The 110279-nt window shown below is 72.3% G+C and carries 110 protein-coding genes, 1 tRNA gene and 2 pseudogenes (1 of these 113 running past the window's edge); 65 read left to right on the top strand and 48 right to left on the bottom strand.

The window, feature by feature from the left end:
- From AB9M23_RS14255 to AB9M23_RS14235, 5 genes are all read left to right on the top strand, one after another.
- Positions 1 to 129, top strand: the end of a protein-coding gene (locus AB9M23_RS14255) for a sulfite exporter TauE/SafE family protein (RefSeq protein WP_372425221.1). The gene continues 804 nt to the left of window position 1, outside the view; the window shows 129 of its 933 coding nt (coding positions 805-933); the start codon falls outside the window, past its left edge; it ends in the stop codon at positions 127 to 129.
- A gap of 5 nt (positions 130 to 134) precedes the next feature.
- Positions 135 to 908 carry a TIGR02186 family protein gene (locus AB9M23_RS14250; RefSeq protein ID WP_372425220.1) on the top strand — a complete coding sequence of 258 codons (774 nt, stop codon included), beginning with the start codon at positions 135 to 137 and terminating at the stop codon, positions 906 to 908.
- Between the two features lie 56 nt (positions 909 to 964).
- Positions 965 to 2365, top strand: a complete 1401-nt coding sequence (locus tag AB9M23_RS14245; protein ID WP_372425219.1) for an HD-GYP domain-containing protein — start codon at positions 965 to 967, stop codon at positions 2363 to 2365.
- Positions 2366 to 2490: 125 nt separating this feature from the next.
- Positions 2491 to 2940: a DUF3429 domain-containing protein gene (locus AB9M23_RS14240; RefSeq protein ID WP_372425218.1), complete on the top strand. Its 450-nt coding sequence runs from the start codon at positions 2491 to 2493 to the stop codon at positions 2938 to 2940.
- 402 nt (positions 2941 to 3342) lie between these two features.
- Positions 3343 to 4740, top strand: a complete 1398-nt coding sequence (locus tag AB9M23_RS14235; RefSeq protein WP_372425217.1) for a M20/M25/M40 family metallo-hydrolase — start codon at positions 3343 to 3345, stop codon at positions 4738 to 4740.
- A 26-nt stretch (positions 4741 to 4766) separates the two neighbouring features.
- On the opposite strand, the gene AB9M23_RS14230 is transcribed toward AB9M23_RS14235, so the two are convergent.
- Entirely contained in the window at positions 4767 to 6329 is a 1563-nt protein-coding gene (locus tag AB9M23_RS14230) for an HVO_A0114 family putative DNA-binding protein (RefSeq protein WP_372425216.1), read from the bottom strand.
- Entirely contained in the window at positions 6322 to 6666 is a 345-nt protein-coding gene (locus tag AB9M23_RS14225; RefSeq protein WP_372425215.1) for a toxin-antitoxin system TumE family protein, read from the bottom strand. Before AB9M23_RS14225 ends, AB9M23_RS14230 begins: the two co-directional genes overlap by 8 nt.
- 365 nt (positions 6667 to 7031) lie before the next feature.
- Here AB9M23_RS14225 and ispG point away from each other — a divergent pair, with 365 nt between their 5' ends.
- A complete protein-coding gene (ispG, locus tag AB9M23_RS14220) occupies positions 7032 to 8303 on the top strand; it encodes a flavodoxin-dependent (E)-4-hydroxy-3-methylbut-2-enyl-diphosphate synthase (RefSeq protein ID WP_372425214.1) in 1272 nt (423 codons plus the stop codon).
- Between the two features lie 21 nt (positions 8304 to 8324).
- Here the strand turns inward: ispG and AB9M23_RS14215 are convergent, their stop codons facing one another.
- Entirely contained in the window at positions 8325 to 10217 is a 1893-nt protein-coding gene (locus AB9M23_RS14215) for an ABC transporter ATP-binding protein (protein ID WP_372425213.1), read from the bottom strand.
- A gap of 95 nt (positions 10218 to 10312) precedes the next feature.
- On the opposite strand from AB9M23_RS14215, the gene AB9M23_RS14210 reads away from it, so the two are divergent.
- The 3 genes from AB9M23_RS14210 to AB9M23_RS14200 all read left to right on the top strand — a co-directional run bounded on the left by AB9M23_RS14210 (position 10313) and on the right by AB9M23_RS14200 (position 13668).
- Positions 10313 to 10777, top strand: coding sequence for a tRNA (cytidine(34)-2'-O)-methyltransferase (locus AB9M23_RS14210; protein WP_372425212.1), 465 nt, complete (start codon positions 10313 to 10315; stop codon positions 10775 to 10777).
- A gap of 115 nt (positions 10778 to 10892) precedes the next feature.
- On the top strand, positions 10893 to 11879 hold the full coding sequence (locus AB9M23_RS14205; RefSeq protein WP_372425211.1) for an ABC transporter substrate-binding protein: 987 nt from the start codon (positions 10893 to 10895) through the stop codon (positions 11877 to 11879).
- Between the two features lie 4 nt (positions 11880 to 11883).
- Entirely contained in the window at positions 11884 to 13668 is a 1785-nt protein-coding gene (locus AB9M23_RS14200) for an ABC transporter permease (protein ID WP_372425210.1), read from the top strand.
- A gap of 4 nt (positions 13669 to 13672) precedes the next feature.
- Here the strand turns inward: AB9M23_RS14200 and AB9M23_RS14195 are convergent, their stop codons facing one another.
- Both AB9M23_RS14195 and AB9M23_RS14190 read right to left on the bottom strand, forming a co-directional pair.
- Positions 13673 to 14878, bottom strand: coding sequence for a glycoside hydrolase family 108 protein (locus AB9M23_RS14195; protein WP_372425209.1), 1206 nt, complete (start codon positions 14876 to 14878; stop codon positions 13673 to 13675).
- A gap of 63 nt (positions 14879 to 14941) precedes the next feature.
- The gene (locus tag AB9M23_RS14190) at positions 14942 to 15364 is read right to left on the bottom strand and encodes a rhodanese-like domain-containing protein (RefSeq protein ID WP_372425208.1); all 423 of its coding nucleotides are present in this window, start codon (positions 15362 to 15364) and stop codon (positions 14942 to 14944) included.
- A 93-nt stretch (positions 15365 to 15457) separates the two neighbouring features.
- On the opposite strand from AB9M23_RS14190, the gene ftrA reads away from it, so the two are divergent.
- On the top strand, positions 15458 to 16477 hold the full coding sequence (ftrA, locus tag AB9M23_RS14185; protein ID WP_372425207.1) for a transcriptional regulator FtrA: 1020 nt from the start codon (positions 15458 to 15460) through the stop codon (positions 16475 to 16477).
- A gap of 72 nt (positions 16478 to 16549) precedes the next feature.
- Positions 16550 to 17230, top strand: coding sequence for a DUF3047 domain-containing protein (locus tag AB9M23_RS14180; RefSeq protein ID WP_372425206.1), 681 nt, complete (start codon positions 16550 to 16552; stop codon positions 17228 to 17230).
- Positions 17231 to 17243: 13 nt separating this feature from the next.
- Here the strand turns inward: AB9M23_RS14180 and AB9M23_RS14175 are convergent, their stop codons facing one another.
- Both AB9M23_RS14175 and AB9M23_RS14170 read right to left on the bottom strand, forming a co-directional pair.
- Positions 17244 to 17948 carry an RES family NAD+ phosphorylase gene (locus AB9M23_RS14175; protein WP_372425205.1) on the bottom strand — a complete coding sequence of 235 codons (705 nt, stop codon included), beginning with the start codon at positions 17946 to 17948 and terminating at the stop codon, positions 17244 to 17246.
- Positions 17945 to 18358: an antitoxin Xre/MbcA/ParS toxin-binding domain-containing protein gene (locus tag AB9M23_RS14170; protein ID WP_372425204.1), complete on the bottom strand. Its 414-nt coding sequence runs from the start codon at positions 18356 to 18358 to the stop codon at positions 17945 to 17947. The genes AB9M23_RS14175 and AB9M23_RS14170 overlap by 4 nt, the downstream gene beginning before the upstream one ends.
- A 114-nt stretch (positions 18359 to 18472) precedes the next feature.
- On the opposite strand from AB9M23_RS14170, the gene AB9M23_RS14165 reads away from it, so the two are divergent.
- Complete coding sequence (locus AB9M23_RS14165) at positions 18473 to 18712, top strand: type II toxin-antitoxin system ParD family antitoxin (protein ID WP_372425203.1); 240 nt, start codon at positions 18473 to 18475, stop codon at positions 18710 to 18712.
- Positions 18709 to 18966: pseudogene (locus AB9M23_RS14160) on the top strand (type II toxin-antitoxin system RelE/ParE family toxin); the annotation flags it as partial. The gene AB9M23_RS14165 and the pseudogene AB9M23_RS14160, both read left to right, overlap by 4 nt.
- 111 nt (positions 18967 to 19077) lie before the next feature.
- On the opposite strand, the gene rpoD reads toward AB9M23_RS14160, so the two are convergent.
- Both rpoD and dnaG read right to left on the bottom strand, forming a co-directional pair.
- On the bottom strand, positions 19078 to 21141 hold the full coding sequence (gene rpoD, locus AB9M23_RS14155; protein WP_372425202.1) for an RNA polymerase sigma factor RpoD: 2064 nt from the start codon (positions 21139 to 21141) through the stop codon (positions 19078 to 19080).
- 207 nt (positions 21142 to 21348) lie between these two features.
- Positions 21349 to 23292: a DNA primase gene (dnaG, locus tag AB9M23_RS14150; RefSeq protein ID WP_372425201.1), complete on the bottom strand. Its 1944-nt coding sequence runs from the start codon at positions 23290 to 23292 to the stop codon at positions 21349 to 21351.
- Positions 23293 to 23418: 126 nt separating this feature from the next.
- Between dnaG and AB9M23_RS14145 the strand changes: the two genes are divergently transcribed.
- The 3 genes from AB9M23_RS14145 (at position 23419) to AB9M23_RS14135 (ending at position 25721) form a co-directional block, all read left to right on the top strand.
- On the top strand, positions 23419 to 24642 hold the full coding sequence (locus tag AB9M23_RS14145) for a sensor histidine kinase (protein ID WP_372425200.1): 1224 nt from the start codon (positions 23419 to 23421) through the stop codon (positions 24640 to 24642).
- Positions 24643 to 24813: 171 nt separating this feature from the next.
- Positions 24814 to 25350, top strand: coding sequence for a nucleotidyltransferase family protein (locus tag AB9M23_RS14140; RefSeq protein WP_372425199.1), 537 nt, complete (start codon positions 24814 to 24816; stop codon positions 25348 to 25350).
- Complete coding sequence (locus AB9M23_RS14135; protein ID WP_372425198.1) at positions 25350 to 25721, top strand: HepT-like ribonuclease domain-containing protein; 372 nt, start codon at positions 25350 to 25352, stop codon at positions 25719 to 25721. Before AB9M23_RS14140 ends, AB9M23_RS14135 begins: the two co-directional genes overlap by 1 nt.
- Here AB9M23_RS14135 and AB9M23_RS14130 read toward each other — a convergent pair.
- The 5 genes from AB9M23_RS14130 to AB9M23_RS14110 all read right to left on the bottom strand — a co-directional run bounded on the left by AB9M23_RS14130 (position 25706) and on the right by AB9M23_RS14110 (position 29401).
- Positions 25706 to 25849, bottom strand: coding sequence for a hypothetical protein (locus tag AB9M23_RS14130; RefSeq protein WP_372425197.1), 144 nt, complete (start codon positions 25847 to 25849; stop codon positions 25706 to 25708). The two genes, AB9M23_RS14135 and AB9M23_RS14130, sit on opposite strands and share 16 nt — an antisense overlap.
- Before the next feature lie 53 nt (positions 25850 to 25902).
- On the bottom strand, positions 25903 to 27141 hold the full coding sequence (locus AB9M23_RS14125; RefSeq protein WP_372425196.1) for a class I SAM-dependent methyltransferase: 1239 nt from the start codon (positions 27139 to 27141) through the stop codon (positions 25903 to 25905).
- 84 nt (positions 27142 to 27225) lie between these two features.
- The gene (locus tag AB9M23_RS14120; RefSeq protein ID WP_372425195.1) at positions 27226 to 28659 is read right to left on the bottom strand and encodes an outer membrane beta-barrel protein; all 1434 of its coding nucleotides are present in this window, start codon (positions 28657 to 28659) and stop codon (positions 27226 to 27228) included.
- A 99-nt stretch (positions 28660 to 28758) separates the two neighbouring features.
- Positions 28759 to 29052, bottom strand: coding sequence for a DUF6522 family protein (locus AB9M23_RS14115; protein ID WP_372425194.1), 294 nt, complete (start codon positions 29050 to 29052; stop codon positions 28759 to 28761).
- 7 nt (positions 29053 to 29059) lie between these two features.
- Positions 29060 to 29401 (bottom strand): hypothetical protein, encoded by a 342-nt coding sequence (locus AB9M23_RS14110; protein ID WP_372425193.1) that lies wholly within the window; start codon positions 29399 to 29401, stop codon positions 29060 to 29062.
- 58 nt (positions 29402 to 29459) lie between these two features.
- On the opposite strand from AB9M23_RS14110, the gene arfB reads away from it, so the two are divergent.
- Positions 29460 to 29879: an alternative ribosome rescue aminoacyl-tRNA hydrolase ArfB gene (arfB, locus tag AB9M23_RS14105; protein ID WP_372425192.1), complete on the top strand. Its 420-nt coding sequence runs from the start codon at positions 29460 to 29462 to the stop codon at positions 29877 to 29879.
- 124 nt (positions 29880 to 30003) lie between these two features.
- Positions 30004 to 31206, top strand: coding sequence for a 3-oxoadipyl-CoA thiolase (gene pcaF / locus AB9M23_RS14100; protein WP_372425191.1), 1203 nt, complete (start codon positions 30004 to 30006; stop codon positions 31204 to 31206).
- Positions 31207 to 31315: 109 nt separating this feature from the next.
- Here the strand turns inward: pcaF and ssb are convergent, their stop codons facing one another.
- From ssb to AB9M23_RS14055, 9 genes are all read right to left on the bottom strand, one after another.
- A complete protein-coding gene (gene ssb / locus AB9M23_RS14095) occupies positions 31316 to 31873 on the bottom strand; it encodes a single-stranded DNA-binding protein (RefSeq protein ID WP_372425190.1) in 558 nt (185 codons plus the stop codon).
- A 165-nt stretch (positions 31874 to 32038) separates the two neighbouring features.
- Entirely contained in the window at positions 32039 to 32482 is a 444-nt protein-coding gene (locus tag AB9M23_RS14090) for a hypothetical protein (protein ID WP_372425189.1), read from the bottom strand.
- Between the two features lie 16 nt (positions 32483 to 32498).
- Positions 32499 to 32774 (bottom strand): DUF4258 domain-containing protein, encoded by a 276-nt coding sequence (locus AB9M23_RS14085; RefSeq protein WP_372425188.1) that lies wholly within the window; start codon positions 32772 to 32774, stop codon positions 32499 to 32501.
- 162 nt (positions 32775 to 32936) lie between these two features.
- A complete protein-coding gene (locus AB9M23_RS14080) occupies positions 32937 to 33497 on the bottom strand; it encodes an adenine phosphoribosyltransferase (protein ID WP_372425187.1) in 561 nt (186 codons plus the stop codon).
- 35 nt (positions 33498 to 33532) lie between these two features.
- Positions 33533 to 34408 carry an S-methyl-5'-thioadenosine phosphorylase gene (locus AB9M23_RS14075; protein ID WP_372425186.1) on the bottom strand — a complete coding sequence of 292 codons (876 nt, stop codon included), beginning with the start codon at positions 34406 to 34408 and terminating at the stop codon, positions 33533 to 33535.
- Positions 34409 to 34557: 149 nt separating this feature from the next.
- Positions 34558 to 35430: a cytochrome c1 gene (locus AB9M23_RS14070; protein WP_372425185.1), complete on the bottom strand. Its 873-nt coding sequence runs from the start codon at positions 35428 to 35430 to the stop codon at positions 34558 to 34560.
- 42 nt (positions 35431 to 35472) lie between these two features.
- Complete coding sequence (locus AB9M23_RS14065) at positions 35473 to 36756, bottom strand: cytochrome b (protein WP_372425184.1); 1284 nt, start codon at positions 36754 to 36756, stop codon at positions 35473 to 35475.
- A 98-nt stretch (positions 36757 to 36854) separates the two neighbouring features.
- Entirely contained in the window at positions 36855 to 37394 is a 540-nt protein-coding gene (petA, locus tag AB9M23_RS14060) for a ubiquinol-cytochrome c reductase iron-sulfur subunit (protein WP_372425182.1), read from the bottom strand.
- A 348-nt stretch (positions 37395 to 37742) separates the two neighbouring features.
- Positions 37743 to 38354, bottom strand: coding sequence for a 2-hydroxychromene-2-carboxylate isomerase (locus AB9M23_RS14055; RefSeq protein ID WP_372425181.1), 612 nt, complete (start codon positions 38352 to 38354; stop codon positions 37743 to 37745).
- Between the two features lie 211 nt (positions 38355 to 38565).
- On the opposite strand from AB9M23_RS14055, the gene AB9M23_RS14050 reads away from it, so the two are divergent.
- Genes AB9M23_RS14050 through AB9M23_RS14040 form a run of 3 tightly spaced genes read left to right on the top strand, consistent with a single transcriptional unit; the run spans position 38566 to position 41883 of the window.
- On the top strand, positions 38566 to 39798 hold the full coding sequence (locus AB9M23_RS14050) for an argininosuccinate synthase (protein ID WP_372425180.1): 1233 nt from the start codon (positions 38566 to 38568) through the stop codon (positions 39796 to 39798).
- A 49-nt stretch (positions 39799 to 39847) separates the two neighbouring features.
- Entirely contained in the window at positions 39848 to 41221 is a 1374-nt protein-coding gene (locus AB9M23_RS14045) for an AAA family ATPase (RefSeq protein WP_372425179.1), read from the top strand.
- Positions 41218 to 41883, top strand: a complete 666-nt coding sequence (locus AB9M23_RS14040) for a hypothetical protein (RefSeq protein WP_372425178.1) — start codon at positions 41218 to 41220, stop codon at positions 41881 to 41883. The genes AB9M23_RS14045 and AB9M23_RS14040 overlap by 4 nt, the downstream gene beginning before the upstream one ends.
- Before the next feature lie 13 nt (positions 41884 to 41896).
- On the opposite strand, the gene AB9M23_RS14035 is transcribed toward AB9M23_RS14040, so the two are convergent.
- The 5 genes from AB9M23_RS14035 to AB9M23_RS14015 form a co-directional block, all read right to left on the bottom strand.
- Positions 41897 to 42538: a phosphoribosyltransferase gene (locus AB9M23_RS14035; RefSeq protein ID WP_372425177.1), complete on the bottom strand. Its 642-nt coding sequence runs from the start codon at positions 42536 to 42538 to the stop codon at positions 41897 to 41899.
- A 164-nt stretch (positions 42539 to 42702) separates the two neighbouring features.
- A complete protein-coding gene (gene folK / locus AB9M23_RS14030; RefSeq protein WP_372425175.1) occupies positions 42703 to 43557 on the bottom strand; it encodes a 2-amino-4-hydroxy-6-hydroxymethyldihydropteridine diphosphokinase in 855 nt (284 codons plus the stop codon).
- On the bottom strand, positions 43554 to 44387 hold the full coding sequence (folP, locus tag AB9M23_RS14025; protein ID WP_372425174.1) for a dihydropteroate synthase: 834 nt from the start codon (positions 44385 to 44387) through the stop codon (positions 43554 to 43556). Before folP ends, folK begins: the two co-directional genes overlap by 4 nt.
- Positions 44388 to 44513: 126 nt before the next feature.
- Positions 44514 to 45146, bottom strand: a complete 633-nt coding sequence (locus AB9M23_RS14020; protein WP_372425173.1) for a cytochrome c oxidase assembly protein — start codon at positions 45144 to 45146, stop codon at positions 44514 to 44516.
- 105 nt (positions 45147 to 45251) lie between these two features.
- A complete protein-coding gene (locus AB9M23_RS14015) occupies positions 45252 to 46511 on the bottom strand; it encodes an MFS transporter (RefSeq protein ID WP_372425172.1) in 1260 nt (419 codons plus the stop codon).
- 254 nt (positions 46512 to 46765) lie between these two features.
- Between AB9M23_RS14015 and AB9M23_RS14010 the strand changes: the two genes are divergently transcribed.
- Positions 46766 to 47653, top strand: coding sequence for a LysR family transcriptional regulator (locus tag AB9M23_RS14010; protein ID WP_372425171.1), 888 nt, complete (start codon positions 46766 to 46768; stop codon positions 47651 to 47653).
- Positions 47654 to 47708: 55 nt separating this feature from the next.
- Here AB9M23_RS14010 and AB9M23_RS14005 read toward each other — a convergent pair.
- Positions 47709 to 47784 (bottom strand) — tRNA-Glu (locus AB9M23_RS14005).
- A gap of 128 nt (positions 47785 to 47912) precedes the next feature.
- Here AB9M23_RS14005 and AB9M23_RS14000 point away from each other — a divergent pair.
- Entirely contained in the window at positions 47913 to 48956 is a 1044-nt protein-coding gene (locus AB9M23_RS14000; RefSeq protein ID WP_372425273.1) for an RluA family pseudouridine synthase, read from the top strand.
- Between the two features lie 12 nt (positions 48957 to 48968).
- Here AB9M23_RS14000 and AB9M23_RS13995 read toward each other — a convergent pair whose 3' ends face one another.
- Positions 48969 to 49265 (bottom strand): hypothetical protein, encoded by a 297-nt coding sequence (locus AB9M23_RS13995; protein WP_372425170.1) that lies wholly within the window; start codon positions 49263 to 49265, stop codon positions 48969 to 48971.
- Positions 49266 to 49549: 284 nt separating this feature from the next.
- On the opposite strand from AB9M23_RS13995, the gene AB9M23_RS13990 reads away from it, so the two are divergent.
- The 10 genes from AB9M23_RS13990 (at position 49550) to AB9M23_RS13945 (ending at position 60276) form a co-directional block, all read left to right on the top strand.
- Positions 49550 to 50665: an NAD-dependent epimerase/dehydratase family protein gene (locus AB9M23_RS13990; RefSeq protein ID WP_372425169.1), complete on the top strand. Its 1116-nt coding sequence runs from the start codon at positions 49550 to 49552 to the stop codon at positions 50663 to 50665.
- Complete coding sequence (locus AB9M23_RS13985) at positions 50662 to 51753, top strand: NAD-dependent epimerase/dehydratase family protein (protein ID WP_372425168.1); 1092 nt, start codon at positions 50662 to 50664, stop codon at positions 51751 to 51753. The genes AB9M23_RS13990 and AB9M23_RS13985 overlap by 4 nt, the downstream gene beginning before the upstream one ends.
- Entirely contained in the window at positions 51750 to 53051 is a 1302-nt protein-coding gene (locus AB9M23_RS13980; RefSeq protein WP_372425167.1) for a TIGR04295 family B12-binding domain-containing radical SAM protein, read from the top strand. The genes AB9M23_RS13985 and AB9M23_RS13980 overlap by 4 nt, the downstream gene beginning before the upstream one ends.
- Entirely contained in the window at positions 53048 to 54226 is a 1179-nt protein-coding gene (locus AB9M23_RS13975; RefSeq protein WP_372425166.1) for a glycosyltransferase family 4 protein, read from the top strand. The genes AB9M23_RS13980 and AB9M23_RS13975 overlap by 4 nt, the downstream gene beginning before the upstream one ends.
- The gene (locus AB9M23_RS13970) at positions 54226 to 55341 is read left to right on the top strand and encodes a CgeB family protein (RefSeq protein WP_372425165.1); all 1116 of its coding nucleotides are present in this window, start codon (positions 54226 to 54228) and stop codon (positions 55339 to 55341) included. Before AB9M23_RS13975 ends, AB9M23_RS13970 begins: the two co-directional genes overlap by 1 nt.
- The gene (locus AB9M23_RS13965; RefSeq protein WP_372425164.1) at positions 55338 to 56435 is read left to right on the top strand and encodes a CgeB family protein; all 1098 of its coding nucleotides are present in this window, start codon (positions 55338 to 55340) and stop codon (positions 56433 to 56435) included. The genes AB9M23_RS13970 and AB9M23_RS13965 overlap by 4 nt, the downstream gene beginning before the upstream one ends.
- Positions 56432 to 57541, top strand: coding sequence for a CgeB family protein (locus tag AB9M23_RS13960; protein ID WP_372425163.1), 1110 nt, complete (start codon positions 56432 to 56434; stop codon positions 57539 to 57541). The genes AB9M23_RS13965 and AB9M23_RS13960 overlap by 4 nt, the downstream gene beginning before the upstream one ends.
- Before the next feature lie 95 nt (positions 57542 to 57636).
- Positions 57637 to 58683 (top strand): UDP-glucuronic acid decarboxylase family protein, encoded by a 1047-nt coding sequence (locus AB9M23_RS13955; protein WP_372425162.1) that lies wholly within the window; start codon positions 57637 to 57639, stop codon positions 58681 to 58683.
- A 166-nt stretch (positions 58684 to 58849) separates the two neighbouring features.
- A complete protein-coding gene (locus tag AB9M23_RS13950) occupies positions 58850 to 59329 on the top strand; it encodes a c-type cytochrome (RefSeq protein ID WP_372425161.1) in 480 nt (159 codons plus the stop codon).
- 20 nt (positions 59330 to 59349) lie between these two features.
- Positions 59350 to 60276: a c-type cytochrome gene (locus AB9M23_RS13945; protein WP_372425160.1), complete on the top strand. Its 927-nt coding sequence runs from the start codon at positions 59350 to 59352 to the stop codon at positions 60274 to 60276.
- Here AB9M23_RS13945 and AB9M23_RS13940 read toward each other — a convergent pair.
- From AB9M23_RS13940 to AB9M23_RS13930, 3 genes are all read right to left on the bottom strand, one after another.
- Positions 60231 to 60719 carry a DUF6314 family protein gene (locus AB9M23_RS13940; protein ID WP_372425159.1) on the bottom strand — a complete coding sequence of 163 codons (489 nt, stop codon included), beginning with the start codon at positions 60717 to 60719 and terminating at the stop codon, positions 60231 to 60233. The genes AB9M23_RS13945 and AB9M23_RS13940 overlap by 46 nt on opposite strands.
- A gap of 13 nt (positions 60720 to 60732) precedes the next feature.
- Positions 60733 to 61986, bottom strand: coding sequence for a coiled-coil domain-containing protein (locus AB9M23_RS13935; RefSeq protein ID WP_372425158.1), 1254 nt, complete (start codon positions 61984 to 61986; stop codon positions 60733 to 60735).
- A gap of 85 nt (positions 61987 to 62071) precedes the next feature.
- Positions 62072 to 62716 carry a DUF1134 domain-containing protein gene (locus AB9M23_RS13930; RefSeq protein ID WP_372425157.1) on the bottom strand — a complete coding sequence of 215 codons (645 nt, stop codon included), beginning with the start codon at positions 62714 to 62716 and terminating at the stop codon, positions 62072 to 62074.
- A gap of 142 nt (positions 62717 to 62858) precedes the next feature.
- Here AB9M23_RS13930 and AB9M23_RS13925 point away from each other — a divergent pair, with 142 nt between their 5' ends.
- The 16 genes and pseudogenes from AB9M23_RS13925 to AB9M23_RS13850 all read left to right on the top strand — a co-directional run.
- The gene (locus tag AB9M23_RS13925) at positions 62859 to 63413 is read left to right on the top strand and encodes a YHS domain-containing (seleno)protein (protein WP_372425156.1); all 555 of its coding nucleotides are present in this window, start codon (positions 62859 to 62861) and stop codon (positions 63411 to 63413) included.
- Positions 63414 to 63567: 154 nt separating this feature from the next.
- On the top strand, positions 63568 to 64212 hold the full coding sequence (chpT, locus tag AB9M23_RS13920; protein WP_372425155.1) for a histidine phosphotransferase ChpT: 645 nt from the start codon (positions 63568 to 63570) through the stop codon (positions 64210 to 64212).
- A 680-nt stretch (positions 64213 to 64892) separates the two neighbouring features.
- Positions 64893 to 67691 (top strand): hybrid sensor histidine kinase/response regulator, encoded by a 2799-nt coding sequence (locus tag AB9M23_RS13915; RefSeq protein WP_372425154.1) that lies wholly within the window; start codon positions 64893 to 64895, stop codon positions 67689 to 67691.
- Complete coding sequence (locus tag AB9M23_RS13910; RefSeq protein WP_372425153.1) at positions 67688 to 68179, top strand: chemotaxis protein CheW; 492 nt, start codon at positions 67688 to 67690, stop codon at positions 68177 to 68179. Before AB9M23_RS13915 ends, AB9M23_RS13910 begins: the two co-directional genes overlap by 4 nt.
- A gap of 20 nt (positions 68180 to 68199) precedes the next feature.
- On the top strand, positions 68200 to 68565 hold the full coding sequence (locus AB9M23_RS13905) for a response regulator (RefSeq protein WP_029030508.1): 366 nt from the start codon (positions 68200 to 68202) through the stop codon (positions 68563 to 68565).
- Positions 68566 to 68698: 133 nt separating this feature from the next.
- Positions 68699 to 69868, top strand: a complete 1170-nt coding sequence (gene cheB / locus AB9M23_RS13900) for a chemotaxis-specific protein-glutamate methyltransferase CheB (RefSeq protein WP_372425152.1) — start codon at positions 68699 to 68701, stop codon at positions 69866 to 69868.
- On the top strand, positions 69865 to 70719 hold the full coding sequence (locus AB9M23_RS13895) for a CheR family methyltransferase (protein WP_372425151.1): 855 nt from the start codon (positions 69865 to 69867) through the stop codon (positions 70717 to 70719). Before cheB ends, AB9M23_RS13895 begins: the two co-directional genes overlap by 4 nt.
- 93 nt (positions 70720 to 70812) lie before the next feature.
- The gene (locus tag AB9M23_RS13890; protein ID WP_372425150.1) at positions 70813 to 71769 is read left to right on the top strand and encodes a hypothetical protein; all 957 of its coding nucleotides are present in this window, start codon (positions 70813 to 70815) and stop codon (positions 71767 to 71769) included.
- A 201-nt stretch (positions 71770 to 71970) separates the two neighbouring features.
- Positions 71971 to 72777 (top strand): helix-turn-helix domain-containing protein, encoded by an 807-nt coding sequence (locus tag AB9M23_RS13885; RefSeq protein ID WP_372425149.1) that lies wholly within the window; start codon positions 71971 to 71973, stop codon positions 72775 to 72777.
- Positions 72774 to 73790, top strand: coding sequence for a methyltransferase domain-containing protein (locus tag AB9M23_RS13880; RefSeq protein ID WP_372425148.1), 1017 nt, complete (start codon positions 72774 to 72776; stop codon positions 73788 to 73790). Before AB9M23_RS13885 ends, AB9M23_RS13880 begins: the two co-directional genes overlap by 4 nt.
- Positions 73787 to 75226 carry an iron-containing redox enzyme family protein gene (locus AB9M23_RS13875; protein WP_372425147.1) on the top strand — a complete coding sequence of 480 codons (1440 nt, stop codon included), beginning with the start codon at positions 73787 to 73789 and terminating at the stop codon, positions 75224 to 75226. Before AB9M23_RS13880 ends, AB9M23_RS13875 begins: the two co-directional genes overlap by 4 nt.
- Entirely contained in the window at positions 75217 to 75648 is a 432-nt protein-coding gene (locus AB9M23_RS13870) for a Rieske 2Fe-2S domain-containing protein (RefSeq protein WP_372425146.1), read from the top strand. The genes AB9M23_RS13875 and AB9M23_RS13870 overlap by 10 nt, the downstream gene beginning before the upstream one ends.
- On the top strand, positions 75645 to 76658 hold the full coding sequence (locus AB9M23_RS13865; protein WP_372425145.1) for an alpha/beta hydrolase: 1014 nt from the start codon (positions 75645 to 75647) through the stop codon (positions 76656 to 76658). Before AB9M23_RS13870 ends, AB9M23_RS13865 begins: the two co-directional genes overlap by 4 nt.
- A 108-nt stretch (positions 76659 to 76766) precedes the next feature.
- Entirely contained in the window at positions 76767 to 77780 is a 1014-nt protein-coding gene (locus AB9M23_RS13860; RefSeq protein WP_372425144.1) for an alpha/beta hydrolase, read from the top strand.
- Positions 77781 to 77825: 45 nt separating this feature from the next.
- Positions 77826 to 78983, top strand: a complete 1158-nt coding sequence (locus AB9M23_RS13855) for a DNA cytosine methyltransferase (RefSeq protein ID WP_372425143.1) — start codon at positions 77826 to 77828, stop codon at positions 78981 to 78983.
- Between the two features lies 1 nt (position 78984).
- Positions 78985 to 79320, top strand: a pseudogene (locus tag AB9M23_RS13850) (very short patch repair endonuclease); the annotation flags it as partial.
- A 71-nt stretch (positions 79321 to 79391) separates the two neighbouring features.
- Here the strand turns inward: AB9M23_RS13850 and AB9M23_RS13845 are convergent.
- The 3 genes from AB9M23_RS13845 to AB9M23_RS13835 form a co-directional block, all read right to left on the bottom strand.
- The gene (locus AB9M23_RS13845; protein ID WP_372425142.1) at positions 79392 to 79916 is read right to left on the bottom strand and encodes a hypothetical protein; all 525 of its coding nucleotides are present in this window, start codon (positions 79914 to 79916) and stop codon (positions 79392 to 79394) included.
- A 56-nt stretch (positions 79917 to 79972) separates the two neighbouring features.
- Positions 79973 to 81463, bottom strand: a complete 1491-nt coding sequence (locus AB9M23_RS13840) for a tyrosinase family protein (RefSeq protein ID WP_372425141.1) — start codon at positions 81461 to 81463, stop codon at positions 79973 to 79975.
- Between the two features lie 102 nt (positions 81464 to 81565).
- Positions 81566 to 84925, bottom strand: coding sequence for a type ISP restriction/modification enzyme (locus tag AB9M23_RS13835; RefSeq protein WP_372425140.1), 3360 nt, complete (start codon positions 84923 to 84925; stop codon positions 81566 to 81568).
- 209 nt (positions 84926 to 85134) lie between these two features.
- Between AB9M23_RS13835 and motA the strand changes: the two genes are divergently transcribed.
- Both motA and AB9M23_RS13825 read left to right on the top strand, forming a co-directional pair.
- Positions 85135 to 85998: a flagellar motor stator protein MotA gene (motA, locus tag AB9M23_RS13830; RefSeq protein ID WP_372425139.1), complete on the top strand. Its 864-nt coding sequence runs from the start codon at positions 85135 to 85137 to the stop codon at positions 85996 to 85998.
- A gap of 22 nt (positions 85999 to 86020) precedes the next feature.
- The gene (locus tag AB9M23_RS13825; protein WP_372425138.1) at positions 86021 to 86902 is read left to right on the top strand and encodes a flagellar motor protein MotB; all 882 of its coding nucleotides are present in this window, start codon (positions 86021 to 86023) and stop codon (positions 86900 to 86902) included.
- Positions 86903 to 87005: 103 nt separating this feature from the next.
- Here AB9M23_RS13825 and ctrA read toward each other — a convergent pair whose 3' ends face one another.
- The gene (ctrA, locus tag AB9M23_RS13820) at positions 87006 to 87707 is read right to left on the bottom strand and encodes a response regulator transcription factor CtrA (RefSeq protein ID WP_029030502.1); all 702 of its coding nucleotides are present in this window, start codon (positions 87705 to 87707) and stop codon (positions 87006 to 87008) included.
- 332 nt (positions 87708 to 88039) lie between these two features.
- Between ctrA and fliI the strand changes: the two genes are divergently transcribed.
- Positions 88040 to 89392, top strand: coding sequence for a flagellar protein export ATPase FliI (gene fliI, locus AB9M23_RS13815; protein ID WP_372425137.1), 1353 nt, complete (start codon positions 88040 to 88042; stop codon positions 89390 to 89392).
- A 21-nt stretch (positions 89393 to 89413) separates the two neighbouring features.
- On the top strand, positions 89414 to 89821 hold the full coding sequence (fliJ, locus tag AB9M23_RS13810) for a flagellar export protein FliJ (RefSeq protein WP_372425136.1): 408 nt from the start codon (positions 89414 to 89416) through the stop codon (positions 89819 to 89821).
- A gap of 19 nt (positions 89822 to 89840) precedes the next feature.
- On the opposite strand, the gene AB9M23_RS13805 is transcribed toward fliJ, so the two are convergent.
- From AB9M23_RS13805 to AB9M23_RS13775, 7 genes are all read right to left on the bottom strand, one after another.
- A complete protein-coding gene (locus tag AB9M23_RS13805) occupies positions 89841 to 90467 on the bottom strand; it encodes a GNAT family N-acetyltransferase (protein WP_372425135.1) in 627 nt (208 codons plus the stop codon).
- Between the two features lie 310 nt (positions 90468 to 90777).
- On the bottom strand, positions 90778 to 91605 hold the full coding sequence (gene proC, locus AB9M23_RS13800; RefSeq protein ID WP_372425134.1) for a pyrroline-5-carboxylate reductase: 828 nt from the start codon (positions 91603 to 91605) through the stop codon (positions 90778 to 90780).
- Positions 91606 to 91642: 37 nt separating this feature from the next.
- Positions 91643 to 92146 carry a type III secretion system chaperone family protein gene (locus AB9M23_RS13795; protein WP_029030492.1) on the bottom strand — a complete coding sequence of 168 codons (504 nt, stop codon included), beginning with the start codon at positions 92144 to 92146 and terminating at the stop codon, positions 91643 to 91645.
- Between the two features lie 273 nt (positions 92147 to 92419).
- The gene (locus AB9M23_RS13790) at positions 92420 to 93307 is read right to left on the bottom strand and encodes a DUF4339 domain-containing protein (protein WP_372425133.1); all 888 of its coding nucleotides are present in this window, start codon (positions 93305 to 93307) and stop codon (positions 92420 to 92422) included.
- 37 nt (positions 93308 to 93344) lie between these two features.
- Complete coding sequence (locus AB9M23_RS13785; RefSeq protein WP_372425132.1) at positions 93345 to 94289, bottom strand: DUF4339 domain-containing protein; 945 nt, start codon at positions 94287 to 94289, stop codon at positions 93345 to 93347.
- Between the two features lie 55 nt (positions 94290 to 94344).
- Positions 94345 to 95910 (bottom strand): hypothetical protein, encoded by a 1566-nt coding sequence (locus AB9M23_RS13780; RefSeq protein WP_372425131.1) that lies wholly within the window; start codon positions 95908 to 95910, stop codon positions 94345 to 94347.
- Between the two features lie 125 nt (positions 95911 to 96035).
- Positions 96036 to 96923: a LysR substrate-binding domain-containing protein gene (locus AB9M23_RS13775; RefSeq protein WP_372425130.1), complete on the bottom strand. Its 888-nt coding sequence runs from the start codon at positions 96921 to 96923 to the stop codon at positions 96036 to 96038.
- Between the two features lie 171 nt (positions 96924 to 97094).
- Between AB9M23_RS13775 and AB9M23_RS13770 the strand changes: the two genes are divergently transcribed.
- The 9 genes from AB9M23_RS13770 (at position 97095) to AB9M23_RS13730 (ending at position 104148) form a co-directional block, all read left to right on the top strand.
- Positions 97095 to 97454 (top strand): DUF1127 domain-containing protein, encoded by a 360-nt coding sequence (locus tag AB9M23_RS13770; RefSeq protein ID WP_372425129.1) that lies wholly within the window; start codon positions 97095 to 97097, stop codon positions 97452 to 97454.
- 258 nt (positions 97455 to 97712) lie between these two features.
- The gene (locus AB9M23_RS13765; RefSeq protein WP_372425128.1) at positions 97713 to 98906 is read left to right on the top strand and encodes a YbfB/YjiJ family MFS transporter; all 1194 of its coding nucleotides are present in this window, start codon (positions 97713 to 97715) and stop codon (positions 98904 to 98906) included.
- 48 nt (positions 98907 to 98954) lie between these two features.
- Complete coding sequence (locus AB9M23_RS13760) at positions 98955 to 99215, top strand: hypothetical protein (RefSeq protein WP_372425127.1); 261 nt, start codon at positions 98955 to 98957, stop codon at positions 99213 to 99215.
- Positions 99212 to 99682 carry a MaoC/PaaZ C-terminal domain-containing protein gene (locus AB9M23_RS13755; RefSeq protein ID WP_372425126.1) on the top strand — a complete coding sequence of 157 codons (471 nt, stop codon included), beginning with the start codon at positions 99212 to 99214 and terminating at the stop codon, positions 99680 to 99682. Before AB9M23_RS13760 ends, AB9M23_RS13755 begins: the two co-directional genes overlap by 4 nt.
- Before the next feature lie 138 nt (positions 99683 to 99820).
- Positions 99821 to 100696: an SAM-dependent methyltransferase gene (locus AB9M23_RS13750; protein WP_372425125.1), complete on the top strand. Its 876-nt coding sequence runs from the start codon at positions 99821 to 99823 to the stop codon at positions 100694 to 100696.
- Positions 100693 to 101511, top strand: coding sequence for a class-II aminoacyl-tRNA synthetase family protein (locus AB9M23_RS13745; protein ID WP_372425124.1), 819 nt, complete (start codon positions 100693 to 100695; stop codon positions 101509 to 101511). Before AB9M23_RS13750 ends, AB9M23_RS13745 begins: the two co-directional genes overlap by 4 nt.
- A 27-nt stretch (positions 101512 to 101538) precedes the next feature.
- Entirely contained in the window at positions 101539 to 102471 is a 933-nt protein-coding gene (locus AB9M23_RS13740; RefSeq protein WP_372425123.1) for a diiron oxygenase, read from the top strand.
- A 94-nt stretch (positions 102472 to 102565) separates the two neighbouring features.
- Complete coding sequence (locus AB9M23_RS13735; protein WP_372425122.1) at positions 102566 to 102988, top strand: ribbon-helix-helix domain-containing protein; 423 nt, start codon at positions 102566 to 102568, stop codon at positions 102986 to 102988.
- Between the two features lie 20 nt (positions 102989 to 103008).
- Positions 103009 to 104148, top strand: a complete 1140-nt coding sequence (locus tag AB9M23_RS13730) for an extracellular catalytic domain type 1 short-chain-length polyhydroxyalkanoate depolymerase (protein WP_372425121.1) — start codon at positions 103009 to 103011, stop codon at positions 104146 to 104148.
- A 214-nt stretch (positions 104149 to 104362) separates the two neighbouring features.
- On the opposite strand, the gene flgH is transcribed toward AB9M23_RS13730, so the two are convergent.
- From flgH to flgF, 4 genes are read right to left on the bottom strand one after another with little or no spacing between them, the layout of a single operon-like run.
- The gene (flgH, locus tag AB9M23_RS13725; RefSeq protein WP_372425120.1) at positions 104363 to 105124 is read right to left on the bottom strand and encodes a flagellar basal body L-ring protein FlgH; all 762 of its coding nucleotides are present in this window, start codon (positions 105122 to 105124) and stop codon (positions 104363 to 104365) included.
- Between the two features lie 16 nt (positions 105125 to 105140).
- Entirely contained in the window at positions 105141 to 106265 is a 1125-nt protein-coding gene (gene flgA, locus AB9M23_RS13720) for a flagellar basal body P-ring formation chaperone FlgA (RefSeq protein WP_372425119.1), read from the bottom strand.
- A gap of 5 nt (positions 106266 to 106270) precedes the next feature.
- Positions 106271 to 107062, bottom strand: coding sequence for a flagellar basal-body rod protein FlgG (flgG, locus tag AB9M23_RS13715; RefSeq protein WP_372425118.1), 792 nt, complete (start codon positions 107060 to 107062; stop codon positions 106271 to 106273).
- Between the two features lie 19 nt (positions 107063 to 107081).
- Complete coding sequence (flgF, locus tag AB9M23_RS13710; RefSeq protein ID WP_372425117.1) at positions 107082 to 107831, bottom strand: flagellar basal-body rod protein FlgF; 750 nt, start codon at positions 107829 to 107831, stop codon at positions 107082 to 107084.
- 282 nt (positions 107832 to 108113) lie between these two features.
- Between flgF and AB9M23_RS13705 the strand changes: the two genes are divergently transcribed.
- From AB9M23_RS13705 to AB9M23_RS13695, 3 genes are all read left to right on the top strand, one after another.
- Positions 108114 to 108644: a flagellar basal body-associated FliL family protein gene (locus tag AB9M23_RS13705; RefSeq protein WP_372425116.1), complete on the top strand. Its 531-nt coding sequence runs from the start codon at positions 108114 to 108116 to the stop codon at positions 108642 to 108644.
- 58 nt (positions 108645 to 108702) lie between these two features.
- Entirely contained in the window at positions 108703 to 109869 is a 1167-nt protein-coding gene (gene fliM, locus AB9M23_RS13700) for a flagellar motor switch protein FliM (RefSeq protein WP_372425272.1), read from the top strand.
- Between the two features lie 7 nt (positions 109870 to 109876).
- Positions 109877 to 110279, top strand: a 403-nt coding sequence (locus tag AB9M23_RS13695) for a DUF6468 domain-containing protein (RefSeq protein ID WP_372425115.1), incomplete at its 3' end; no start/stop codon positions are given.

Here is a 110279-nt window from a genome sequence, read left to right as displayed (position 1 = left end):
GCGGACGTGTTCCGCTTCCTGCTCGCGCTCCTGATCCTCGGCGTCGGCCTGCGCTTCGCCGTCGAGCTCGTGCTCCCGCCCGAGGAGCCGTTCACGCTCTCGATCACGCAGATCGGCGGCGGGGAGTGAGGCGCATGCGCATTGCCCGCCTTTTCGCCGTAGCGCTCCTCGCCTGCCTCCTCGCGCCGCTCGCCGCCCGGGCCGAGTCGCTCGTCACCTCGCTGTCGAGCCATCAGGTGGCCATCAGCTCGAACTACTCCGGATCACAGGTGGTGCTGTTCGGCGCCATCCGCCGCGACGGCCAGACGATCTCGCGCACTGGGCCCTATCAGGCCGCCGTCGTCGTCCGCGGCCCGCCGCAGACGGTCACCGTGCGCCTGCGCGAGGAGATGGGCGTCGTCTGGATCAACGGCGAGCAGCAGAAGTTCGCGGACGTGCCGGCCTTCTACGCCGCCCTCACCTCCGCGCCGCTCGACCAGATCGCCGCACCGGCGCTGCGGGACAGGCTCGCGATCGGCCTCGACGGGCTGGCGCGCCACGTGGGGGAGACCGCCGAGCGCGACGGGCGCGAGATGGTCTTCCGCCAGTCGCTCGTGCGGCTGAAGCGCGAGATGGGCCTCTACGTCGCCGCGGAGCGCGGCGTCGCCTTCGTCACCCCGCAGGTCTTCCGCGCCGCGATCGTGCTGCCCGCGGACGCTCCGCCGGGCAATTACGAAGTGGACGTCATGCTGTTCTCGGGGGGCTCGCTCCTCGCCCGGGACCGCACGAACTTCGAGCTCGTCAAGATCGGCTTCGAGCAGCGCATCGCGACGCTCGCCGAAGAGCAGTCGCTCCTCTACGGCCTCGGCACGGCGGGCGCAGCGCTCTTCCTCGGCTGGCTCGCGAGCGTGGTCTTCCGCCGCGACTGAGCGCGGACCTCCGGGGCGTTAAGCCGCCCGCAACGCGTCCGTGCCAGGGTCCGGCGATGTCCGCCGCCTTCCCCACGCCGCAGCCGGCGCCACGCGCGGAGCCCCCGCCGGCCTTCCCCGCCGGCGCGGTGCGCGACCTCGCGCTCGCCGACGTGCTCGGCGCGCTCTCCCACGCCCTCGACATCACCGAGGGCCAGCCCCCCGGGCACGCGCTGCGCTGCGCCTTCGTCGCGCACGCCGTGGGCGACGCGCTCGGGCTCGGGGGCGAGGCGCTGGGCGACCTGTTCCACGCCGTGCTGCTCAAGGACCTCGGCTGCTCCTCCAACGCCGCGCGGATCTGCGCGCTCTATCTCGCGGACGACCGCACCTTCAAGCACGACTACAAGCTCGTCGGCGACAGCCTGCCCCAGGCGCTGCGCTTCGTGCTCGACCACACCGGCCTCGGCAGCGGCCTCGCCGCGCGCTTCGCGGCGGTGATCGAGGTCGTGCGCAACGGCGGCGAGATCGCCCGCGAGCTGATCGAGACGCGCTGCGAGCGCGGCGCCTCGATCGCCCGCGCCATGGGCTTCTCCGAGGCGGTGGCGATCGGCATCCGCGATCTCGACGAGCACTGGGACGGCGGAGGGCGCCCACGCGGGCTCTCCGGCACGGCGATCGCGCTGCCGGCGCGGGTCGCGCTCCTCGCCCAGGTGGTGGACGTCTTCCGCGGCGCGCGCGGTCCCGCCGCGGCGCTCGCCGAGACGCGCGGGCGTGCCGGCACCTGGTTCGACCCGCGGCTGGTCGAGGCCTTCGCGGAGGTGGCCGCCGCGCCCGGCTTCTGGGAGGCGCTCGCCGATCCCGGGATCGAGGCCGCCGTCCTGGCGCTGCCGCCGGCCCGCGACGTGCGGCGCCTCGACGACGGGGGCCTCGACCGGATCGCCAACGCCTTCGCCCAGGTCGTCGACGCCAAGAGCCCCTACACGGCCGGCCATTCCGAGCGCGTCGCCTTCTACGCCGGCCTCATCGCCGAGGAGCTCGGGCTCGACGCGCACCGCCGCGCCTGGCTCGGGCGGGCCGCGCTCCTGCACGACGTCGGCAAGCTCGGCGTCTCGAACGCGATTCTCGACAAGCCCGGCAAGCTCGACGACGCGGAGTGGGTGGCGATGCGCAACCACGCCCGCGACGGCGAGGTCATCCTGTCGCGCATCGGCGCCTTCGGCGGCCTCGCCCGCATCGCGGGCGCCCATCACGAGCGGCTCGACGGCGCGGGCTACCCGCGCGGCCTGCGGGGGGCGGAGATCGGGCTCGACACGCGCATCCTCTCGGTGGCCGACGTCTTCGACGCGCTGACCGCCGATCGCCCGTACCGCGCCGGAATGCCGGTGGCGAAGGCCTTCGAGATCCTGCACGCGGACACCGGCAGCGCGCTCGACGGCGATTGCGTCGGAGCCCTCGCGCGGGCGATCGCGCGCCGTTGAGCTTGCAAGCGTCGCGCTCGGCGCTATGTCTGCGAGGCCGGCACGGGGACCCGCCTCTCCCGGCGCTCCCCCGCAGCTCCCCCGACTTCGCCCGACCCGCCTCTCCCGCCGCGAGCCGCCAGCGCATGAAAGCCGACGCGTCCATCCCGCCCGTGCCCCTGGTCCTGGGGCTCGCGGGGCTGATTCCCTTCTACGTGCCGGCCCTGGCGCTGCCGACGGGCCTCGATCTCGGGTGGGAGCGGGACGCGCTCGCGTTCGCGCTCGCCGCCTACGGCGCACTGATCCTCTCCTTCCTGGGCGGCATCCGCTGGGGCATCGCGGTCTCGATGGAGGAGCAGGGCGCCGCCCGGCGCGGCTACGTCATCTCGGTCGTCCCCTCCCTCCTCGCCTTCGCCGCGCTCGCCCTGCCGCCGGAGGCGCGGCTGTGGACCCTGTGCGGGCTGCACGTCCTGCTCGGGCTGCTCGACTACGGCCTCGTCTGCCGCGAGGAGGCGCCGGAATGGTTCGGCCGCCTGCGCCTCGCCCTCGCGGGCGGCGCGGCGCTGGCGCTGGCGCTGGGCGCGCTCGGGCTCTGACGCGGCCGGATCTCGACGCCGCACCGCCGATGACATGCGATCGGTGGCTCCCCTCTCCCTCGTGGAGAGGGGTCGGGGGTGTGGGGCGTGAAGGATCGAGCACGCCGGTGATGCAGGTCTCTGCCGGCGCTGCGCGGGGTGTGCGTCGAGACGGTCCTGCACGCCCCACACCCCCGACCCCTCTCCACGAGGGAGAGGGGAGCCCGTCGGCGGCCTGCATCGACGTCCATCCCGCCAGCGCGCGGTGCGGGTCCAGCGCATTCGGTGGAGCGCATCCGGTGACGCGCGCTCGTTCGCCCTCGCCATATCTGCCTGCCGCGGTGCGCCCGCGCCACCCCCTTGCCCCCACCCCCCGAACGCGCGACACCTTTCCCGACGCCCAACAACCGACCGAAGGCCCCCATGCCCTCCCCGCACCTCCCCGCCGTCCTCGCCCACATCGACTCCGACCTCGACGCCTCGCTCGAGCGCCTCTTCGCCTGGCTCGCGATCCCGTCGATCTCCACCGATCCGGCCTATGCCGAGCATTGCGTCGCGGCGGCGCGGTTCATCCGGGAGGATCTGGCGAGCCTCGGCGTGGCGGCGCAGGTGCGGGACGTGCCGGGCGCGCATCCGGCCGTCGTGGGGCGGGTGGATGGGCCCGCGGGCACGCCGCATGCGCTGTTCTACGGGCACTACGACGTCCAGCCGGTCGACCCGCTCGACCTCTGGGAGAGCCCGCCCTTCACGCCGGTGCGCAAGACGCTGCCGGACGGGCGCGAGGTGATCGTCGCGCGCGGCGCCTGCGACGACAAGGGTCAGGTGATGACCTTCGTCGAGGCCTGCCGGGCGTGGAAGGCGGTCACGGGCGCGCTGCCGATCGGGCTCACGTTCCTGATCGAGGGCGAGGAGGAGAACGGCTCGAAGGGGCTGCCTGCCTTCGTCGAGGCGATCAGGGACGAGCTCTCCGCCGATCTCGCGCTCGTGTGCGACACGACACAGTGGGACCCGCGCACGCCCGCGGTGACCGCCTCGCTGCGCGGCCTCGCCTACGACGAGGTGATCGTGCGCGCCGCCGATCGGGATCTGCATTCGGGCCTGTTCGGCGGGGCGGCGGCGAACCCGATCCACATCCTGGGGAAGATCGTCGGCGACCTGCACGACGCGCACGGGCGCGTGACGCTGGAGGGCTTCTACGACGGCGTGTCCGAGCCGCCGCCGGAGGTGCGCGCCCGCTGGGAGGCGCTGAACCTGACGCCCGAGCAGCTGCTCGGCCCGATCGGCCTGTCGCGGCCGGTCGGCGAGCGCGACCGGATGATCCTCGAGATGATCCAGTCGCGCCCCACCTGCGACGTCAACGGCATCGTCGGCGGCTACACGGGCGAGGGCACCAAGACCGTGATCCCGGCGCAGGCCTCGGCCAAGATCTCCTTCCGGCTCGTGGGCGACCAGGACCCGGAGGCAGTCTCCGCCGCGCTCGAGAAGCACGTGGCGGCGCGGGTGCCGGCGGATTGCTCGTTCGAGATCATCCGCCACAAGGGCTCGCGCGCGATCTCGCTGCCTTACGACATGCCCGCGCTGTCCGCGGCCGAGACGGCGCTCGCCGCCGAGTGGCCGAACGCGCCGGTGATCATCGGCTCCGGCGGCTCGATCCCGATCGTCGGCGACTTCAAGCGCACGCTCGGCCTCGACTCGCTCTTGGTCGGCTTCGGGCTCGACGACGACCGCGTGCACTCGCCCAACGAGAAGTACGACCTGTCCAGCTTCCACAAGGGCATCCGCTCCTGGGCGCGGATCCTGGCGGAGCTGGCGGAGAGGTGAGGGAGGCGGGAAGGTCGCGGACGCCCTCAGGCGTCCGCGAACCGATCGGCGTTGTTGCCGTATTGGTTCCGGACCATCTTGCTTGAAGCCCCGTAGTGCCGAGCGACTTTCTGAACCGGGATGCCCTCCTCGACCATCCGAACCACGCCTTCGGCCGGTGCGAGAAATTCCGCCGCGAAGGCGCGCCCCACAGCCTGCCGGTCGGTATACTGATCCGACACACAGGCAATGCGGCTCTCGAACACCAGATAGTCCCCGATCGCGCGCGCGAGGGTGAAGGCGGTCCGCTCCGGCCCCTCGTCCGCGACGATGACGATCGGGCCCGCGTCACTCACGCCCTGGTAGCCGCGCAGCGCAGCAGGCGCGTCGAGGCTGCTCGCGGCGAAATAGTCTGAGCCGAACCGTTCGGCGAGATGCTCGAGATTGATCAGGGACGCGTCCGGTCCGAGCTTCAGCGTCCTCCGCAGCGCCTTCGCCATGGACGTTCCGCGCTCCCATGGACGCGCGCTCGCGGGCAGCCGAACAGCCGATAACACACCGGCGAGCTCGGGCAGGCGCCGCATGGTGTTCACGGAGCCGTGGTCGCGAAGCTCGGCGCAGATCCATTCGGAAGCCGCGCCCAGCTCCTCGTCGAGCACGGCGGACGCGAAATCGAGCCGCACGTCCTCGTCGGGCATCGACTCGATGAGCCTGCGGATCGCATCCGCTCGCGCGTCGCCGAGATCATAGGGCGAGATCCCGAGCGCACCGGCGGTCCGGGCGAAGGCGTGCTCGGCCGAGAAGGCGCGCGTCTCGAGAAGACGCGCGAGCTTCGCCTGCATCGGCCGGTCGATCCTTCGCCCGGCGCGCAGCCGTGCGGCCACCGGCTCGAGCACCTGCGCGATGAGATCGCGCTCGAGCTCTTCCAGGGGCAGGAACGCCGCGTCGCGCGCCATGGTGATCGGACCGCGAACGATCCGCTCGATGCGAGGGCCGTGCGACTTCAGGGCGATCGGGACCGGACCGGAGGCCGCGGCGAACGTCCCCAGCGAATGCGGAGCATCGCGCCGATAGAGCATGCGCCACCAATGGTCCACGAGCCCTCCGGCCCAGGCCTCGATGTCGGTCTCCAGGCTCACGGTCGCGAGGCCCTGACCATCCCGCCGCGGCAGATGGGCGAGGACGGCACCGTGCGCACCATCGCCCGGTGCGCCGTCGAAGCGCACCGTCAGGAAAGACGGCTCGGCGATCGTATCGTCGGCCGGCCGGGTTGCGCGCGTCGGCAGATCGAGCAGACCGAGTTCCGCGGCCTTCTCCCGTCCGAGATCGGTCAACTCGGGAATCGACGACCGTCCGTCCTGCCGCAGGAGCACGAGCCCGGCTCCGACGAGCGCACTCAGCGAACGGCTCACGTTCGGCTGCGCACGACCGGCGAGCTCGGCCAGCGCGCTGATGCTCTGAGGGGCCTCGCGACCGATCAGGCCGAGCAGATCCCGGTTCCCTGCCGACGCCAGAACCTTGAACGCGTCCTCTGGAGCCGAGGTGGCGACCGCGCGCATGCGTGCCAGCATGCGGTCCCGCAGGTCGTTGCCGGATATGGTCCTACTCATCGGTCTCTTCCTCGAACTCGAACGGGATCCCTCGCCGTTCGCATGCGGCCTCGACGCGCGCGAAGAAATCAGCAATCAGCGCTTCCGCCGTCGTGAACGCGTAGCGGACCCGCTGCTCGACGCGTCCGTCACGGTGCTCGTGATCGAACGGATCCCCTTCGGCTGCGCCATCGAACCCGTGAGAATTGTCGAACCCGAGCACACGATCCTTACCGTCCATCAGGTTCAGAGCGTAATCGAGGCTCCGGGGGCGGCCCGGCGTCGGATCGCACCATTCCGCACGAATAGCCATGGTCCACCCATTGGTCAGCCGGTACGTCCCCGCGAGCTCGATCAAGGCTGCCAGCTCGGGATCGAACTTATATCGTCCCTCGATATGAGACAAGGACTCTCGACGATCCGTTTCGTTCCGAGCTGCCAATGTCGCACCCCTGCAACAGCCTTGTCCGTCCGTGGGAGGTCCAGTCTGACCGTCGACCGGTTCTGCGTAGAACTCTTCGGCACATAGAATTTAGTATATCCTAAATTGCAGCGCAATTTGGATGGTAGCCGGCATAGCCTTTAAAGATAGAGATAGTTCACAGCCACAATGCGGCTTCGGATCCGGGGCAACGCCTTGACGCGCGCTCCCGCAGGCGTCACCTCTTCCCCGGTTCCCCGCAGGATCCCAACCCGATCCCCGCACGATCCGGAAGCGCCCCCATGAGCCTCCTCGCCCAAGCCGATCACACCAAATCCGGCCCGGCCCCGCGGCATCGCAGCGTCGGCGTGATGATCGGCCACGTGCAGGTCGGCGGGGGGGCGCCGATCGTCGTTCAGTCGATGACGAACACCGACACGGCGGACATCGACGGCACGGTCGCCCAGGTGGCCAAGCTCGCGCGGGCGGGCTCGGAGATCGTGCGCATCACGGTCGACCGCGACGAGGCCGCGGCCGCCGTGCCCAAGATCCGCGAGCGGCTCGACCGGATCGGCTGCGACGTGCCGCTGGTGGGGGACTTCCACTACATCGGCCACAAGCTGCTCGACGATCACCCCGCCTGTGCCGAGGCGCTGGCGAAGTACCGCATCAACCCGGGCAACGTCGGCTTCAAGGACAAGAAGGACCGGCAGTTCTCGATGATCGTCGAGAAGGCGATCGCGCACCGCAAGGCGGTGCGCATCGGCGCGAACTGGGGCTCGCTCGACCAGGAGCTGCTCACCCACCTGATGGACCTCAACGCCGCGCAGGCCGAGCCGCTGCCGGCGGGGGCCATCACCCGCGAGGCGATGGTGCAGTCGGCGCTGCTCTCGGCCGAGCGGGCGATGGAGATCGGCCTGCCGAAGGAGAGCATCGTCATCTCGGCCAAGGTCTCGAACGTGCAGGACCTGATCGCGGTCTATCGCGAGCTCGCCCGCCGCTCGGACTACGCGCTGCACCTGGGGCTGACCGAGGCCGGCATGGGCTCGAAGGGCATCGTCGCGTCCTCCGCGGCACTCGGCGTGCTCCTGCAGGAGGGCATCGGCGACACGATCCGCTTCTCGCTGACGCCGGAGCCCGGGGGCGACCGCACGCTCGAGGTGAAGGCGGCGCAGGAGCTGCTCCAGACGATGGGCTTTCGCACCTTCGTGCCGCAGGTCGCCGCCTGCCCCGGCTGCGGGCGCACGACCTCCACCGTGTTCCAGGAACTCGCGCGCGACATCCAGGACTGGATCGCGACTTCGATGCCCGAGTGGAAGACCACCCATCCGGGGGTGGAGGTGCTCAACGTCGCGGTGATGGGCTGCATCGTCAACGGCCCGGGCGAATCCAAGCACGCCGACATCGGCATCTCGCTGCCGGGCACCGGCGAGACCCCCGCCGCGCCCGTCTTCATCGACGGCAAGAAGGCGATGACCCTGCGCGGCCCGACCATCGCCGCAGACTTCAAGGCGCTCGTGGTCGAGTACATCGACCGCCGCTACGGCAAGGCGGACCGCTCCGCGGCCGAGTGACGCCGCGCGGCCCCTCCCCCCTCAGACGGCCTTCATCAGGCTCGGCGCGTCGACGCCGATGAACCCGCCCGACTGCCGCGCCCAGAGCCGCGCGTAGGCGCCGCCGCGCTCGAGCAGGGCGGCGTGGGTGCCCTCCTCGACGATGCGGCCCTCGTCGAGCACGATCAGCCGGTCGAGCGCGGCGATCGTCGAGAGGCGGTGGGCGATGGCGATGACGGTGCGGCCCTGCATCAGGCCCTCGAGCGACGCCTGGATCGCCGCCTCGGTCTCCGAATCGAGCGCGGAGGTGGCCTCGTCGAGGACGAGGATCGGCGCGTCCTTGAGGATCACCCGGGCGATGGCGATGCGCTGGCGCTGGCCGCCCGAGAGCTTCACCCCGCGCTCGCCGGTGTGGGCGTCGTAGCCGCGCCGGCCGGCGTGATCGACGAGCTCGGCGATGAAGCCGTCGGCGTTGGCGAGCCGCGCGGCGCGGGCGATCTCGGCGTCGCTCGCGTCGAGGCGGCCGTAGGCGATGTTGTCGCGGATCGAGCGGTGGAGGAGCGACGTGTCCTGCGTCACGACGCCGATCTGCGCGCGCAGGCTGTCCTGCGTGACGCGGGCGATGTCCTGCCCGTCGACGAGGATGCGCCCGCTCTCGAGGTCGTGAAGGCGCAGCAGCAGCGACACGATCGTCGACTTGCCCGCCCCCGACGGGCCGACGAGCCCGACCTTCTCGCCCGGCACGATGCGCAGGGAGAGATCGTCGAGCACGCCGCCCTCCTCCTTGCCGTAATGGAAGCGCACCCGCTCGAAACGGATCTCGCCCGTCTCCACCGCGAGCGGCCGGGCGTCGGGCGCGTCGACGAGGCCGTGGGGCTTGGAGATCGTCCGCATCGCCTCCTGCACGACGCCGACGTTCTCGAACAGCCCGCGCACGCTCTGCATGACCCAGCCCGACATCGTGATCACGCGCATGACGAGCGCGAGACCCGCAGCGGCGATGCCCGCCGAGAGCGCGCCCTCGCGCCAGAGCAGGAAGGACAGGCCCGCGGTGGCGACGAGGAGCGCGGCGTTCATCACCTGGAGGACGACGGACACGCCGCTGACGAGGCGCATCATGTCGAGGAAGGCGCGCGTGTTGCGCGCGATCGCCTCGCGCACCGCCGAGCGCTCCGCGTCGGTGCGGGCGAAGAGCTTGACGGTGAGCACGTTGGTGTAGCTGTCGACGACGCGGCCCGTCATGGCCGATCGCGTCTCGGCCACCTCGAGCGAGCGCGTGCGGGCGCGCGGCACGAAGTAGCGCAGGAGGAGCGCGTAGCCGACGATCCACGCGGCCATCGGCAGCGCGAGCCAGACCTCGATCGAGAGGAAGAGCCCGATGGCGGTCGCCGCGAAGAGCACGACGTACAGCAGCGTGTCGAGGAGCGTCACCGCGATCTCGCGCACCGCCTGCCCCGCCTGGAGCACGCGGGTCGACAGCCGCCCGGCGAAGTCGCCCTGGAAGTAGGAGATCGCGTGGCCGAGCGTGTAGCTGTGCGCGCGCCAGCGGATCATGTTGGTCGCGTTGGCGACCAGGATCTGGTTGGTGATCAGGTTGTGGGCGAAGAACAGGATCGGCCGCAGCACGAGGATGAGGAGCGCGACGGCGAGGAGCGCGGTCCCGTGCGTGTCGAGGATCGTCGCCGGGTCGCCCGAGGCGAGCACGTCCACGAACCAGCCGATCAGCAGGTAGATCGCGCTCTCGAACAGGCCGTAGGCGAGCGCGACCACGGTGAGTGCGACGAACCAGCCCTTCACCGGCGCGAGGTAGTGCCAGGCGAAGGGCAGCACGCCGGAGGGCGGGGTCTCGTCGCGGTCGAAGGGCGCGAAGGGGTCGATGCGGCTCTCGGCCCAGGCGAAGAGCCGGGTGGCGAGCGAGGGGCTTTGTGCGGACATGGGTGGAACGTCGTGCTTCCTCGGGGCTTCGTCAACCGACGCGGTCCCCGCGCGGTTCACTTGACGCGTCGTCGCGGGGACACGAAGACGAGAGCATGCGCCTCGTCCTCTACCAGCCCGACATTCCCCAGAACACCGGCACGATGGTGCGCCTCGCCGCCTGCCTCGGCGCGGCGGTGGACATCGTCGAGCCCGCCGGCTTCGACCCGTCGGACCGCAACTTCCGCCGCGCCGGCATGGACTACCTCGACCGCGTGGAGATCGTGCGCCACCGGTCGTGGGACGCCTTCCAGGACTGGCGGCGGGGGGCGGGCGTGCGGCTCGTGCTGGCGACGACCCGGGGCGCGATCCGCTACACGGACTTCGCCTTCGCGCCCGGCGACGCGATCCTCGTGGGGCGCGAATCGGCGGGCGTGCCCGAGGCGGTGCACGATGCCGCGGACGCGCGGGTGACGATCCCGATGCGCTCGGGCTTCCGCTCGCTCAACGTCGCCGTCGCGGCGGCGATGGTGCTCGGCGAGGCCTGCCGGCAGGCGGGGTGGGCGGGGATCGACGGATGAGCGCGGCGTCGCAGAGCTGTCACCCGAGCGTCATGCGCGCTTGGTACCGCGGGGCCGCACGCGCGCATCCGCGCGCCGCCCCCCGCCGTTCCACCCACTCGACGAGGTTTCTCGCATGAAGACGATCCTGCGCCCCGTGATCGCCGGCCTCGCGCTCGCGTCGGTCTCGACGCTCGCGCTCGCCCAGTCGGGCTCCATCACGGTCTACACCTCGCAGCCGACCGAGCAGATGGCGACCATCGTCGAGGCCTTCAACGAGGCCCATCCGGACATCCAGGTCGAGGTGTTCCGCTCCGGCACGACGGAGGTCGTCAACCGCCTGCAGGCCGAGTTCGCCGCCGGCTCCACGCCCGCCGACGTGCTCCTCATCGCCGACGCGGTGGCGATGACGCAGCTCAAGAACGACGGCCGCCTCGCCGCCTATCCGGACGCGCCGGTCGAGGGCCTGCCCTCCGCCGTCGTCGATCCGGACATGACCTTCTTCGGCACGAAGCTGATCACGACGGGCATCGTCTACAACACCGAGCTCGTCGAGACGCCGCCCACCTCGTGGATGGACCTGACGCAGCCCGAGGCCGCCGGCTCGCTGATCATGCCGAGCCCGCTCTACTCGGGCGCCGCCGTCTACCACGTCGGCACCATGGTTCAGCAGCCGCAGTTCGGCTGGGACTACTACGAGACGCTGGCCGACAACGGCGCCATCGCCGGGCGCGGCAACGGCGGCGTGCTCGAGGCGGTGGCCCGCGGCGAGAAGGCCTACGGCATCATCGTCGACTTCATGCCGCTCAACGCCGCGGCCGACGGCTCGCCGGTCGGCTTCGTCTTCCCGTCCGAGGGCGTCTCCGCCATCACGGAGCCGGTGGCGATCGTCGAGGGAACGGACAACATGGAGGCCGCGCGGGCCTTCGTCGCATGGACCCTGTCGCAGGCGGGGCAGGCGCTGTCGGCCTCGCAGGGCTACATTCCGCTGATCGACGGCGTGGACCTTCCGGAGGGCCGCCCCGCCCCCTCGCAGCTCACGATCCTCGAGGCCGACCTCGGCGAGATGATCGCCAACGACGAGGCGAACAAGCGCGCCTTCGCCGACCTGTTCGGCGGCTGACCGCATGCCGACGCGCGCGCAGGCCGACCGCTCCTCGCGCCTGCGCGCACCGCTCTCCCCGCGCCTGCGCGCACCGCTCTCCCCGCGCCTGCGCGCACCCTCCGGCGAGACCATCCTCCTCGCCGGCGTGGCGCTCTATCTCGGGGTCTTCACGCTCTGGCCGCTCGGGCGCCTCCTCGTCGAGGCGCTCGGGCCCAACGCCGCCGGCGAGACGCTCGGCATCCTGCGCGACCAGTGGCAGTCGCGCTCCACCTCGCGGGCGCTGTGGAACACGCTCGAGGCCGGCACCCTCGCGACCCTCGTCTCGGTGGTGCTCGGCGCGACCATGGCCTTCGTCGTGGCGCTCACCGACGTGCGCGCCAAGACCGCGCTCACCTTCGCGCTGCTGCTGCCGCTCCTCGTCCCCTCGCAGATCACGGCGCTGGCGTGGATCGAGCTGATCGGCCCCTCCTCGCCGATCCTGCGCCCGCTGGGGCTCGCGAGCCCTCCGGGCACCACGAACCCGCTCTACTCGCTCGGCGGCATCGTGCTCGTCATGGGCGTCGAGCACGCCGCCCTCGTCTTCCTCGCCGTGCGCGCGGGCCTGCGCGCCATGCCGCGCGACCTCGTCGAGGCCGCGCGGATCGCGGGCGCGCGGCCGCTCGTCGCGACGCTGCGCGTCGTGGTGCCGCTGTCGCTGCCGGCGCTGCTCGCGGGTGCGGCGCTCGCCTTCGTCTCGGCGATCGGCAATTTCGGCGTTCCGGCGCTGCTCGGCATCCCGGGCCGCTACACGATGCTGACCACGCTGATCTACCAGCGGCTGAACGGCTTCGGCCCCTCGGTGCTCGGCGAGGTCGCCGCGATCGCGCTCATCCTGATCCTGATCGCGGTCGGGGGACTGGCGCTGCGTGCGGTCGTCGCCGCGCGGATGCATGCGCGGGTCGAGCGGGCGAGCGCGATGCTGCGGCCCTTCCCGCTCGGGCGCGCGCGCCTGCCGCTGGAGACGGGCGTGTGGACCGTGCTCGGCCTCGTCTCGTTCCTGCCGCTGTGCGCGCTCCTCGCCGCCTCGCTGACGCCCGCAATCGGCGTGCGGCTCTCGCTCGAGACGCTGACCCTCGACCACTACCGCTTCGTGGTGCTGGGCCAGGACATGACGCGGCGGGCCTTCGCGAACTCCTTCCTGCTCGCCGGCGCGACGGCGGTCGTGGCGGGCCTCGTCGCGGTGCCGCTCGCGTACCTCGCGGTCCTGCGGCGCATGCGGACGGCGCGCGTTCTCGATCTCGTGGCGGACACCCCCTACGCCATCCCCGGCACGGTGCTCGCGATCGGGGCGATCCTCGTCTTCCTGCCGCCGCTGCCGATCCTCGGCGTGTCGGTCTACAACTCGCTGTGGATCATCCTCTTCGCCTACTTCGCCCGCTTCATGACGCTGGCGCTGCGGCCCGTGACGGCGAGCCTCGAGACGATCGAGCCGGCGCTTGACGAGGCCGCACGGATCGCCGGGGCGAAGGCGTTCCGGCGGCTCTTCGCGATCGTCGTTCCCATCGCCGCGCCGGCGGCCGTGGCGGGCGGGCTCCTCATCTTCATGACCGCCTTCAACGAACTCACCGTCTCCGCCCTGCTCTGGTCGTCGGGCACGGAGACGCTCGGGGTCGTCGTCTTCTTCCTGCAATACGAGGGCAACTCCCCCGCCGCCGCGGCGCTGGCGACGGCGACGGTCGTCGTGACGCTGCTGCTCGCGCTCCTGCTCGACGTGGTGGGCCGTCGGCTGCCGGGGGACGTGGTGCCCTGGCGCGACGCGGCGGGGTGAAGGGTCACCCGCCCGCCATCGCCAGCGCGTCCTTCTCCACCGTGTTCGTCCGGTTGGTCCAGCCATTTCCGTAGCGGTCCCAGCCGGACAGGGACCGGTAGTAGGCGATGCGCCCGTCGGCGAAGCGCCGGATCAGGTCTGGAGCGTCCTGGGCGGCGGTGGCGGCGAGCGTCTGCGGGCCCATGATGCCGTCCTGCGCCGTGCCGACCAGGCTCTCGAGCAGCTTGACCGAGCGGCTCGGGCCGGCGTTGACGCCGAAGTCGAACACGCTGAGATCGACGCCCGCCGGCAGGCCGTCGCACTGCATCGGGTTCCAGTAGTTCGCCCGGTAGATCGCCTTCGCCTCGGTCTCGGTCAGCGCCTTCACGTCGTCGGGGCCGAGGCTCTGGTCCTTGCGCCAGTCGCGCAGGGTGTTCAACGTGATCCCCATGTTGGTGGCCCCGCCGGGGTCGTGCGGATCGTCCACGTAGCCGCCCTCGAGCTGGAGCACGATCGTCACGCAGGCGTCGAAGCGCCGGTCGGCGTCCGCCGTCGAGGGCGCGGGCGACGGCACGGCGACGGGCGTGGGCGCGAGGGCGCTCGCGGTCGCCGCCCGGAAGGCCTGCACCGCCGCCTCGATCTGCGCCGAATGCGCGCCGAGCGCGGCGCTCACCTGCTTCGCGTCGCCGCCCGCCGCCTGCGCCTGCAAGGTGGCGGAGAGCTGGTCCTTGATCCGCGAGCCGTGCGAGGATCCCAGCCAGAAGTTCACCACCGTCGCGAAGGCCGCGGTGAGCGCGCCGATCGTGATGTTGATCAGCTGGAGCACCGCGGAATCCGTGGTCAGCGTCGGCTCGCGGACGAGCAGCCAGATCAACATCACGAAGAAGCCCACCGTCACGATCACCGAGATGATCACAGGCGCGAGCCCCACCGCGTTCCCCGCCTTGGCGAGCTGGGCGAAGGTGGCGCGCGCGCTCTCGGTGTCGGCGAGGTCGTCCGCGCGACGGTCGCTCTGCGCCTGCGCCGCGATCTGCGCGAGCTTGATGCGCAGGTCCGCGAGCTTCGCCGGGTCCTGGACGAGCGCCACCTGCGCCGCCTGCGGGTCCGACGTGCCCGCCGCCTCGGCGACCGCCCGGCTCACCGAGGCGGCGACGTCGCCGGCCTTGCCTCCGGCGAAGGCCCGTGCGGCATCGGGCACGAGCTGCAAGGCCAGCGCGATCAGCGGATTCATGACTCGGCACCCCCGGGCTACGACCCAGGGTAAGCCGATCCGCGATCGATTCGGAAGCCCCGCTCACACCTCCGCGAGCGTGCCCGGCGCCGTGCCGGTCGCGAGCGGGAAGCCCTCGTCGCGCCAGCCCGTGACGCCGCCGATCATGATCTTCACCGGCCGCCCGAGCCGTGCGAGCGCGAGCGCCGCCTTGTCGGCGCCGTTGCAGTGCGGCCCCGCGCAATAGACGACGAGGAGCGTCGTCGGCGGGATCGCCGCGAGGCGCTCGGCGGAGATCTCGCGCCGCGGCAGGTGGCCAGCGCCCGGCACGTGGCCGCGGGCGTAGGCGCCCGCGCCGCGCACGTCGAGGAGGACGAAATCGGCGGTGCCCGCGGCGAGCGCGCCATGGACGTCGTCGCAGTCGGTCTCGAAGGCGAGCTTCGCCGCGTAGTGGCGCTCGGCCTGGTCGGAGGGGGCGGCGGGAACGGCGGTGACCTCGGTCGGCATGGCGTCTGCTCCAGGTGCGTGTGGGCCCGCAGCGATCCTCCACCGCCGACCGCCCGCTTGCGAGCGGCGCGATCGCCGACTAGCGTCGAGATCATGCCAAACGCGCGCACCCCCTCCCGTCCGCCTCGCCCCTCCCCTCCCGACAACCGGCTGGTGGTCGCGCTCGCCTACGACGGCCTGTGCACCTTCGAGTTCGGCGTCGCCGTCGAGATCTTCGGCCTCCCCCGCCCGGAGATGGGGGACGGCTGGTACCGCTTCGCCGTCTGCGCCGCCGAGCCCGGCCCCCTGCGGGCCGCCGGGGGCATCCGGGTCCTGTGCGACGGCGGTCTGGACCTGCTCGAGGCGGCGGGGACGATCGTGATCCCCGGCTGGCGCGGGGTCGACGCGCCCGTGCCGGAGGCGATCCGCGACGCCCTTCGGCGCGCCCACGCCCGCGGCGCACGGGTGCTCTCGCTGTGCTCGGGCGTCTTCGTGCTGGCCGCGGCGGGCCTGCTCGCCGGGCGCGCCTGCACGACGCACTGGCGCTACGCCCGCGCCCTCGCGGACGCCCATCCGGACCTCGTGGTGCGGCCGGACGTGCTCTACGTCGACGAGGGCTGCGTCCTCACCGCCGCCGGCAGCGCGGCGGGCATCGACCTGTGCCTCCACCTGATCCGCCGGGATTTCGGGGCGCAGGCCGCGAGCAGCGTCGCGCGCCGGCTCGTGGTGCCGCCGCATCGCGAGGGCGGGCAGGCGCAGTTCGTCGAGGCGCCGGTACCCCGCGCCCGCGAGGGCGCGCGGCTCGGGCCCCTGCTCGACGCCGTGCGCGCCTCCCTCGACCGGCCCCACTCCATCGCCGCCATGGCGCGCGCGGCGGGCATGAGCGCGCGCACCTTCCAGCGCCGGTTCGAGGCGAGTACGGGCCATCCGCCGGGCGAATGGCTCGTGCTCGAGCGCCTGGCCCGCGCCCGCATCCTGCTCGAGACGACCGATGCCGCCCTCGACGACGTCGCCGCCGCCTGCGGCTTCGGCACGCTCGCGACGCTGCGCCACCACTTCCGCACGCGACTCGCGACGAGCCCCGGCGCCTACCGCAGGCGCTTCCGCGGGCACGCACCGCTCGCGGCTTCGTGAGCCGATGTCATGAGCCCCGCGGCGGGTTCGCGTCGTAGCTTCGCGCGACGCACGAACCGATCCGGAGCCGCCATGATCCGCAGAATTCTCGCCGCCGCCGCACTCCTCGCCCTCGCCGCCCCCGCCGCCGCGCAGGTTCCGATCCCCTTCGGGCCGAGCCTCGCCGCCGCCGGCTGGGAGGAGATCGCCTTCCGCGGGATCCCCGCCACCACCTACGCCGCCGAGGGCACGGACCGCCTCACCGTCGTGGCCGAACGCAGCTCCTCGGTGCTCGCCGCGCGCGTGCCGCCCGCCGCCCTCGACGCCACCCGCGCCGCCTGGCGCTGGCGCGTCGATGCCGGCCCGCCACCGACCGATCTCGGCCGGCGCGGCGGCGACGACCGGGCGCTCGCCCTCTACTTCGCCTTCGCGCCGGAGGCCGACCGCGCCGCGGCGGAAGCCGGCCGCACCGGAATGCGCTCGCTGCTGCTCTCGGGCCGTGGTCGGCTGCTCGTCTACGTCTTCGGCGGCGACGGCGCGCGCGGGGACGTGGTCGAGAACCCCTACACCCGCGGCCGCGGCGTCTACCTCATCCGCCGCCCCGCGGGCGCCCCGACGGGCACCTGGCTCACCGAGGAGGTCGACCTCGCCGCCGACCATCGCGCCGCCTTCGGCGAGGAGCCCGGCGTGCTGGTGGGCGTCGCCGTCGCCTCCGACGCGGACGACACCGGCGGGACGAACGTGGGAGCGATCGAGGGGCTCACGGTGCGGTGAGGGGGCGGGGCGCTCAGCCGACGCCGGGGAGCGGGCGCCAGGCCTCCTCGCCGATGACGAAATAGCGGGTCACCGCACGACCGTCCCAGCGATACTGGAGCGTCCGCGCCTGCGTGACCGGCAGGCGGACGCGATTCGGCCAGAACAGCGCGACGGCGAGCCCCTGCGGGTAGCGCACGCTCGGGTACAGCACGCCGTCGGCGCCGTCCGCCCGCAGGGCGGCGGCGAGCATCTGGCCGGCGCGCCAGTCGTCGGGCGCGAGGCACTCGTCGAAGCCGTTGCGCAGGTCCGCCAGCCTCCCGCCGATCCCGGCGACGAGTTCCCGATAGAGGGCGTCGCCGGGCGGCTCGTCCGTCGCCCGCATGAAGCGTGCGAAGTGATGCACGGTCTCCATCAGGGCCACCTCGAAGACGTCGCCGCAATACCAGACGCCGAAGCGTCCGTCCGAGAACCGGCCCGGGCGTTCCGGCGAGCAATGGGTGAAGGCGCCCATCACGAGGCTCGCCGTCGGCCCCGACACCCGCCGCTCCGGCGGGACGAGCGAGAGATTTCCGATCTCGTCGCGCACCCTCGGGTTCGTCTTGGCCTCCGCGCTCGCGATCAGGTCCCAATCGGCGGGATCGGCGATGTCCTCGAACAGCCAGACCGGCGGGTAGATGGTGCGGATGATGCGGTGGCTCGTGGGCCAGTCTACCGCGACGCGTGCCGGCGCGGTCACCACCCGCCCCGCTCGGCGTCGAGGTAGGCGCGCACGGCCGTGATGTCGCTCGGCGCGCCGCCGAGCATGCGATCGAGCGCCGAGCGACCGCCGAAGGCGGCGTTCGGCTTGGCGATCCAGGCATGGCCACGCGCCGGCTCGGCGAAGAGGTAGCGCAGCGCCTTGTGGATGCCCATCAGGTCGCCGAGCCGCCAGGCGGTGTCGTGCGGGATCGCCCCGATCTCCCCACGCTTCCAGCGATAGAAGGTCGACGGGCTCGGCTGCCCGAGCAGCACCCGCGCCTGCGCGTCCGACAATCCCCACAGCCGAAACAGGTTGAACGCGGCGCGTAGCATGGCGGCGGCTTCCTCCTGCGTGACGGCGGGGGAGCCGGGCGTGTCGCCGGTCGAGATCGGGGCTTGCCTCGGCATGAGCGCTCCTGTCTGCCGACAGTAAAGGTAATCGTCATTGCCTCAGGGCACAAGACGCCAGCCTGCGGCCGCGCACCGGCCGAGGCAGGATGCAGCCGGCCGGAGGTGACCACCATGACCGTGCACAAGACGATCGAGTTCTCCGAGGACGACGCCGCATTCATCGACGCGGCCGTCGCGGAAGGCCGCTTCGCCTCCCCGTCCGACGCCGTGCGCGAGGCGCTGGCGCTGCTCGCCGACGCGGAGCGGATCAAGGCGCTGCGGGAGGCGATCGCGGAGGGGGAGGCGAGCGGCGAGCCGGAGCCGTTCGATATCGAGGAGTTCCTCGAGCGCGCGCGCCTGGAAGATCGATGAGCCGGGTCCGCTTTCGGCCGAAAGCGGACCGCGATTTGATGAACATACGGCGATATACAATTGGGAGCTGGGGAGACGCTCGAGCCGAGGCCTACGTTCGGTCTGTCGCCGCCGCCTTGGAAAGCGAGGCGGCCGGACGTCGCCGGGTCAGACGAACGGACATCGCACCAGAGCTCTGGCGGTTGAAGGTCGGCTCGCACATCGCCTACTACCGACGGACCGACGAGTACGTCGACGTCCTGCGCATCCTGCACGAACGGATGGATGCGGGCCGGCACCTGATGAGAGATGCTCGAAGCACGAACGCGAACGCCCACGGCTCCCACCGCGGGCGTTCCCACATCCCATCGGACCTGCCGGCCCGATCAATTGTCCAGGAAGCTCCGCAGCTTCCGCGACCGGCTCGGGTGCTTCAGCTTCCTGAGCGCCTTCGCCTCGATCTGGCGGATGCGCTCGCGGGTCACCGAGAATTGCTGGCCGACCTCCTCGAGGGTGTGGTCGGTGTTCATGCCGATGCCGAAGCGCATGCGCAGCACGCGCTCCTCGCGGGGCGTGAGCGAGGCGAGCACGCGCGTGGTGGTCTCGCGCAGGTTCGACTGGATCGCGGCGTCGATCGGCAGGATCGCGTTCTTGTCCTCGATGAAGTCGCCCAGGTGCGAATCCTCCTCGTCGCCGATGGGCGTCTCGAGGGAAATGGGCTCCTTGGCGATCTTGAGGACCTTGCGGACCTTCTCGAGCGGCATGGCGAGCTTCTCGGCCAGCTCCTCGGGCGTCGGCTCGCGGCCGATCTCGTGGAGCATCTGGCGAGACGTGCGCACGATCTTGTTGATCGTCTCGATCATGTGCACGGGGATGCGGATGGTGCGCGCCTGGTCGGCGATCGAGCGGGTGATCGCCTGGCGGATCCACCACGTGGCGTAGGTCGAGAACTTGTAGCCGCGGCGGTACTCGAACTTGTCCACCGCCTTCATCAGGCCGATGTTGCCCTCCTGGATCAGGTCCAGGAACTGCAGGCCGCGGTTGGTGTACTTCTTGGCGATCGAGATCACGAGACGCAGGTTCGCCTCGATCATCTCCTTCTTCGCCTGACGGGCCTCGCGCTCGCCCTTCTGCACCATGTGCACGATCTTGCGGAACTCGGAGATCTCGAGCCCGGTCTCGGAGGCCAGCGACTGGATCGAGTCGCGCAGCGCGTGGATGTTGTCCTTGCCATTGGCCGAGAAGTCGCGCCAGCCGCGGCCGCCGAGCTTCGACACCCGCAGGAGCCACTTCGGGTCGAGCTCGTGGCCCTGGTAGTTGCGCAGGAAATCCTCGCGGCCGACACCGTAGCTCTCGGCGAGCCGCATCAGCCGGCCCTCGAACGACAGGAGCCGCTTGTTGATGTCGTAGAGCTGCTCGACCAGCGCGTCGATGCGGTTCTGGTTGAGCGAGAGCGACTTCACGTCGCCGACGATCTCGTCCTTGAGCTTCTTGTACTTGCGCTCCTGCGAGGGCGTCAGCTGGGAGTTCTGCAGCCGCTGCTCGACGTGCTCGAGCTGGAGCCGGCGCAGCTTCTTGTAGTTGTCGGCGATGTTGTCGAACGTCTCCAGCACGCGCGGCTTGAGCTCGCTCTCCATGGCGGAGAGGGAGACGTTGTTCTCCATGTCGTCGTCGTCGACGTCGCCCTCGGGCGCGCCGGACGGCGGCTCGTGCGGCGCGCCGTTGGGAACGCCCGCGGTCGCGCCGCCGTTCGGGCGCGGCGCGTCGGCCGGCTGGGCCGCCTGACCGGCGCCGGTCTCCTCGCCGCCCACGCCGTCCTCGGACGTGCCGCGATCGGCGCCACGCCCCTCCGGATCGGCGTAGGTCGCCTCGAGATCGATGATGTCGCGCAGGAGCACCCGGCCCTCGACGAGCTCGTCGCGCCAGATGATGATCGCCTGGAAGGTCAGCGGGCTCTCGCAGAGGCCCGCGATCATCGCCTCGCGACCGGCCTCTATGCGCTTGGCGATCGCGATCTCGCCCTCGCGCGAGAGCAGCTCGACCGAGCCCATCTCGCGCAGGTACATCCGTACGGGATCGTCCGTCCGGTCGGTCGGCTCCTTCGCCGCCGCCTCGGGCCGCGCCACCACCGCGCGGGTCTGCGAGGCCTCGACGAGGTCGCCGCCCTCGGCTTCCTCCTCCGCCTCCTCGCCCTGCTGCTCGCCTTCGGTCTCGTCGCTCTCGACGACGTTGATGCCCATCTCGGAGAGCTGTCCGAGCACGTCCTCGATCTGCTCCGACGAGAACTCGTCGGGCGGAAGGACCGCGTTCAGCTCGTCGTAGGTGACCCAGCCGCGCTTGCGCGCGGCCTTGATCATCCGCTTGACGGCCGCATCCGTGAGGTCGAGGAGCGGGCCGTCCGACTGCTGCTCCGGAGCCGTGTCGGTCGTTTCAGTCGTCTTCGTCGCCATCGATTATCCTACGCGTCCCGCTCACGCGTCGCGGCCTCGCGCGCCGCTCCGAGCGCCCCTGGGGCATCGGCCATCGAACACGCATCGCCTTTTCGAACCGTTAACCATGGAATTCGCACGCCCCCCGCGCGAACCCCCGCGTCGTCTTCGTCGTGTCGCCCGTCTCGGCCCGCCGCGCCGGAGGGTCTCGTTCTTCGTCGCGCGCGTTCACGCGTCGTCGCGCTGGGCCTCGGCGCCCTCGAGAGAGGACAGTTGCGCACGCACCTCGCGCAGCCACGCGAGATTCGCCTCGCTGTCGTCCTCGGCGAGAGCCCGCTCGGCCGCCCGAAGTTCGGTATGTAGCGTGTGCGCACGGCGATGCAAGTGGATCGCCTGCCTGACGGCGTCTTCGACGCGCAGGGGGTCGGCGAGCGGGTCGCCGATCCAGCGCAACCCCGGCACGATGTGCGCGTACACGCTTTCGAGCGTCCGCGAAAGCCCGGCGCGTGCGAGCCGCGCGGCGATCACCTCCGGCGTCGGCGCGTCGTGGCGCGCGGCGCAGTCGACGAGCCCGCGTTGCAGCGCCGTCGCCTCCGGGCTGGCGAAGTCGAGCTCGGCCAGGATGTCGGCCTGTTCCTGGAGCAGCGCCGGGTGCGTGGCGTAGGCGGCGAGGATCGCCGCCTCGCGCGGGTGCGGCGGCTGCGCCTCCCCCACCTCCCCGGGCGCGAAGAGCCGGGTGCGCAGGAGATGCGGGCTCGGCCGGAACCCCGTGGGCAGGCGCGCGCCCACGCGCTCCTCGAAGCGCCCGCCGCGGGACGTCCCTCCCCGGCCCGCCCCGGCGCCGTACGCCCGGCCCTGTCCCGAGCCGCGCCCGCCGTCCTGCCCGCCCCGCCCGCGCCGCGTCGCGCCGAAGGCGGCCGAGAGGCGCGTCTCGACGTCCTCGCGAAAATAGCGCTGGAGCGTCTCGTCCTTGATCGTGCGTACCGCCGAGAACAGCCTCCGCTCCAGCGCCGCACGGTGCTCGGGCGTATCCGTCGGGCCGGCCTCGAGCTCGCGGGCCCAGAGCACCTCGATCAGCGGAAGCGCCGAGGACAGCACCCGTTCTATCGCCGCCGCGCCGCCCGCCCGGGCGAGGTCGTCCGGGTCCTGCCCCTCGGGCAGGATGGCGAAGCGCAGCGACTTGCCCACCGGCAGCGCCGGCAGCGCCACGTCGAGCGCGCGGAAGGCGGCGCGGCGCCCCGCCTTGTCGCCGTCGAAGCACAGGATCGGCTCGTCGGCCATGCGCCACAGCAGGGCGAGCTGTTCCTCGGTGAGCGCCGTGCCGAGCGGCGCCACCGTGTGCGGGAAGCCCGCCGCCGACATCGCGATGACGTCGACGTAGCCCTCGACCGCGACCACCGTGCCGCGATCGTGGGCCGCCTTGCGGGCGGCGTGGGCGTTGTAGAGCATCGCGCCCTTGTGGAAGAGCGGCGTCTCCGGCGAGTTCAGGTACTTCGCCGGCACGTCCGCCTGCAGCGCACGCCCGCCGAAGGCGACGACGCGCCCGCGCAGGTCGGTGATCGGGAAGATCACCCGGTCGCGGAAGCGGTCGTAGGGGACGTTGACGTCCTCCCCCGTGACGAGGAGCCCCGCCTCCGCCATCAGCTCGGCGGGCACGTCCTTCCCGGCGAGGTGGTCGCGCAGGGCGAACCGGTCGGAGGGCGCGTAGCCCAGCCGGAAGCGGGCCTGCAGCGCCTCGCCGATGCCGCGGCGCGCGAGGTACTCCCGCGCCTTGCCGCCGCGTCGACCCTTCAGCTCGGCCTCGTAGAAGGCGGCGGCCATCTCCATCACCTCGACGAGGCCCGCACGCCGCGTCTCGCGCTCGCGATCGGCCGGGTCGGGCGTGGGCAGCGCGACCCCGGCCTGCGCCGCGAGCCGCTCGACCGCCTCCGGGAACGAGACGCCCTCGGTCTCCATCAGGAAGCGGAAGATGTCCCCGTGCTTGCCCGACGAGAAGCAGTGGTAGAAGCCCTTCTGGTCGTTGACGTAGAACGAGGGCGTCTTCTCGGAATTGAACGGCGACAGCGCCTTCCACTCCCGCCCCGCCTTCTTGAGCTGAACGCGCCGCCCCACGACTTCCGAGACGGGAAGCCGGGCACGGATCTCGTCGAGCAGGTCGGGGGGGTAGCGCATGCGGGGAGCATACAGCAGAAAGCGCGGGTGGAGTCATCCGCGTGCGGCGCGCACGAGAACGCGCCTTCCGAGATCGCAGAGGCGATCCGAATGCTGCCCTCCGAGCTCCTCGCCGAGTAGCCGTCCGTGCATTGGCGCCCAGGCGCCGCGATACGCGGCCCCGGAGCCGGCGACCACGGCGGGTTCCGCTCGCGCCCCGATGCGACCCGGGGCGGGTTTCGTGGCAACGAGCCTTACTTTCGCTTCAGATCATCCGTCTCTGTCGGCGGCGACGTGCGGAACAGGTGGCCTCCGCAAGCGTTGATGCCGGCTTGCTCGCGGGGTGGATCTGTGAAGGCCAGTACGACCTCGGAGTTCGCGCCCGCCATGACCGATCCGGTATGGGACGAGCGGCGCCTGCGGACCGCCACGAATGCGGCCGGCGTGGCGCTCTGGTCCTGGAACGTCGATACGGACCGGATCGCCATGGACGAGCGTGCGTTCGAGCTCTGGGACGTCCCTCCGAGGGAGCGCGTGACGTTCGAGGAACTGTCGGCGCAGATCCATCCCGCCGACCTGGACAGGGTCCGGGCCGCCTTCACTGCGGCGAGGGGGCGACCCGGGGTGTACGAGATCGATTTCAGGATCATGCACGGCGACGAGGTGCGATGGGTCTCCTCGCGCGGTCGGGGCGACGACGACGGCATCGTCGGCCGGACGCTGTTCGGCGTGTTCCTCGACGTCACGGTGCGCAAGCTCGCCGAGGAAGCGCGCGAGATGATCACCGGCGAGATGCAGCATCGGATCAAGAACCTCTTCAGCCTCACGGCGGCGCTGTCGTCGATCGCGTCGAGAACCACCGGCACGAAGGAGGAGATGGCCGACGACCTGAGGCGCCGCCTCGGTGCGCTCTCCGCGGCCCACGACCTGATCCACCCGGGATACGGCGAGCAGAAGCGCGCCGTGGTCCTGCCGGAGGTCCTCCACGTGCTGCTGAAGGCGTACACGGAGGACGGCGCCGTCGCGAAGCGCGTGACGATCTCCGCTCCCGAAGTCCTGGTCGGCGAGCGATCCGCCACCTCGGTCGCCATGATCGTCCACGAGCTGGCCACCAACTCGGCGAAGTACGGAGCCCTGTCCACCCCGCAGGGACGGCTCGACGTGTCCTGCAGCGAGACGGAGGATGACGTCGGACTCGTCTGGACGGAGAGCGGCGTCGCGATCGCGCAACCGCGCGTCGACCAGGTCGGGTTCGGCACCCTGCTGACCGGGAAGGTCGTCAAGCAGGTCCAGGGTACGATCACCCACGATTGGGGGAGCGACGGCGTCGTCGTGACGCTGCGGATGAGCAAGGCGCAGCTCGGCGTGTAGCAGGCCCGCGCCGGTTTCGACGTCGCGGCGTGCCTCACCCCGCTCGGGGCGGGCCGGCGTCGTCCTGCTCCGCCTCGGCGTGAGCTTCGGCCTGGGCCTCCACTCGCTTGCGGGGATGGTCGAGAATCTGTATTTTACAGACTCGCCTCTCCGACCGGAGCCCCGCCCGCCATGGCCGTCGTCACAGCCGCAGACTTGCAGAGGCGCTCCGCCGAGGTCCAGCGCACGGCCTCGCGCGAGCCCGTCTTCATCACCCGCCACGAGACGCCCCGCTACGCGCTGCTCAGCCTCGAGGACCTCGTGCGGACGGGCGCGCATCGGGCGCTGATGGCGGACGGCGGGCTGCCGGATGCAGTGATGCGTCGGCTCGAAGCGTTGGGAAAGGAGATCGTGCCCTACGATCGGCGCGCACCGACGCTCGACGATGTCCGCCACGTGGTCGAGACGCATCGCGAGGAGCTGCGGGCGAATGGGATCCAGGGGCTCTGGGTCGTCGGATCGGTGGCGAGGGGCGAGGCGACCTCCCGAAGCGATGTCGACCTCGTCGTGTCCTTCGCCCCGGACCACCGGGTGAGCCTGCTCGACCTGGGCGTCGTCAACTACGACTTCTCCCAGTGGCTCGGCCGTGACATCGACGTCCTGCGCTGGGAGGCCATTCCCGAAGGCGCGGCGACACGCGTTCGCTCGGAAGCGATCCGGGTGCTGTGATGGCGCGCGCGACGACCGCTCTGCTGGACGACATTCGATCCGGATGTGCGGACGCGACGGAGTATGCCGGCGGCCTCGACCTGGACGGGCTCACACGACTGCCGCTCGAGGACCAGATGCGCTACCGCGCGCTGAAGAACGCACTCACGGAGATCGGGGAAGCCATCCGCATGTTGCCCCCGCGCCTGATCGCCGATCATCCGCAGGTGAGATGGCGTGGGTTCGTCGGCCTGCGCAACGTCGTCGCTCACCAGTACTTCGCGCTGGAGCCCGAGGTTCTGCACGCGATCCTGACAGAAGAGGTTCCCAAGCTGGCCGAGACGGTGGCACTCGTCGCCCAGTCCGATCTCTGCCGCTACGATCGCGCCTGAGCGATCTCTCGCGCCCTCGCCGTTCTTCCTGCGGCGGTTCCCCTGGACGTGAAGTGCATGCCGTTGCCGAGCATGATCAGCACGATGCCCAGCAGCAGGGCCCACACGCCCGACAGGACCTGAAGCATGAACCGCCTTTCCGTGGCCTGGGAGGCCGTTCGCGTGGGGTGCGCCGACGGCCTCAGGCCCCGGCCCCCTCCTCCGCCGCCCGCAGCCGGCGCTCCTCGTCCAGCATGTAGTCCCGTCGAACGGGGACCGCGTCGCGGGTGTGGGCGACGAGGAGCTGGAAGACCATGTTCGAGCCGTCGAGGAAGCCGAGCTCGACGGCGGCGAGGTAGAATTCCCACATCCGGGCGAAGCGCTCGCCCATCTGCGCGACGACCTCGGCCCGCGCCGCCTCGAAACGCTCGCGCCAGGCCTTGATGGTCCAGTAGTAGTGCAGCCGCAGGATCTCGCAGTCGGCCACCCACAGGCGGGTGCGCTCCGTCGAGGCGAACACCTCCGAGAGCGCCGGCACGTAGCCGCCGGGGAAGACGTACTTGCGGATGAAGGGCGCGGTCGAGCCCGGCGGGGACATGCGCCCGATGGCGTGGACGAGCGCGAAGCCGTCGGGCTCGAGCAGGCGCCCGACCGCGGCGAAGTAGTCGTCGAAATGCGCGACGCCCACGTGCTCCATCATGCCCACCGACACGACCCGGTCGAAGCGGCCCCCGAGCTCGCGGTAGTCCTGCTCGACGAAGGTGATGCGCTCGGCGGCGCCGGCGGCCGCGGCGCGCTCGCGGGAGGCGGCGAGCTGCTCGGGGCTGACATTGATCGCGGTGACCCGCGCGCCGCAGACCTGCGCGAGGTAGATCGCGAGCCCGCCCCAGCCCGAGCCGATCTCGGCCACACGCATGCCGGGCTCGAGCTTCAGCTTGGCGGCGACGTGGCGGAACTTGGCGAGCTGGGCGTCCTCGAGGCTCTGCTCGGGGTGCTCGAAATAGGCGCAGGAATAGGCCATCCGCTCGTCGAGCCAGAGCCGGTAGAAGGAGGCGGGATGGTCGTAGTGGGAGCTGGCGTTCTTCGCCGCCCGCCCGAGCGGGTTGGCCTGGTGCACGCCGCGCAGCGCCTTCCAGGAGCGGCGCAACGCCTGCTGGACGGGATGGCTGCCGAGCCCCGCGCGGTTCACCGAGAACAGCCGCAGCAGGTCGAACACGCCCGAGCCCGCCTCGAAGACGAGCCGCCCGTCCATGTAGGCCTCGGCGGCGCGAAGCTCGGGATTGAGGAAGATCTCGCGCTCGACCGCCGCGTCCGTGAAGCGGATGGTCACGTCCGGACCGCCGTCACCCGAGCCGAACGCATGGCGCGCGCCGCGATGGTCGATCACCGTGAGGCGGCCGTCGCGCACGAAACGCGTCAGCAGGTGGGACAGGAGCTTCATGGCTCGGCGCGCCTCCCCGCGAGAGGCAGAGCTTCGCCGAAGCGCAGGCCGCTTGGCAACCCCTCGGCGCCCCGTCCGCGACCTTCAGCGCGTCAGGCGCAGCCCGACGAGCGCGACGTCGGCGACGAAATCCGCGCCCGGCGCCGTGGAAGCGAGCCGCTCGTGGGTATAGCGGCCGGTGAGCGCCACCGATCGGTTGAGCCGCCACTCGGCGCCGGCGCTGGCGGTGAGCAGCTCCTCCGAGAGCGTGCTGCCGGGGTAGTCCGTGCGCGCGAGCGTCAGCGCCGCGTCGAGAATCACGTTGCGACGCACGGCATGCGAGACCGCGAGGCTGGCGCGGCGGGCCTCGGCGGCGCGAGCACCCGCGACGGTGGTCTCGGCGAGCCGGCTCTCGCCGGCGAGGGTCACCGTGGTGAGCGGCGTGGGCGTCCAGACGAGTCGGGCCTCGGCGACGGTGCCGTCGACCTCGCGCCGGGCGGCGTCATCGTAGGTGCGCACCTGCCAGCCGGCGGAGACCTCGCCCGCGAGACGCCGCGTGATCTCCACCGCCGCGCCGACGCGGCCCGTGCGCCCGATCGAATCGCGATCCGTCCCGGCCTCGTCGTAGCGGCGCCGGTCGATCTCGGCCTCGACGAAGGGCACGAGGCGCGGCGAGATCTCGTACCCGACCCGCAGGGCGGCGCTCGTCTCGGTCACGTCGTCCCCGGAGCGGTCGAGGCGCGTGCCGTCGAGCCGCGTCGCGTCGTCGTTGAGCGTGCGCGCGATGCCGCCGCGCAGGCCGAGGGCGAGGCGGTTGAAGCGCGTGTCGAGCGCTGCGCTCGCGGCGAGGGTGGAGGTGCGCGGCCCGTCCGCGAGGTCGCCGGGCAGCTCCGGCGAGCGGGTGCGCTCGGTGGCGGTGGCGGCACTCGCGCCGAGCGTGAGCGCCGTATCGCGGGCGATGTCGAGCCGGAGCCCGACATCCGCCCCGCCCGACAGCCGCGGCTCCGGATCTCCGCCGCGATAGGCGTCCCAGGTGCCGCGGGCCGAGCCGGTCAGCGCGTGGCGCGACCAGTCGCTCTCCAGCGTCACCACGCCCTCGGTGCGCGAGAGGGCGCGGCCCTTCGCGCCGGCCTCGACCCGCGCGGGGTTCGAATCCCAGCCCAGCGACTGCGTCAGCGAGGGGCGCAGCGTGAGCGCGCCGGCACGGATGCCGAGCGGCGCATAGGGGTCCTCGTCGGGCGCGGCGCGCGGCGCGGCGGCCGGCGCAGGGGGGCTCGGGGCGAGGCGGGTGACGGGGACGCGTACCTCGGCGCGGACCGGCGCGAAGACGAGCGGATCGCGCGCCGCCGGCCGCAGGCCGAGCGCGGCGGTGGGCGCGGGATCGCCGGGCTGGCGCGCCACCACGGCCGGCGCGTCCTGCGCCCGCACGCCCTGCGCCGCCGCGATCGCGCCGAAGGCGACGAGGCAGGCGACGAGGCAGGCGACGAGGCCGGCGGCGCGGGCCGAGGCGAAACGGCGTCTGGTGGCGCGGATCGGCACGGGTGCGCGGGCTCCGGAACGGCCGCGACGTGGCGCGGCATGCTTTCCGGAAGATGAACGAGAGTGGTTGAGAGCCGGTAAACGCGGATGGGCGAGGCGCTATCCCGGCCGGCGCATCGCCGGCGGCAACGGCGCGCCGCCGAAGGAGACCCGCGAGCGCGAGATCACCCGCCCCTCGTCGTCGACGACGATGCGGAAGCGTGCGCTCGCGTGGAAGAAGGTCAGCCGCCAGCGACCCGCGTCCTCGTTCTCGCCGCGCTCGACGAGGCTGGTGATCGCGCCCTCGCGCAGGAGCGCGACGACGCGCTCGGGCGCGAGCCCGAGGCCGGAGCCGATCAGCGTCGCATCGACGTCGAAGCCGTCGGCGTCGCGGCGCACGAAGGCCTCGTCCATCCCCGGCTCAGCGCGGCTGGTCGTCGCGATCGACGACGCGGTATTCGACGTCGATGATCTCCCGCGCGCCCGGACGCCGCGGGCGGAAGGGATCCTCGGCCGGCCCCGTGCGCGGCGCGACGTCCCGCGCGGCGTTGCCCTTGCCGCCGAGCGCCTTGCCGCGGCCGATCCAGGCGGCGATGCCCCCGGCGACGAGCAGGACCGGCACCGCGACGAGCGCGATCCCGAAGGCGAGCACGAGCACGAGGAGCCCGACGAGGAAGGCCGCGACGAGCCCGAGCCCGATCGCCCAGCGCGGGACCGTGACCACGCGCGGTTGACGGCCGTCGTACTTGATGAAACGGATCATGCGCTCACATCTCCCTCTCGTCTCGTCCCTATATCGGGGCACCCGCCGCGAGTTTCAAATGATCGAGGTCACGCCCACGATCGCCCTCGAAGAGGGCGAGATCGAGATGGTCCCGATCCGCGCCTCCGGCCCCGGCGGGCAGAACGTCAACAAGGTCTCGAGCGCGGTGCAGCTGCGCTTCGACGCCGCCGGCTCCCCCTCCCTGCCCGACCCGGTGAAGGCGCGCCTGCCGGCGATCGCCGGCTCGCGGATGACGAAGGAGGGCGTGATCGTCATCACCGCGCAGGTCTACCGCGACCAGGAGCGCAACCGCGCCGACGCGATCGCGCGGCTGGTGGACCTGATCCGCCGCGCCGCCTACCGCCCTCCCCCACGCCGCCCCACGCGGCCGACCCTCGCCTCCAAGCGCCGCCGGCTCGACGGGAAGACGAAGCACGCGCGCACGAAGAGCCTGCGCGGCAAGCCGCCGGCGGATTGAGCCGCGCGCCGGCGGCGACGGCGCGGGCGCTCCCATCCCGCCTGCCCACCCCGCTCGCTTGACCGCCGTGCGCGCGGACGCGACACACGTCGTCACCGGAATCGGATACGTGGGAGCGAGCGCGATGCGCGACGTCTACATCTGCGACTACGTGCGCACGCCGATCGGCCGCTACGGCGGCGCGCTCGCGCGGGTGCGCGCGGACGATCTCGCCGCGGTGCCGATCCGCGCCCTCGTCGCGCGCACGCCCGCGCTGGCCGACGCGCTCGACGAGGTCTGGCTCGGCTGCGCCAACCAGGCGGGCGAGGACAACCGCAACGTCGCGCGTATGGCGCTCCTCCTCGCCGGTCTGCCCGAGACCGTGCCGGGCGTGACGCTCAACCGGCTGTGCGCGTCCGGCATGGACGCGGTCGGCGCCGCCGCGCGCGCGATCCGCGCCGGCGAGATCGACTGCGCCGTCGCCGGCGGGGTCGAATCCATGACCCGCGCGCCCCTCGTCATGGGCAAGGCCGAGAGCGCCTTCCAGCGCTCGGCCGAGATCCACGACACCACGATCGGCTGGCGCTTCGTCAACCCGGCGATGAAGGCGCGATACGGCATCGACTCGATGCCCGAGACCGGCGAGAACGTCGCCGCCGACTGGGGCGTCTCGCGCGCCGACCAGGACGCCTTCGCGCTGCGCTCGCAGCAGCGCTATGCGGCGGCCGCCGAGGCGGGCTTCCACGCGGGCGAGATCGTCCCCGTCGAGATCCCCGGCCGCAAGGGCGCCGTCACGGTGGTGGACCGCGACGAGCACCCCCGCGCCGACACGACCGCCGAGGCGCTCGCCGCGCTGAAGGCGCCCTTCCGCGAGAACGGCACGGTGACGGCCGGCAACGCCTCGGGCGTCAACGACGGCGCCACCGCGCTGGTGCTCGCGACGCGCGAGCGTGCCGAGGCGCTCGGCCTCGTGCCGATCGCCAAGGTCCTGGGCATGGCCTCGGCCGGCGTCGCGCCGCGCGTCATGGGCGTCGGGCCCGTGCCCGCCTCGCGCAAGCTGTGCGAGAGGCTCGGCCTCGCGGTCTCCGATTTCGACGTGCTCGAGCTCAACGAAGCCTTCGCCGCGCAGGTGCTCGCGGCGCTTCGCGACCTCGGCGTCGCCGACGACGCCGCGCACGTGAACCCTCACGGCGGCGCCATCGCGCTCGGCCACCCGCTCGGCATGTCCGGCGCCCGCCTCGTCGGCACCGCGGCGCGCGCCCTCCACGCCCGCGACGGCAGCCTGGCGCTCGCGACGATGTGCGTGGGCGTCGGGCAGGGCGTGGCGATGGCGCTGGAGCGGGTTTGAGGGGCAGGAGCAGGGTCGTCGGGCGCGAGGGTGGACGCGTTCGGCCCGCGGCGTCGCCGCCCTGCACGCGTCGGAGCACGCCTCGACCTCGCCTCGACCTCGCCTCCCCTCAGAACGGGATGTCGTCGTCCAGATCGTCGTAGCGCGAGCCGCCGCCCGAGCCCGAACCGCCGCCGCCACCGGCTCCGCCGCCGGGAGTCGCCGGCCGGCGCTCCATGGGGGAGGAGCGGCCGAAGTCGCCGCCGCCTCCGCCGCCCCCGTAGTCGTCGCCGTAATCGTCACCGCCCCCACCGCCCCCACCGCCGCCACCGCCGCCTCCGCGGCCGCCGAGCAGGGTCAGCTCGCCGCGGTAGCGCTGGAGCACGACCTCGGTCGTGTACTTCTCCACGCCCTCGCGGTCGGTCCACTTGCGGGTCTGGAGCGATCCCTCGATGTAGACCGTCGAGCCCTTCTTCAGATACTGCTCGGCGATCTTGCCGAGCGGCTCGTTGAAGATCACCACCGAGTGCCACTCGGTGCGCTCCTTGCGCTCGCCCGTCGCCTTGTCGCGCCACGTCTCCGACGTCGCCAGCCGCAGGTTGACGATCGGGTCGCCGTTGGCGGTGCGTCGCACCTCGGGGTCCCTGCCCAGGTTGCCCACCAGGATCACCTTGTTCACGCCGGCCATGATCGCCTCCGCTGTCCTTCGCTCGTCGCCATCGTTCGCCGTCTTTGTGCGGCCCGCCGTGCCGGTCCGCAAGTCCCGCCCGGCCGTGTCCACAAGCCCGGCGGGAGCGCGTCCACCGAACTTTAGTTCTCTTTCTGTTCCGCGACAACAAGAATCGCGGCCGGCCTATCGCGCACGCTCCGGCTCCAGCACGCGGTAGCGCGCAGGGTCGGATCCATCGATGAGAATGGAGCCCGCCTCGCGTGCACCTCCGGATCGCCCCGCGCTGCGCGGCGGCAGATCGAGTGCCGCGACGAGCAAGCTTCTGACGGCAGCCTCCACGGCATCGGGAAGGCCCTCGATGGAAGCCTCCCATCGCGTCACCTCGGCCTCCGTCCGCCCCAGATGCACGGCGAGTTCCGCCGGTGCGAGCCCGGCCTCCGTGCGCAAGAACCGCACCTCCGAGCCGGAGAGCGGCCCCGCCCGCGACACGATCGCCTCGGCGATGACGCGATGCAGCCGGCCAATGCGCGGAAACCCCACGCCCCGCTCGCCATCCACGACGCGCTCGGGATCGAGCCCGACGAGCACGACGTCGTCGAGCCCGCATTCGACGTACCGATAGTCCATGTGCCCTCGCTTGCGCCTAGCCCGCGTCGAGCCACATGGCGGTCACGACGAAGATCCTGCACTGTTCCTCGTCGGGAACCACCACGAGCCGCAGTTTCCGGCTGCCCGTGTTCGGGGATGCACCGTCCACCGCATACCGAAACGTACCCGGAAGGCGACCGGGACGCCAGGGAGCGGTAACGAAGCCCGTCCTCAGGACCCAGCGGAGATCGGCGATCGTCAGGCCACGTTGCTCCAACCGCTCCCGAGCATGGGCGGAAAGCCCGAGTTCGAAGTCGGGCTCGCTCGCCATCGCTCGCAGCCGATCCGTCGCGTCGCGGGCGATCCAAGGCTGCCCCCCCATCGATCCTCGCGCCCCGATCCAGCGGAGTCCCTCCCTCCCCAGGAGAGCACGAGCGGATCGCGGAAGCGACCAAAGCAATTACCATAGAAGCAGTTCAACCTTCACACGCATTCAATGCCCTTCGAACGCCACCAGCGAGCGCACCTCCACACCCATCCCGCGCAGCCGCTCCGCCCCGCCGAGGTCCGGCAGGTCGACGACGAAGCAGCAGGCCACGACCTCCGCGCCGATGCGGCGCAGGAGCTCGACGGCGGCCGTGGCGGTGCCGCCGGTGGCGATGAGGTCGTCGACGAGCACCACCCGCTCGCCGGCGACGAGGGCGTCGGCGTGGATCTCGATCTCGTCGGAGCCGTATTCCAGCGCGTAGGCGATGCTCACCACCCGGTGCGGCAGCTTGCCCTTCTTGCGGATCGGCACGAAGCCGGCGGAGAGCTGGTGCGCCATCGCGCCACCGACGATGAAGCCGCGCGCCTCGATGCCCGCGATCTTGTCGACCTTGGCGCCGGCGTAGGGATAGACCAGCTCGTCGATCGTGCGCCGGAAGGCACGGGTGTCGCCGAGCAGCGTCGTGATGTCCCGGAACATGATGCCGGGCTTGGGGTAATCGGGGATCGTGCGGATCGCCGACTTGATCTCGGAGGCCACGGAGTGGTCGATCGGGGGGCTGTCCATTGGGCGCGTGTCCATGAGGGCGGATCGAGGATCGGTCAGCGGTTCAGCACGCGGCCGGCGACCGCGTCGAGCTTGGCCACGAGCGCGGGATCGCGCATCTCCGGCGCCGTCATGATCGCGACCTCGAGCGCCGTGTCGGAGCCGACCGGGCACGGCTCGTGCTCCTCTGGGAAGTCGCGCGCGACCCGTGCCACGAGCCGCGCCGCGTTCGCCGCGTTGGCCCGCACCACCGCGATCACCGCGGCGACGTCGACCGCCGCGTGACCGGGGTGCCAGCAATCGTAGTCCGTCACCATCGCGACCGTGGCGTAGGTGATCTCCGCCTCCCGGGCGAGCTTGGCCTCGGGCATGTTGGTCATGCCGATGACGTCGTAGCCCATCGCCTTGTAGCCGAGGCTCTCGGCGAGGCTCGAGAATTGCGGACCCTCCATGCACACGTAGGTGCCGCCCCTGCGCACGTCGAGGCCTTCCGCCACGCCGGCGTCGTACAGGCGTTGCTGCAGCGCCGGGCCGACCGGGTGCGCCATCGAGACGTGGGCGACGCAGCCCGCGCCGAAGAACGAACTCTCGCGCCTGTGAGTGCGATCGACGAACTGGTCGACGAGGACGAAGCAACCCGGCGGCAGCTCGTCCTTGAACGAGCCGCAGGCGGAGAGCGAGACGATGTCGGTGACGCCGGCGCGCTTCATCACGTCGATGTTGGCGCGGTAGTCGATATCGGACGGCGACAGGCGGTGGCCGCGCCCGTGGCGCGGCAGGAACACGATCGGCGTCGTGCCGATTCGCCCGATGCGCGGGACGGCGGAGGGCTCGCCCCAGGGCGAAGCGATCGGCTCCTCGCGCACGTCCTCCATGCCGGGCAGGTCGTAGACGCCCGAGCCCCCGATCACGCCCAGTACCGCGCGTGCCATGTCGTCGGCCTCTCCGGTTGTTGCAGCGCGATGCTAGCCCGAAGCGTGGCGCGGGCAACCCCCGAAATGCGGCCGCGTCGCGCAAAACGAATGGGCGCCCCCGGCAGGGACGCCCCTTCTCTCGTCGTGCGTGCGGCGCGAAGCCGACGTCAGCCCGTGGCGTGGCCCTCGGTCTCTCCGCCGACGCGCGCCCAGATGCGCTTCTTGGTGAAGTACAGGAGCCCGGCGAAGACGATCAGGAAGACCAGCACCTGGAAGCCCATCGCCTTGCGCGCCTCGAGGTGCGGCTCGGCCGTCCACATCAGGAACGCCGTCACGTCCTTGGCGTACTGCTCCACCGTCTCGGGAACGACGGGCCGCCCCTGCGCATCGCGCGGGTACTCGACGACGCCCTCGAAGAGCACGTTGGGCATCGCGACGATGTGGCCGGGATAGTAGAGGTTCCAGTTGCCGAGCGCCGGGTCGAAATCCTCCGGCGGGTCGACGTAGCCCTTCAGGAACGCCGCCATGTAGTCCACGCCGTTCTCGTTGTACTGCGTGAACACGTCGGTGATCCACCAGGGGAAGCCGCGCTCGAAGGTGCGCGCCTTGGCCATCACCGAGAGGTCCGGCGGAGCCTTGCCGCCGTTCGCCGCCGCGGCCTGCTGGTAGTTGGCGAACGGCGAGGGCCAGAAGTCGGCCGGGGTCGCCGGGCGCTGCACCGGATCGCCGAACTCGTCGTAGCCGCCGTCCACGAGGAACTCGGCCGCGAAGGCATCGACCTGCGCCTGGGAATACTCCGGACCGCCCGCCTCGGCGAGGTTGCGGAAGGAGATCTTCTCCAGGCCGTGGCAGGAGGCGCAAACGGCCGTGAACACCTGGAACCCGCGCTGGAGCTGTGCGCGATCGTAGGTGCCGAACGGGCCGGCGAAGCTCCAGTCCTGCCGCGGCGGGGTGACGCCGCCGCCCGCGGCCTGCGCCGCTCCACTCGAGAGCGCGAGGGAGGCCGCGAGCGCGCCGGCGATGATGAGGGTCTTCTTCATGGTTCTCGAACCCTTGTCCTGATCTCGCTCTTCCACCGCGCCTCAGCCCTTGGACTGAGGCTCGGCGGCGGCACCGACGGGCATGCCCGACCCGCTCGCCTGCTTCTTGCCCAGCACCGCCTCCGAGATGGAGTTCGGCAGCGGCAGCGGCTTCTCCAGGAGGCCGAGCAGCGGCAGCGCGATCAGGAAGTAGGCGAAGTAGAGGAAGGTGAAGATCTGCGTCAGCACGACGTAGATGCCCTCGGCCGGACGCGAGCCGAGCCAGCCGAGCACCAGGCACGTGACGACGAAGGCCCAGAAGATCACCTTGAACACCGGGCGGTAGGCGCCCGACCGGACCTTCGACGTGTCGAGCCAGGGCAGGAAAGCGAGGACCGCGATGGCGGCGAACATCAGCACCACGCCGAGCAGCGCGTCGGGAACGGCGCGCAGGATCGCGTAGAACGGCAGGAAGTACCACTCGGGAACGATGTGAGCCGGGGTCGCAGCGGGGTCGGCCGGAACGTAGTTGTCCGCATGGCCGAGATAGTTCGGCATGTAGAACACGAACCAGGCGAGCACGATGAAGAAGCACACGATGGAGAACGTGTCCTTCACCGTCATGTAGGGGTGGAACGGCAGCGCGTCCTTCCCCGACTTGATCGGAACGCCGGTCGGGTTGTTGTTGCCCGGCACGTGCAGCGCCCAGACGTGGAGCATGGCCACGCCGAAGATCATGAAGGGCAGCAGGTAGTGCAGCGAGAAGAAGCGGTTGAGCGTCGGGTTACCCACCGAGTAGCCGCCCCAGAGGAACGACACGATGGTGTCGCCCACGAGCGGGATCACCGAGAACAGGTTGGTGATCACGGTGGCGCCCCAGAACGACATCTGGCCCCACGGCAGCACGTAGCCCATGAACGCGGTGGCCATCATCAGCAGCAGGATGATGACGCCGAGGATCCACAGGACCTCGCGCGGCGCCTTGTAGGAGCCGTAGAAGAGGCCGCGGAAGATGTGGATGTAGACCGCGATGAAGAAGAACGACGCGCCGTTGGCGTGCAGGTAGCGCAGCAGCCAGCCGTACTCCACGTTGCGCATGATGTGTTCGACCGACGTGAAGGCGTGGTCGGCATGCGGGGTGTAGTGCATCGCGAGCACGATGCCGGTGACGATCTGGACCACGAGCATCACCATCAGGATGGCGCCGAAGGTCCAGAAGTAGGTCAGGTTGCGCGGCACCGGGAACGCGACGAACGAGGAGTGCACGAGGCCGATGATCGGCAGCCGGCTCTCCAGCCACTTCGCGGCGGCGCTCTTGGGAACGTAGGTCGTGGAATGTGAGCTCATGATTCTGGCCTGCTTGGTCTCGCCGGATCGGCTCTCGTTCGGGTTTCCGTCGGCCGCGGCACCGAGCCGGCGCCGCCGCCGCGAGGCTCGCTCTCGCCTCAGGCCTCCTCGCCGATCACGATCGACGTGTCGGTTGCGAAGCGGTAGGGCGGGACCGGCAGGTTGATGGGCGCCGGGCCCGAGCGGATGCGCCCGGACGTGTCGAACACCGAGCCGTGGCACGGGCAGAACCAGCCGCCGTACTGACCCTGGAAGTCGAGCGGGACGCAGCCGAGATGGGTGCAGTTGCCGTAGATGATCAGCCAGTTCTCCCGGCCTTCCGTCACGCGGGCCTGGTCCGGCTCGGGATCCTTGAGGTCGGAGAGCGGAGTGGCGCGCGCCGCCTCGATCTCGGCCGGGGTGCGGTTGCGCACGAAGATCAGTGCGCCGCGCCAGAACAGCTTGACGATCTGGCCCTCGGCGATGGGCGTCAGGTCGACCTCGATCGGCGCGCCGGCCGCGACGGTCTGCGCGTCGGGCGCGAGCTGCGCGATGAAGGGCCAGGCTGCGGCGGCGACGCCGACGGCGCCCATGGCGCCCGTCGCCAGAAAGAGGAAGTCGCGCCGGGTGGGCTCTTGCGCTGCGGTGGTCTCGGCCACGTCACTCTCCCGAGCAGGGTTCAAGAAGACGGTCATCGCGCGATCGCGCCCGCGAAGGACGCGACGAACGCATGGAACCGCGCGGATCGTGCCGGGGGAAGTGCAACAGCACCCGCGCGCGCGCAATGCGACCGGGCGTCGCCCGCGCGGCGATGCCTTTGGCACGGCGACGCTCGTCTGTCCATAGCTGGAACGGTTCCAGGCCGCCCGAGGCCGATTTTCACAGGCCCTGGACGTGCGTCCGCGACGCCGGGCCGCAGCCCAGCTTGCGTTCCCGACGCGGCGCCGCGCCCCGGCTCGCGCGTGCGGGCGCGCGGAGTCGGGGCGCGCGCCGCCGGATTCGCCGCGTCAGGCCTCCTCGCCGGCAGCCCAGGCGAGCGCCCGCTCGAGCCGGTCGTCGCCCCAGAACATCTCGCCGTCCTCGGCGAAGAAGGTCGGTGCTCCGAAGACGCCCTTCGTGCGCGCCTCCTCGGTCACGGCGCGCAGGCGCTGCTTGTTGGGGTCCGCGCTCGCCGCCCTCATCGTCGCGTCCGAGTCGAGGCCGACGCCGCCGGCGAGCGCCGCCACCGCGGACGGCTCCTCGATCGAGCGGGCCTCGCCGAACTGCGCATGGAACACCGCCCGCACGAAGGCGCCGCACCACGGCTTGTCCGCGCCGAAGAGCGCCACGCGGGTCGCCGCGAGACCGTTCTGCGGGAACGGCTCCGGCTTGCGGAAGGGCAGGCCCCGGCGCTCCGCCTCGCGCGCCACGTCGCGCCACATGTAGCGACCCTTGGCCGGGTAGAGGTTGAAGGGCGAGGTGTTCCAGCCCTGCGCCTGGAAGATCGGCCCCAGCAGGAACGGCCGATAGCGCACGTCCACTCCCGAGGCCTCCGCCAGAGGCTCGATACGCATCGCCGAGAGGTAGGCGTAGGTCGAGGCGAAGTCGAACCAGAACTCCAGGACGGGGCGACGGGTCATGCGGGCCTCATCTCGCGCGCGGGGTGTAGGGACGAACTCGTGGTCGAGAATGCGCGATCCACGGCGGTGGCGGGAGCTGTTGCGTGCGCCGTCCACCGCATTATAAACGCGCGCGGTCCACCCACGGCACGATGGCGGCGAAAAAAAGTCCGGCGCCCTCGTCCGTCGCTCGCGTGCCCGCGCCTCCAGCCGCCGTCAGAAAGCCGAACCCATGACCGACAAGCGCGTCAACAAGGTCGTCCTCGCCTATTCCGGCGGGCTCGACACCTCGATCATCCTCAAGTGGCTGCAGACGACCTACGGCTGCGAGGTGGTGACCTTCACCGCCGACCTCGGCCAGGGCGAGGAGCTGGAGCCGGCGCGCAGGAAGGCGGAGCTGCTCGGCATCGCGCCGGAGAACATCTACATCGAGGACCTGCGCGAGGAGTTCGTGCGCGACTACGTGTTCCCGATGTTCCGGGCGAACGCGCTCTACGAGGGCGTCTACCTGCTCGGCACCTCGATCGCGCGGCCGCTCATCGCCAAGCGCCAGATCGAGATCGCGGAGATGACCGGTGCGGACGCCGTCTGCCACGGCGCCACCGGCAAGGGCAACGACCAGGTGCGGTTCGAACTCGGCTACTACGCGCTCAAGCCCGACGTCACCGTGATCGCGCCCTGGCGCGAGTGGGACCTGCGCTCGCGCGAGCAGCTGATCGCCTTCGCCGAGCAGCACCAGATCCCCATCTCCAAGGACAAGCGCGGCGAGGCGCCGTTCTCGGTCGACGCGAACCTGCTGCACACCTCCTCGGAGGGCAAGGTGCTGGAGGACCCCGCCCAGGAGGTGCCCGACTACGTCTTCTCGCGCACGCTCTCGCCGGAGGAGGCGCCCGACACGCCCACCGTGATCACGGTGGGCTTCGAGCGCGGTGACGCCGTCTCCATCGATGGCGAAGCGCTCTCTCCCGCGAGCCTGCTCGCGCGTCTCAACGACCTGGGCCGCGACAACGGCATCGGCCGCCTCGACCTGGTCGAGAACCGCTTCGTCGGCATGAAGAGCCGGGGCATGTACGAGACGCCCGGCGGCACGATCCTCTCGGTGGCCCACCGGGCGATGGAATCGATCACGCTCGACCGCGGCGCGGCGCATCTCAAGGACGAGCTCGCGCCCCGCTACGCCGAGTTGATCTACAACGGCTTCTGGTTCTCCCCCGAGCGCGAGATGCTCCAGGCGGCCATCGACAAGAGCCAGGAGCACGTGACCGGTACCGTGCGGCTCAAGCTCTACAAGGGCGGCGTCCACGTCGTCGGCCGCGAGAGCCCGTTCTCGCTCTACGACCAGGACCTCGTCACCTTCGAGGAGGGCGCGGTCGCCTACGACCACCGCGACGCGGCGGGGTTCATCAGGCTCAACGCGCTCAGGCTGCGCACGCTGGCGCAGCGCAGGAAGAAGCTGGGGATGTGAGGGGAGGCGAGGCCTACCGCCGCGGGGCGCGGTGGGCTAGGCTGCGGCCATGCTGACGCGCATCGAAATCGACGGCTTCAAGAGCTTCTCGAACCTCAAGCTCGACCTGCAGCCGTTCACGGTGATCGCGGGGCCGAACGCGTCGGGGAAGTCCAATTTCTTCGACGCCTTGCGGTTCTTGTCGCAGCTCGTCTCGACCGACCTCGCGGAGGCGCTGCGACGTGTCCGCGGGGACCCGAGCGAGCTGTTCCGTCGCGAGGCGGACGGGACGTCGGCCGCGTTCATGCGTTTCGCGGTGGAGGTGCTGCTCGAGCCGGAGATCGTCGACGCGTTCGGCGAGCGTCGGCTGCTCAAGCACACTCGACTCCGCTACGAGGTCGAGATCGAGAAGAGGACGGAAGCTCCGGGTGGCGTCGAGCGCCTGTTCGTCCGGCGCGAGGGCGCATGGCCGATCATGCGCAAGGACGACGAGTGGCTAACAGGAGACCCGAGGCCCTCGAAGACCTTCGTGAAGGCTCACGCATTGTACTCGAGCGGCGGCGGCAGGAGCCCGTTTCTCGAGACGCTAGGGGACAAATTTCAGGCGAACCAGGATGGGACCCAAGGGCGCCCGCGCCCCTTCTCGAAGGAGCGCGCGACCGCGACCGTGCTGTCGCGCATCACCGTCGGAAGCGAGTTCCCGCACCTCTTCGCACTGCGCCGGGAGTTGGAGAGCCTGACCTTCCTGCAGCTCGAGGCCGCCGCGGAACGGGAGCCGAGCGACGCGCTCGACGCGGACGAGCTCAAGCCGGACGGATCGAATCTCGCGCGCGTCCTGGCTCGTATCGAGAGCGAGACGCGCACGGCGGAGCGTCCGCACGGGGACCTCTCCGACATTCGCAACCAGCTCGGTCTCCTGATCCCCGGCGTGCGCGACATCACGATCGAGCAGGACACGTTCGCCGGTCGCTACAGGCTGTTCGTCTCGATGCGCGATCAAGCCACCTTCAGCTCCCGCGTCCTGTCCGACGGAACGCTTCGGGTCCTGGCGCTGCTGACCTTCCTGAACGATCACAGGCGAAAGAGCGTCCTCCTCTTCGAGGAGCCCGAGAACGGGATCCACGAGGAGCGCCTCATGCAGCTCGTCCAGCTGCTGCGCGAGGCGACGACCGACGTCACGTCGGACGGGACCGAAGAGCGACTCTTCCAGACGATCGTGAATACCCATTCTCCCATCGTGCTCGCGAACACCGAGGATTGGGAACTAGTGCTCGTCGATGTCGTATCTGTGATTGATCCCTCGACGGGTCGCGTGTCGCGCCGCTCCAGGATGCAAACCGGCATCAAGGATCAAGCCGAGATGCAGCTTTCGGACCGCGAGACGACGCTTTCGCGCATGGAAGCCGACCGCGTGCTGCGACGCGGCTCGGAGCACGCCGCGTGAGCCGCTACGTGGTGCTGGGGCTGTTCGCGGAAGGCCCGAGCGATTTCGGCTTCCTGCTCGGACTCCTGGCGCGCGAGGCGTTCGCCGTCATCGCGCGAGAGGGCACGCAGGCGGTGATCATCGGCGAGCCCGTCGTGAGCCTCGACGGCCGCTCGGTGGAGGATCGCACGCGCGTCGCGTGCGCGCTGGCCGACAACGTCGACGTCTTCATCGTCCACGGCGATTCCAGCCGCACGGCACGTGCGGCGGTCGAGCGCCTCGTCGTCGCCGATCTCAGGCATCGTGCGCAGGCGACCTGCGGCCTCGCGGGGGCGCGCTTCGTCGGTCTCCTCCCTTCCCGAGAGATGGAGGCCTGGGCGCTCGCGGACCCGGACGCCCTGGCGCAGGCGTGCGGCTACGTGGCGTGGCCGGCGTCGATCGAGCTTTTCCGGGAGCCGACCGAGGCGGAGCGATTGGCCGACCCGAAGCAGGCTCTCGACACGGCCATCGGCACGCTGGTCGGCACCCGCAGGCGTGGGCGCTCGATCTCCGCTGCGGCCTATCTCGATCGCATCGGCGAGACGGCGAGCCTGGAGCGCCTGCGCCGGCTGGACAGCTACGCCCGCTTCGCGAGCGACCTGCGTGCCGCGTTGGACCATCTCGGCCTGCTGCGCCGGACGTGAGCCGAAACCCACCTCACCCCCGCACCCCCTCCAGCGCCGCGACGACCTCCTCGTCCGTCGTCTGGTCGAAGTCCTCGTAGGAGAGCCCCACCGCGTGGAAGGGGTAGGGCGTCGTCAGCGCCACGACCTCGTCGGCCTCCGTGCGCAGGGCCTCCACGGTCTCGATCGGAGCGACGGGGACCGCCAGGATGCGGCGGGCGGCGCCGGCCTTCTTCAGAGCGCGCAGCGCCGCCTTGGCGGTGGAGCCCGTGGCGGCGCCGTCGTCGACGACGACGACCGTGCGCCCGGCGACGTCCAGGGGGCGGCGGTCGCCGAGGTAGGCGCGGCGGCGGCGCTCGATCTCGGCGAGTTCGCGGCGCATCGCGTCCGCGAGGTAGGCGTCGTCGGCCCCGGCGAGCCGCGCGGCCGCCTCGTCGACGACGATCTGCGGCTCGGCCCCGTCGACCACGGCGCCGATGCCGTATTCCGGATGGCCGGGCGCGCCGATCTTGCGCACCATCACGAGGTCGAGCGGCGCCCGGAGCGCACGCGCCACCTCGGCCGCCACGGGGACGCCGCCCCGCGGCAGGGCGAGCACGATCGTGCCCTCCCCCGCATGCGCCGCGAGCGCCTGCGCCAGGCGGCGCCCGGCGTCGGTGCGATCCTCGAACATCATGGCCACGCCCTCCCGCATGCGTGCTTCCGCGCCCCGCCTCCGCGCCCGAACCGTGGCGCGGTGCGGGCGCGACACCTCGAGCCCGTAATCCCGCAGCCGCCGAGAGGTTTCCGGATCGAGGTCCCAGGCCGCGGGCCGGCGCGGCCGGCGCGGCCGGCCCGCCGCTACGCATCCTCCCCGTCGAGGCGCGCGACGTCCCCCGGCTTGCGCGCGAGCCGGGCGAGCGCGTCGGCGACGCGCACGCCCGCGATGGTCCGGTCCGGCGCGATCTCGGCCAGGGGGACGAGCACGAAGGGGCGGGCGAAGAGCTCGGGATGGGGCAGCGTCAGCTCGGCGCCGCGCATGGCGAGGTCGCCGTAGTGCAGGACGTCGATGTCGATGACCCGCGGCCCCCAGCGCACCTCCGGCGTGCGCCCGAGCTGGACCTCGAGCGCCTTGCACAGCCGCAGCAGGGTCCGCGGCGGCAGGCTCGTCCAGCCGACGGCGCAGGCGTTGAGGAAATCCTGCTGGTCCTCCCGCCCCCAGGGCGCCGTGCGATAGACGTGCGAGACCGCCTCGATCGCGAGCCCCGGCGACGCCCCGAGCCGCGCGAGCGCCGCGCGCAGGGTGGCGCGGCTGTCGCCGACGTTCGAGCCGAGCGCGAGCGCGATCGGCGTGCGGCGCACGCGCAGGATCTCGACGCCGGCGTGATCGATGGAGGCGGCGATGGGGGCGGCGGGCTTGCGCACCCGCACCCGCACGTCGAACACGGTGGGGAAGGCGTCGAGCACCCGCCCCGCGATGCGCTCGGCCAGCGTCTCGACGAGCTTGAACGGCCCCGACGCCGAGACCTCGCTCGCGAGCGCGCAGAGTGCGCCGTAGTCCACCGTCGCCTCCGGGTCGTCGCTTCGTGCGGCCTCCTCGACGTCGGTGCCGCAGTCGATGTCGACGTAGAAGCGCTGCCCGAGCCGCGTCTCCTCGGCGAAGACGCCGTGATGGGCGAACAGGCACAGGTTCGAGACGAAGACGCGGTCGGTCATGCCGGCGCTCCCGTGGCGCGCAGCATGGCGAGCGCGTCGACGTGCGGGGCGACGTCGTGCACGCGGATCACCGCCGCGCCGGCGAGCACGCCGGCGATGTTGGTGGCGAGCGTCGCCGGCAGCCGCTCGTCGACGGCGCGGCCGAGCAGGCGGCCGAACATCGACTTGCGCGACACGCCGAGCAGGACCGGCCGGCCGAGCGCCCGCAGTCGCGGCAGGGCCCGCAGGCAGGCGAGGTTCTGGTCCACGGTCTTGCCGAAGCCGATGCCGGGGTCGACGAGGATGCGCTCGCGCGGCACGCCGGCCCGCGCGGCGCGTTCGAGCGCGGCCCCGAGCACGGCCTCGACGTCGGCGAGGATGTCGAGATCCGGGTCGACGCTCTCGCGGTTGTGCATGATCACGAGCGCCGCGCCGGTCTCCGCCACGGCGTCCGCCATGGCGGGATCGCGCCCGAGCGCCCAGACGTCGTTGACGATGACGGCGCCCCGTCGCACCGCCTCGCGCGCGACGTCCGCCTTGTAGGTGTCGATCGAGAGCGGCACGGCGAGATCGCGCCCGAGCGCCTCGAGCACGGGGGCGACGCGGGCGAGCTCCTGCGCCGCATCGATCGGCGTCGCGCCCGGCCGCGTCGATTCCCCGCCGACGTCGATCGCGTCCGCCCCCTCCCCCGCCATGGCCCGGGCGCGGGCGATCGCCGCGTCCCGCGCCGCGTGCAGGCCGCCGTCGGAGAAGCTGTCGGGCGTGACGTTGAGGATGCCCATCACGAGCGGCCGCGCGGCGAGGGCGGCGAGGAAGGCGTCGCGGCGGGCGATGCCGGCGGGATCGAGCATGGGCGGCTCCGGGGACGATCTCGAGGATGCGTGATTGCGACGAGCCGGGCGCGGACGCAAGAGGGTGGCGCGCGCCGCAGCCATGACCGGCGCGCGCCCCGGCGCCCCCCCGCCCCGGGCATGGCCTCACGGCCGTGCGGGCTCGTCCAGGACCCTGGGAAGCAGCACGAGGGCGCCGATCAGGTACACGCTGCCGCCCACGGCCAGCATCATCACCCCGCCGATCTGCTGATCGTCGGGGCCGAGGCAGGCTTCGTAGAGCGGGCGTGGCGCGAGCGCGAGGAGCGCGCCGAGGAGGCTCATGTGCATCGCGGTGAGCAGCAGCGCCGCGACGCCGCCGGGCGCCCGCTCCCGCCGCCCGGCGCGGGCGCCACCGATCGCGGACATCCACACGAGCAGGCCGACCCCGAGGAACGAGGCTTGCTCGACGACGAAGACCTCCGGCCGCATCCGCGCCGCGTCGTGTGCGGCGGGTGCGTGCCAGCCCCAGATCACGACGAACTCCAGGAACGCCGCCGGGAGCGGCGCGAACAGGACGGGCGCCCGCGCCACCGGATCGAAGCGGCTTCCCGCGAGCGCCGCGGCGATCAGCGGCGCGGCGAGTGCGACCACCGCGAGGTGCATCGTCATGTGCGCCCAGAACCGCGTCATGGCGAGCGCCGGCAGCGGTCCGATCCAGGCGGCGGCGAGGAGGGCGATCCCCGCGCCGAGGAGGAGGAGGCGCCGCGCGCTGATCGGGCCGTGCGGTGGCGGAGCCATGGGGTCTCCCGGGCCGGCGCCCACGGGGGACGAGCCGGCGAGGTTCGGGGTTCCACCGTCAAGCCGCGGGAGGGGGGAAGCGTTCCGTGAAGGAGCGACCGGCGCTCAGGGCGCCGTGCCGTCCTGCGTGCGCGCCGCGGTCGGTGCGCTGGCGCGCGAGGGCCTGCCGCTCGGGAGCGCGAGGAAGGCCGCATAGCCGACGACAGAGAGCAGGGCGAGCGCCGCGAGGGCGAGCTGGTAGGCCGCGGCGGTCCCGTAGGGCCCCGACAGCGCCGTCACCATCAGCCCGAACGTCCACTGCCACAGGAAGACGCCGACGAAGAGGAGCAGGTTGAAGAAGGCGAGCGCCCTGCCCGCCTCGCCGGGGCCGAAGCGCTGGCCGACCAGCGGATGCGTCACGGAGAGCGGCCACGCGGCCACGCAGAACGCGGCGAAGTGAACCCACTGGGCGGCGGGACCGAGCAGCGCGATCCACGCCAGCACGCCGATGCCGAGCGGCATGGAGCGCCGCAGCAGGGCCTCGGCGTCGTCGGGAGAGCGGATGATCCTGGGGCTCAGATACCCCATCACGAGGAAGACCACGAGCATGATGCCGTTGATCGCCAGGAGGCCGATGGAGGCGCCCCGGACGGTCTCGCCGCCGACGTCCGTCAGCCACGGCCCGATCCACAGGGTCTGGACCGCCACCAGGATGGCGTAGTTGAAGAGGCCCACCGCACCGATCTTCCAGGTGTACGGGGCGCGCACGATCGAGCCGTAGCTCGCCGGGAGACCGCCCGAGCCGGCCGCGCCCGATCGCTCGTGCCCGGGCGCGCGAAGAGCGATGACGACGGCGACGACGGCGAAGAGGACGCCGAGCGCCGCGAAGAGCGGACGCCAGCCGAACGCGGTGGCGATGCTCTCCGAGGGCAACGTGCCCATCACGAGACCGAGGGCGCCCGCCATGAGCATCCAGGAGTTGATCCGCTGCTGCATCGGCACCGGCGTCCAGAGGCGAGCCGCGGTGAGCGGTGCGATGAGGCAGGCGCTCACCCCGATGCCGCTCAGGAGCCTCGCCCAAAGCAGCCCCGGATAGGAGAGGGCCGCTGCGAAGGCGAGGCAGGAGATCGCCGCGATCGAAAGCGACCCGACCATCACCGCGCGCACGCCCCAGCGGTCGAGGAACATGCCCATGGGCAGCTGCAGGAGTGCGAAGGAGAAGAAGTACGACCCCGCCAGCAGCCCGAGCTCCGCCGGCGAGACGCCGAATTCCCGCCCGAAGAACGGTGCGAGCGCGGCGGTGATGCCGCGCAGCAGGGACGACAGCAGGTATCCGGCCGCGAAGACGGCCATCAGGAACACGATCGAGCGTCGGTCGGGTGCCATGGGGATCTCGGCTCCTCAGTCGCATCTCCCTCGCGCGGGCACCGGAACCGAAAAAGCGCGTGCGCGGACGTTCTTTCGTGACGCGCCCGCCGGAATGCGGGTCTCGAGCCCGAGCCCCCTCCGGAGGCCGATGCTGCGAAGCCGGCAATTTTTGGTTATGAGGTCACGCGGGCGATCGTCGACGCCCGTGCGGCGCGCGACGACACACCTGAAGTCCGCATTCGCCCGCACCCGTGTGCCGGAAGAGCTCAGCCATGAAGACGTCCCTCGTCCCGAGCATCTCCTTGTTCGTCCGCGTCGTCGCGCTCGGCTCCTTCGCGGCCGTGGCGGACGAGTACGGCTACACCGCGTCCGCCGTCTCCAAGCTGGTCAGCCGCCTGGAGGAGCGGCTCGGCGTGAAGCTGCTCCACCGCACGACGCGCAGGCTGTCGCTGACGCCCGAAGGCGAGATCTTCCTCTCTCACGCCCGCAGGATCATGGCGCTCGAGGAGGCGATCGAGGGCGATCTGTCGCTGGCGGTCGGCACGCCGCGCGGGCATCTGCGCGTGAATTGCGGCACCGCCTTCGCGCGCCACAAGCTCACGCGTCTCCTGCCGCGGTTCCTCGAGACCCATCCGGGCATCACGGTGGACGTCTCGGTCTGCGACCGTCGCATCGACCCCATCCGGGAGCAGATGGACGTCACGATCCGCGTGGGGACGTCGACCGACAGCGACCTCGTCGCGGTCCGCCTCGGCACGGTGCGGCGGATCATCGCCGCGAGCCCCCGCTATTGCGCGACCCACGGTCGGCCGAGCCGGCCGGACGACCTCACGCGCCATTCCTGCCTCCTGCTCTCCGGCTTCGCCGAGCAGGCGGTCTGGCCCATGCGGCTGAACGGCGAGCGCCGGGACGTCGTCGTGAGCGGCCCGGTCACGTCCGACAGCGCCGACGTGCTCCTGCAGATGGCGATCGAAGGCGTCGGCATCATCCGGCTGGGCGACTTCCTCGGCGAGGAGGCCCTGGCGACGGGCGCCCTGATCGAACTGTTCGCGGGGGAGCACGACGACGACCCCAAGCCGCTCACCGCGCTCGTTCTGCCGAACCGGCGGACGATCCCGCGGGTCAGCGCCTTCGTGGACTTCCTGAAGGGAGAGCTGTGACGACGCTCGCGGTACGTGATTTCGTGCCGAAATCCGGAGGATCGCCTCGCCGCCGTGGCGCTCCCTAGGGGACTCGAACCCCTGTTTTCGCCGTGAGAGGGCGACGTCCTGGGCCACTAGACGAAGGGAGCTGGCCGGCGCGAGGTCGTTCGTATATCCAGGCCCCGCGGGCGGCACAAGTCCCCCGCGGCGAAAATTTCGAAAAATCTCGGGCCGCCGGTCCGGAAGGCGAGGACGCTTGGTTCAGGACGACATCGAGATCGTGGAGAACGGGGAGATCGTGGAGGACGTCGCGGGCGGGGGCGCCCCGGCCGGCGAGGAGCGGCGCGCGCACACCCACGAGGGCCCGCCCGAGCGGCTCGACCGGGTGCTCGCGCGCGCCTTTCCCGATCTCTCGCGGGCGCGGGTGCAGGACCTGATCCGCGCCGGTGCCGCCAGCCTCGACGGCCGGCCCGCGGCGAGCGCCTCCGCCAAGGTGGCGGAGGGCGCGACGCTCGCCCTCGTCGTCCCCCCGCCGCTGCCCGCGCAGCCCGAGCCGGAGGCGATCCCGCTCTCGATCGTCCACGAGGACGACGACCTCGTCGTCCTCGACAAGCCCGCCGGCCTCGTCGTGCATCCCGCCGCGGGCCACGAGACCGGCACGCTCGTCAACGCGCTCCTCGCCCATTGCGGGGAGAGCCTGTCCGGCATCGGCGGCGTGCGGCGCCCGGGCATCGTGCACCGGCTCGACAAGGACACGTCGGGCCTCCTCGTCGTGGCCAAGAACGACGCCGCGCACAAGGCGCTCGCCGCACAGTTCGCCGACCACGGCCGCACCGGTCCGCTCGAGCGCGAGTACGTCGCGCTCGTCTGGGGCGCGCCGGGGAGGCCCCACGGGACGGTCGACGCGCCGATCGGGCGCAGCACGATCAACCGCGAGAAGATGGCGGTCGTCCCCGCCGCGAAGGGTCGCGAGGCGATCACCCACTGGGAGGTCGAGGAGACCCATGCCGGCGCCGACGGGACGCCGGTCGCCGCGCGGGTGCGCTGCGCGCTGGAGACCGGCCGCACGCACCAGATCCGCGTCCACATGGCGCATGCGGGCCACCCGCTGCTCGGCGACGCGCTCTACGGCGCGGGCTTCCGCACCAAGGCCGCGCGGCTCTCCGAGGCGGCCCGCGCGGCCCTGGCGGCGCTCGACCGCCAGGCGCTCCACGCCGCGGTGCTCGGCTTCGCGCATCCGCGCACGGGCGAGACCCTGCGGTTCGAGAGCCCGCCGCCGGCCGATCTCGCCCGGCTGCTCGCGGCGCTGGAGGCCGGGTGAGGGCGCGCGGCCTCAATCCGCCGTCGGCAGCCGGCGCATGGTGAACTCGATCAGCCCGTCGTCGAGCACGCGCCAGCTCTCGACCCGGGTCATGTAGGCGGCCTTCGGGTAGCGGGCGAACCAGTCCCGCGCCGTCTCGCGCGCCTGATCGCGCGGCAGGCGATAGGTCTGCCGGGCGAAGGCGTCGCCGTGGGAGACGATCGCGCCCTCTGCGCGCACGGCGCCCTCCCCGCGCTCGCCGGCGCGCTCCGCCGCCCGCGCGCCGAAGCGCCGGGCCAGATCGGCGGGGGTGCGCGGCGTGCGCGCCATGGGCGTCGCCTCCTGCTGCGAGCCGGGAACACCTGAAAATGTAGGGTCTTCCGGGAAGAGAGTCGAATCGCGACCTCGGGTCGGCACCCGCGCTCTCCCGGTGCCCGCGCCCGCGCGTCCGACCGGCCCCTCGGGCGTTCTCCCCGCGCGATCCGGCGATCCGAGGAACGGCGCCCGGATTTGCGCGTTCGAGGTCGGAACCGCCGAGCCGGCGACACGTTCGCCCGAGCATCTTCATCATCCCACGCCCGCCCCCGACGGCGGCGGGTCCTCGGGGAGCGTTCATGGCGAAGACCTACCTGATCACCGGCGGCATGGGCTTCATCGGCCGCGCGCTCGCCGCCGAGCTGACCGCGCACGGGCACGCGGTGCGCCTCCTCGACAGCCTCGTCGAGCAGGTCCACGGCGAGATCCGCGACGATGATGCGCCGCCGGTCCCCGAGGGCTGCGACTTCGTCAGAGCCGACGTGCGCGACGCCGACGCGGTGCACCGGGCGATCGCGGGCGTCGACGGCGTCTTCCACCTCGCGGCGGAGGTGGGCGTCGGGCAGTCCATGTACGAAATCGAGCGCTACACGAGCGCCAACGACGTCGGCACCGCGGTGCTCCTGCAGGAGCTGATCGAGCAGCCGGTGGCGCGCGTCGTCGTCGCCTCCTCCATGAGCGTCTACGGCGAGGGCTGGTACCGGGCGCCCGACGGCTCGCGCATCGGCGATGCGCGGCGCGATCGGCGCGCCATCGAGGCCGGGCGCTGGGACCCCGTCGTCGGCAACGCGGCGCTGACCCCGATCGCCACCGACGAGACCAAGCCCGTGGACCTCGCCTCGATCTACGCGCTCGGCAAGTACGCGCAGGAGCGCGCCGTGATGATCGCCTGCCCGGCCTACGGCATGGACTGCGTCGGCTTGAGGCTCTTCAACGTCTTCGGCCCCGGGCAGGCGCTGTCGAACCCCTATACCGGCGTGCTGGCCAACTTCGCCGCGCGCTACCTCGTCGGCGAGGCGCCGACGATCTTCGAGGACGGGCAGCAGAAGCGCGACTTCGTCCACGTCGAGGACGTCGCCCGCGCCTTCCGCCTCGCCATGGAGACGCCCGAAGCGAACGGCGAGGTGATCAACATAGGCTCGGGGCGCGCCTACACGGTGTGCGACGTCGCCCGCCTGCTCGGCGCGGCGATGGGGGTCGAGATCGAGCCCGAGATCCTGGGCCGGGCGCGCGCGGGCGACATTCGCCACTGTTTCGCGGACATCGTGAAGGCGCGCGAGATCCTCGGCTTCCAGCCGCGGCATCGGCTGGAGACCGCGCTCGGCCCGCTCGTCGCATGGGTCGCCTCGCAGAAGACGGCCGATCGCGGTGCGGAGATGCGCCGCCACCTCGAGGCGCGGGGGCTCGTGACGTGACGGGCGGCGCCGACCCTTCCCCCCTCGTCGTCGTCGGCGGCGCCGGCTTCATCGGGGCGAATCTCGCGCGAAGCGAGCTCGATGCGGGCGGCCGCGTCACCATCGTCGACACGCTCGCGCGGCCCGGCGTCGCGCGCAACCTCGCCTGGCTGGAGGCGTGCCACGGCGATCGCGTGCGCCACGTGCGCGCCGACGTGCGCGACGCCGCCGCGCTCGAGGACGCGATCGCGGGGGCGCGGGGCGTCGTCCATCTCGCCGCGCAGGTCGCGGTGACGACCTCGCTCGCGGACCCGATGGAGGACTTCTCCGTCAACGCCACAGGCACGCTGACCCTGCTGGAGGCGGTTCGGCGCACGAACCCGGACACGCCGGTGATCTTCGCCTCGACGAACAAGGTCTACGGCGACCTGTCGGGGCGCGCGATGCGCGAGGGCGCCGATCGCTGGGCGCCCGCGGACGCCGATCTCACGGCGCACGGCGTGCCGGAGACGCAGCCGCTCGACTTCCACACACCCTACGGCTGCTCGAAGGGCGTGGCCGACCAGTACGTGCTCGACTATGCCCGCAGTTTCGGGCTGCGCACCGCGGTGATGCGCATGAGCTGTGTCTACGGCCCGCGTCAGTTCGGCACCGAGGACCAGGGCTGGGTCGCGCACTTCCTCATCCGCGCGCTGCGGGCCGAGCCGATCACGATCTTCGGCGACGGCAAGCAGGTGCGCGACGTGCTGCACGTGTCCGACGCGGTCGCGGCCTACCGCGCGGCGCTCGATCACGTCGATCTCGTGCGCGGCCGCGCCTTCAACCTGGGCGGCGGGCCCGAGAACGCGGTGAGCCTGCGCGCGGTGATCGAGGCGATCGAGGACCTCGCCGGCCCCGTCCGGCTCGACCACGCGGAGTGGCGCCGGGGCGACCAGCTCTGGTTCGTCGCCGACACGCGCGCGCTCGAGCGCGCGCTCGGCTGGCGCGCCCGCACCGGCTGGCGCGAGGGCCTCGCCGATCTCGCCCGCTGGCTCGAGACACAGGACTTCCTGCGCGAGGGCGCCCCCGGCGCCGCACGCCAGACGCCCGAACGGAGGCTCACGGCATGAAGGTGGCGCTCGTCAATCCGGCCTGGAGCTACGACGGCTCGATCTATTTCGGCTGCCGCCACGAGCATCTGCCGCTCGAGCTCGGCTACTCCAAGGCTCTGCTCGAGGAGGCGGGCCACGAGGTCACGATGCTCGACGGCCAGCTGATGCGCGCGGGCAACGCGGCGCTCGCGGGGGCGGTCGCCGACTTCCGGCCGGACATGACGGTCGTGACCACGGCACCGACCTACCTGTTCTGGCGCTGCGCCCCGCCGGAGCTGCGCGTGCCGGCGGAGTTCCTCGCGGCGCTCGACGGGCGCGGCGGACGCACGGTCGCAGTGGGCCCGCACGGCTCGGCGACGCCCAAGCCCACGCTGGAGAAGCTCGGGGTCGACGCGGTCGCGCGCGGCGAGTGCGAGGAGACGCTCGTCGCGCTCGCGGCGACGTCCGAGTGGGACCACGTCGACGGCGTCGCGCGCCTCGTCGACGGAGACCTCGTCGTGCGCGGGCCGACGATGGCGAGCCCCTTCGTCGACCACGCGCCGCTCGTCTGGCCGCGGGAGTGGCTCGAGAACCACCCGCACCACCACCACCGCTTCGACGAGGGCCCCTTCGTCGGCTTCGGCGCGGAGGTCGAGGCCTCCCGCGGCTGCCCCTACGAGTGCGCCTTCTGCGCCAAGATCGACTACCGGGACAAGTACCGCCGCCGGAAGCTCGAGCACGTGCTCGCCGAGATCGATGGGCTCATCGACCAGGGCGTCGGCTACCTCTATTTCATCGACGAGATCTTCCTGCCGCAGAAGGCGCTGCTCGAGGCGCTGATCGATCGCCCCGTCGTCTTCGGCGTGCAGACGCGCATCGACCTGTGGAAGCCCGACCTGCTCGAGCTCCTCGGCGAGGCGGGCTGCGTGTCCATCGAGGCGGGGCTCGAGAGCCTCACCGAGGAGGGCCGCGCCATGCTGGCCAAGCGGTGCCGGATGGATACGCCCGAGCTCGCGGCGCTGCTGGTGAAGGCGCGGGCGCACGTGCCCTTCGTGCAGGCGAACCTGATCGGCACGCCGACCGATTCCAGGGAGATCGTCGCCCATTGGCGCGAGCACCTGATCTCGCGCGGCGTGTGGGCGAACGACCCCGTGCCGCTCTACCCCTATCCCTCCTCGCCGTCCTATCGTGATCTCTGGGGGATGCCCGACGACCGGGCCTGGGAGCGGGCGCACGAGCACTATCTCGCCGCCTTCGATCGCTTCAGCGACATCCAAGACGAGCGGCCCCGCCCGCTCCCGGAGCTGGAGAGCGCCTGCTGCGGGGTGCGCGCATGACCCCTGCGCCCCTCCCCGACACTCCCCCCGGCCCGCGCCGGATCCTCGTCACCTGCGACGCCGTCGGCGGGCTGTGGCGCCACGCCGTCGACATGGCCCGCGCGCTCGCCGGCCACCACGTCGAGACCGTGCTCGTCGCCTTCGGGCCGGAGCCCGCTGCCGATCAGCGCGAGGAGGCGCGCAGCGTGCCGGGCCTGACGCTGCTGTGGTTCGACCATCCGCTCGACTGGCTCGCCGGCGACGAGACCGCGCTCGCGGGCGTCCCCGCGGTGCTCGACGGCGTCGCCGAACTCTACGACGTCGACCTCCTGCACCTGAACTATCCCTCGCAGGCGCGCGGTCTCGCGACCGACCGGCCCTTGGTCGCGATGTCGCATTCCTGCCTCGCGACCTGGTGGGAGGCGATGCGCGACGGGCCGATGCCCGACGCCTTCGCGCTGAACCGCCGGCTCGTCGACGAGGGCTTCGCCCGCGCCGACCGCGTGCTCGCGCCGAGCCGCAGCCACGCGAACGCGCTGCGGCGCGCCTACGGCCCGATCCCCGGCCTCGCCGTCGTGCACAACGCGCGCTACCCGACTCCCGCGGCCGACGGCACCCGCAGCGACGACCCGGCGGGCGTCGTGCGCGCCTGCGCCGTCGGACGCTGGTGGGACGAGGCGAAGAACGCCCAAGTCCTCGACGCCGCCGCCGCACGCGCGTCGACGCCGATCTCGGCCATCGGCCCGACCGAGGGCCCCCGGGGGCAGCGCGTCTCGTTCGCGCACGCCGAGGGGCGCGGCACGCTCTCGGCCCGGGAGACCCGTACCGCCCTCGCCCGCGCGAGCGTCTTCGTCTCGCCGGCGCGCTACGAGCCCTTCGGCCTCGCCGTGCTGGAGGCCGCGCAGGCGGGTTGCGCGCTCGTGCTCTCCGACATCCCAACCTTCCGCGAGGTGTGGGACGGCGCGGCGGAGTTCGTCGCGCCCGACGACGCCACCGGGCTCGCCGAGGCGATCGACGCCCTCGCCGCCGACCCGGACCTGCGGGAGGCGCGCGGCGCGCTGGCGCGCGAGCGGGCCGGCGCCTACGCGCCGCGGGCGCAGGCGGCGCGGCTCCTCGAGGTCTACGCCGACGTCCTGGCGAACGCGCCCGGCGACCCGATGCGCCCGCTCTCCTCCTCCCTGGCCGAGACGGCGTGATGCGCTTCGTCTTCCACACCCACTCGCTCACCTCCGACTGGAACCACGGCAACGCGCACTTCCTGCGCGGCGTCATGCGCGAACTCGTGGCGCGCGGCCATTCGGCCACCGCGCTCGCACCCTTCGACGCCTGGAGCCGGGCGAACCTCGTCGCCGACCAGGGCTTCCGTGCGCTCGACCGCTTCGCGCGCGACTTTCCCGAGCTCGACGAGCAGCTCTGGGAGGAGGATTTCGACCACGCCGCGGCGCTCGCGGGTGCCGACGTCGTCGTCGTGCACGAATGGACCGATCCCGCGCTCGTGGCCGAGATCGGCCGGCTGCGACGCGAGGGGGGAACCTTCACGCTCCTCTTCCACGACACGCACCACCGCGCGGTCTCCGCGCAGAGCGCGATCGCGGGGCTCGCGCTGGCCGACTACGACGGCGTGCTCGCCTTCGGGGAGACGCTCGCGGCGCGCTACCGCGCCGCCGGCTGGGGACGGCAGGTCCGGGTCTGGCACGAGGCCGCCGACACGCGGCTGTTCCGGCCGATGCCGGAGGTCGAGAAGACCGGCGACCTGATCTGGATCGGCAACTGGGGCGACGGCGAGCGCGACGCGCAGCTGCGTGAATTCCTGGTCGAGCCGGTCCGCGACCTGGGGCTCGTGGCCGAGGCGCGCGGCGTGCGCTACCCGCCCCACGCGCTGGCCGCGCTCGACGAGGCCGGCATCGCCCACGGCGGCTGGATCGCCAACGCGGACGCCCCGGAGGCCTTCGCCCGCCACCGCGTCACCGTCCACGTCCCGCGCCGGCCCTACGTCGAGAGCCTGCCGGGCATCCCGACGATCCGCCCCTTCGAGGCGCTCGCCTGCGGCATCCCCCTCGTCTGCGCCCCCTGGGACGACGCCGAGGGCCTGTTCCGCCCGGGCGAGGACTACCTCGTCGCGCGAAACGGCGAGGAGATGCGCGCGGCCCTGCGCGGCATCCTCGACGATCCGGAGCGCGCCGCGGCGCTCGCCGCATCCGGGCTCGAGACCATCCGCGCCCGCCACACCTGCAGCCACCGCGTCGACGCGCTTCTCGGCATCCTCGCCGATCTGCGCGCCGACCACCGCGAGACGGAGACCGCGCCGTGAAGATCGCCTTCTATGGATCGAGCCTCCTGTCGTCCTACTGGAACGGCGCAGCCACCTACTACCGGGGCCTCCTCAAGGCGCTCGCCGCCCACGGCCACGAGATCACCTTCCACGAGCCGGACGCGTTCGATCGGCAGGCGCACCGCGACATGGACGAGCCGCACTGGGCGCGCGTGGTCGTCTGGGAGGCCAGCGCCGAGGGCCTGCGCGGCGCCGCGGCGCGGGCGGCGCAGGCGGACGTCGTGGTCAAGGCGAGCGGCGTCGGCTACGCGGACGACGCGCTGCTCGAGGCGGTGATGGACGCCGCGCGCGCGGACGCCGTGAAGCTGTTCTGGGACGTCGACGCGCCGGCGACGCTCGCCGAGATGGCGGCCGACGAGAGCCACGCGGTGCGGCGTATGCTGCCGCGCCTCGACGCGGTGATGACCTACGGCGGCGGCCAGCCCGTGGTGACCCGCTACGAGGGCTTCGGCGCCCGCGCGTGCCGGCCGATCTACAACGCGCTGGACCCCGACACCCACCACCCGGTGACGCCGAACCCGCGCTTCTCCGCCGATCTCGCCTTCCTCGGCAACCGCATGCCCGACCGCGAGGCCCGCGTGCGCACCTTCTTCCTGGAGCCCGCCGCGGCGGCGCCGAAGAAGTCCTTCCTCCTCGGCGGCTCCGGATGGGAGCCGTGGCAGCTCACGCCGAACGTGCGCGCCATAGGCCATGTGGGCCAGGGCGAGCACAACGCCTTCAACGTCACGCCCAAGGCCGTGCTCAACGTCACCCGCGAGAGCATGGCCCATGTCGGCTTCTCGCCGCCGACCCGGGTCTTCGAGGCGGCGGGGGCCGGCGCCTGCCTGATCACCGATGATTGGGAGGGCGTCGCGGCGTTCTTCGCGCCCGGCGAGGAGATCCTCGTCGCCCGCGACGGCGCCGACGTCGCCGAGATCATGGCCCGGCTGACGCCCGACGACGCGCGGCGCATCGGCGGCTGCGCCCTCGACCGGGCGCTGCGCGACCACACCTACGCGAGGCGTGCAGTGGAGGCGGACGCGATCCTGCGGGCGCTCGCCGGAGCGAAGGGCCGCGCGGGAGCGGCGGCGTGACGAAGGCCCTCGACATCGTCGTGCTGGGCCTGTCGCTGTCCTCGTCCTGGGGGAACGGCCACGCGACCACGTTCCGCGCGCTCCTGCGCGGCGCGGCGGGGCTCGGCCACCGGATCACATTCCTCGAGCGCGACGTGCCCTGGTACGCGGACCATCGCGACCTGCCCGACCCGGACTTCTGCGCGTTCCACCTCTATCCGGACCTCGCCGCCCTCGAGGCCCACGCCGCGACGATCCGCGACGCGGACGCCGTCGTCGTCGGCTCCTACGTCCCCGACGGAGGCGCCGTGATCGACCGCGTGCTGGAGCTCGCCCGGGGCGTCGTCGCCTTCTACGACATCGATACGCCGGTGACCCTGGCGCAGCTCGCGCGCGGCGAGACGCAATCTCTGGAGGCGCGCCAGATCCCGCTCTTCGACGTCTACTTCTCCTTCACCGGCGGCCCGACGGTCGACCGGCTCGAGCGCGAGCTCGGCGCACGCGCGGCCCGCGCGCTCTACTGCTCGGTGGAGCCCGAGCGCTACCGCCCGACCGGCGAGCCCTACGAATGGGACCTCGGCTACCTCGGCACCTACTCGCCCGACCGCCAGCCCTCCCTGGAGCGGCTCCTGATCGAGCCGGCCCGGCGCCTGCCGGGCAAGCGCTTCGTCGTCGCCGGCCCGCAATATCCCGACGACATCGCCTGGCCGGAGAACGTCACGCGCATCCCGCACCTGCCGCCGGCGGATCACCCGTCCTTCTACGCCCGCCAGCGCTTCACGCTCAACGTGACGCGGGCGGACATGATCGTGGCCGGCTGGTCGCCGAGCGTGCGGCTGTTCGAGGCGGGCGCCTGCGCCACCGCCATCGTCGGCGATCATTGGGAGGGGCTCGGCACGCTCCTGCCCGACGGCGAGGCGATGCTCGTCGCGCACGATACCGACGACGTCGTGCGGATACTCGGGGAGCTTCCCGCCATGCGGCGCGACGCCATCGCGGCGCGGGCGCGCGCCATCGTGCTGTCCGAGCACACCGGCACCGCCCGCGCACGCGAGTTCGTCGCCGGCCTCGCCGAGGCCGGCGCGGCACGCGGGGCGGCGCCTCGGAAAAAAGTCGCCGGTCCGTGAGCCGGGCATGCATCTTCTCTGCGGCCGACGCGTTGGGGCGAGGAAATCCACCCGATACCACATGGGATCGGTGATCTTCAGGAAGGTGACGCCGTATGAATACTTTCCGCTCACGTAGCAAGCCGCGCGCGCACACGGTCCTCGTCGCCGGCGGGGCGGGCTTCCTCGGCTCGAATCTCTGCGAGCGCCTGATCGCCGACGGCGAGCGCGTGATCTGCCTCGACAACATGCAGACCGGCACGACGCAGAACCTGGCCGCGCTCGCCCGCGAGCCGCGGTTCTCGCTCGTCGAGCAGGACGTCTGCGATCCGATCCCGCGATCGCTCGAGGTCGACCGGGTGTTCAACCTCGCCTGCGCGGCGTCGCCGCCGCGCTACCAGGCCGACCCGGTCCACACGATGATGACGAGCGTGATGGGCACGCGCCATCTGCTCGACCATTGCGCGGCGCACGGGGCGCGCTTCGTCCAGGCCTCGACGAGCGAGGTCTACGGCGATCCGCGCGAACACCCGCAGCGCGAAGATTATTGGGGCCACGTCAACCCGATCGGCCCGCGCGCCTGCTACGACGAGGGCAAGCGCGCCGCCGAGACGCTGTGCTTCGACTATCGGCGCGGGAAGGGTAGCGGAGACGCCGTCGACGTGCGCGTCGCCCGCATCTTCAACACCTACGGCCCGCGCATGCGCCCCGACGACGGGCGCATCGTCTCGAACCTGATCTGCCAGGCGCTCGCCGACCAGCCGCTGACGATCTACGGCACGGGCGAGCAGACGCGCTCGTTCTGCTACGTCGACGACATGATCGAGGGACTGGTGCGGCTCATGCGCGTCGATCCCGCGCCGGAGGGGCCGGTCAACCTCGGTAATCCGGGGGAGTTCACCATTCTGGAACTCGCCGAGATGGTGCTCGATCTCGTCGAGACGACCTCCCGCCTCGTGCACGAGCCGCTGCCGACGGACGACCCGCAGCGCCGCCGCCCGGACGTGTCGCGCGCCGAGACCCGGCTCGGCTGGCGCCCGACGACGCCGCTTTCGGCGGGCCTGCCGCCGACGATCGACTGGTTCGCCGGCCTCGCGCCGCCGCGACGCGCGGAGCATCGCACCCCGGCGCCGGAGGCGAGCGCACTGCACGGCGCCGCGTGAGGACGAGCGGGCCGATCACACTCGCGTGACCGGCCCGTGAAGCGGCCCACGAAGGCGCGACGCGGGGCTGTCCGCGGCGGAAAGCCGCGCTATCCTCCCTAGCGACATTCCGATCCGGACACTCCCAGGGGGACTGTGCCGGACGCGCCAGCCCGAGGGGGACCCCGTGACGCTCGACCCGACCCGCATCGCCGCCGTGACCGGCCTCGCCCTCCTCCTCGCCGCGCCCGTCGCCCTCGCCCCCGTGCTCTTCGCGCCGGGCGCCCTCGCGCAGGGCGACCCGATCGCCGAGCGCCAGGAGATCATGAAGGGCGTCGGCGACGCGACCCGCACCGGCGTGCGGATGGTCCGCGGCGAGGCGCCCTTCGACCTCGACGCCGCCCGCGAGACCTTCGCCGTCTACGTCGACGCGGCCGAGCGCATGCCCGGGCTGTTTCCCGAGGGCTCGGAGTCCGGCGGGGGCACGGAGGCCGCCGCCGTGATCTGGGAGGACAAGGGCGGCTTCGAGGCGCTGTTCGTCGAGTTCGGCGAGCGCTCTGCCGCGGGCCTCGCGGCGACGACGGACCAGGCGAGCTTCCAGGCCGCGCTCGGCACCGCGACGCAGTCCTGCCGGACCTGCCACGAGCAGTTCCGGGTCGACAATTGAGCGGCCGCGGGGCCGCTCGCATGATCGACGCACTCCAGAAGGCGGCGGTGGTCGCGGCGACGCTCGCCGTGCTCGCCGTCTTCGGCTTCTTCCTCCTCACCGATCCCGACCTCGACGGCACGGGCCTCGAGCGCCCGCCCGGCGGGGAGGTCGATCTCGCCAACGGCGAGACGCTGTTCTGGGCCGGCGGCTGCGCCTCCTGCCACGCAACGCCGGGACGGGAGGACCCGCTGCATCTCGGCGGCGGGCTCGCGCTCGAGACCGACTACGGCACCTTCAACGTCCCCAACCTCTCGCCGTCGCGCGACGGCATCTTCGGCTGGACGACGGCGCAGTTCGTGCGCGCCATGCGCGGGGGCGTCTCGCCGGACGGGGAGCACTACTACCCGTCCTTCCCCTACACGTCCTACGCCCGCATGACGGCGGCCGACCTGCGCGACCTCCACGGCTTCCTGATGACGCTCGAGCCGGTGGACGGCGTCGCGCCGTCCCACGACCTCGCCTTTCCCTACAACATCCGCCGCGGCATCGGCCTGTGGAAGCTCGCCTTCCTCGACGGCGAGCCCTTCGCGGCGCCCGAGGGCATGGATCCGCTCCTCGCGCGCGGCGCCTATCTCGTCGAGGGACCCGGCCACTGCGCCGAATGCCATTCCCCGCGCAACGCGCTCGGCGCGATCCGCGACGACGCCCGCTTCGCCGGTGGCCCGAACCCGGAGGGACGCGGCTTCATCCCCAACATCACGCCACACGAGACGGGCATCGGCGGCTGGTCGCGCACCGAGATCGTCGAGCTTCTCGCGAGCGGCTTCACCCCCGAGTTCGACGTGATCGGCGGGTCGATGGCGAAGGTCGTCGACAACACGGCGAGGCTCTCGGGGGAGGACCGCGAGGCGATGGCGGCCTACCTGCTCTCGCTGCCGCCACGACCACAGACGCCGCGGGACTGATCCCCTTCGCGCCGATACGCGGTGCGGCTGACGTAGTCCTTCGCGGGACCGCGCACGCGATGGACGATGCGCATCCCGCCGTCCGGCTCGAAACGGTAGGTGCTCTCGTAGGTGTCCGCGCCGCAGAGATGCGCGGCCCTGCCGACGAGGGCGTCGCCCTGGGGCACCGGCAGGATGGAATGGAACAGGCGCTCGGGCGTCTCGTCGAAGAGCACGTCGAAGCCGCCGCTCGCCGCGCGAAAGACGTAGCGCCGCTCGGCGCGCAGGCGCCCGCCGCCCGCCAGCGTCAGCGTCCCGCTCTCCGCGTAGGCGAGCGCGCCGGCGCGCGTGGGCGCGAAGCGCGCGGACCCGTGCAGGGTGGCGAGTCCCTCGACGACGCGATCGATCACCCAGTCGCCCGCCAGCCCGGCGAGCAGGGCATCGGGGGAGCGACCCCAGCGCATGCCGCCGACCGGCTCAGGAGCGCGCCCGCGCGGGCGCCTCCGCGCCACCCGCAGCCGGCTCGCCGGCCTGGCCGGCGTTCGGCGGGGCCGCTGCGGAGGCATCCGCGGCGTCGCGGCCGCCCTCGTGGGACAGACGCCCCGCGGAACGCCTGACGCGGGCGTCGACGACCTCGGCGCGATGGGCGAGGTCGCCCGCATCGTCCGAGGACTCGCGCGCGACCCGACTATCGCGGCCGCCGTCGCGGCCTCCCTCGCGGCCTCCCTCGCGGCCTCCGCGCGCCCGCGCGCGGTCCGCCCGCGCGGTGGCGAGTGCGCCTTCGAGGGAGCCCTTCTCGGCCTTGAGCACCTCGATGCGCTCGTTGAGCGCCCGCAGCGCCGTCTCGTGCGCCGCGCCGAGCGCGCGTTCGCGGGCCTGGATGTCGGATATGCGCGCTTCGAGCCGCCCGGTGGCCTCCCGCGCGGCGGCGAGCGCGGCATGGGCATCGGCGGCGATGGCGCGGGCGAGGTCGCGCTCGCCCCGCGTCTCGGCGAGCTCGGCGGCGCGGGTGGCGGCGTCGGCGGCCGCGCGCTCGGCGGCGGCCGTCGCCTCGGCGAAGCGCCGGTCGAGAACGGCGCCGCGGGCCTGCTCGTCGGCGAGCGCCGCACGGGTCCGCTCGTGGGCGGTGCGCTCGGCGGCGAGCTCGATGCGGCGTTCGGCGAGGCGCTTGTCGAGGTCGTCGCCGCGCCGCGTCTGCGTCGTCAGGCGCGTCTCGAGATCGGCGATGGCGATGCGCCGGGCGTCGTTCTCCTGGAGCGTGGCGTCGTGGCGCGTGGCGAGGTCGGCGTGCGTGCGCTTGAGCTGAGCGAAGGCCTCGCGGGTGTCGGCGAGGTCGCCGCGGGTGTCGGAGAGGGTCGCCTGGGTCTCGGCGAGGGTCGTGCGGGTCGCCTCGAGGTCGGCCTCGAGCGCGGCGATGCGCGCGTCCCGGTCGGCGACGTCGCGGCCGAGCGCCTCGATCCGGACGGCGCGCCGCCCGAGTTCGGCGAGGTCGGCGTGCTTGCCTGCGAGCGTCGCCTCCAGCCGCTGCTCGATGCGGCGCTCGCGCAGCGCCAGCTGGGCACGCAGGTGGTCGCGCTCGGCGTTGAGCTCGACGAGGGAGCGCGGCAGCTGCGCCTCCAGCCGCCGCCGCGCCAGGCGGTCGGCACGCGCCGCGAGCGCGGGCGCCGTCAGCAGCGCCAGGAAGGTCGCCGCCAGGAACCCGAGCGCTATGAACATCGCGGCTTCGATCACGCGTCGCCTTCCGAGGCATGGGACAGCATGCGTCACTTAAGCCGAATGCGCTCGCGACGCCAGCGTTGCAGCCGCGCGGGCGACGCTAGAAGGGATTCCAGGTTGGCTGCGCGGTGAATTTCAGATATCCGAGGTTGACCCCGAGCCGCGCGCCCACGCCGGTTCGGATCGGGACGACCACCATGTCGTCCGCCATCAGCGCCGTCATGCCGACACCGCCGACCAGGTAGGCCGAGCCGTCGATGCCGACGAAGCGACGGTACAGCGCCTCGGTGGCGGGGAGGTTGTAGACGAGCATCATCGTGCGCGCGCCGTCGCCGCCGACATCGAAGCCGAGCGTCGGCCCCTGCCAGAAGACCGGGCGCTGGCCGGCGTTGCGGGTGTAGAGCGTGCCCTCGCCGTAGCGCAGCCCGCCGAAGAAGGCGCCCGACCCCTCCTGCCCGAGGATGTACCCGTTCGGCTGGCCCCAGCGCGAGACCGCCTGCTCGATCGCGAGCGCGATGCCGCGCGAGGTCGAGCCGAAGAAGCGGTGGCCTGCCTCGATCGTCTCGTCGGTGGTGTAGGTCCGGGTGTCGCGCATCATCTGCGCGTTGGTCGCCCGCGGATCGTTCGCCTGCGCGGCCGCCACGCTCGGCGCCACGAGCACGAGGGCGGCGACGAGGGCGGCCACCGCCGGTGCCGCGGGCGCGAGACGGGCGAGGCTCGCGAGGACCTTTCGGACGGCGCGCATGTCTTCGTCTCCGGCTTTCTCGGCCGATCGCTAAAAGTCGATCGATCGGCTCGACGTGATCTTCAGCCATGATGGCCATCTTCGTGGCCGACACGGGGCGGGACCGCGCACGCGGCTCGCGGCAGGGAAGAATTCGCTCGAGATGCACAACAGACCCTTAACGCTGGCGGCGCTCGGGCTCCTCCTGGCGGCGCTCCCGGCGGCGGAGAGCCGCGCCGCGGCTCCCGCGCGCACGGCCACCGACGGCGCCTCGCTGCTGGCGGCGCTGCCGTCGGCGATCGGCGTGACCGAGCAGGTGGCGTTCCACGCGCTCTCGGGCTTCGCGCTCGACGGGCTCGACCCGGTCTCCTACTTCCTCCCCGAGGGCCCGCGGGCCGGCCGCGGCGCCTACGAGCTCGTCTGGCGCGGCGCGGCCTGGCGATTCCATTCCGCCTCGAACCGCGCCGCCTTCGCGGCGGGTCCCGAGCGCTTCGCGCCGCGGCTCGGCGGCCACGACCCCGTCGCCCTCGCCCGCGGACGCCTGGCGGCGGGCCGCCCGGACCTCCACGCGGTCGTCGACGGACGGCTCTACCTCTTCCACGACGCCCGGAGCCTCGCGCGGTTCGCGGAGGCCTCGGAGGGCGCGGTCCTCGCCGACGCCGAGCGGGCCTGGCCGCGGATCGCCGCGGGGCTGGTCGATCCGGCGAGCGGGCGCTGAGCGCATCGGGGACCCGCGCTCGCGCGACGGCTTTGCAACGCGACGCCTTGCGGCTACGAAGGGCGACGGCGCACGCGCGCCCGAATCGCTTGCGGCCGCGCCTTTCGCCGGAGAGGCCGGCGCCGCTCGCCGCCCAGGTCCCGCGGAGGTCCCCATGGCCACGGTCTCGCTCGACTCTCTCGATCTCGCCGCGCTCCTGTGCTCGCGGGTGTGCCACGACGTGATCAGCCCCGTGGGCGCGATCGTCAACGGCCTCGAGGTCATGGAGGAGGAGGGCGGCGACGCCGAGATGAAGGAGTTCGCGCTCGACCTCATCCGCAAGAGCGCGCGCCAGGCCTCCGCCCGTCTCCAGTTCGCCCGCATCGCCTTCGGCGCCGCCGGCTCGGCGGGCGCGTCGATCGACCTCGGCGACGCGGAGAGCGTCGCCAAGGGCTTCTTCACCGACGACCGCACGACGCTGAGCTGGACCGCCCGGCGCATGCTGCTGCCGAAGAACCGGGTGAAGCTGCTCCTCAATCTCGTCGTCATCGCCGCGCAGGGCATTCCCCGCGGTGGCACGATCGACGTCACGGTGGGCGGGGACGAGGCCGCCTCGACCTTCCTCGTGAAGGCGCAGGGGCGCAACGCCCGCATCCCCACGCACGCCCCCGCGCTGGTGCGCGGCGAGGCGGAGGACGGCACGGTCGACGCCCACGCGATCCAGACCTACTACACCGGCCTCGTCGCCCGCGCCGCCGGCATGAGCATCGACTTCGCGCTCGACGGCGAGACCCTGACGATCACGTCGGCGCCGGCCTGAGGCGAGGGACGGGCAGCGTCGGCGCAGGACGATCGGCATCCGTGGGTGCGGGCGCGGCCGTTCTCCCCTCCCCCAAGTGGCTGGTCGATTGACACATCTGCGGCACGTCACGGCGAACGACGGGGCCGGCGACGCAGGGTGCAGGCCTTCTCCTTCCCTGGAGGGGAAGGTGGCACCGCGCGCAGCGCGGTGACGGATGGGGCGCGGCGCGAAGCGACGCGTTCCGCGAAGCGGAAGAGCACCGTGTCCGCTGCCACCGTCGCATTTCGGCTTCGCCGAACGCGCGTGCCGCGCGCCCCATCCGTCTCGTCGGCTTCGCCGCCGATCCAGCTTCCCCTACAGGGAAGGAAAGGGATCGCCGGCGTCCGCAGACCAAATGCCCGGCACACGTCGTCCAGAGCCGAGAGAGGCACCGGGGATCTGTGCATCGACTGGCCACGAGGGAGAGGGGAACCGCCGATCGCCCGTCGCGAACGGCACGGTCCGGCCGCTCGACCGACGATCGTCATTGCGTCCGAAACGACACCGATCGGGCCCGATCGCTCCGATTTGCTTAGCATTCGCGCCGAACGCGCGCACCTTCGCGCGAGACGCGCCCCTTGGAGGAAACGGAACTTAAACGACTTGCGGCCACTCTCGATCAGACCCGGCCCAGCCCTCTGGTGGATCGAGAGATATCCATGGATGAACTGCTTCGCGAATTTTTGACCGAGACGAGCGAGCACCTCGACACGGTCGACGTCGAGCTCGTTCGCTTCGAGCAGGACCCCAACAACGAGAAGATTCTCTCGAACATCTTCCGGTTGGTCCACACGATCAAGGGGACCTGCGGCTTCCTCGGCCTGCCGCGCCTCGAGAGCCTCGCCCATGCCGCCGAGACCCTGATGGGTCGGTTCCGCGACGGGCTGCCGGTGACCTCGAGCGCGGTGACGCTGATCCTCGCCACGCTGGACCGGATCAAGGAGATCCTCGCCGAGCTCGAGCGCACCGCCGCCGAGCCGGAGGGGGTCGATTCCGACCTGATCGGCGAGCTCGAGCGCATGGCCAGCGCCGACGAGACGACCCTCCTCGCGGAGGCCGCCGCCGCGCCGACGCCCGAGCCCGAGCCCGAGCCCGAGCCGGTCGTCCCCGCCGCGCCCGAGCCGGCTCCGGAGGCGCCGCGGCTCGGCGAGGTCTCACTCGACGAGCTGGAGCGCGCCTTCCTAGAGGCGCCGGGTCCCGACGACGACTTCGCCCCGCCGGCGCCCGCGCCGATGCCCGCCGCCGTCGCGGTCGTCGCAGAGCCGGAGCCCGCACCGCGCCCCGCACCGGCCCCCGCTCCCGCTCCCGAGGCGGCGAAGCCCGCTCCGAGGCCGGCCGCCAAGCCCACCGCCGCCAAGGAGGCCGCCTCCCAGGAGGGTGCCGCGAGCGGCGAGAACGTCGCCAAGGTGCAGACGATCCGCGTCAACGTGGACACGCTCGAGCACCTGATGACGATGGTCTCCGAGCTGGTTCTGACCCGCAACCAGCTGCTCGAGATCGCCCGCCGTCACGAGGACAACGGCTTCAAGGTGCCGCTCCAGCGGCTCTCCCACGTCACCGCCGAGCTGCAAGAAGGCGTCATGAAGACGCGCATGCAGCCGATCGGAACGGCCTGGCAGAAGCTGCCGCGCATCATCCGCGACCTCTCCTCCGAGCTCGACAAGAAGATCGAGCTGATGATGCAGGGCGCCGACACCGAGCTCGACCGGCAGGTGCTGGAGGTCATCAAGGACCCGCTCACGCACATGATCCGCAACTCGGCGGATCACGGCATCGAGACGCCGGCCGAGCGCCGCGCCGCCGGCAAGCCCGAGCGCGGCACGATCCGCCTCAACGCCTATCACGAAGGCGGCACCATCACGATCGAGATCTCGGACGACGGCAAGGGCCTGAACTTCGACGCGATCCGCAAGAAGGCCGTGGACCGCGGGCTGGGCAGCGAGGCCGAGATCGAGCGGATGAGCGAGGCGCAGATCGCCAAGTTCATCTTCCACCCGGGCTTCTCGACGGCCAAGGCCGTCACCGCGGTCTCCGGCCGCGGCGTGGGCATGGACGTCGTCAAGACGAACATCGAGCTCATCGGCGGAACGGTCGAGATCGCGTCCGAGCAGGGCAAGGGCTCGACCTTCACGATCAAGATCCCGCTCACGCTCGCCATCGTCGCCGCCCTCATCGTCGCCGCGCGCGACCAGCGCTACGCCATCCCGCAGGTGGCCGTGCTCGAGCTCGTGCGCGTCAAGAAGGGCTCCGACCACCAGATCGAGCGCATCAACGGCACGCCGGTTCTGCGCCTGCGCGACCGGCTCCTGCCGATCGTCCCGGCCGCCAAGGTGCTCGGCCTCGACGGCGCGGCGGCGGACGCGGGCGACGAGGGCTTCGTCGTCGTCTCCCAGGTGGGCCGCCAGCGCTTCGGCATCCTCGTCGACGGCGTCTTCCACACGGAAGAGATCGTCGTGAAGCCGATGTCGACGAAGCTGCGCCACATCCCGCTCTTCTCCGGCAACACGATCCTCGGCGACGGCGCCGTCGTGCTCATCATCGATCCCAACGGCGTCGCCAAGATGGTCGACAGCGGCAAGTCCGAGCAGGGCTACGGCTTCGAGGAGCCGGCGGAGGCGCAGGCCACCGAGGAGACCGAGACCGTGACGCTGCTCGTCTTCCGCGGCGGCGGCGCGAGCCTCAAGGCGGTGCCGCTCTCGCTCGTCACGCGCCTCGAGGAGATCGACGCCTCGAAGATCGAGTGGGTGGGCGGACGTCCGCTGATCCAGTACCGCGGCAAGCTGATGCCGCTCGTTCCCGCCGATCCGTCGATCGAGATCAAGAGCGAGGGCACCCAGGCGCTCGTGGTGTTCTCCGACGGCGAACGCACGATGGGGCTCGCCGTCGACGAGATCGTCGACATCGTCGACGACGTGCTCGACATCGAGCTCGCCGACGACCGCTCCGACCTCGTCGGCTCGGCGGTGGTGCGCGGGCGCGCGACCGAGATCGTCAACGTGGCGCACTACCTGCCGCTGGCGCACGAGGACTGGACCCGCGGCGGACCGCCGCGCATCGCCAACCTCTCGCGCACGCTGCTGCTCGTCGACGACAGCCCGTTCTTCCGCGACATGCTCACCCCGGTCCTCAAGGCCGCCGGGTTCAAGGTGATCACGGCGGGCTCGACCGAGGAGGCGCTGCAGGTGCTCGCCGCCGACAAGCGCGTCGACGTCATCGTCACAGACATCGAGATGCCCGGCCGCGACGGCTTCGCGCTCGTCGAGGCGGTGCGCGGCCAGGCCCGCCTGCACGACGTGCCGGTGATCGCGCTCTCCTCGGGCATCACCCCCGAGGCGCTCGAGCGCGCGCGCCGCCTGCGCATCTCGGAGTTCGTCGCCAAGTTCGACCGTTCGGGGCTCGTCGCCGCGCTCGCCGAGACGCAGCCCGACATCCGCAGCTCCCTCGGAGAAGCCGCATGATCGCCGCCAACCAGAACGACACCGCGCGCGACGGCCGCCTGAGCGGCGACATGGAGGAGTTCGTGACCGTGATGGTGGCCGAACAGATGTTCGGCCTGCCCATCGACCGGGTGCACGACGTCTTCATCGCCTCGTCGCTGACCACCGTCCCGCTCTCGCCGCCGGAGATCGCGGGCCTGCTGAACCTGCGCGGGCGCGTCGTCACCGCCGTCGACCTGCGCCGGCGCCTCGGCCTGCCGGACCGCGACACGTCCGGCGACGAGATGGCGGTGGGGCTCGAGCACAAGGGCGAGAGCTACGGGCTCCTCGTCGACTCCGTCGGCGAGGTGATGAAGCTCTCCGTCGACACGCACGAGCCGAGCCCGGTGCACATGGACCCGCGCTGGGTCAAGCTCTCGCACGGCGTGCATCGGCTCGCGGGCCGGCTGCTGATCATCCTCGACGTCGACGCGGTCCTCGCCTTCGACGCCGAAGCCCGCGCGGCCTGATCCGCGCGAAGGAGCCCGCCATGAAGCACTGCCTCGTCGTCGACGACTCGGCCGTCATCCGCAAGGTCGCCCGCCGCATCCTGGAGGGCCTGTCGTTCCGCATCAGCGAGGCGGAGGACGGCGAGCAGGCGCTCGTCGCCTGCCGCGCGCAGATGCCCGACGCGGTGCTGCTCGACTGGAACATGCCCGTGATGGACGGCTACGACTTCCTGCGGGCGCTGCGCGCGCTCCCCGGCGGCCAGCACCCCAAGGTCGTGTTCTGCACCACCGAGAACGACGTCGCCAACATCGCCCGCGCCATGCGCGCGGGCGCCGACGAGTACATCATGAAGCCCTTCGACAAGGAGATCATGACCGCCAAGATGCAGGAGGTCGGGCTCGCCTGAGCCGCGTCCCCGGTTCGTCAGCCCTCGCGCCGCAGCCGCCTCGCCGGCCGCGCCGCGCTACCTTCGAGCGCGCGTCATGTCCTCCGCCCTCGCCTCGACCTCTCACAACGCACCGCCGCAAGCGACGCGCGTCATGATCGTCGACGATTCCGTCGTCGTGCGCGGGCTCACTTCCCGCTGGCTCGAGGAGGAGGGCTTCGTCGTCGCCGCGACCTGCTCGAACGGCCGCGTCGCCGTCGAGCAGGTGGAGCGGGCGCGCCCCGACATCATCGTGCTCGACATCGAGATGCCGGAGATGGACGGGCTCCAGGCCCTGCCGCTGCTGCTCGCCAAGGCGCCCCGGGCGACGATCATCGTCATCTCCACGCTCACCCAGCGCAACGCCCAGGTCTCGCTCAAGTGCCTCTCGATGGGCGCGACCGACTATCTTCCCAAGCCCGAGAGCCACCGCGGCGTGACCACGTCCGCGAGCTTCCGCCAGGAGCTGATCGCCAAGGTCCAGGGCCTCGCCGCGCGCCACCGCCGCGGCCCCGCCATCCCCGCGATGCGATCCACCTCCCCCGCCGCGGCGCCCGCGCCGCGCACCGGCTTCGCCCCGACGACGCGCACGCCCGTCTCGGCGCCCGTCGTCGGCCAGATCCGCCCCGCGCCGGACGCGGCACAGGCGCGCCTCCAGACCACGCGGGTCGCGGTGCGGCCCCGCCCCGGCCTCGTCCATCCCAAGGCGCTCCTCGTCGGCGCCTCGACCGGCGGCCCCCGCGCCGTGGGCGAGGTGCTGTCCGCCCTCGCGCCCGCGCTGAAATCCGTGCCGGTACTGATCGTCCAGCACATGCCGCCGATCTTCACCGCCGTGTTCGCCGAGCATCTCGGCACGCAGACGCGCATGCCCGCCGCCGAGGGCCGCGACGGCGAGAAGCTCGAGCCCGGGCGCATCTACGTGGCGCCCGGCGGCAAGCACATGGGCCTGCGCAAGGACTCCACGGGCGCGGTCCACGTACGGATCGACGACGGCCCGCCGGAGAACTTCTGCAAGCCCGCGGTCGACGTCCTCTTCCGCGACGCCGCCTCCGTGTACGGCGCCTCGGCGCTCTCCGTCGTGCTCACGGGCATGGGCTCGGACGGCACGCTCGGCGCGAAGGCGCTCGTCGCCGCCGGCGGGCTCGTCTACGCCCAGGACGAGGCGACGAGCACCGTGTGGGGCATGCCGGGCTCGATCGCCCGCGCCGGCCTCGCCCACGACATCCTGCCGCTGCCGGCGCTCGCGCCGGCCCTCAAGTCCCTGCTCACCGGAGGCGCGGCATGACGGACGCCGACTTCGAATACCTGCGCGCGCTCCTCAAGTCGCGCTCGGGCCTCTCGCTCGCGCCCGAGAAGCGCTACCTCGTCGAGAGCCGGCTCGGGCCGGTGTGCCGCAAGCACCAGATCCCGGGCCTCCCCCAGCTGGTGCAGGTGCTGCGCGGCGGGCGCAACTCCGCCATCGAGACGGAAGTCGTCGAGGCGATGACGACGAACGAGACGTTCTTCTTCCGCGACAAGACGCCGTTCGACATCTTCCGCGACCAGCTCCTGCCCAAGCTCGCCGCCGCGCGCGCGACGCAGAAGCGCCTGCGCATCTGGTGCGCCGCCGCCTCGACGGGCCAGGAGCCCTACTCGCTCGCGATGATCGTCGACGAGATGAAGCCGCGCCTCGGCGGGGTGCAGGTCGACATCCTCGCGACCGACCTCGCCGACGAGGTTCTCGCCAAGGCCAAGGCCGGCGTCTACTCGCAGTTCGAGGTCCAGCGCGGCCTGCCGATCCAGATGCTGCTCAAGCACTTCAAGCAGGACGGCGAGCAGTGGCGGATCTCGCCTGCGATCAAGAACATGGTCCAGTTCCGGCCGCTGAACCTGATCCGCGACTTCTCCAGCCTCGGCCAGTTCGATATCGTCTTCTGCCGCAACGTGCTGATCTACTTCGACCAACCGACGAAGGCGGACGTGCTGCGGCGCCTCTCCAACGCGCTCGCCGCCGACGGCGCGCTGTTCCTGGGCGCCGCCGAGACCGTGATCGGACTCACCAGCGCCTTCCAGCCGCATCCCGAGCACCGCGGCCTCTACGTCCCCGCCCGCGCACAGCCCGCGGCCGGCGCGCCGCGGCTCGCCGCGAGCGCCTGAGGACGGCGCGCCGCCTGTGCAGGAAACGGGTGGCGCCGCCGCCCGCGTCTCCCGAAGCTCCCTCTCGATGATCGGCATCGGAGGGCGTCGGGGATGGAGACGGTCGTGGGCATGCGTACGGGGGCCGCGGCGCGGCTCCTCCTGGGGCCGGGGCTCGTGGCGAGCTTCACGCTCCTCTCGGCGGTGCGGGACGTCTTCCTCTCCGATCAGCTGCGGGCCGAGCCGCCCCTCGTCGTCGCCGCGCTGGCCTTCGCCGTCACCAACCTGGCGTTCGGCCCCTTCCTGCTGCGCGCCCTGCGCACGAAGCGCGAGGCCTTCCGGGGCGCCGGGCGCCTCGCGCTCGGCGTCAACGCCACGACGGCGGCCGCCTGGCTCCTCTACTTCGCCGCGCTGGCGAACAGCCCGCCGGCGATCGTGATCACGATCTGGTCGGCGGCGGGCCCGCTCTTCGCCGCCTGGCTCGTCGCCCGTGCGAAGCCCGGGGAGGCGCTCGGCGCCGGCGCGCGGATCGGCCCGCGGGAACGGCTCGCCTACCTGCTGCAGTTCCTGCTCGCGCTCGGCCTCGCGCTGGGGACGGGCGGCGTCGCGCTGGCGCAGGGCGCCGGGCCGGCCCTGCTCGTGGGCAACCTGTGCGCGTTCGCGAGCGGGCTCGCGATCACCGTCTCGATCCTGCAGTCGCAGGGTCTCGCCCTGCGCGGCCTCGCGCCCACCGAGATCATGGGGCTGCGCTTCCAGCTCACCGGCGCGCTCGCGATCGTCGGGGTCCTCGTCGCCGGACCGCCCCTCGTCACGCTCCTGGACGAGCGGCTCTTCGCTGTGGCCGGGCTGGTCGCGGTGTTGATCGTGCTGCCGAACTTCGCGCTCCAGATCGGCGTCGTGCGCACGAACGCCATCACGGCGAAGATCATCCTCTCCTTCGCTCCGAGCCTGACCTTCGCCCTCCAGACCCTCGTCCTCGGCCTGCCGGTGACGACCGCGACCGCCGTGTCCGTCGGCCTGTTCTTCGTTCTCTCGGTGGCGGGCGCGCTCGCACGCGCCACGAAGGCCTGACGGGCCGGGCCGTGCCGGCGTCCGGCACCCGGACTCCAACCGCGGCATCCGCCCGCGGCCTCGGCCGCTCGCGGATGGGAGGATTTCCCGAAATAGCAAGAAACCGGATGCCCCAACTCTCAATAGAATGTATCCCTCGTATCGCGCCAACAAAAGCAACCAATGCAAGCGCCGGGCTGGGTCCGAGGGAGGAATCAGATCATGCACGCGAGCGAGCAGGCGGCGATTGGCCCCGTCCGGCGACCGCCGACGCCGAACATCCCGCCCGAGACGGATCGCGACCGCGCCGGCGAGCCGGCCGGCGCGCCGTTCGACCCGCCGGCCCCGAGCCCGATCGCCGGGCGGATCGCCGTCGCGGTGCGGACGATCGAGCGGGCGGAGGCCCAGCCGCGGCTGGCGGATCTCGCCCGCGCGGCGGGCCTGAGCCCGTCGCACTTCCAGCGGCTCTTCAAGCGCATCGTGGGGCTTTCCCCGACTCGATACGGCATCGCGGTGCGCCGCGCGCGGCTGCGTCGGGCGCTGGAGAACGGCGACGGCGTGACGCAGGCCATCTTCGCCGCGGGCTTCGGCTCCGCCTCCCAAGGATACGCCGCCCTGCGCGACGAGGCGGGCCTCACACCCTCGGCGATCCGCGCGGGCGGCAGCGGCGTCTCGATCTACCATCTCGGCCTTCCGGTCGGCGCACGCCGGCTCCACCTCGGCTTCACCGAGCGCGGCCTGTGCCACCTGTCGCTCGGCGCCGAGCGCGCGGACACGCGCTCGGAGCTGCGGCGGCTCCTCCCCCACGCCCGGCTGGCGCCCTTGCACGACCCGGGGCTGCGGGCCCTCGTGCTGGACGCGCTCGCGCCGCTGCGCGCGGAACTCGCCGCCGCGACAGGCCCGCGCGAGCGCGCGCTCGTCGAGCGGCTGCGCCGGTCTCTCGCGGGGCTGCGCCCCGCACCCCACGCGACATCCCATCCGTCGGTCGCCCACCCGGCCGGGCACGGCGCCGAGAGGAGAACCCGATGAACGACGTCGACACCCGTACGCTCGCCGCGTCCCGTGCCCACGGCCTGGTTCCGGCGGCGCCCCCGATCCAGCCGATCCCGCGCTGGCACTTCGCCATGATGAACGATCATCGCCGCACGCACGCGCTGCGGGTGGCCTTCGCCGCGGCCGGGCTCGCCGGCCGGCGCGTGCTGGAGATCGGCACGGGTGCGGGCCTGATGGCGACGCTGCTCGTCGAGGCGGGCGCCCGCGAGGTCTGGACCTGCGAGGCGGATCCCGCGCTCGCCGCCTTCGCCCGCGACGCCATTCGGCGCCTTGGCCTCGCCGACCGCGTGCACGTGGTCTGCGGCATGTCGAGCGATCTCGCGCTCGAGGATCTCGGCGGGGAGCGCTTCGACGTCGTCGCCGGCGAGATCGTCGATTGCGGCTTCTTCGGCGAGGGCATCCTGCCGAGCTTCGCCGACGCGCGGGAACGCTTCCTCGCGCCGGGCGGGCGCCTGCTGCCCGCACGGGTGCGGCTCGTCGGCGCACTGCTCGAGAGCCCGCACGTGCATGCGCTCAACCATATCGGCCCCACGCTCCCGGAGGCCTTCCGCGCCTTCGACATGTTCTCGACGCGCGGGCACTTCCCGCTGCGGGCGAACGCGCATCCGCACGCGTTCCTGTGCGACCCGAAGGAGCTGCTCGCCGTCGACCTCGAGCGCGCGCCCCCGCGCAGCCTGCGCGCCGAAGCGACGGCGACGCCCTCCCGCGCCGGCCTCGCGCACGGCGTCCTGTTCTGGTTCGACGCGCCCTTCGGCGGCGAGGTGGGCATCTCCAACGACCCGCGCACCACCCCCACCCACTGGCACCAGGCGGTATGCCTCTTCCCGACGCCCCTCCCCGTGCGCGCCGGCGTGCCCGTGCCGCTCTCGATCCGCGTCGCCGGGACGCGCGTCACGATACTCCCCGAAGCTCCCGGCGCGGACGCGGGCTGCGCCCTGGACGCCGCCTGCGACATCGATGCGACCTCGGACGACAGGAGACCCTCATGAACGAGATGATCACCACCCTCGCGCCGTCCGCGTCGCTCGACGAGGCTTCGATCGGCGGCTTCGCCGACGCGCTCGCCGTTGTCCGCGACCTGCCGCTCTTCGCCGACCAGGAGGAGTGGGACCTCGAGGGCACGCCGTTCCGCCGTACGCTGCGCCCGCAGACCTTCGCCCACGTCGACTTCGCGACCCCGCTCGGTGCGCACGAGCCGACGACCTACAAGTCGCTCGTCGCCAACCGCATCCTGCAGACCGCCTACGAGGCGGAGTTCGTGCTCCTGCCGCGTACGCCGGACGCGCACTTCGCCGCGGACTTCGCGCTCTTCTACGCGCCGCGCACGCAGGCGGCCCTCGACATCGTGCGCCGGCGGCTGGAGGAGACCGTGTTCTCCTTCCTCGACGACGAGATCGACCTCTCCGGCCGCTGGCGGCGGTCGGACGCGAAGGCCTATCTCGAGGCCTACGTGACGCAGGAGGAAACGGCGCAGGGCAACGCGGCGATGGCGGCGATCGAGGCCTCGCCGGACCCGCGGCACGCGGCCAAGACCTTCCTGATCCAGCTCGCCAGCGACTTCCTGCTGGAATCCTCGCCCATGGCGCGCACGACGATCGGCAATTACGGACCGATCCAGTCGGAGATCTTCAAGGTCCTGATCGACGAGTACGGCTACGGCGTCCACTCCGCCAAGCATTCGACCCTCTACGAGGAGACGCTCTCCTCCGTCGGGCTCAGCCCCGCCGCGCACACACATTGGCAGTTCTATCTCAGCGGCAGCCTGATGATGAACAACTACTTCAACTACGTCTGCCGCAACCCGCGCCACTTCTTCCGCTACCTCGGCGCGCTCTTCCAGGCTGAGACGGGCTTCATCCGCGCCACGCGGGAGTGGTCGCAGGGTCTCGGCCGCGTCTTCGGCGACGAGATCGCGCTCGGCTACTTCGCCGAGCACGCGCACATAGACATGCACCACAGCCGCATGGCGCTCGAGAACGTCGTCCTGCCGGCGATCGACGCCTTCGGCGAGGGCGTGATCCCCGACATCCTGCGCGGGTTCGAGGAGGCGAAGCTGCTCGCGGAGCTGGCCGAGCGCGACTTCTGCGCCCAGGTCGGCTGGATGGACGCGGCCGCTCCCTGCAAGCGGCTCGCGCCGGGCATCCTGGCGAACATCGAGGCGAGGCCCGCCGCCGAGCGCCCGCCGCTCGCCCCGATCGACGAGCCGCGCGGCGAGCTCTCGGTCATGCACGTGCACGACGGCGACGAACTCTGCTGGATCCGCGAGGGCGTCATGCACTTCTGGATCGGCCACGACCGCTACACCCGCCTCGAGGCGGGCGAGGGAACGGTGATCCGCGCCCAGCGCCTGCACGGCGCGATCATCGACAGCGAGCGCTGCCTCTACGAGATCCACTCGATCGGGGATCACCGCGCATGGCTGTGAGCCCTGCTCGCGAGAGCGCCGGCCGCGCGGTGGTGACGTTGCCGCTCGCGCGGGGCGCCTGCATCGCCGGCGCGGCGATGGAATGGGTCCTCGTCGAGACGCCGGCGGGCGGCTGGAGCGTCATCGAGGGGACCTGCAGCCACCGCGGCGGTCCGCTGCGGCTCGGTACCTGCGACGCGCGGGCGGTGCGCTGCCCGTGGCACGGCACGGCCTTCTCGTGGTCCGGCCTGATCCGCCGCGGCGCGCCGGCGATCCGCGTCGGCGCCGTCGTCCGGGCGGTCGTGCCGGACGCGACGGCGCGCGCCGTGCAGCGGCGGGTCTACCTCGCCGCGCCCGGCGAGGCCGGCGCGTCCGCGACGCGTCCGCCGGCGAGATGCCCCGAACCGACCGCTTCCCCGCATCCCGAGGAGATCCCCGCATGAGAAACGCACCAGGAGAGCCGGCGCCCTATGATCCCGAGGCGGAGGTCGCCGAGTACAACCGCATCTACGCCACGGTCATCGACGACGTGGAAGCGCTGCGCGAGCTCTCGCGCTTTCGCCGCGAGTTCCTGGACCTCTTCCGCACCTTTCCCAACAGCGTGAACGAGGCCGTCGTCACCCGCGAACTCGTCTTCGACCTGCCCGACGCGACCTGCATCCGCGGGCGCCTCTTCCGCCCCCGCGACGCGACGGGCGAGACGCCGTGCCTGGTCTACGCGCACGGCGGCGGCTTCGTGTGCGGCGAACTGTGGATGACGGACGGTATCGCCTCCGACATCGCCGCGCGCCTCGGGATCTCCGTCGTCACCTTCGCCTACCGGATCGCCCCCGAGCATCCCTTTCCCGTACCGCTGCTCGACTGCGTGGCGGTGATCGAGGAGGTGTTCGCCCGCGCCCGCGAGCTGGAGGTCGATCCCGACCGGATCGCCTTCGGCGGCGAGAGCTGCGGCGGCAACTTCGCGATCTCCGCGCCGATGGTGCTCGCCGCCAAGGGCGGCCCGCGCCTGCGCGGCGCCCTGCCGGTCAATCCGGTCTTCGACGTCCATCGCTGGGCGCGGCGCGAGGTGACGGACGTCGATCCGGCCTTCGCCGAGGAGATGTACGTCTTCACGAGCACCTACCTCGGCCCGCGCTTCCTCCACGTCGACTCCGCCGGCGCCTCGCCCCTGCGCGCCGCCCGCATCGGCCCCCTGCCCCGGACCTTCGCCTGGGCGGCGCAGAAGGACCCGCTCCACCTCGAGCTCGTGGAGCTCGCGGCGCGCATCCGCGCGGAAGGCGGCGAGATCGACTACGCGCTCGACCCCCACGCGGTCCACGGCTCGTTGCGCGCCCGGCGCATGTTCCGCTTCGCCGCGGAGGCGTTCGAGCGCCTCTGCCGGGGCCTCGCCTGGACGCTCGACATCGCGGTGGAGGAGCGCGGGCGGCCGGAGGTGGGCGTCGCGGCGGAGTAGCGGGCGGTGCGGCCGCGGGTCCGGCTGCCCGCGCCCCGCGACGTCGGCGCGCTCGCCGGCCGGAAGCCCCGAACGGACCGCCTCACTGCTTCACGAGGAGCTCACGGCATGACAGACGCACCCCACGACCCGACGCCCTACGATCCCGAGACCGAGGTCGCGGCCTACGAGCGGATCTACGACACGGCGGTCAACGACGAGGAGGCGCTGCACGACCTGCCGCGCTTCCGACAGGAGTATTGCGCGCTCTTCCGGGTCTTCCCGAACGCCGTGAACCCGGACGTGGTCACCCGCGACGTCGTGTTCGAGACGGCCGACGGCACCCGGCTGGTCGGGCGCCTGTTCCGCCCGCGCGACGCGATGGGCGCGCTGCCGTGCCTGATCTATGCGCATGGCGGCGGCTTCATCTCGGGCGAGCTGTGGGTCACCGACGGGATCGCGTCGGACTTCGCCGCCCGGCTCGGCATGGCCGTCGTCACCTACGAGTACCGCCTCGCGCCCGAGCATCCCTTCCCCGTGCCGCTGCTCGACAGCGTGGCGGTGATCGAGGAGGTGTTCGCCCGCGCCCGCGAGCTGGAGGTCGACCCCGACCGGATCGCCTTCGGCGGCGAGAGCTGCGGCGGCAACTTCGCCGTCGCGGCGCCGATGGTGCTCGCCGCCAAGGGCGGCCCGCGCCTGCGCGGCGCCCTGCCGGTCAACCCGGTCTTCGACGTCCATCGCTGGGCGCGGCGCGAGGTGACGGACGTCGATCCGGCCTTCGCCGAGGAGATGTACGTCTTCACGAGCGGCTATCTCGGGCCGGACTTCACCTTCGTCGACTCCGCCGGCGCCTCGCCCCTGCGCGCCGCCCGCATCGGCCCCCTGCCCCGGACCTTCGCCTGGGCGGCGCAGAAGGACCCGCTCCACCTCGAGCTCGTCGAGCTCGCGGCCCGCATCCGCGCGGAAGGCGGCGAGATCGACTACGCGCTCGACCCCCACGCGGTCCACGGCTCGCTGCGCGCCCGGCGCCTGTTCCGCTTCGCCGCGGAGGCCTTCGAGCGCCTCTGCCGGGGCCTCGCCTGGACGCTCGACATCGCGGTGGAGGAGCGCGGGCGGCCGGAGGTGGGCGTCGCGGCGGAGTAGCGCGGGGGGCTGGACAGACGCGGCAGGGCGCCATCTGATGCTGCGATGAGGATCGCGTCGCTGTTCACGGGAATCGGAGGCCTGGAGCTCGGGCTCGCGCGCGCGGGGCACCGCGCGGTGCTGGCGTGCGAGATCTGGTCGCCGGCGCGTGCCGTGCTCGCGGCGCGCCTCCCGGACGCCCACCTCCACGCAGACGTGACGACCCTCGCCGATCTGCCGGGCGACACCGAGCTGCTGACGGCGGGCTTTCCCTGCCAGGACCTCTCCCAGGCCGGGCGGACGCTCGGTATCGGCGGGACCCGCTCGGGCCTCGTCGGTCACGTCTTCCGGCTCCTCGACGAACGGGCAATTCCCGTCGTCGTGCTGGAGAACGTGTCGTTCATGCTCTCGCTCGACCGTGGCGCGGCGATGCACCGTCTCGCCGGCGCCTTCGAGGAGCGGGGTTATCGCTGGGCCTATCGGACGATCGACGCGCAGGCGTTCCTCCCCCAGCGGCGCGCGCGCGTTTTCCTGGTGGCGACACGCAGCGATCTCGATCCCGCCGACGTGCTCTTCCAGGGCGACGTGGCGATGCCCCCCTCGAGCACGACGCTCGCGTCGCACGCGCACGGATTCTACTGGACCGAGGGCACGCGCGGCCTCGGCTGGGCTCCCGACGCCGTACCGACGCTCAAGAACGGCTCGACGGTCGGCATCCCTTCGCCCCCGGCGATCCTGCGCACGGACGGCGTGATCGTGAAGCCGGACCTGCGGGACGCCGAGCGTCTCCAGGGCTTCCCGGCGGATTGGACGCGTCCGGCCGAGGAGGTGGCCCGTGCGTCGCTGCGCTGGGCGCTCGTCGGCAACGCGGTCTCCGTTCCCGTCGCGGAATGGCTCGGCGAGCGCCTGCGCGACCCGCGGCCCCACGAGACGGAGCGGGACGGGCCGTGGCCGACCGGCCGGGGATCGTGGCCGCGCGCCGCGCGGTTCGACGGGACGACGCGACACGCCGTGCGGATCGGCGCCTATCCCGTATTCCTGGAGCGCGAACCCCTGGAGCGCTTCCTGGAGCATCCCGGGACTCCGCTCTCCGCCAGGGGCACGGCGGGTTTCCTGTCGCGGGCGGAGGCGTCCTCCCTGCGCTTCGCTCCGGGTTTCCTCGACGCCGTCCGCCGCCACCTCGCCGCCCGACGGGGCGAGCGGGACGCGGCCCTCGCGGCCTGACGTGGAGGACCCCGAGCGGCGCAGCGCGCTGATGCAGCGCGTGCGGCAGCGCAAGACCGCACCCGAAGAGCGCGTGGCACGCATCCTCCGTGATCTCGGCATCGCCTACCGCCGCAACGTGCGCACGCTGCCGGGCTCGCCGGACTTCGCCAACCGCTCGCGCGGCTGGGCGCTGTTCGTGAACGGCTGCTACTGGCACCACCACACCGGCTGCCGCCGCGCCACGACGCCAAAGAGCAACCGCGATTTCTGGGAGCGCAAGTTCGCCGACAACCGCCGCCGCGACGCCCGCAAGATCCGCGAGCTGCGCGCCGCCGGCCTGAGGGTGTTGATCGTCTGGGAATGCGAGCTCGACGATCCGGAGGCGCTCGCAGGGAAGCTGTCCGGCCTGCGCCGGCACGGCATGCCTCACTCCCCCGCCGTCACCCCCTCAACCCGCAGCCGCGTCGCCTCGAGCCCGCCCTCGACGGGCACGAGCCGGACCTCGAGCGTGATCGGCCCCGCGCCCTCGGGGAGCGTCGAGAGATCCAGGGGGAAGCGGCGCGGCGTGCCTTCGCGGGGCGGGGGGAAGAAGGCGTAGGTGCCGATCTCGCGCTCGCCACCGTCCGGCAGGATGGCGACGACGGCGACGAGAAACGCCTCGTCCTCGGAGATCCGCGTCGGTGTCAGCGCGAGGGAGAGCGGAACCGCGGCGGCGTGCGCACCCTCGCGGGGGAGGACGAGGCGGGCCGGCGCGTCGGGGGCGATCGCGGCGCCCGCCCCCTCGGCGAGGAGGCCTGCGCCCTGGGCGTCGGTGGCTCGGGTCTGCATGGCGGGCGGTCCCGAGGCGCTCCCCGCGGTCGCTTGGTGGACGAGGGCGTGTCCCGCGAGGGCGAGGAGCAGGGCGCCGGCGAGGCCGGCGCGACGGATGACGGGGGAGGCGCGGCGCATCATGGCGGCGAGCCTCCCCGATCGGCGCGGCGAAAGCATGTCCGCGTGCACCCGCGACGTCAGGTGCGCACGATCTCGATGCCGTCGAAGGTGAAGCCCGTGTCCGCCGGCTGGCCCTGCGCCGGGATCGGCACGACCTGGAGCGTGATCGCGTCGTCGGTGAGACGGCCGAGCCGCGCGAGCGCGAGCAGCGCGTTGGTGATGTCGACCGGATAGCTCGTCCCGCCGTGCCCGTTGCCGTGCCCGCCGTGCCCGCCACCGTGGCCCATCATGCCGGCCATGAAGAAGGCGAAGGTGCCGGCGTAGTGCGGGTCCGTCGGCGGGGTGTCGGGGCCGGCCTCGGGCAGGTTGACGAAGACGTTGACCGTGAGGCCCCGCGCCTCCTCGGGCACCATCACGTTCGTGAGCCGCGCGAGCACGCGGCCGGGCTCGGTGCCGATCCGCGGCTCGCCCGTCGCGCCGAGCAGGCGGAAGGAGCGCGGCGAGAACAGCGTCTGGCCGAGGCCGCGGGTGTCGACCGTCACGTCCGTCGTCGCGTCGGCGGTGGCGCGGAAGTCGCCGGCGGTGGTGCCGAGACGCTGCGTCACCGTGGCGGGCGCGGCGAAGAGCGACATCATCGCCACCGCGGTCGCCGGCCCGCCGATCAGGCCCGACGGCGTCTCGTAGGCGTAGCCCATCTCCGAGATGTTCAGCGCGGTGGCGGAGCTCGCCGGTGCGGGCTGGCCCTCGCCGTTCACGAACTGGCCGGAGAAGTCGTAGTCGAGCGGCGGCATGGTGTTGCCCGCCGCCTGCCACTGCGCGCCGAGGCGATCGACGTTGCAATGGTGCAGCCAGAAGATCGGGTCGAGCGGCGACATGCCGTCGCCCATGTGGCCCTGCGAGCCGCCGACGATGACGTGGGCGGTGTTGTGGGGCGAGTGCTCGAGCAAATCCGTGAACTGCTCGAACTGCGTCTGCGCCAGGATCGAGTTGATGTTCTGGTCGCTGAAGGCGCCCCCGCGCGGCCCCTGCTTGACGCCGGATCCCTCGGCGAGCGCGCGCAGCCCCGTCGTCGTCACCTCGTCGGGCCCCCAATTGTCCGACTGCGCGTCCGACGGGTCGTTCCAGAAGGTCACGTTGAGCTGGTCGATGCCGTAGAACGGATCGGGGATCTGGCCGATGCCGGACTGCCAGTTCCAGTAGGGCAGCGCGAAGTCGCTCTTGCCGATGAGCGTCCCGCAGATCTCCTCGTAGTAGCGGATGTACCACCGGTGCCAGTGCACGAAGGGCATCGCCACGCCCGGATAGGGCGGCGCGCCGGAGTGCGGGCAATGGTTCAGGTGGATCAGCGCCTGGGCGCGCCAGTTGCGCCCGTCGCTCGGGTTCGACGTCTGCAGCTCGTGCATGGCCGCGACTGCGTCGGCGTAGTCCTTGAAGAACGGGTCGTCGGCCGCCATGCCCATCACGTCCCTGCGGACGAGCGTCGTCTGGCCGAGCGCCGCACGGCGCATGACGAAGGGCGCGGCCACCAGCGTGCCCGCACCGACGATGAAGTGCCTGCGATCGATCATGAGCGTCCCCCTTCGACAGCCGCGAATCGTTGCGCGCGGCGGGGTGACGCTATCAGGAATTCGGTTCGCGGCAAGCGGGGATTGTTTCGGTGGCTTCCCGTGTCAGAGGAGCGTGCCCTGCCCCTCGGGGGTCCGAGACCGGCGCACCCGCGCCGCCGGCGCCGCGAAGGCGCCATCGGCCGCCAGGTCGGCGCGATCGAGCAGGGGGCCGGCGAGGACACGGCCGAGCAGATCCGCCTGCGCCGGCTCGAGCGCGACGAGGCGGCCGAGCACGTTGAGCAGGTCGATCAGGTCCGTCGTGTACTGGGCGAGCCAGCCGTCGGGAATGATCCGTTCCAGCTCGGAGGGCGGGCGGCGGTCGCCGATGACGGGGCGCGAGCGGTCGGCCTTGCGGTAGCTGAACCATTGCCGCAGCACGTTCTTGCCCGAGACCTCGTAGGCCCACATGGCCGGCGTGACATTCGCGACGACGCCGTCGCCGACGGCGAGGCGGCGGGTGGCGGGGTCGTAGCTCATCTCCTCGGGCAGGCGATCGCCGGGGATGGCGCCGCCCGCGGGAACGTGGGGGCGCTCGCCCTGGGGCATCCGGGGCGCCTCGTGCGGGCGACCCGCGGCGGGATCGATGCAGCGCTCGCCGTAGGTGTGCAGCCAGATCACCTCGCGCCCGAGCCTCGCCGCCTCGGCGAACAGGTCCGGATCGGCGGTGAGCGGCACACGCAGGCCCGGCTGGCGCAGGTCCTCGGCGAAACGCGCAGTGAAGGCGGGGTGGGCGAGGAGCGCGGCGACGTAGGCCATCACGTCCTCGGCGCCGACAGGGCGGCCGAGACGCGCGGTCAGCACGGCGAGGAGCGCCGGCTTGACGTTCGACTCCGTGGCAGCGGCATCCGCCCAGAGGGGGAAGACGCGGCCGCCGCGGCCGTTGTAGTGGTGGAGGTCCGGGATCAGGCCGCAAATTGTTATGGCAGGACCGCTTTCAGCTGAACGATCCTCAGGTGCAGTCATGAACATCTGATTGCTGGAGTAAAGGTCCCATAGTGTGGGGTTCGCCTGGTTGATCAGCCGTGCGTCAGGGATCAGCCACTGACGATCCAGCGTACGAAACGCGTACCGCGTCGGCTCGATCACTCGAGTAGCGTCGTCGGCGACCGCGTACGAGCGATGCTCGTGCCCCGTGAGCCCCTGCCGCGCCTGCTTGTGGAGGTGCCGGTCGCCGGGCGCCTTGTTGCGCAGATGCGGATAGAACATCTCCTTCTTGCGCTCGACGTCCCGCTCCCCGATCAGCCGATCCCACCGCCGCCGCAGCGTCTCCGGATCCGACGCGATCACCCAGGTTCGCCCCGGCATCACGCCGGAGCCGTCGTAGGCGAACAGTTCGTCGAGCGCCGGAAAAGCCCCCCAGGCCGCCCCGGCACCGGGGCGGAACGGTGCGCGCAGATCGGCCGGGCAGTCGGCCCAGCCGGAATCGTCGAGGCGCACGCCCGCGAGCTCGGCGAACTTCGCCTCGCGCCGCCCCTCCGCCAGCGCGCGGAAGCGCACCCGCGCCGGCGTCTCGGGGTCGGTGTCCCCGCGCCGCGCCGCGAGCACGATGCACACGGGGTGCTGCACGCCCTGGAAGATGCGGGTGGCGACCTCGGGCTGGTGCCCCTCCGGCGAGCAGTCGATCACCCAGACGTCCGAGCAGGAGCGGCGCAGGTCCGCGCGCATCGCCTGGAAGCCGGGCCCGGTCAGGAAGCCCGAGACCGTGATGAAGCACACGATGCCCGGCCGCTCCGGCCCCTCCCGCCCCGTCGCCTCGAGGTCCCCCGCCCCGAACACCTTCCACGTCGCCCACCGCCAGAAGAAGATGTAGAGGTTGTAGAGATGCTTGGCGTGGGCGCCCACGCCCCAGTCCGGCGGCGGCATCCAGCGCTGGAGCGGCGTGCGATCGCGCCCGTCGAGCCCGTCCTCGATCCAGCCACCGCGCCCCTTCGCCTTCTCCTTGTAGGGCGGGTTACCGATCACCACCGTGATCGGCGTCTCCCGCTTGACGCGGTTCGCGTCCCGCCGTGACTGCGCGATGGGCTCGTAGGTCGTCCCGAGCCGTACCTCCTCGATGAACGGGTCGCCCAGCGTGTCGGTGACGTAGAGGTTGAGCGCCGGCCGCGTCTCCCGCTCCAGGAGATCGCGCAGCTCGGCGAAGAGGCGCAGCTGCGCCACCGCGAAGGGGCCGAACTGCATCTCGAAGCCGAACAGCCGGCTCGCGGCCGCCTCGATCGCGCCGGGCACCGCGCCGGCGCCCGTGCGGGCCTCGACGGTCTGCGCGATGCGCCGAAGGACGCCGAGGGGGAATGTGCCCGTCCCCACCGCGGGATCGGCGACCGTGACGTTGCCGGCGGCGAGGCCGTCCGGCTCGTCGAACAGGCTCGGATCCCGCAGGGCCTCGTCGACCAGCCGCACCATGGTCTCGACCACCTGCGGCGGCGTGTAGTACGAGCCCGTGAGCTTGCGCAGGTCGTTGTCGTAGACCTCCAGGAACTGCTCGTAGAAATACAGCCACGCCTCTGGATCGCCCTTGCTGACCTCGGCCCAGTTCACCTCGTTCAGCACACGGCTGAGCGTACCGAGCGAGGTCTTCAGCGCCGGTTCGGTCTCGGTGTGGTCGGTGAGCACCATGAGCGCGGTGCCGATCAGCGAGTTCTGGCGGCGCAGATCCCTGGCCGCATCGGCGATGCCGTGCACGATGTCGATGTCGCGCGTGCGCGCGACGAGGAGGCCGAACGTCACCGCCTGCGCGTAGCCGTCCGCGAACTGCGCGTCGTTCGCCTCGGGGAACAGCAGCGCCCGCCAATCCTGCGCGAGGCCGGTCAGCGCCGCGTTCCCCGCCGCCAATTGCTCCATAGCCTCGTCACGCAGGAAGCGGCAAAGCCGCGCGCTGACATGGGCCAGCGTTTTCGCCGTCTTCGGCGCCTGCGGCTTCCAGCCGAGGAAGTCCTCGATCAGCGGCCACAGCGCCGTCGGCGCGCGCAGTGCCGGCCCGGCGGTCTCGATGTCGCCCTCCAGCTCGACGACGCCGCCGACGATCTCGCCGTCGCGGAAAAGCGCGAAGGCCGTCCCGTCCGTGTAGAGGAGGTTCGGCAGCGCCTGGAGCTTCTTCCACTGGTCCCTGTCGTGCCCGGCCCGGAAGCGACGCGCGTCCGCGCCCTTGCCGGGCGCCTTCACCTCGACGAAACCGCACAGCGCCCGATCGACGTTGACGGCGTAGTCCGGCCGCGTCTTCAGGTCCGACAGCCGCGTCTCGCCGACGAGCCCGACCGTGCGGCCGGGAACCAGCTCCGCCGCGAGGGCCTGGAACAGTGCCTCCAGCGGCGCCCGCAGCTGGTCCTCCGGCTCGCCGTCGATCGTCGTGCGCGCGAGCTTCTCGCGCACCGCACGCCCGTATTCCGACACCGCGGACAGCAGAAGCTCCTCACGCGACACCAGCACCCCCGAGACCCTCGACCGATGAAGGGCGATCACTTTCTGTTCCGCAACTGCTAGCACGTCCGAGGGTGGTCGTCGACCCGTATCCGGAACGTTCACGAAGCCCCCCGCCGACGCCTCTACACTCCACCTTAACGCGGGGTCGCGCAGGCTTCGGGATCGGCAGAGGCCGCGCGCGGGCGGGGTCCGTCGCGGCGCCAGGGTGGCACTCCATGCGGCTGATCATCGGCATCATCGTCGTCTGCGTCTGCGTGTTCGGCGGGTACGCGGCGATGGGCGGCAAGCTGGGCGTCCTCTGGCAGCCGTTCGAGTTCGTCATCATCCTCGGCGCCGCGATCGGCGCCTTCATCATCGGCAACACCGCGCCGGTGCTCAAGTCCGTGCCGTTCATGTTCGCGACGCTGATGCGAGGGCCCAGGTACAAGCAGGCCGCCTACGTCGAGCTGCTGGCGATGCAGTTCGCCCTGTACAGGCTGGTGCAGCAGAAAGGTGTTCTGGGGATCGAGCAGCACATCGAGGATCCGGCCAACTCGACGCTGTTCAACGCCTTCCCCACCTTCGCCGCGAACCACCACGCCGTGGAGTTCGTGTGCGACTACATGCGCATGGTCTCGCTGGGCGTCGACGACGTCCACGCGATGGGCGATCTCATGGACGAGGAGCTGGAGACGCATCACGAGGAGCAGGAGCGCGTCGTCGGGGCGCTGCAGTCGGTCGCCGACGCGACGCCGGCGCTCGGCATCGTCGCCGCCGTGCTCGGCGTGATCAAGACCATGGGATCGATCACCGAGCCGCCGGAGGTGCTGGGGTACCTGATCGGTGGCGCGCTGGTCGGCACCTTCTTCGGCGTCTTCGTCGCCTACGGCTTCTTCGGGCCGATGGCACAGTCGCTGCGGATCGTCTTCCAGGCCGAGTCCAAGTACTTCCTGTCGCTCAAGGCGGGCATGCTGGCCCACATCTCCGGCCAGCCGCCGGTGATGGCGGTGGAATTCGCCCGCAAGGCGCTGATGAGCGAGGTCCGCCCGACCTTCGACGAGGTGGAAGCGGCGACCTCGAACCTGCCCGCGACGACCTGACCCGATCTCCCGCAGGACCGCGATGGCCAAGACGAACCAGCCGATCATCGTCAAGAAGGTGAAGAAGAAGGCCCACGCGCACCATGGCGGCGCCTGGAAGATCGCCTATGCGGACTTCGTCACCGCCATGATGGCCTTCTTCCTGCTGATGTGGCTCATCAACATGACCACGCAGGAGCAGAAGATCGGGCTGGCGGATTATTTCGCGCCGGAGTCCCTCAGCCCCAGCACCAGCGGGGCCGGCGGCCTGCTGAACGGCAACGCCCTCGACGATTCCGGCAACCGGTCGTCCGGCTCGCAGGCCGACCCGATGCGGCGCGCGATCTCCGCCCCGGGCAGCGCGGCCCTGGGCACGACGGGCCAGGTGGGCGGCGCACGGGACCGGGCGGACGAGAGCCGGACCGTGCCGGAGGCGAACCAGAGCGCCATCGCCAGCATCCGGCAGGCGCTCCAGGACATGCCGGAGATCGCCGAACTCTCGCGCAACCTCGTGATCGAGCCGACGCCGGAGGGGATCGACATCTCGCTGGTCGACCAGGACGGGCGCTCGATGTTCCCGGAGCACTCGATCTATCCCTACGAGCGCACCCGCCTCGTGCTCGAGGCGATCGCGCCGACGATCCGGCAGCTGTCGAACCGCGTCGCCGTCCGCGGCTACACCTCGGCTGCGCGGCCGGGCGAGCCGGTCGCGATCGATCCCTGGAGCCTCACCGCGGGCCGGGCTCTCGCCGTGCGCGAGATCCTGGCGGGTGCGGGGCTGCCCGCCGACCGCTTCCAGTCGGTGACCGGCCGCGCCGACACCGAGCCCGCCTTCCCCGACAATCCCTACATCGCGCCCAACCGCCGCGTGAAGATCACGCTGCTCCACGAGGCGCCGCCCCTGCCCGCGCGCTTCTCGCCCTGACGCGGGCCGGGCGGTCTCGACGAAGGCCGCCCGAAACGGAAGAGGCCCCGCCTCGCGGCAGGGCCTCTCTCGCGCCGTTGATGGGGATGCTCGGCGGCGGCCCTCACCCCGCCATGCGGTCCTCGCCGGTCTCCGGCTCGCGCAGCACGTAGCCGCGGCCCCAGACCGTCTCGATGTAGTTCTTGCCCTGGCTGGCGTTGGCGAGCTTCTTGCGCAGCTTGCAAATGAAGACGTCGATGATCTTCAGCTCGGGCTCGTCCATGCCGCCGTAGAGATGGTTGAGGAACATCTCCTTGGTCAGCGTCGTGCCCTTGCGCAGGGAGAGGAGCTCCAGCATCTGGTACTCCTTGCCCGTCAGGTGCACGCGGGCGCCGGCGACCTCCACCGTCTTGGTGTCGAGGTTGACGACGAGGTCGCCGGTGGTGATCACCGACTGGGCGTGGCCCTTCGAGCGGCGCACGATCGCGTGGATGCGCGCGACGAGCTCGTCCTTGTGGAAGGGCTTCGTCAGGTAGTCGTCCGCCCCGAAGCCGAGCCCACGCACCTTGTCCTCGATGCCGGCGAGGCCCGACAGGATCAGGATCGGGGTCTTGACCTTGGCGACCCGGAGCGTCCGGAGCACCTCGTAGCCGGACATGTCCGGCAGGTTCAGGTCGAGGAGGATGATGTCGTAATCGTACAGCTTGCCGAGATCGACACCCTCCTCGCCGAGATCCGTCGTGTAGACGTTGAAGTTCTCGGACTTCAGCATCAATTCGATGCTCTGCGCCGTCGCGCTGTCGTCCTCGATGAGAAGTACGCGCATCCTTCCATCCCCAGCCTGGTCGTGGAGCCCGACGGGACGTCCCGCCCTCCTCCGACCGTGCCGGAGGCGCTCCCACCATTTGCGACTCGCGACGCTACGCCCCGATGGTTAACAAACTGATTCTCCGGCGCAAGGGGGAAGAGGCATCGTCTTCACGAATCCGTCCAAATCCCTGTCTTACCGACCGATTCAGGTCTCCATCTAGCTCACGTCACGCATGAAGAAACTCGTCTAAGCGACTCTCGCGACTCGCACTGGCGCAAATTCGGCCCTCGGGCTTAATCTCGCCTCATCCAGTCTTAACGAAGCGGGTAAACAGAAGGTTGACGTCCGTGAGAGAACCGTCCGACCACCCCTCCCGCCTCGATTCGGCCATCCGCGCGCTCGAATCGGTGGAGCCGCTGTCGCTCTACGGGCGCGTCGCCGCCGTGCGCGGCCTGCTGATCGAGATCGCCGGCCCGGTTTCGGCGATGACGCTCGGCGGGCGGCTCGAGATCGAGATCGCCGCGGGGGCGCGGGTGCCCTGCGAGGTGATCGGCTTCTCGGGCGAGCGGGCGCTCGCCATGCCCTTCGGGGCGCTCGAGGGCGTGCGCCGGGGCTGCCCGGCCCACGTGATGGCGAGCGCGGGGGGCGTGCGGCCCGCCTCCGCCTGGCTCGGCCGCGTCGTCGACGCGCTCGGGCGCCCGATCGACGGCAAGGGGCCGCTGCCGCAGGGCGACGTGTTCCGCCCCTTCCGCGCCGACCCGCCGCCGGCCCACGCGCGCCGGCGCGTCGGCCCGCCGCTCGATCTGGGGGTGCGCGCGCTCAACACCTTCCTCACCTGCTGCGAGGGCCAGAGGATGGGCATCTTCGCGGGCTCGGGCGTCGGCAAGTCGGTGCTGCTCTCGATGCTCGCCCGCAACGCGGGCTCCGACGTCGCGGTGATCGGCCTCGTCGGCGAGCGCGGGCGCGAGGTGCAGGAATTCCTGCAGGACGACCTCGGCGAGGAGGGGCTCGCGCGCTCCGTGGTCGTGGTCGCCACGTCCGACGAGCCGGCGCTGATGCGGCGCAACGCCGCCTACCTCACGCTCGCGCTCGCCGAGCACTTCCGCGACGCGGGGCGCTCGGTACTGTGCATGATCGACTCGATCACCCGCTTCGCCATGGCCCAGCGCGATATCGGGCTCGCCGCCGGCGAGCCACCCACCGCCAAGGGCTACACGCCCACCGTCTTCGGCGAGCTGCCGCGCCTGCTCGAGCGCGCGGGACCCGGCACCGGCGAGGGCGTGATCACGGGACTGTTCACCGTGCTCGTCGAGGGCGACGACCACAACGAGCCGGTGGCGGACGCCGTGCGCGGCATCCTGGACGGCCACATCGTGATGGAGCGCGCCATCGCCGAGCGCGGCCGCTATCCCGCGATCAACGTGCTCAAGAGCGTCTCGCGCACGATGCCGCGCTCCTGCGACCCGGCCTTCTATCCGCACGTGCAGCGCGCGCGGCAGGTCATGGCGACCTACGCCGACATGGAGGAGCTGATCCGGCTCGGGGCCTACCGCAGCGGATCGTCGGCGGAGGTGGACGAGGCGATCGGGCTCAATCCCGCGCTCGAGGCCTTCCTCGGACAGGGTAAGGAAGAGTCAACCTCCATCGGCGATGGTTACCGCCGTCTCGCCCGGCTCCTCGACGCCGAGCGGAGCGCGTGATCCCCTGGAGAATGAACTGCGATGAAGTCGCGTGAGACGCTCATCCGCCTGAAGCGCTTTCAGCTCGACGAAAAGCGCCGCAAGGTCGCGCAGATCGAGGCGATGATGGCCGACTTCGAGCGCATGGCCGTGGAGCTCGACAGGGAGATCGCGGCCGAGGAGCTCAAGGCGGGCATCTCGGACACGGCGCACTTCGCCTACCCCACCTACGCCAAGGCCGCCGCCCAGCGCCGCGACAACCTGCGCTCGTCGGCCGACGACCTCAAGGTCCAGCTCGACGACGCGCAAGCTCAGCTGGCGGAGGCCTTCGAGGACCTGAAGAAGGTGGAGATCCTCGACGACCGCGAGCGCGGCAGCGAGCGCGCGGCGGCCAATTCCCGCGAGCAGGCGGCGCTCGACGCGATCGCGCTCTCCCGCGTGGCGCGGTGAGGGGCTGCCCGCCGGGCCTTCACCCCTCCACCACCGGCCAGCGTTCCGCCGCGGTCTCCCGCGGGTAGAACCCGGCGAGCCGCGGGTCGTCGTGGATCTCGATCGCGCGCTTGTAGGGGCGAAAGCCGGAGCGGACGTAGAAGGCGACCGCGTCCGGGTGGTCGAACGTGCAGGTGTGGACCGTGAGCCGCGTGATGGGCCGGGCGAAGGCCCGGGCCAGCGCCGCGTCCATCAGCCAGCGCCCGATACCGCCGCCGATCGCCTCCGGCACGAGGCCGAAGTAGGCGAGTTCGGCCTCGCCGTCCTCGGCGAAGATCAGCTCCATCAGCCCGATCGCGTCGCCTTCGCGCAGAAGCGTGCGCGAGACGAGCCGCGGGTCCGCCAGCGTGCGGGCGAGCGCGGCGTCCGAGAGCGCGAGCCGGCCCATCCATAGCCAGCGCGCGCCGATGCGCCGATAGAGCGCGCGGTAGGCCTCGACGTCCCGCGTCGTCTCGACGAGGGCGAGGTCGGGCCGCACGGTCGCGCGGGGCGGCGGCGGGCGCGTCATTTCCAGGTAGGTGACGAGGTTCGCGAGCTTGCCGGGCGGCAGGTCGGTATAGCCGTCGATCCGGCAGGGAAGGACCGCGGGCGGGGACGGGTCGTGCATGCGAGGCTCCGACGTGTGGCAGCCTTCCTAGCAGGCCGCGGCGCGGATGGCATCACGACGTGAGGCACCGCGCGTCCCCGGCGGGCCGCGCCGCCCGCCACCGGCGAGCGGGAACTCCCCTCTCCCTCGTGGAGAGGGGTGGGGGGTGTGGGGCGCCCGGGAGCGGGCACGCCGCCGCCGCGGGCCTGCGCCGGTGCGCCACGGCATCGGCCTCGAGCGCCTCCTGCACGCCCCACACCCCCGGCCCCTCTCCACGAGGGAGAGGGGAGACCCTCGGCGGCCTGCATCGGCGAAGCGCGAACGTGAGAGGTCAGCCGGACAATTCCCCCGCGCGGCGCTTCGCGGCGGCGACGGTGTCGCGCACCAGATCGGCGAGGCCCCCCTCCTCGCGCTGGAGCACGGCGAGGCCGGCGGCGGTCGTGCCGCCCGGCGAGGTCACGTTCGCCCGCAGGGTCGCGGCGGGGAGATCGCTCTCGGCGAGGAGCGCGCCCGCGCCGACCACCGTCTGGCGGGCGAGGCGCATCGCGAGGTCCTCCGGCAGGCCGGCGGCGTGGCCGGCCTCGGCGAGCGCCTCGACCAGCGCGAAGACGTAAGCGGGGCCGGAGCCCGACACGCCGGTGACGGCATCGATCAGCGCCTCGTCCGCGACCCATTCGACGAGGCCCGACGCCCGCAGCAGGGTGTCCGCCAAGGCGCGCTGCGCGGCGCTGGTGGCGGCGTTGGCGAAGGCGCCCGTCGCGCCCCGGCCGATCGAGGCGGGGAGGTTCGGCATCGCGCGCACCACCGCGTGGGCGGCGGGCAGCGCCGCCCGGAGGTTCGCGACCGTCTTGCCGGCGAGCACGGAGACGACGAGCGTGTCGGGGCCGACGAGGGGCGCGAGCGCGGGGGCGGCCGCCTCCAGCGTCTGCGGCTTGATCGCGAGCACCAGCACGTCGACCGGCCCGCGCGCCGCCGGCTCGGGGTTCAGGGCGAGCCCGCGCGCCGCCGCGAGGGCGGCGATCGCCTCGGACGGCTGCGGATCGTGCACGGAGACGGCGGCGGCGGGCAGGCCCGCGGCGAGCCAGCCCTCCAGCATCGCGCCCCCCATCTTGCCCGCGCCGACGAGGGCGAGGCGTGCGGGGAAAGCTACGTCGGTCATCGCTGACGCTCCCGGGGTGCCTGGGGTGCCGCCCCGATCAGGCCTCGCCTTCGGTCTCGAAGAGCACGCTGTCGAGGGCCTCGCGGGCGGACTTGCCGGCCCAGATGATGAACTGGAAGGCCTGATAATGCCGCTCGCAGGCCTCGACGGCGGCCTGCATCAGCATCTCGCACTGGCCGCGGCGCGGCTCGGCGCCGCCGGTGAGCAGCAGCGCGTGGCGGAACATGACCACGCCCTCGTTCGACCACAGATCGAAATGCCCGACCCAGAGCTGCTCGTTGATCATCGAGACGAGGTTCAGGATCTCCCCGCGCCGGCGCTCCGGCACCCGCAGGTCGAAGGCGCAGGCGACGTGGAGGGCCTCGACGTCCTCGATCCAGGTGAAGGCCACCTGGTAGTCCGCGTGCGTGCCGCGCACCGCGACGGACATCTCGTCCGCTTCCGCGCGGTCGAACGCCCAGTCGCACATCGCGGCCACGCGCTCCACCACGTCGAGGGGGTGCTCGGTGCGGTCGCTGTCGAGGAGGAGGAGATCGGTCATGGCGTTCCGATTGGCGCCGCGGGGCGCGAGAGAGGATCGAGGGCACGTCGATGACGGGTGACGGTGGGCGAATACGCTGCCCCGGACGGAGGCCGCCGGATGAATCGCCGCCACGGCCGGGCTTCACCGACGCGCGACCCGCGAATCACCTCGCTCTCGACTTTAGCCCGCCCGACTCCCGACTTGCAAAGTGGTTCGACCGTCGAAGATTCGGGCCGGTACGACAAGCACGAGCGGGCCCTTGTCCACACCGCAGCGGCGGATCGCGATGCCTCACGGCAGCGCTTCGCTCGCGGGCAGCCAGTCGCCCATGCCGTCGCGCCAGACGAGCGCTTCGGCGGCGCTGCGGCCGTCGGCCAGCCGCGCCCGCAACTCGGGGAGCGTGATCGGCCCCAGCGGAGCCCCTTCGTGCGCCACGTACCATTCCGCGGGCGGGAGCGGCGGCGGGCCCGGGCGCCGGCTGCCCGCGTCCGAGACCGGCTGCGCCGGCGCGGGGTCGAGACCGATGTCGTCGCGCGTGTTCTGACCCCAATTGTCGAACACGAACCGCCCGGGGCCGCAGACGACGAGCCCCATCGCCTCGCCGTCCACACGGCTGTCGGAGAGGCTCCCGACCCGCTCTCCCCCGACGTAGAACGTCGCACCGTCGGGCGTCTCGCGCACCGCGACGCGCACCGGACCCGTCGGCGCCGGGTCCATGGAGCCGCCGATCCGCTGCGGCACGTCGCCGTCGGCGAAGGCGACGATGTCGTAGCCGCCCTCTCGGAGCAGGATCGCGAGGAAGGCGGGGGCGTTTCCGCTGCGGTAGCGCGCGACGAGGCCCGCTCCGTGCATCAGGTAGTCGCCCCCCGGGGCCGGAGCCGGCGCGACCTCGACGTCGACGAAGTTCGCGCGCGTATCGTCGCCGACGAGGACGGCCGTCCGCAGGCTGCAGTTCCCCGGCGGACGGTCGCTCTCGACGACCAGCGCACCCTCGCGCAAGACGCCGCCCAGACCCTTCGCCACGTCTCGGAAGTAGTCCGCGAACGCGGGATTCTCGAAGTCGCTCGACAGCGGCACCCGCTCGGTGGGCGCGACCTCCTGCGCCCGACCGGCCGATGGTGCGATGAGCGCCGTCACGACGGCGAGGGCCGCCACGCGTACGAAACCGGAGACCGTCATGATTCTCTCCCCTCTCCGAGGCTCGTCGCGCCGAATATCAGCCCGCACGCGTGTAGACGTTGCCTTCGCCGTCGCGCAGCGTGTCGGGATCGACGATCTCCAGGATGATCGTCTCGTCCAGCGGCTCCGACTCGCGCAGGTCCAGCTGCGGTGCCGCCATCTCGATCGTGCCCTTCAGGACGGCGCGCAGCCGCTGCGCGTCGATCGGCGTCGGCTGCCACGTGCCTTCGATGCGCACCTCGAGCGCGATCGGCTCGTCGACGCCCTGGCTGCGAAGGTCGATCGTGCCCCCGCCCTCCGACGAGAAGCGCCCGTCGCCGCCGTAGACGAACGACATGTCGAGCAGGACCGGCTGCTCCAGTCCGTCGACCGGCTGCGCGACGCGGGCACGCCAGGTGCCGACGACGACCGCGGCGGGGTCGGCGACCGCTTCGTCCGCCGGCTCCGGCCGCGGCTCCGAACGCGGCCCGGGCGGCGTCGCGCCCGGCAGCAGCGCGGCGAGCCGGGTCTCGCCCAGAGGCCGCCACGCGTCCTGCCCTGCGAACCAGACGAGGGTGGCGGCGTCGATCGACCCCGCGCGAAGACGCTCACCGATCGCCGCACGGTCGAGCGGAGACGAGGCCTGCCCGCCTTGCGCGACGAAGTATTCGGTCGTGTCCGTCGGCTCGACGGGCACCGGCAGCGGGGGCGGGCCGCCCCTGTCGACGACGACGGGCGCATTCAGCTCGGGAACGGCGGAGATCGGCGCCCACTCCGCCATGCCCTCGCGCCACACCAGCGTATCGGGAGCGAGGTCGCGCGCGCGCAGGTCCTGCGCGGTGAAGGGCCCCTGGGGCGTGCCCCCGATGCCCGCGTACCAGCTCGGGGCCTCGCTCTGCGGCATCGTGGCGCCGGGCATCGGCGGCGGCCCGCCCTGCGCGAGCGCGGGAACGGCGAGCAGAGCCGCCGCCAGGATCGTCGTGAGGTACCGTGCGGGGCTCATCGTGCTCTCTCCCTTCGCGCGTGGCGTCTCGTCGCGGCCCGTTCGCCGCCCGCGTTCAGCGCGGGTCGGGATCCAGGCGTGTCCAGGTCTCGTCGGGAAAGGCGGTGCGCGCGTCGAACGTGGGGTCCGTCGACATGACGAGCTCGCCTCGCGGGTTCCGGTAGACGCTCTCGTAGAGGTTGGGCACCTCGAAGCGCGTCCCCGTCGTCGGGTCGCGCATCGGCTCGACCTCGCGGATCTGATCGACGGAGAGCGCCTGCAGCCGGTCCTCGGTTTCGCTGCGCATCCGCCAGCCCTCCATCTGGGCATCGGAGATCTCGCGGGAGACGTCCCGCCAGATCTGCGAGCGGGCAGCGGCGCCCTCGCGATTGATGCGGGCGATCTCGGCGCGGTGGCGCGCCATCGCCGCGCTCCAGCGCGGGTTGGCGCGCAGCGACGCGCCGATCGCCCGGGCGAGCGGCTCGACCTCGGCGAAGCGTCCCGCGGGATAGCGCAGCGCGAAGACCGGCTGCCCGGAGAGCGCGATTTGCACCGTCGTGATGCCGTCGAAGCTGTCGATCGACGTCACGTTCCGGATGCCGAAGAACTCGTAGCGCTCCTCCAGCGGGCCGCCCGGGGCGTCGATGCGGGCCCGTACGGCGAATGCGAACGCCTCGACGGGTGGACCGAAACCGCCCGCCTGCATCGGGTCCAGCGTCCGCTGGAGAGTGGCCCGCGCCTGCGGCAGGTCGCCCCGCTCGATCACCCGCGCCCCGGGTCGCACCGTGCGCAGGAAGGCCTCCTCGGAGAGTCCGACCTCGTCGGCGCGCGACGTCACGCGGCAGACGCTGCCCGGCCGGTTCCACTGCCGCGCGAGGTCCTGGTTCACCCCCTGGGCGGCCATCTCCAGCGTGTTCGGCATCGTCTCGAGCCCGGGGATCGGCTGGGGCTGCCCGTGCGTCGTCATCCACGACACGGTGGGAGCGGGCAGCATCGCAACGCCGAAGCGGCCGCCGGGGCTCGTCGCCTCCATGATCAGCTGCGCGCTGTTGGACATGCAGGTGGGCGCACCGGGCGAGCCGGACCAGACGACCCCCCCCTCGACGCTCCAGTCCGCGGGCAGCAGCATCGTGTAGGCCTCGATCGTGGTCCCGAAGCCCGAGCGATCGTGGAAGGCGCGGCGCACGAGACGCAGCGTCTGCGGACGGACACCGGCCGCTGCGTCGGCGAGCGGCGGCGGGCCGGCGCGGCGGGCCGTCTCCGGCAGGGGTGGCGGGGAGGGTGGCGGGGAGGACCTCGGCGAAACCGGCGCGGCGATGCCGCGCGCGGAACCGGGCAGGGGCGGCGGACCGAACCGCCCTCGCGCGTCCGGCGAGGGCGGCGGCCGGCCGCCGACCGCCGGGAGCGGCGGCGGACCCCCGACCACCGGCAGGGGCGGTGGACCGCCGACGACCGGCAGGGGCGGTGGACCGCCGAGCGCGGGCAGCGGCGGCGGGCCGGCGGCGGACGCCGCGAACGCACAGAGGAGCACGGGCAGCGCGGCGAGCGCCCACGCCACCGGTCCGCGCACCGTGCGCGTCGACGCGGCCGCGACGCGCTCGGAGGGGCTCGCGGTGGCTGTGCCGGCTGCGCGTGGCTGCATGTCGCGCCTCGCTCCCTCGACGAATTAACAAACCCTAACCGGGTAGGCGTGCACGCGCAAGCAACGGCGCTCTCGCTCCGGCGGCCGTGCATCGGGGCGGCAAGGCCGCGGCGTCCTGCGCGTCGTCAGCCTCCCGTGTCCGAACCAGCCGAGCCGAGATTGTCGAGGCTCGCGCGGATCTCGTCGGCGAGCGCGGCGGAGAGCGCGGTCGCCGTGGCGCGGTCGCGCAGGATGGCGATCTTGCAGGTCGGCAGGGCGGGGAACCCGTCGGAAGGGCCGAGCACCCGCATCCCCGAGCGCACCGCGCTCTCGGGCAGCACCGAGACCGCGAGGCCCGCCTGCACGGCGGCGCCGACCGCGCTCGAGTTCCAGCTCGCGTAGAGGATGCGGAAGGGCTTGCCGAGCGCCTCGAGCCGTCCCGTCGCCGCCTGGCGCCAGTCGCAGGTCGGGCGCCCGAGGGCCAGCGGCAGCGGACTCGCCTCGTGTACCGCGTGGCGCGCCGAGGCGACCCAGACGAGCCGCTCGATGCGCACGATCTCGGCGGGAAAGCCGCGGCTCGCGACGTGGGTGACGATGGCGAGGTCGAGGTCCTCGCCGCGCACGCGGTCCATCAGCATCGGCGAGGGCTCGCACACGACGGTCACCTCCGCCTGCGGATGCGTGCGCGAGAAGCGCGCGAGGATCTCCGGCAGGTAGCGCTCGGCGTAATCGTCCGGCACGCCGAGGCGCACGCGACCGGTCAGCGCCGCCTCCTCGAAGCTCGCCAGGCACTCGGAATTGAGCCGCACGATGCGCCGCGCGTAGTCGAGCAGCCGCTCACCGTCCTCGGTGAGGCGCACGCCGCGTCCGTCGCGGGCGAAGAGCGGCCGGCCGACGCGCTCCTCCAGCCGCTTCATCTGCATGGAGACGGCCGACTGGGTCTTGTGGACGACGTCGCCGGCGCGGGTGAACGACTTGTGGTCCGCTATGGCGACGAAGGTCCGCAATTGCTCGATGTCGATCATGTGCGCCATCGCGGTCCCCGTGTCATTAGCGCGCGTGATCCTTCCTATCAGGAACATTCGTTTCCGTCATCCGCCGGGAGCTGGCATGGAAGCGGGGCAGCAATCCCAGACCGATCTGGACTGCCGGGCCCGCCACCGCGGCGCCCGCCGTTTCGCTTTCTCTCGAAAGGAGAGCCGACCATGTCCGGCAAGATCCTCCCCCCGACCGCTTCGTCGAAGGGCGAGATCCTCGCCCGCTTCGTCCTCGTCTCGATCGCGGCGACCGTCGCCGCGCTCTGGAAGGCCATGGTCAACCGCCGCGCCGTGGTGCGGCTCTCCGAGCTCGACGATCGCCTCCTCCAGGACATCGGCGTGACGCGCTCCGACGTGGACCACGTCCTGCGGGAGCCCTACCGGGTGGACCCTTCCTACCGCCTCGCGCTTCGACGCCTGGAGCGCACGCGATCGTCGCGACCGACCCTCGTCCTGATCGAGGGTGGCCGCGGCGGCGCCGAGGCGGCACGGCGAGCCCGGCTGAAGGCGAGGCTCCAGGCGGCGTGACCCCCGCGCGGCCGAGGCCGTGGAGATGACCGAGACCGCCCCACCCTCGGGAGCGATCCCGAGGGTGGGGCGCGTTCCGGCCCGACCGCGCGACCACCTGTCCCGCGCTGCCGCCCTCCCCCTTCGGCAGTTGATCCGCTTGCGTCAGGTCATCTCCGTAACGACAACCCATGCGCGTCCATATTGCAATGCAAAAATTACGTTACGGCATAAAACACAACTATTGACAGGGCGCGCACCCCGGAACATTACTTATCCATGACCGCGCGCATCCTCTCCTCCCCGCTCCTCCCGCCGGCGGCCTCGCTGTGGCCGGCCTTCGGGCTCGGCCTCGCCGTGGCGGTGGGCAACGGGCTCGCGCGGTTCGCCTACGCGCTCGTCCTCCCCGCCATGCGGGAGGACCTCTCCTGGACCTACACGCAGGCGGGCTGGCTCAACACCGCGAACGCGCTCGGCTACGTCGCCGGCGCGGTGACGGGATACCTGCTCCTGCGCCGCCTGCGGCCCGCCCAGCTCTTCGCGGCGGGCCTCTGGCTGACCTTCGCAGGCCTCCTCGCCACCGGGCTCCACGAGGGCCAGGCCTGGCTCACCGCGATGCGGATCGCGGCGGGCATCGGCGCGGCGTGGACGTTCTCCTGCGGCGGGGCGCTGATCGCGGCGCGCTATCGTGAGACGCCGCAGTTGATGGGCACCGCGACGGGCCTGTTCTTCGCCGGCGCCGGCATCGGCATCGCCGCGGCCGGGCTCGCCGTGAACCCGCTGCTGGCCGCCACCGGCCCCGGCGGCTGGCCGCAGGCCTGGCTCGCGCTCGGCGTGCTGGCGGTCGCCTTCTCGATCTGGCCGCTCCTCGAGGCGCGGCGCGGGCGCGGGGGCGCGACCGATTCCGCCGCGCCGGAGGGGCTCGCGCTCGCGGGGCTCGGCGCGCCGCTCGCGAGCTATTGCCTCTTCGCGGCCGGCTACATCGTCTACATGACCTTCATCCTCGCCTGGCTGCGCGAGGCGGGCTTCTCCTGGCTCGCCGCGACCGGCGTGTGGCTCGCGCTCGCCGTGGCGGTGGGCGTCTCGCCCTTCGTGTGGCGCCGGGCGCTGGAGGGCTGGGCGCCGCGTCGCGTCCTCGCCGCCGCCTGCACCGCCTGCCTCGTCGGCACGGCGATCCCGCTCGTCGACGCCGGCACGCCGGCGCTGCTCGCCTCGGCGATCGTGTTCGGGCTCGGCGTCTTCATCGCGCCCTCTGCGGTCGCGCTGATCGTGCGCCGGGCGATGCCGCCGGCGCAGATCGCCAAGGGCATGACCTTCTTCACCGTCCTGTTCGCCGTCGGGCAGGCGATCGGCCCCGTGGCCGCCGGCCTGATCGGCGACCGGGGCGATCTCGACGACGCCCTCGTCTTCGGCGCCGTGCTGCTCGCCCTGGCGGCGGCACTGCCCTTCGCGGGTGCACGCCGGGCGGCGTGAGCCCTCGCAAACCCCCGTCTCGCCCCTCATCCATCGGAGGAACCGACCATGACGACCGACGCACTGGAGCGCCTCAGGACCTTCATCCGGGACAACCAGGACGAGCCCCGCAGCTTCACCGACCAGGACGACCTGATCGAGACCGGGCTCGTCGACTCGCTGCGTTTCGTCGACTTCGTGCTGCTCGTCTCCGAACTGTGCGGGCGCGACATCCCGCTCGACGACATCGACATCGAGGCGTTCCGGACCCTCGACGCGATCCGCGCCGCCTGGTTCGCGCCCGCGGCGCCGGAGGCGGTGGCGTCGTGAGCGGCGGCGGGCCGACCCATGCGGAGGACTACGCGGAGGGCGCGGTCTTCGCGCTCGGCGACACCGTCGTGAGCGCCGAGGAGATCGTCGACTTCGCCCGCCGCTTCGACCCGCAGCCCTACCACGTCTCCCCGGAGGCGGGCGCCGCCTCCTTCTTCGGCGGGCTCGTCGCGAGCGGTTTCCACACCACCGCGATCTGGATGGGGCTCTACGTCCGCGCGCTGCTCGACGGCGCCGCCGTGGAGGGCTCTCCGGGGCTCGAGAGCGTGCGCTGGCACGCCCCCGTGCGCCCGGGCGACACGCTCGAGGGCCGCTGCGAGGTGGGCCGGATCGTGCCGAGCCCGTTCCGCAAGGACATCGTCACCATCGAGAAGAAGGGCAGCCTCACCCGCCCGGGGGAGGCGAAGCCGGTGATGACGCTCGTCCTGCTCAGCCGCTTCCGCCGCCGCACGCCACCCGGCGGCTGATCCGCCGCGGACGCCGCCCGGCGCCCGCGCAAACCCCACGCAGCATCCCCGACGCGGCCCGCGCGCCGCGCCGGAAGGGCGAGTCGCGCCTCGATATACAACTCTGAATCGCTTTGCTAACGCAAGGGGAGGTTCCGAATGCAGCCCGTCTCCTACACCGCGCAATGGACCGCGGCGATCCGCGCCATGGAGAGCGAGCGTCCCGAGGGCGCGCTCTTCGTCGACCCCCTCGCCCGGCGGCTCTCCGAGCCCGACGGCTTCGCGCTGATCGAGCGCTACCGCGGCGGCGGCGTGAAGGAGTTCGTGACGATCCGCACGCGCTACTTCGACGACGCCAGCGCCGCGGCGCTCGCCGCCCGGCCGGACCTGCGCCAGATCGCCATCGTCGCCGCGGGCATGGACACCCGCGCCTTCCGGCTCGACTGGCCGGCGGACGCCCGCGTCTACGAGATCGACCACGAGGCCCTGCTGGCCGAGAAGGCGCGCCGGCTCGCGGAGGCCGGCGCGACGCCGCGGACGCGGCGCGTGCCCGTCGCCGCCGACCTGGCGCAAGGCTGGACCCCGGCTCTGCTGGACGCCGGCTTCGACCCGCAGGCGCCGACGCTGTGGCTCGTGGAAGGCCTGCTCTTCTTCCTCACCGACGCGCAGGCACGCGGCGTGCTCGAGACCTGCCGCTCGCTCAGCGCCGAGGGCAGCCGGCTCGTCGTCGACATGACGAGCGCAGCGCTGCTGCGCAGCCCCTTCACCCAGGGGTTCCTGAAGGTGCTGGAGGCCGAGGGCAACCCCTGGCGCTTCGGCACCGACGAGCCGGAGGACTTCCTGGCGCGGGCCGGCTGGCGCGTGGAGAACCTCGAGGAGCCCGGCAGCCCGCGCGCCGGCGCCGATCGCTGGCCCTACCCGCCGCGCCCGCGCGACGTGCGCGGCGTCGCCCGCAGCTGGCTCGTCACCGCCGCGCCCGGCCCCGTGGCCGGCGAGACCGCGTCCGCACCGCGCGCCCTGGAGGCCACGTCATGAAGATCACCGGCGGCTGGGCCGCGCTGCGGCGCGACCTCGAGGGGACGATCGAGCGCCTGTTCGCGCTCCCGCCCGAGGACAACGTGGAGTTCGACAGCCTGTTGCGGCCCGACGAGCTCGACCGTCTCGGCTACCTGCGCAACTTCCCGCACCTGACCTGCCTGATGTGCGCCATCGACGAGGCGGACCTGCCCGCCTTCGCCGCCGGCCGCCGGCTCGATTCGGGCTACGCCCCGCCGGCGACCCGGCTCGGGCTGCTGCCGGCGACCTGCTACAAGGTCTATCTCGACCTCGAGGGCCAGACCCTGCCCGGCCCCGTGCGGGTGGGTTGCGTGGCGCGCTGCTTCCGCCACGAGGACAAGCCCCTCGACCGTTATCGCGGCTACAACTTCACGATGAAGGAGATCGTCTGCCTCGGCAGCGCGGAGGACGCGCGCGCCCACGCCGAGGACGGCGCGGCGCGCATCGCGCGGCTGATGGCGGCGCTCGAGGTGCCCTTCGCCTTCGAGGCGGCCACCGACCCGTTCTTCGACGCGTCGAGCTCGGTCGCGGTGCTGTCGAAGGCCGCGCCGACCAAGCGCGAGGTCGTGGTGGCGGGCCGCGCCATCGCCTCGATCAACCTGCACCGCAACTACTTCGGCGCGAAGTTCGGCATCCGGATCGGGCCAGCGCCGGTGCACACGAGCTGCGTCGCCTTCGGGCTCGAGCGCTGGATCGCGATGGTCCAGGAGCGCTTCGAGAGCCCCGACGCGGTGCGCGCGCGCCTCGCGACGCTGGACGCGCAGCCCGCCCCCGGCGAGCCCGCCTTCGCCTGATCTCGTCACCCACTGGAGGATCCGTCCATGACCGTCGCCACCGCCCCCGCCGCCGCTTCGGCCACCCCGCACCTGCCCGATCCCAAGCACGTCGAGCGGCTGCTCCACCTCTCCCGCAAGAACAATTACGACGCGTATTCCCGCTTCGCCTGGCCCGCTCCGGACGCCATCGCGCGCGATGTCCTGTGGTGCGACGAGGACCTCCTCACCACCTGGGGCACCGAGCTGCACGAGCGGCTGCCGCGCGAGACGCTGGTGGCGCTCAGCCATTGGGAGTGCGTCAACTTCTTCAGCCTGAACGTGCACGGAATCAAGGACGCGCTCTCCTTCGTGATGCAGGCGATCTACCAGGACCGCTACGCCCCCTGGTCGGAGTACCTGCACTTCTTCATCGCGGAGGAGAACGCCCACATGTGGTTCTTCGCGAAGTTCTGCCTGGACTACACCGGCACGATCTACCCGACGCCGGCGATCCCCGCCGGCAAGATCGAGGATCCGCTGGAGCGCGACCTGTACATGTTCGCCTCGACGCTGGTGTTCGAGGAGTTCGTCGACTTCTACAATCACAAGGTCAGCCGCAACGACGCGGTGCCGGCGATCCTCAAGGAGATCAACCACGTCCACCACGTGGACGAGAGCCGCCACATCTCCTTCGGCCGCGGCGTCGTCGCCCAGCTCCACGCCGAGATCCTGGCGCGGGACGCGAGCGGCGAGGCCAAGGCCCGCGTCTCCCGCACGGTCCAGAAGATCTTCCTCCACTTCATCGGCCAGATGTACAACCCCCGTGCGTACGACGACGCGGGCGTCACCAGGGTCACCGGCCTCTCTGCGGCGGCGGTCCGCAACCGACTGCGGAACGATCCGGCCCGGGTGGCGTATCACCAGCAATGGTTCAAGCGCACGGCGGACTGGTTCGTGCGCCAGGGCCTCCTGGCGAACGCGGACTTCCTCGATCGCTGAGCCGCGCCCCCGGGGCGGCCGCACCGCCGCCCCGGGCCGCCTTGACAGACTTCCGGGGACCATCCACATGCCATCCATACGGATGGAGTACAGGATGGCGGACAAGGACCGGACGGCCCGCGACAAGGCGGCGCCCGACAGCGAGAAGATCACGCTCAACCTCGGCTACGTCGATCTCGGCCGCATCGATCTCCTGGTCCAGGAGGGCTTCTACGCCAACCGCAGCGACTTCATCCGCACCGCGATCCGCAACCAGCTGTCGCGCGAGGGCGAGGTCGTGGCGCGCACCATCGAGCGCCACACGTTCGACCTGGGGCTGCGCGTGCTCGACCGCGCCGACCTCGAGGCCGCCCGCGCCGCCGGGGCGCGCCTGCACGTCAAGGTGATCGGCCTCGTGCGCATCAGCGCCGACGTCGACCCCGATCTCGCCCGCGAGACCATCGCCTCCATCACCGTGCTCGGATCGCTCCAGGCCGACGCCGCCGTGCGTGCGGCGCTGGCCGAGCGCATCCATTGATCCCCCGAAGGACCCCGCCCATGAACCGCCACCATCTCCCGCCCGCCATGCGCGAGGCGCTGTCCCTGACGCGGGCGGGGCGCGTCCTCGACGCGACCCGCGCCATCCAGCAGGCGCTCGGCGGCGTCCGTCCCCCCGCAGCCGATCCGGCAGCCGAGCCGGCTCCGGACGGCGCGCCGCGGCTCGCCCCGCCCGCCGGACGCGGCCCGTCCGCCCGGCCGCGCCGGCCGCTCGGGTCGGTGATCGCGGCGCTGCGCGAGGGCCGCCGCGCCCTCGAGCTGCCGGGCCTGCGCCGCCGCGCGCCGCGCCCCGTGCCCGAGCCCGTTCCCGAGGGCGCGCGCTTCGAGGCGCGCATCCACGGGGGCGAGGCCGGCTCTCGCCGCTACAAGCTCTACGTGCCCGCGGGCGCGGCGGCGTCGCGGCCCCGCGGGCTCGTCCTGATGCTGCACGGCTGCACGCAGGACCCCGACGACTTCGCCGCGGGCACGCGCATGAACGCGCATGCCGAGACGCACGGGCTGATCGTGGCCTATCCCGCCCAGGAGCACGGCGCGAGCCCCAACCTGTGCTGGAACTGGTTTTCCCCCGCGCACCAGGCCCGCGGCGCCGGCGAGCCGGAGATCCTGGCCGGCCTCGCCCGGTCGCTCGCCGCCGAATACGGCGTGGCGGACGACCGCGTCTTCGCCGCGGGCCTCTCCGCCGGCGGGGCGATGGCGGCGGTGCTGGGGCGGGAATATCCCGAGCTGTTCGCGGCCATCGGCGTCCATTCCGGCCTGCCCGCGGGCGCGGCGAGCGACGTCGTCTCCGCCTTCGCGGCGATGCGCGGCGACGGCAGGGTCGCGCCGCGCGCGACGGGCGGGGGCGCCCGCACCATCGTGATCCACGGCGCGGCCGACGAGACGGTGCACGTCTCCAACGCCGAGCGCATCGCCGCCGGGGTGCACCCCGACGCCGGGACGGCCCCGCCCGAGCACGGCGAAGCCAACGGCCGCCGCTACCGTCGCGTGCGGATCACGCAAGGCGACGCCACCCGCCTGGAAGTCTGGACCATCGACGGCGCCGGCCACGCCTGGTCCGGCGGCAGCCCCGCCGGCAGCTACGCCGACGCGGCGGGGCCGGACGCGTCGCGGGAGATGGTGCGGTTTTTCCTGGAGGGGTGAGGCGGAGACGGAAGCGTTGCGACCTCGGCGGCCGAGCCGTCGCTCCCGTCGTACCAACAGGGGAACGGCCCCGGCTCGGGGAAGCCGGGGCCGTCGGGGCGGATCGGCGGCACGGTGCTCGGGGAGCACTGGGGAGCGGCCGACGATCCGGGGGACCGGGTCTTGCCGGGGGACCGGAGATCCGGGGAAAGAGCGTGTGTCGGGGAAGCGAACCTCAGAAGGGCAGGAGGATGTCGAGCACCTGCTGGCCGTAGCGGGGCTGCTGGACGTCGGTGATCTGGCCGCGGCCGCCGTAGGCGATGCGGGCCTGGGCGATCTTGGTCGAGTCGATGGTGTTGTCGTTCTCGATGTCCTCCGGGCGCACCACGCCGGCGACGATCAGCTCGCGCACCTCGAAGTTCACGCGCACCTCCTGCTTGCCCTCGATGACGAGGTTGCCGTTGGGCAGGAGCTGGGTGACGACCGCGGCGACGTTGGTGGTCAGCTGCTCGGACCGGCGGATCGAGCCCGCGCCGCGGCTCGAGGAGTCCGAGCTGGCGTCGACGAGGGCGTCGGCCCGGACGTCGTCGCCGAAGACCTGGTCGTACTGCGTCTCCAGCCCGAACAGGCCGCCCGTGCCGAGCGCTTCCGAGTTGGCGCGCGAGCGGCGCGTCTGGTTGTCGAACTGGGCGCGGTCGGTGATGCGCACCCGCACCGTGACGAGATCGCCCACCTGGGCGGCGCGCTGGTCCTTGAAGAAGCCGCGCGCGCCCTGGCGCCAGAGCGAGTTCGAGGCGAAGGAGACCACTTCGGGCGAGGGCATCGGCATGCGCACGGGGACGTAGCCCGGCTGCGCGGTGGGGTCCTCGATCGCGGTCAGGGCCGGGGCGCGGCCGATGTTGGCGAGCCGGTCGGCGGTGCCGCAGGCGGCGAGCGTGCCGGCGAGCGCGACGAGCGCGACGGCGCGCGCGGCGAGGCGGGGAAGCGAGCGGAGCATGGCGCGTCCTCCGGGATCAGTTGGCGAGGGCCGCGACGCGGCCGTGGAAGGCGTTGCCGACGCGCACCGTGCCCGGGCCGATGACGGCGCCCTGCACGATCCGCCCGGAGACGGGGTTCTCGACGTTCACGACGTCGCCCTGCCCGCCCGCCTGGCGCGCCGTGCCGCGCAGGGTGAGCGTGAGCGAGCCGCTCTCGTAGACCATCAGGACCGTGCCGTTGCGCTCGACCAGCATCGGGCGCTCGACGTCCCCCTGTCGCAGGAGCGTGCCGGCGGTGAGGGCGCGGCGCGCGACCCGCCCGTCGACCTCGATCGCGTCGAGCCGGGTGTCGGCGGGCACGCGCTCGACGGCGCGGCGCTCGACGCGCAGGTCGTCCGCGCGGATCGGCTCGCCGCGGGCGATCGAGCGGGCGAGGACCGCGACGGAGACCACCTGGCGGGCGACGCCACTCACCGCCGCCTGGGCGCGGCGCTCGGCCGGGCCCGGGCCCACGTAGGCGGTCGCGGTGAAGCGGCGGGTCGAGGGATCGTACGCGAGATCGGTGATCGCCACCGGCTCGGTCGCCTCGGGCGAGACGAGGAGCGCGGGCGGCGTGCCGTCGAAGGCGATCTCGATCTCGCCCGCCGGCAGCATCGCCGCTTCCGCGACGTGCTCGGCGAGCGCGGCGGCGACGGCCTCGTGCCCGATGCGGCGGGCGGCGCGGGTCACCGTCACCTGCTCGCGACCACCGGTCGCGACGTCGGCGACGCCGAGCGCGTGCGCGGCGAGCAGCAGGCGCGCGACCTGGATCGTGCCGAGCTCGCCGAGCGCCGGCGCGTGGAAGACCGGGGTCGCGGCGATGTCCGCCGGCGCGTCGGCGACGAGGTCGCCCAGGCGGATGACGTCGCCGGAGACGATGACGTCCCCGCGCAGGCGCGGCGCGGCGGGCACGACGGGGGCGGCGAGCGCCGCGACCTGTGCGGCGGCGGGCTGTGCGAACACGTCCTGCGCGAGGCCGGTTTGGGCGAGACTCGGCCGCGCGGCCGCGGCGATGGCGACGGCGAGCGCGAGCATCGCCGCGGCGCGGGCGAGGGTGCCGAGCGGCAGGCGGCCGGCGCGGGTGCGCACGGAGGAGACGAACGGGTCGGAGCAGCGGGTCATCGTCCTCATCCCCGGAACATCTGGCTGGCGGCCTGGAGCATCTGGTCGGCGGCGGAGATGACGCGCGAGTTCATCTCGTAGGCGCGCTGGGCGGAGATCAGCGCCGAGATCTCGGTCACCGCGTTGACGTTCGCCTCCTCGAGATAGCCCTGCTGGAGCGAGCCGTAGCCCTCCTCGCCGGGGTTGCCCTGGACGGGCTCGCCCGAGGCGGCCGTCTGGAGGAACAGGTTGTCGCCGATCGACTCGAGGCCGACCTTGTTGACGAAGCGGGTCAGCTGGATGCGGCCCACCTCCTGCGGCTCGGGGGCGTCGGGCGTGGTCACCTCGACCACGCCCGAGGCGCTGATCGAGACGCTCTGGACGTTCTGCGGGATGACGATGCCGGGCTCGACCTCGTAGCCGTCCTTGGTGACGAGCCGGCCCTGCGCGTCGAGGTCGAAGCCGCCGTCGCGGCTGTAGGCGGCGCGGCCGTCGGGCAGGCGGACCTGGAAGAAACCCTCGCCGCGCACGGCGATGTCGAAGTCGCGCTCGGTCGGGGTGAGGTTGCCCTGGCTCATCGCGCGGGCGGTGGAGACCGCCTTCACGCCCGAGCCGATCTCGATGGCCGATGGGGTCTGGGTGTCCTGCGCCGAGGTGGCGGCACCGGCCCGGCGCATGGTCTGGTAGAGCAGATCCTGGAAATGGGCCTGCTGACGCTTGTAGCCGGTGGTGCGCATGTTGGCGATGTTGTTGGAGATGACCTGGACGTTCAGCTCCTGGGCCATCATGCCGGTCGCGGCGGAGTAGAGGGCGCGCATGGGTGCGTCTCCTTGGAGCTTACGCCGCTTCGCCGAGCGTGCGGATGGCGGTGCGTTGCAGGTCGGTCAGGCTCGACAGGGTCGAGGCGACGCGGGTGTAGGCGCGGCTCACCTCCATCAGGCGGGTCATCTCGTAGACCGCCCGCACGTTGGAACGCTCGATGAAGCCCTGGGCGACCCGGGCCTGCTCGCCCGCCGGCAGCGGCTGCTGCGCGGGCTCCACCGCCGCGAACAGGTTCGCGCCCATGTTGGAGAGCATCTGCGGGGCGTCGAAGCGCACGAGGGCGAGGCGCCCGCGCTGGCCGGCGTCCGTCGAGATCGTGCCGTCGCCGGCGACGACGATGCCGGTGTCGCCGGGCTCGAGCTGGATCGCGCCGCCGTCGCCCATCACGGGGAAGCCGTCGGAGGTCACGAGCCGGCCCTGCGGGTCGACCTGGAAGGCGCCGTTGCGGGTGTAGCGCTCGCCCGCCGGAGTCTCGACGACGAAGAAGGCGTCGCCGCGGATCGCGACGTCGAGCGGGTTGCCGGTGGGCTCCGCGGCGCCGTCGGAGAGATCGATGGGGCTGCCCGCGTCGATGACGAAGGAGAGCTTGCGATCCGGCCACGGGAAGGTCTCGGCGGACGCGTCCGGCTCGAGATACTCCTCGAAGCGCGACGAGCGCGCCTTGAATCCGTTGGTGTTGACGTTCGCCATGTTGTTGGCGATCACGTCCAGCTCACGGGCCAGCGCCACCTGGCGCGACAGGCCGATGAGAAGCGTGTTCTCCATGAGAGACGCTCCTTGTCCCCGATCATCCCCGCCGGCCCCGTTCACGCTCCCCAGCGCCGGGCCCGGCACGCTCCTCGTTGCGAGGGCCGTGCCAGCCGGGTCGATCGTCGCCGATGCCTTGGAAATCAAGGGGTTCGCGAAAGCCGCCGTTCACCCTGCCGACGGACGCCCGGCGCCGGGCGGCAAGAAGGACCCGGCAGCTTTTGCCGCCTTAACGGGGCATTAACCACGCCTCGACGATTGTCGGGCCACGTGCCGATCGGATCGGGCGCGGGGGACTCCATGGCGAAGAAACCACGCAAGGGCGAGGACGCCGAGGTCGAGGGCGAGGGCACCGAGGCCGAAGGCGGCTCGGGCAAGAAGAAGAAGCTGATCCTGATCGGCGCCGTCGCCGGCGTGCTGCTGATCGGCGGCGGCGCGGGCGCGTTCTTCTTCCTGTCGGGCTCCGACGAGGCGGCGGACGCCGAGGCGGCGGCGCTCGCGGAAGCGGAGGCCGCCGTGCCGCCGACCTTCGTCGCCGTGCCGCAGATGACGGTGAACCTCGCCCCCGAGCCCAACGAGGAGCGACCGCGCTTCCTGCGCTTCACCGCGCGCCTCGAGGTTTCCGACCCCATGGCCGCGACCGAGATCGAGCCGCTGATGCCGCGCGTCGAGGACACCTTCCAGACCTACGTGCGCGAGTTGCGCGCCTCCGACCTGCACGGCTCGGCGGGCGTCTACCGCCTGCGCGAGGAGCTGCTGCGCCGGGTGAACATCGCCGTCCACCCCGTGAAGGTGGACGCGGTGCTCTTCGGCGAGGTCGTGGTGCAATAGGGGGCGCGCCGTGGCCGACGAACCCGAGGAGATCGACGACGACTGGGCCGCCGCCCTGATGGAGCAGAAGGCGGGCGAGGAGGCCGACGCGTCGCTCGCGGACGAATGGGGCCAGGCGCTCGCCGAGCAGGGCACGGCGGCGGCCGCCTCCGACATGGCGGCCGAGTGGGCGACCATGATCGACGAGGCGGAGGACGATTCCTCCCCCGAGCTCGCCGGCGCCGACCGCATCCTCGTGCAGGAGGAGATCGACCAGCTGCTCGGCTTCTCGCTGCGCGAGATGTCGGCCTCGGGCGCGGGCGGCATCCGCGCGATCGTGGATTCGGGCGTCGTCTCGTACGAACGCCTGCCCATGCTCGAGATCATCTTCGACAGGATGGTGCGCCTCCTGTCGACGAGCCTGCGCAACTTCTTCAGCGACAACGTCGAGGTTCAGCTCGACAACATCTCCTCGGTGCGCTTCGGCGACTACCTGAACTCGATCCCGCTGCCGGTGCAGCTCGCGGTCTTCCACGCCGAGGGCTGGGAGGGCTCGGGGCTCGTCACGATCGAGTCGAACCTCGCCTACGCGACCCTCGACCTGCTGCTGGGCGGCAAGCGCGGCAACCAGGGCACGCGGCTGGACGGGCGGCCGTTCACGACGATCGAGATGCAGCTCGTCAAGCGCATGGTCGAGATCGTGCTCGCCGACGCCGAGACCTGCTTCGGCGTGCTCTCGAAGGTGAACTTCTCCGTCGACCGCATCGAGACCAACCCGCGCTTCGCCACGATCACCCGGCCCGCCAACGCGGCGATCCTGATCGAGCTCAAGCTCGACATGGAAGGGCGCGGCGGCACGTTCCAGATCCTGCTTCCCTACGCCACGATCGAGCCGATCCGCGAGCTGCTGCTGCAGAGCTTCATGGGCGAGAAGCTCGAGCGCGATTCGGTCTGGGAGGGCCACCTCGCCACCGAGATCTGGCAGGCGGACTTCGAGGTCCAGGCGGTGCTCCACGAGATGCGCCTGCCGCTCAAGCGGGTGATGAGGCTCGAGGTCGGCGACACGCTGATGCTCGACGCCAAGCCCTCGGACCTCGTCACCCTGCGTTGCGGCGACTGGCGGCTGACGCAGGGCCGCGTCGGCCGCGTCGACGACAAGATCGCCATTCAGGTGGCGCGGCCGCTGCGGCGCTCGCGCACCACGCTCGCCGCGTTCGAGGCGAGCCTCAAGGGCCACAAGGAGTGATGGGCGGATGACGTCGGTGCTGATGTTCCTCGCCGAGATCCTGGTCGCCGTGCTGCTGGTGGCGTGCATGATCACCTGCGCCCGCCTCGGCCGGCGGATCGCGCGCCTGCAGGCGGACGAGGCCTCGATGCGGCGCACGATCGGCGAGCTCGTCACCGCGACGGACAACGCCGAGCGCGCCATCGCGGGCCTGCGCGCCACGCTGGGCGAATGCGACCGCACCTTGGCCGAGCGCCTGCGCACGGCGGAGCGCTACGCCGCCGACCTCGCGAGCCAGGTCGAGGCGGGCGAGAGCATGATGGGGCGCATCATGCAGATCGTGGAGAACTCGCGGCGCGCCGCAGCCGCGCCGCCGCCCGTGGCGCACTCCCTGCCCCACCGCGAGCCCGCCCCGCGGCCGCAGCCGGTCC

Source organism: Salinarimonas chemoclinalis, assembly GCF_041514305.1.
Classification (GTDB): Bacteria; Pseudomonadota; Alphaproteobacteria; order Rhizobiales; family Beijerinckiaceae; genus Salinarimonas; species Salinarimonas chemoclinalis.
Note: the sequence above shows the minus strand (reverse complement) of the source record. Positions and strands in the feature narration are given on the sequence as shown.

Bases quoted from the DNA above. Each gene is read 5' to 3' on its own strand.
- AB9M23_RS14180 (WP_372425206.1), top strand. From the start codon at position 16,550: ATGATCCGCAGAATTCTCGCCGCCGCCGCACTCCTCGCCCTCGCCGCC.
- fliM (WP_372425272.1), top strand. From the start codon at position 108,703: ATGGAGCAGAAGGCGGGCGAGGAGGCCGACGCGTCGCTCGCGGACGAA.
- cheB (WP_372425152.1), top strand. From the start codon at position 68,699: ATGATCGTCGACGATTCCGTCGTCGTGCGCGGGCTCACTTCCCGCTGG.
- AB9M23_RS13780 (WP_372425131.1), bottom strand. From the start codon at position 95,910: ATGCAGCCACGCGCAGCCGGCACAGCCACCGCGAGCCCCTCCGAGCGC.
- AB9M23_RS14080 (WP_372425187.1), bottom strand. From the start codon at position 33,497: ATGGACAGCCCCCCGATCGACCACTCCGTGGCCTCCGAGATCAAGTCG.
- AB9M23_RS13845 (WP_372425142.1), bottom strand. From the start codon at position 79,916: ATGATGCGCCGCGCCTCCCCCGTCATCCGTCGCGCCGGCCTCGCCGGC.
- AB9M23_RS14090 (WP_372425189.1), bottom strand. From the start codon at position 32,482: ATGGACTATCGGTACGTCGAATGCGGGCTCGACGACGTCGTGCTCGTC.
- AB9M23_RS14215 (WP_372425213.1), bottom strand. From the start codon at position 10,217: ATGTCCGCACAAAGCCCCTCGCTCGCCACCCGGCTCTTCGCCTGGGCC.
- AB9M23_RS13760 (WP_372425127.1), top strand. From the start codon at position 98,955: ATGACGACCGACGCACTGGAGCGCCTCAGGACCTTCATCCGGGACAAC.
- chpT (WP_372425155.1), top strand. From the start codon at position 63,568: ATGGCCACGGTCTCGCTCGACTCTCTCGATCTCGCCGCGCTCCTGTGC.
- AB9M23_RS13890 (WP_372425150.1), top strand. From the start codon at position 70,813: ATGGAGACGGTCGTGGGCATGCGTACGGGGGCCGCGGCGCGGCTCCTC.
- AB9M23_RS13940 (WP_372425159.1), bottom strand. From the start codon at position 60,719: ATGCGCTGGGGTCGCTCCCCCGATGCCCTGCTCGCCGGGCTGGCGGGC.
- motA (WP_372425139.1), top strand. From the start codon at position 85,135: ATGCGGCTGATCATCGGCATCATCGTCGTCTGCGTCTGCGTGTTCGGC.
- pcaF (WP_372425191.1), top strand. From the start codon at position 30,004: ATGCGCGACGTCTACATCTGCGACTACGTGCGCACGCCGATCGGCCGC.
- AB9M23_RS14125 (WP_372425196.1), bottom strand. From the start codon at position 27,141: ATGAAGCTCCTGTCCCACCTGCTGACGCGTTTCGTGCGCGACGGCCGC.
- AB9M23_RS13895 (WP_372425151.1), top strand. From the start codon at position 69,865: ATGACGGACGCCGACTTCGAATACCTGCGCGCGCTCCTCAAGTCGCGC.
- flgG (WP_372425118.1), bottom strand. From the start codon at position 107,062: ATGCGCGCCCTCTACTCCGCCGCGACCGGCATGATGGCCCAGGAGCTG.
- AB9M23_RS13790 (WP_372425133.1), bottom strand. From the start codon at position 93,307: ATGACGGTCTCCGGTTTCGTACGCGTGGCGGCCCTCGCCGTCGTGACG.
- AB9M23_RS14035 (WP_372425177.1), bottom strand. From the start codon at position 42,538: ATGATGTTCGAGGATCGCACCGACGCCGGGCGCCGCCTGGCGCAGGCG.
- AB9M23_RS14140 (WP_372425199.1), top strand. From the start codon at position 24,814: ATGGCCGTCGTCACAGCCGCAGACTTGCAGAGGCGCTCCGCCGAGGTC.
- dnaG (WP_372425201.1), bottom strand. From the start codon at position 23,292: ATGCGCTACCCCCCCGACCTGCTCGACGAGATCCGTGCCCGGCTTCCC.
- AB9M23_RS13970 (WP_372425165.1), top strand. From the start codon at position 54,226: ATGCGCTTCGTCTTCCACACCCACTCGCTCACCTCCGACTGGAACCAC.
- AB9M23_RS13840 (WP_372425141.1), bottom strand. From the start codon at position 81,463: ATGATCGATCGCAGGCACTTCATCGTCGGTGCGGGCACGCTGGTGGCC.
- AB9M23_RS13730 (WP_372425121.1), top strand. From the start codon at position 103,009: ATGAACCGCCACCATCTCCCGCCCGCCATGCGCGAGGCGCTGTCCCTG.
- AB9M23_RS14110 (WP_372425193.1), bottom strand. From the start codon at position 29,401: ATGATCCGTTTCATCAAGTACGACGGCCGTCAACCGCGCGTGGTCACG.
- AB9M23_RS14050 (WP_372425180.1), top strand. From the start codon at position 38,566: ATGACCGACAAGCGCGTCAACAAGGTCGTCCTCGCCTATTCCGGCGGG.
- AB9M23_RS14245 (WP_372425219.1), top strand. From the start codon at position 965: ATGTCCGCCGCCTTCCCCACGCCGCAGCCGGCGCCACGCGCGGAGCCC.
- AB9M23_RS14205 (WP_372425211.1), top strand. From the start codon at position 10,893: ATGAAGACGATCCTGCGCCCCGTGATCGCCGGCCTCGCGCTCGCGTCG.
- AB9M23_RS14250 (WP_372425220.1), top strand. From the start codon at position 135: ATGCGCATTGCCCGCCTTTTCGCCGTAGCGCTCCTCGCCTGCCTCCTC.
- AB9M23_RS13870 (WP_372425146.1), top strand. From the start codon at position 75,217: ATGGCTGTGAGCCCTGCTCGCGAGAGCGCCGGCCGCGCGGTGGTGACG.
- AB9M23_RS14240 (WP_372425218.1), top strand. From the start codon at position 2,491: ATGAAAGCCGACGCGTCCATCCCGCCCGTGCCCCTGGTCCTGGGGCTC.
- AB9M23_RS13880 (WP_372425148.1), top strand. From the start codon at position 72,774: ATGAACGACGTCGACACCCGTACGCTCGCCGCGTCCCGTGCCCACGGC.
- ispG (WP_372425214.1), top strand. From the start codon at position 7,032: ATGAGCCTCCTCGCCCAAGCCGATCACACCAAATCCGGCCCGGCCCCG.
- ssb (WP_372425190.1), bottom strand. From the start codon at position 31,873: ATGGCCGGCGTGAACAAGGTGATCCTGGTGGGCAACCTGGGCAGGGAC.
- AB9M23_RS13875 (WP_372425147.1), top strand. From the start codon at position 73,787: ATGAACGAGATGATCACCACCCTCGCGCCGTCCGCGTCGCTCGACGAG.
- AB9M23_RS14070 (WP_372425185.1), bottom strand. From the start codon at position 35,430: ATGAAGAAGACCCTCATCATCGCCGGCGCGCTCGCGGCCTCCCTCGCG.
- AB9M23_RS14200 (WP_372425210.1), top strand. From the start codon at position 11,884: ATGCCGACGCGCGCGCAGGCCGACCGCTCCTCGCGCCTGCGCGCACCG.
- flgA (WP_372425119.1), bottom strand. From the start codon at position 106,265: ATGACCCGCTGCTCCGACCCGTTCGTCTCCTCCGTGCGCACCCGCGCC.
- AB9M23_RS14045 (WP_372425179.1), top strand. From the start codon at position 39,848: ATGCTGACGCGCATCGAAATCGACGGCTTCAAGAGCTTCTCGAACCTC.
- AB9M23_RS13990 (WP_372425169.1), top strand. From the start codon at position 49,550: ATGGCGAAGACCTACCTGATCACCGGCGGCATGGGCTTCATCGGCCGC.
- folK (WP_372425175.1), bottom strand. From the start codon at position 43,557: ATGACCGACCGCGTCTTCGTCTCGAACCTGTGCCTGTTCGCCCATCAC.
- AB9M23_RS13915 (WP_372425154.1), top strand. From the start codon at position 64,893: ATGGATGAACTGCTTCGCGAATTTTTGACCGAGACGAGCGAGCACCTC.
- AB9M23_RS13910 (WP_372425153.1), top strand. From the start codon at position 67,688: ATGATCGCCGCCAACCAGAACGACACCGCGCGCGACGGCCGCCTGAGC.
- AB9M23_RS14065 (WP_372425184.1), bottom strand. From the start codon at position 36,756: ATGAGCTCACATTCCACGACCTACGTTCCCAAGAGCGCCGCCGCGAAG.
- AB9M23_RS14135 (WP_372425198.1), top strand. From the start codon at position 25,350: ATGGCGCGCGCGACGACCGCTCTGCTGGACGACATTCGATCCGGATGT.
- AB9M23_RS14115 (WP_372425194.1), bottom strand. From the start codon at position 29,052: ATGGACGAGGCCTTCGTGCGCCGCGACGCCGACGGCTTCGACGTCGAT.
- AB9M23_RS13735 (WP_372425122.1), top strand. From the start codon at position 102,566: ATGGCGGACAAGGACCGGACGGCCCGCGACAAGGCGGCGCCCGACAGC.
- ftrA (WP_372425207.1), top strand. From the start codon at position 15,458: ATGCCAAACGCGCGCACCCCCTCCCGTCCGCCTCGCCCCTCCCCTCCC.
- AB9M23_RS14190 (WP_372425208.1), bottom strand. From the start codon at position 15,364: ATGCCGACCGAGGTCACCGCCGTTCCCGCCGCCCCCTCCGACCAGGCC.
- AB9M23_RS14020 (WP_372425173.1), bottom strand. From the start codon at position 45,146: ATGGCTCCGCCACCGCACGGCCCGATCAGCGCGCGGCGCCTCCTCCTC.
- AB9M23_RS13775 (WP_372425130.1), bottom strand. From the start codon at position 96,923: ATGGCGCACATGATCGACATCGAGCAATTGCGGACCTTCGTCGCCATA.
- AB9M23_RS13740 (WP_372425123.1), top strand. From the start codon at position 101,539: ATGACCGTCGCCACCGCCCCCGCCGCCGCTTCGGCCACCCCGCACCTG.
- AB9M23_RS14165 (WP_372425203.1), top strand. From the start codon at position 18,473: ATGACCGTGCACAAGACGATCGAGTTCTCCGAGGACGACGCCGCATTC.
- AB9M23_RS13705 (WP_372425116.1), top strand. From the start codon at position 108,114: ATGGCGAAGAAACCACGCAAGGGCGAGGACGCCGAGGTCGAGGGCGAG.
- proC (WP_372425134.1), bottom strand. From the start codon at position 91,605: ATGACCGACGTAGCTTTCCCCGCACGCCTCGCCCTCGTCGGCGCGGGC.
- AB9M23_RS13945 (WP_372425160.1), top strand. From the start codon at position 59,350: ATGATCGACGCACTCCAGAAGGCGGCGGTGGTCGCGGCGACGCTCGCC.
- AB9M23_RS13770 (WP_372425129.1), top strand. From the start codon at position 97,095: ATGTCCGGCAAGATCCTCCCCCCGACCGCTTCGTCGAAGGGCGAGATC.
- arfB (WP_372425192.1), top strand. From the start codon at position 29,460: ATGATCGAGGTCACGCCCACGATCGCCCTCGAAGAGGGCGAGATCGAG.
- rpoD (WP_372425202.1), bottom strand. From the start codon at position 21,141: ATGGCGACGAAGACGACTGAAACGACCGACACGGCTCCGGAGCAGCAG.
- ctrA (WP_029030502.1), bottom strand. From the start codon at position 87,707: ATGCGCGTACTTCTCATCGAGGACGACAGCGCGACGGCGCAGAGCATC.
- AB9M23_RS13765 (WP_372425128.1), top strand. From the start codon at position 97,713: ATGACCGCGCGCATCCTCTCCTCCCCGCTCCTCCCGCCGGCGGCCTCG.
- AB9M23_RS13860 (WP_372425144.1), top strand. From the start codon at position 76,767: ATGACAGACGCACCCCACGACCCGACGCCCTACGATCCCGAGACCGAG.
- flgH (WP_372425120.1), bottom strand. From the start codon at position 105,124: ATGCTCCGCTCGCTTCCCCGCCTCGCCGCGCGCGCCGTCGCGCTCGTC.
- AB9M23_RS13745 (WP_372425124.1), top strand. From the start codon at position 100,693: ATGAAGATCACCGGCGGCTGGGCCGCGCTGCGGCGCGACCTCGAGGGG.
- AB9M23_RS14230 (WP_372425216.1), bottom strand. From the start codon at position 6,329: ATGAGTAGGACCATATCCGGCAACGACCTGCGGGACCGCATGCTGGCA.
- AB9M23_RS14055 (WP_372425181.1), bottom strand. From the start codon at position 38,354: ATGACCCGTCGCCCCGTCCTGGAGTTCTGGTTCGACTTCGCCTCGACC.
- AB9M23_RS13925 (WP_372425156.1), top strand. From the start codon at position 62,859: ATGCACAACAGACCCTTAACGCTGGCGGCGCTCGGGCTCCTCCTGGCG.
- AB9M23_RS13980 (WP_372425167.1), top strand. From the start codon at position 51,750: ATGAAGGTGGCGCTCGTCAATCCGGCCTGGAGCTACGACGGCTCGATC.
- AB9M23_RS13855 (WP_372425143.1), top strand. From the start codon at position 77,826: ATGAGGATCGCGTCGCTGTTCACGGGAATCGGAGGCCTGGAGCTCGGG.
- AB9M23_RS13750 (WP_372425125.1), top strand. From the start codon at position 99,821: ATGCAGCCCGTCTCCTACACCGCGCAATGGACCGCGGCGATCCGCGCC.
- AB9M23_RS13955 (WP_372425162.1), top strand. From the start codon at position 57,637: ATGAATACTTTCCGCTCACGTAGCAAGCCGCGCGCGCACACGGTCCTC.
- AB9M23_RS14075 (WP_372425186.1), bottom strand. From the start codon at position 34,408: ATGGCACGCGCGGTACTGGGCGTGATCGGGGGCTCGGGCGTCTACGAC.
- AB9M23_RS14210 (WP_372425212.1), top strand. From the start codon at position 10,313: ATGCGCCTCGTCCTCTACCAGCCCGACATTCCCCAGAACACCGGCACG.
- flgF (WP_372425117.1), bottom strand. From the start codon at position 107,831: ATGGAGAACACGCTTCTCATCGGCCTGTCGCGCCAGGTGGCGCTGGCC.
- AB9M23_RS14170 (WP_372425204.1), bottom strand. From the start codon at position 18,358: ATGCCGAGGCAAGCCCCGATCTCGACCGGCGACACGCCCGGCTCCCCC.
- AB9M23_RS13995 (WP_372425170.1), bottom strand. From the start codon at position 49,265: ATGGCGCGCACGCCGCGCACCCCCGCCGATCTGGCCCGGCGCTTCGGC.
- AB9M23_RS13905 (WP_029030508.1), top strand. From the start codon at position 68,200: ATGAAGCACTGCCTCGTCGTCGACGACTCGGCCGTCATCCGCAAGGTC.
- AB9M23_RS13930 (WP_372425157.1), bottom strand. From the start codon at position 62,716: ATGCGCGCCGTCCGAAAGGTCCTCGCGAGCCTCGCCCGTCTCGCGCCC.
- folP (WP_372425174.1), bottom strand. From the start codon at position 44,387: ATGCTCGATCCCGCCGGCATCGCCCGCCGCGACGCCTTCCTCGCCGCC.
- AB9M23_RS13975 (WP_372425166.1), top strand. From the start codon at position 53,048: ATGACCCCTGCGCCCCTCCCCGACACTCCCCCCGGCCCGCGCCGGATC.
- AB9M23_RS13795 (WP_029030492.1), bottom strand. From the start codon at position 92,146: ATGACCGATCTCCTCCTCCTCGACAGCGACCGCACCGAGCACCCCCTC.
- AB9M23_RS14195 (WP_372425209.1), bottom strand. From the start codon at position 14,878: ATGAATCCGCTGATCGCGCTGGCCTTGCAGCTCGTGCCCGATGCCGCA.
- AB9M23_RS14235 (WP_372425217.1), top strand. From the start codon at position 3,343: ATGCCCTCCCCGCACCTCCCCGCCGTCCTCGCCCACATCGACTCCGAC.
- AB9M23_RS13785 (WP_372425132.1), bottom strand. From the start codon at position 94,289: ATGAGCCCCGCACGGTACCTCACGACGATCCTGGCGGCGGCTCTGCTC.
- AB9M23_RS14010 (WP_372425171.1), top strand. From the start codon at position 46,766: ATGAAGACGTCCCTCGTCCCGAGCATCTCCTTGTTCGTCCGCGTCGTC.
- AB9M23_RS14085 (WP_372425188.1), bottom strand. From the start codon at position 32,774: ATGGCGAGCGAGCCCGACTTCGAACTCGGGCTTTCCGCCCATGCTCGG.
- AB9M23_RS13885 (WP_372425149.1), top strand. From the start codon at position 71,971: ATGCACGCGAGCGAGCAGGCGGCGATTGGCCCCGTCCGGCGACCGCCG.
- AB9M23_RS13865 (WP_372425145.1), top strand. From the start codon at position 75,645: ATGAGAAACGCACCAGGAGAGCCGGCGCCCTATGATCCCGAGGCGGAG.
- AB9M23_RS13805 (WP_372425135.1), bottom strand. From the start codon at position 90,467: ATGCACGACCCGTCCCCGCCCGCGGTCCTTCCCTGCCGGATCGACGGC.
- AB9M23_RS14130 (WP_372425197.1), bottom strand. From the start codon at position 25,849: ATGCTTCAGGTCCTGTCGGGCGTGTGGGCCCTGCTGCTGGGCATCGTG.
- AB9M23_RS14015 (WP_372425172.1), bottom strand. From the start codon at position 46,511: ATGGCACCCGACCGACGCTCGATCGTGTTCCTGATGGCCGTCTTCGCG.
- AB9M23_RS13825 (WP_372425138.1), top strand. From the start codon at position 86,021: ATGGCCAAGACGAACCAGCCGATCATCGTCAAGAAGGTGAAGAAGAAG.
- fliJ (WP_372425136.1), top strand. From the start codon at position 89,414: ATGAAGTCGCGTGAGACGCTCATCCGCCTGAAGCGCTTTCAGCTCGAC.